The organism is Bacteroides sp. AF25-5LB (assembly GCF_003602965.1).
Classification (GTDB): domain Bacteria; phylum Bacteroidota; class Bacteroidia; order Bacteroidales; family Bacteroidaceae; genus Bacteroides; species Bacteroides uniformis.
Map to the genome: position 1 here is coordinate 1 of NZ_QTMC01000002.1, position 115,343 is coordinate 115,343.

97 protein-coding genes, 2 tRNA genes, 9 pseudogenes and 1 riboswitch (1 of these 109 running past the window's edge) are annotated in these 115,343 nt (G+C 45.4%); of the genes and pseudogenes, 39 read left to right on the forward strand and 69 right to left on the reverse strand.

The window, feature by feature from the left end; translation table 11 throughout:
- Positions 1–51: 51 nt before the first annotated feature.
- From DWY57_RS02155 to DWY57_RS21595, 9 genes and pseudogenes are all read left to right on the forward strand, one after another.
- Positions 52–462, forward strand: a pseudogene (locus DWY57_RS02155) (PDDEXK nuclease domain-containing protein); the annotation flags it as partial.
- A 12-nt stretch (positions 463–474) separates the two neighbouring features.
- The gene (locus DWY57_RS02160; RefSeq protein WP_119961275.1) at positions 475–1,539 is read left to right on the forward strand and encodes a hypothetical protein; all 1,065 of its coding nucleotides are present in this window, start codon (positions 475–477) and stop codon (positions 1,537–1,539) included.
- 221 nt (positions 1,540–1,760) lie between these two features.
- Positions 1,761–2,069, forward strand: coding sequence for a DUF3853 family protein (locus tag DWY57_RS02165; protein WP_005654521.1), 309 nt, complete (start codon positions 1,761–1,763; stop codon positions 2,067–2,069).
- 11 nt (positions 2,070–2,080) lie between these two features.
- On the forward strand, positions 2,081–3,148 hold the full coding sequence (locus tag DWY57_RS02170) for an AAA family ATPase (protein ID WP_119961276.1): 1,068 nt from the start codon (positions 2,081–2,083) through the stop codon (positions 3,146–3,148).
- A gap of 211 nt (positions 3,149–3,359) precedes the next feature.
- A complete protein-coding gene (locus DWY57_RS02175) occupies positions 3,360–4,316 on the forward strand; it encodes a toprim domain-containing protein (protein ID WP_119961277.1) in 957 nt (318 codons plus the stop codon).
- Positions 4,317–4,597: 281 nt separating this feature from the next.
- Entirely contained in the window at positions 4,598–6,001 is a 1,404-nt protein-coding gene (locus tag DWY57_RS02180) for a mobilization protein (protein WP_119961278.1), read from the forward strand.
- 104 nt (positions 6,002–6,105) lie between these two features.
- The gene (locus DWY57_RS02185; RefSeq protein WP_119961279.1) at positions 6,106–6,672 is read left to right on the forward strand and encodes a YdeI/OmpD-associated family protein; all 567 of its coding nucleotides are present in this window, start codon (positions 6,106–6,108) and stop codon (positions 6,670–6,672) included.
- A 17-nt stretch (positions 6,673–6,689) separates the two neighbouring features.
- A pseudogene (locus DWY57_RS21590) lies at positions 6,690–7,175 on the forward strand (GNAT family N-acetyltransferase); the annotation flags it as partial.
- Between the two features lie 108 nt (positions 7,176–7,283).
- A pseudogene (locus tag DWY57_RS21595) lies at positions 7,284–7,655 on the forward strand (GNAT family N-acetyltransferase); the annotation flags it as partial.
- Positions 7,656–7,762: 107 nt separating this feature from the next.
- On the opposite strand, the gene DWY57_RS02195 reads toward DWY57_RS21595, so the two are convergent.
- The 4 genes from DWY57_RS02195 to DWY57_RS02210 form a co-directional block, all read right to left on the reverse strand.
- Positions 7,763–7,850: transfer RNA gene (locus tag DWY57_RS02195), tRNA-Ser, on the reverse strand.
- Between the two features lie 127 nt (positions 7,851–7,977).
- Positions 7,978–8,934 carry an ABC transporter permease gene (locus tag DWY57_RS02200; RefSeq protein WP_008664980.1) on the reverse strand — a complete coding sequence of 319 codons (957 nt, stop codon included), beginning with the start codon at positions 8,932–8,934 and terminating at the stop codon, positions 7,978–7,980.
- A complete protein-coding gene (locus tag DWY57_RS02205) occupies positions 8,927–9,670 on the reverse strand; it encodes an ABC transporter ATP-binding protein (RefSeq protein ID WP_034522675.1) in 744 nt (247 codons plus the stop codon). Before DWY57_RS02205 ends, DWY57_RS02200 begins: the two co-directional genes overlap by 8 nt.
- A gap of 2 nt (positions 9,671–9,672) precedes the next feature.
- Positions 9,673–10,818, reverse strand: a complete 1,146-nt coding sequence (locus DWY57_RS02210) for an NEW3 domain-containing protein (RefSeq protein WP_119961281.1) — start codon at positions 10,816–10,818, stop codon at positions 9,673–9,675.
- A gap of 188 nt (positions 10,819–11,006) precedes the next feature.
- On the opposite strand from DWY57_RS02210, the gene DWY57_RS02220 reads away from it, so the two are divergent.
- Positions 11,007–12,062, forward strand: coding sequence for a winged helix DNA-binding domain-containing protein (locus DWY57_RS02220; RefSeq protein ID WP_119961283.1), 1,056 nt, complete (start codon positions 11,007–11,009; stop codon positions 12,060–12,062).
- Positions 12,063–12,068: 6 nt separating this feature from the next.
- Here the strand turns inward: DWY57_RS02220 and DWY57_RS02225 are convergent, their stop codons facing one another.
- The 3 genes from DWY57_RS02225 to DWY57_RS02235 form a co-directional block, all read right to left on the reverse strand.
- Positions 12,069–13,145, reverse strand: a complete 1,077-nt coding sequence (locus tag DWY57_RS02225) for an alpha/beta hydrolase (RefSeq protein ID WP_171030432.1) — start codon at positions 13,143–13,145, stop codon at positions 12,069–12,071.
- A gap of 29 nt (positions 13,146–13,174) precedes the next feature.
- Positions 13,175–13,711: a flavodoxin gene (locus DWY57_RS02230; RefSeq protein ID WP_119961284.1), complete on the reverse strand. Its 537-nt coding sequence runs from the start codon at positions 13,709–13,711 to the stop codon at positions 13,175–13,177.
- Positions 13,712–13,918: 207 nt separating this feature from the next.
- A tRNA-Ser gene (locus tag DWY57_RS02235) sits at positions 13,919–14,003 on the reverse strand.
- Positions 14,004–14,119: 116 nt separating this feature from the next.
- On the opposite strand from DWY57_RS02235, the gene DWY57_RS02240 reads away from it, so the two are divergent.
- Positions 14,120–16,657, forward strand: coding sequence for a Smr/MutS family protein (locus tag DWY57_RS02240; protein WP_119961285.1), 2,538 nt, complete (start codon positions 14,120–14,122; stop codon positions 16,655–16,657).
- Positions 16,658–16,713: 56 nt separating this feature from the next.
- Complete coding sequence (locus DWY57_RS02245; protein ID WP_117966895.1) at positions 16,714–17,925, forward strand: L-serine ammonia-lyase; 1,212 nt, start codon at positions 16,714–16,716, stop codon at positions 17,923–17,925.
- A 90-nt stretch (positions 17,926–18,015) separates the two neighbouring features.
- On the opposite strand, the gene DWY57_RS02250 is transcribed toward DWY57_RS02245, so the two are convergent.
- The 15 genes from DWY57_RS02250 to DWY57_RS02320 all read right to left on the reverse strand — a co-directional run bounded on the left by DWY57_RS02250 (position 18,016) and on the right by DWY57_RS02320 (position 32,027).
- Complete coding sequence (locus DWY57_RS02250) at positions 18,016–18,519, reverse strand: PepSY-like domain-containing protein (protein WP_005831695.1); 504 nt, start codon at positions 18,517–18,519, stop codon at positions 18,016–18,018.
- Positions 18,520–18,555: 36 nt separating this feature from the next.
- The gene (locus DWY57_RS02255) at positions 18,556–18,996 is read right to left on the reverse strand and encodes a PepSY-like domain-containing protein (RefSeq protein WP_005831697.1); all 441 of its coding nucleotides are present in this window, start codon (positions 18,994–18,996) and stop codon (positions 18,556–18,558) included.
- A gap of 92 nt (positions 18,997–19,088) precedes the next feature.
- On the reverse strand, positions 19,089–20,378 hold the full coding sequence (locus DWY57_RS02260; RefSeq protein WP_025833705.1) for a HAMP domain-containing sensor histidine kinase: 1,290 nt from the start codon (positions 20,376–20,378) through the stop codon (positions 19,089–19,091).
- Positions 20,375–21,052: a response regulator transcription factor gene (locus DWY57_RS02265; protein WP_016272776.1), complete on the reverse strand. Its 678-nt coding sequence runs from the start codon at positions 21,050–21,052 to the stop codon at positions 20,375–20,377. Before DWY57_RS02265 ends, DWY57_RS02260 begins: the two co-directional genes overlap by 4 nt.
- 49 nt (positions 21,053–21,101) lie before the next feature.
- Complete coding sequence (locus DWY57_RS02270) at positions 21,102–21,650, reverse strand: DUF4738 domain-containing protein (RefSeq protein ID WP_005831701.1); 549 nt, start codon at positions 21,648–21,650, stop codon at positions 21,102–21,104.
- A gap of 60 nt (positions 21,651–21,710) precedes the next feature.
- Positions 21,711–22,160 (reverse strand): DUF4890 domain-containing protein, encoded by a 450-nt coding sequence (locus tag DWY57_RS02275; protein WP_016272777.1) that lies wholly within the window; start codon positions 22,158–22,160, stop codon positions 21,711–21,713.
- Between the two features lie 136 nt (positions 22,161–22,296).
- Positions 22,297–22,524: a DUF4248 domain-containing protein gene (locus DWY57_RS02280; RefSeq protein WP_005831704.1), complete on the reverse strand. Its 228-nt coding sequence runs from the start codon at positions 22,522–22,524 to the stop codon at positions 22,297–22,299.
- Positions 22,525–22,650: 126 nt separating this feature from the next.
- A complete protein-coding gene (locus tag DWY57_RS02285; RefSeq protein ID WP_119961286.1) occupies positions 22,651–23,130 on the reverse strand; it encodes an HU family DNA-binding protein in 480 nt (159 codons plus the stop codon).
- A 246-nt stretch (positions 23,131–23,376) separates the two neighbouring features.
- Positions 23,377–25,641 carry a restriction endonuclease-like protein gene (locus tag DWY57_RS02290; RefSeq protein WP_119961287.1) on the reverse strand — a complete coding sequence of 755 codons (2,265 nt, stop codon included), beginning with the start codon at positions 25,639–25,641 and terminating at the stop codon, positions 23,377–23,379.
- Positions 25,642–25,645: 4 nt separating this feature from the next.
- Positions 25,646–27,403 carry an AAA family ATPase gene (locus DWY57_RS02295; RefSeq protein WP_087331937.1) on the reverse strand — a complete coding sequence of 586 codons (1,758 nt, stop codon included), beginning with the start codon at positions 27,401–27,403 and terminating at the stop codon, positions 25,646–25,648.
- A 2-nt stretch (positions 27,404–27,405) separates the two neighbouring features.
- Positions 27,406–28,452, reverse strand: coding sequence for a DUF3883 domain-containing protein (locus DWY57_RS02300; protein ID WP_057089729.1), 1,047 nt, complete (start codon positions 28,450–28,452; stop codon positions 27,406–27,408).
- Between the two features lie 2 nt (positions 28,453–28,454).
- Complete coding sequence (locus DWY57_RS02305) at positions 28,455–29,537, reverse strand: DNA cytosine methyltransferase (protein ID WP_229068171.1); 1,083 nt, start codon at positions 29,535–29,537, stop codon at positions 28,455–28,457.
- Positions 29,534–30,673, reverse strand: a complete 1,140-nt coding sequence (locus DWY57_RS02310; RefSeq protein ID WP_057089728.1) for a DNA cytosine methyltransferase — start codon at positions 30,671–30,673, stop codon at positions 29,534–29,536. Before DWY57_RS02310 ends, DWY57_RS02305 begins: the two co-directional genes overlap by 4 nt.
- Positions 30,674–30,820: 147 nt before the next feature.
- Positions 30,821–31,348: a very short patch repair endonuclease gene (locus tag DWY57_RS02315; RefSeq protein WP_087331935.1), complete on the reverse strand. Its 528-nt coding sequence runs from the start codon at positions 31,346–31,348 to the stop codon at positions 30,821–30,823.
- 58 nt (positions 31,349–31,406) lie between these two features.
- On the reverse strand, positions 31,407–32,027 hold the full coding sequence (locus DWY57_RS02320; protein WP_057089726.1) for a DsbA family protein: 621 nt from the start codon (positions 32,025–32,027) through the stop codon (positions 31,407–31,409).
- Between the two features lie 293 nt (positions 32,028–32,320).
- On the opposite strand from DWY57_RS02320, the gene DWY57_RS02325 reads away from it, so the two are divergent.
- Entirely contained in the window at positions 32,321–33,829 is a 1,509-nt protein-coding gene (locus tag DWY57_RS02325) for a DUF3843 family protein (protein ID WP_243634634.1), read from the forward strand.
- A gap of 50 nt (positions 33,830–33,879) precedes the next feature.
- Here DWY57_RS02325 and DWY57_RS02330 read toward each other — a convergent pair whose 3' ends face one another.
- Together DWY57_RS02330 and DWY57_RS02335 are read right to left on the reverse strand one after the other, a co-directional pair.
- Positions 33,880–34,566 carry a TrkA family potassium uptake protein gene (locus DWY57_RS02330; protein WP_119961289.1) on the reverse strand — a complete coding sequence of 229 codons (687 nt, stop codon included), beginning with the start codon at positions 34,564–34,566 and terminating at the stop codon, positions 33,880–33,882.
- Between the two features lie 5 nt (positions 34,567–34,571).
- The gene (locus tag DWY57_RS02335) at positions 34,572–36,401 is read right to left on the reverse strand and encodes a potassium transporter TrkG (RefSeq protein ID WP_119961290.1); all 1,830 of its coding nucleotides are present in this window, start codon (positions 36,399–36,401) and stop codon (positions 34,572–34,574) included.
- Between the two features lie 133 nt (positions 36,402–36,534).
- Here DWY57_RS02335 and DWY57_RS02340 point away from each other — a divergent pair, with 133 nt between their 5' ends.
- Complete coding sequence (locus DWY57_RS02340) at positions 36,535–37,902, forward strand: TrpB-like pyridoxal phosphate-dependent enzyme (RefSeq protein WP_117600403.1); 1,368 nt, start codon at positions 36,535–36,537, stop codon at positions 37,900–37,902.
- Here DWY57_RS02340 and DWY57_RS02345 read toward each other — a convergent pair.
- The 10 genes from DWY57_RS02345 to DWY57_RS02390 form a co-directional block, all read right to left on the reverse strand.
- Positions 37,899–39,497 carry a ClC family H(+)/Cl(-) exchange transporter gene (locus DWY57_RS02345; RefSeq protein ID WP_119961291.1) on the reverse strand — a complete coding sequence of 533 codons (1,599 nt, stop codon included), beginning with the start codon at positions 39,495–39,497 and terminating at the stop codon, positions 37,899–37,901. The two genes, DWY57_RS02340 and DWY57_RS02345, sit on opposite strands and share 4 nt — an antisense overlap.
- A 72-nt stretch (positions 39,498–39,569) precedes the next feature.
- A complete protein-coding gene (locus tag DWY57_RS02350; protein WP_005832662.1) occupies positions 39,570–39,746 on the reverse strand; it encodes a DUF4250 domain-containing protein in 177 nt (58 codons plus the stop codon).
- A gap of 119 nt (positions 39,747–39,865) precedes the next feature.
- A complete protein-coding gene (locus tag DWY57_RS02355) occupies positions 39,866–41,419 on the reverse strand; it encodes a carboxypeptidase-like regulatory domain-containing protein (RefSeq protein WP_119961292.1) in 1,554 nt (517 codons plus the stop codon).
- Positions 41,416–42,276 carry a FecR domain-containing protein gene (locus DWY57_RS02360; RefSeq protein WP_119961293.1) on the reverse strand — a complete coding sequence of 287 codons (861 nt, stop codon included), beginning with the start codon at positions 42,274–42,276 and terminating at the stop codon, positions 41,416–41,418. Before DWY57_RS02360 ends, DWY57_RS02355 begins: the two co-directional genes overlap by 4 nt.
- Positions 42,273–42,824: an RNA polymerase sigma-70 factor gene (locus DWY57_RS02365; protein ID WP_009038152.1), complete on the reverse strand. Its 552-nt coding sequence runs from the start codon at positions 42,822–42,824 to the stop codon at positions 42,273–42,275. Before DWY57_RS02365 ends, DWY57_RS02360 begins: the two co-directional genes overlap by 4 nt.
- Before the next feature lie 51 nt (positions 42,825–42,875).
- Positions 42,876–44,138: a carboxypeptidase-like regulatory domain-containing protein gene (locus DWY57_RS02370; RefSeq protein ID WP_044468135.1), complete on the reverse strand. Its 1,263-nt coding sequence runs from the start codon at positions 44,136–44,138 to the stop codon at positions 42,876–42,878.
- A gap of 233 nt (positions 44,139–44,371) precedes the next feature.
- Complete coding sequence (locus DWY57_RS02375) at positions 44,372–45,400, reverse strand: iron ABC transporter permease (RefSeq protein WP_016272786.1); 1,029 nt, start codon at positions 45,398–45,400, stop codon at positions 44,372–44,374.
- Between the two features lie 81 nt (positions 45,401–45,481).
- Positions 45,482–46,615, reverse strand: a complete 1,134-nt coding sequence (locus DWY57_RS02380; RefSeq protein WP_044468140.1) for an ABC transporter substrate-binding protein — start codon at positions 46,613–46,615, stop codon at positions 45,482–45,484.
- A 5-nt stretch (positions 46,616–46,620) separates the two neighbouring features.
- Positions 46,621–47,739 (reverse strand): DUF5074 domain-containing protein, encoded by a 1,119-nt coding sequence (locus DWY57_RS02385; protein ID WP_117600407.1) that lies wholly within the window; start codon positions 47,737–47,739, stop codon positions 46,621–46,623.
- 53 nt (positions 47,740–47,792) lie between these two features.
- Complete coding sequence (locus tag DWY57_RS02390) at positions 47,793–49,808, reverse strand: TonB-dependent receptor (RefSeq protein ID WP_119961294.1); 2,016 nt, start codon at positions 49,806–49,808, stop codon at positions 47,793–47,795.
- A 59-nt stretch (positions 49,809–49,867) separates the two neighbouring features.
- Positions 49,868–50,067, reverse strand: a riboswitch (cobalamin riboswitch).
- Between the two features lie 100 nt (positions 50,068–50,167).
- Between DWY57_RS02390 and DWY57_RS02395 the strand changes: the two genes are divergently transcribed.
- From DWY57_RS02395 to DWY57_RS02405, 3 genes and pseudogenes are all read left to right on the forward strand, one after another.
- Complete coding sequence (locus tag DWY57_RS02395; protein WP_057089719.1) at positions 50,168–51,400, forward strand: Cof-type HAD-IIB family hydrolase; 1,233 nt, start codon at positions 50,168–50,170, stop codon at positions 51,398–51,400.
- 66 nt (positions 51,401–51,466) lie between these two features.
- Complete coding sequence (locus DWY57_RS02400) at positions 51,467–56,341, forward strand: RecQ family ATP-dependent DNA helicase (RefSeq protein ID WP_119961295.1); 4,875 nt, start codon at positions 51,467–51,469, stop codon at positions 56,339–56,341.
- Between the two features lie 50 nt (positions 56,342–56,391).
- A pseudogene (locus tag DWY57_RS02405) lies at positions 56,392–57,923 on the forward strand (RNA-binding domain-containing protein).
- Positions 57,924–58,046: 123 nt separating this feature from the next.
- Here the strand turns inward: DWY57_RS02405 and DWY57_RS02410 are convergent.
- Both DWY57_RS02410 and dnaK read right to left on the reverse strand, forming a co-directional pair.
- A pseudogene (locus DWY57_RS02410) lies at positions 58,047–58,592 on the reverse strand (helix-turn-helix domain-containing protein).
- Positions 58,593–58,795: 203 nt separating this feature from the next.
- Complete coding sequence (dnaK, locus tag DWY57_RS02420; protein WP_022401988.1) at positions 58,796–60,715, reverse strand: molecular chaperone DnaK; 1,920 nt, start codon at positions 60,713–60,715, stop codon at positions 58,796–58,798.
- 444 nt (positions 60,716–61,159) lie between these two features.
- Between dnaK and DWY57_RS02425 the strand changes: the two genes are divergently transcribed.
- On the forward strand, positions 61,160–62,560 hold the full coding sequence (locus tag DWY57_RS02425; RefSeq protein WP_117601653.1) for an MATE family efflux transporter: 1,401 nt from the start codon (positions 61,160–61,162) through the stop codon (positions 62,558–62,560).
- A 53-nt stretch (positions 62,561–62,613) separates the two neighbouring features.
- Positions 62,614–63,189 carry a Crp/Fnr family transcriptional regulator gene (locus DWY57_RS02430; protein WP_117601654.1) on the forward strand — a complete coding sequence of 192 codons (576 nt, stop codon included), beginning with the start codon at positions 62,614–62,616 and terminating at the stop codon, positions 63,187–63,189.
- Between the two features lie 81 nt (positions 63,190–63,270).
- On the opposite strand, the gene DWY57_RS02435 is transcribed toward DWY57_RS02430, so the two are convergent.
- Positions 63,271–64,062, reverse strand: a complete 792-nt coding sequence (locus tag DWY57_RS02435) for an META domain-containing protein (protein ID WP_119961296.1) — start codon at positions 64,060–64,062, stop codon at positions 63,271–63,273.
- Between the two features lie 191 nt (positions 64,063–64,253).
- On the opposite strand from DWY57_RS02435, the gene DWY57_RS02440 reads away from it, so the two are divergent.
- From DWY57_RS02440 to recA, 3 genes are all read left to right on the forward strand, one after another.
- Positions 64,254–65,447 carry a saccharopine dehydrogenase family protein gene (locus tag DWY57_RS02440; RefSeq protein ID WP_016272822.1) on the forward strand — a complete coding sequence of 398 codons (1,194 nt, stop codon included), beginning with the start codon at positions 64,254–64,256 and terminating at the stop codon, positions 65,445–65,447.
- A gap of 135 nt (positions 65,448–65,582) precedes the next feature.
- Positions 65,583–66,029: a thioredoxin-dependent thiol peroxidase gene (gene bcp / locus DWY57_RS02445; protein WP_057258658.1), complete on the forward strand. Its 447-nt coding sequence runs from the start codon at positions 65,583–65,585 to the stop codon at positions 66,027–66,029.
- Between the two features lie 18 nt (positions 66,030–66,047).
- Positions 66,048–67,085 carry a recombinase RecA gene (gene recA / locus DWY57_RS02450; RefSeq protein ID WP_117601636.1) on the forward strand — a complete coding sequence of 346 codons (1,038 nt, stop codon included), beginning with the start codon at positions 66,048–66,050 and terminating at the stop codon, positions 67,083–67,085.
- Positions 67,086–67,152: 67 nt separating this feature from the next.
- On the opposite strand, the gene DWY57_RS02455 is transcribed toward recA, so the two are convergent.
- From DWY57_RS02455 to DWY57_RS02470, 4 genes are all read right to left on the reverse strand, one after another.
- Positions 67,153–67,863, reverse strand: a complete 711-nt coding sequence (locus tag DWY57_RS02455) for a DUF4252 domain-containing protein (RefSeq protein ID WP_117964231.1) — start codon at positions 67,861–67,863, stop codon at positions 67,153–67,155.
- 6 nt (positions 67,864–67,869) lie between these two features.
- Positions 67,870–68,394 (reverse strand): hypothetical protein, encoded by a 525-nt coding sequence (locus DWY57_RS02460; protein WP_118930882.1) that lies wholly within the window; start codon positions 68,392–68,394, stop codon positions 67,870–67,872.
- Entirely contained in the window at positions 68,375–68,890 is a 516-nt protein-coding gene (locus DWY57_RS02465) for an RNA polymerase sigma factor (RefSeq protein WP_117964229.1), read from the reverse strand. The genes DWY57_RS02460 and DWY57_RS02465 overlap by 20 nt, the downstream gene beginning before the upstream one ends.
- 128 nt (positions 68,891–69,018) lie before the next feature.
- Positions 69,019–69,363, reverse strand: coding sequence for a helix-turn-helix domain-containing protein (locus tag DWY57_RS02470; RefSeq protein ID WP_005831772.1), 345 nt, complete (start codon positions 69,361–69,363; stop codon positions 69,019–69,021).
- A gap of 160 nt (positions 69,364–69,523) precedes the next feature.
- Between DWY57_RS02470 and DWY57_RS02475 the strand changes: the two genes are divergently transcribed.
- Positions 69,524–70,111: a hypothetical protein gene (locus DWY57_RS02475; RefSeq protein ID WP_119961297.1), complete on the forward strand. Its 588-nt coding sequence runs from the start codon at positions 69,524–69,526 to the stop codon at positions 70,109–70,111.
- A 2-nt stretch (positions 70,112–70,113) separates the two neighbouring features.
- Positions 70,114–70,425 carry a transcription termination/antitermination NusG family protein gene (locus tag DWY57_RS02480; RefSeq protein ID WP_117601637.1) on the forward strand — a complete coding sequence of 104 codons (312 nt, stop codon included), beginning with the start codon at positions 70,114–70,116 and terminating at the stop codon, positions 70,423–70,425.
- Here DWY57_RS02480 and DWY57_RS02485 read toward each other — a convergent pair.
- From DWY57_RS02485 to DWY57_RS02495, 3 genes are all read right to left on the reverse strand, one after another.
- Positions 70,413–71,435 carry a putative sulfate exporter family transporter gene (locus tag DWY57_RS02485; RefSeq protein WP_117964227.1) on the reverse strand — a complete coding sequence of 341 codons (1,023 nt, stop codon included), beginning with the start codon at positions 71,433–71,435 and terminating at the stop codon, positions 70,413–70,415. The genes DWY57_RS02480 and DWY57_RS02485 overlap by 13 nt on opposite strands.
- Positions 71,436–71,548: 113 nt before the next feature.
- Entirely contained in the window at positions 71,549–72,436 is an 888-nt protein-coding gene (locus tag DWY57_RS02490; protein WP_035448955.1) for a LysR family transcriptional regulator, read from the reverse strand.
- A 14-nt stretch (positions 72,437–72,450) separates the two neighbouring features.
- Entirely contained in the window at positions 72,451–73,047 is a 597-nt protein-coding gene (locus tag DWY57_RS02495) for a DUF6621 family protein (protein ID WP_119961298.1), read from the reverse strand.
- 543 nt (positions 73,048–73,590) lie between these two features.
- On the opposite strand from DWY57_RS02495, the gene clpB reads away from it, so the two are divergent.
- Complete coding sequence (clpB, locus tag DWY57_RS02500; protein ID WP_117601639.1) at positions 73,591–76,185, forward strand: ATP-dependent chaperone ClpB; 2,595 nt, start codon at positions 73,591–73,593, stop codon at positions 76,183–76,185.
- 86 nt (positions 76,186–76,271) lie between these two features.
- On the opposite strand, the gene DWY57_RS02505 is transcribed toward clpB, so the two are convergent.
- From DWY57_RS02505 to nusB, 5 genes are all read right to left on the reverse strand, one after another.
- Positions 76,272–76,703 (reverse strand): DUF5606 domain-containing protein, encoded by a 432-nt coding sequence (locus tag DWY57_RS02505; RefSeq protein ID WP_005831788.1) that lies wholly within the window; start codon positions 76,701–76,703, stop codon positions 76,272–76,274.
- Between the two features lie 108 nt (positions 76,704–76,811).
- Positions 76,812–77,420, reverse strand: coding sequence for a dephospho-CoA kinase (gene coaE, locus DWY57_RS02510; protein ID WP_119961299.1), 609 nt, complete (start codon positions 77,418–77,420; stop codon positions 76,812–76,814).
- On the reverse strand, positions 77,410–78,426 hold the full coding sequence (locus DWY57_RS02515) for a YbbR-like domain-containing protein (RefSeq protein ID WP_119961300.1): 1,017 nt from the start codon (positions 78,424–78,426) through the stop codon (positions 77,410–77,412). The genes coaE and DWY57_RS02515 overlap by 11 nt, the downstream gene beginning before the upstream one ends.
- A gap of 15 nt (positions 78,427–78,441) precedes the next feature.
- Positions 78,442–78,777: a preprotein translocase subunit YajC gene (gene yajC / locus DWY57_RS02520; RefSeq protein WP_009038121.1), complete on the reverse strand. Its 336-nt coding sequence runs from the start codon at positions 78,775–78,777 to the stop codon at positions 78,442–78,444.
- Between the two features lie 38 nt (positions 78,778–78,815).
- Positions 78,816–79,742, reverse strand: coding sequence for a transcription antitermination factor NusB (gene nusB / locus DWY57_RS02525; protein WP_117601642.1), 927 nt, complete (start codon positions 79,740–79,742; stop codon positions 78,816–78,818).
- 219 nt (positions 79,743–79,961) lie between these two features.
- On the opposite strand from nusB, the gene DWY57_RS02530 reads away from it, so the two are divergent.
- The 5 genes from DWY57_RS02530 to DWY57_RS02550 all read left to right on the forward strand — a co-directional run bounded on the left by DWY57_RS02530 (position 79,962) and on the right by DWY57_RS02550 (position 83,242).
- The gene (locus DWY57_RS02530) at positions 79,962–80,369 is read left to right on the forward strand and encodes a PUR family DNA/RNA-binding protein (RefSeq protein WP_117601643.1); all 408 of its coding nucleotides are present in this window, start codon (positions 79,962–79,964) and stop codon (positions 80,367–80,369) included.
- A 138-nt stretch (positions 80,370–80,507) separates the two neighbouring features.
- Positions 80,508–81,098 (forward strand): 50S ribosomal protein L25/general stress protein Ctc, encoded by a 591-nt coding sequence (locus DWY57_RS02535; protein WP_117601644.1) that lies wholly within the window; start codon positions 80,508–80,510, stop codon positions 81,096–81,098.
- 162 nt (positions 81,099–81,260) lie between these two features.
- Complete coding sequence (gene pth, locus DWY57_RS02540) at positions 81,261–81,824, forward strand: aminoacyl-tRNA hydrolase (RefSeq protein WP_117601645.1); 564 nt, start codon at positions 81,261–81,263, stop codon at positions 81,822–81,824.
- A complete protein-coding gene (locus DWY57_RS02545) occupies positions 81,821–82,240 on the forward strand; it encodes an RNA-binding S4 domain-containing protein (RefSeq protein WP_117601646.1) in 420 nt (139 codons plus the stop codon). Before pth ends, DWY57_RS02545 begins: the two co-directional genes overlap by 4 nt.
- A 15-nt stretch (positions 82,241–82,255) precedes the next feature.
- Entirely contained in the window at positions 82,256–83,242 is a 987-nt protein-coding gene (locus DWY57_RS02550) for a Gfo/Idh/MocA family oxidoreductase (RefSeq protein ID WP_117601647.1), read from the forward strand.
- A gap of 21 nt (positions 83,243–83,263) precedes the next feature.
- Here DWY57_RS02550 and DWY57_RS02555 read toward each other — a convergent pair whose 3' ends face one another.
- The 6 genes from DWY57_RS02555 to DWY57_RS02580 all read right to left on the reverse strand — a co-directional run bounded on the left by DWY57_RS02555 (position 83,264) and on the right by DWY57_RS02580 (position 90,953).
- Positions 83,264–85,534 carry a cation:proton antiporter gene (locus tag DWY57_RS02555; RefSeq protein ID WP_117601648.1) on the reverse strand — a complete coding sequence of 757 codons (2,271 nt, stop codon included), beginning with the start codon at positions 85,532–85,534 and terminating at the stop codon, positions 83,264–83,266.
- Between the two features lie 85 nt (positions 85,535–85,619).
- A complete protein-coding gene (gene hisB, locus DWY57_RS02560) occupies positions 85,620–86,771 on the reverse strand; it encodes a bifunctional histidinol-phosphatase/imidazoleglycerol-phosphate dehydratase HisB (RefSeq protein ID WP_119961301.1) in 1,152 nt (383 codons plus the stop codon).
- 13 nt (positions 86,772–86,784) lie between these two features.
- Positions 86,785–87,828, reverse strand: coding sequence for a histidinol-phosphate transaminase (gene hisC, locus DWY57_RS02565; protein ID WP_119961302.1), 1,044 nt, complete (start codon positions 87,826–87,828; stop codon positions 86,785–86,787).
- A gap of 66 nt (positions 87,829–87,894) precedes the next feature.
- On the reverse strand, positions 87,895–89,193 hold the full coding sequence (hisD, locus tag DWY57_RS02570) for a histidinol dehydrogenase (protein ID WP_119961303.1): 1,299 nt from the start codon (positions 89,191–89,193) through the stop codon (positions 87,895–87,897).
- 61 nt (positions 89,194–89,254) lie between these two features.
- The gene (gene hisG, locus DWY57_RS02575) at positions 89,255–90,106 is read right to left on the reverse strand and encodes an ATP phosphoribosyltransferase (RefSeq protein WP_044467625.1); all 852 of its coding nucleotides are present in this window, start codon (positions 90,104–90,106) and stop codon (positions 89,255–89,257) included.
- Between the two features lie 355 nt (positions 90,107–90,461).
- Positions 90,462–90,953: a PaaI family thioesterase gene (locus DWY57_RS02580; protein ID WP_016272848.1), complete on the reverse strand. Its 492-nt coding sequence runs from the start codon at positions 90,951–90,953 to the stop codon at positions 90,462–90,464.
- A 180-nt stretch (positions 90,954–91,133) separates the two neighbouring features.
- Between DWY57_RS02580 and DWY57_RS02585 the strand changes: the two genes are divergently transcribed.
- Entirely contained in the window at positions 91,134–92,219 is a 1,086-nt protein-coding gene (locus DWY57_RS02585; RefSeq protein ID WP_119961353.1) for a DUF4421 domain-containing protein, read from the forward strand.
- A 27-nt stretch (positions 92,220–92,246) separates the two neighbouring features.
- Here DWY57_RS02585 and DWY57_RS02590 read toward each other — a convergent pair whose 3' ends face one another.
- From DWY57_RS02590 to DWY57_RS02605, 4 genes are all read right to left on the reverse strand, one after another.
- Positions 92,247–92,909, reverse strand: a complete 663-nt coding sequence (locus DWY57_RS02590) for a DUF2490 domain-containing protein (RefSeq protein WP_119961304.1) — start codon at positions 92,907–92,909, stop codon at positions 92,247–92,249.
- A gap of 224 nt (positions 92,910–93,133) precedes the next feature.
- The gene (locus tag DWY57_RS02595) at positions 93,134–93,793 is read right to left on the reverse strand and encodes a CatA-like O-acetyltransferase (RefSeq protein ID WP_117601618.1); all 660 of its coding nucleotides are present in this window, start codon (positions 93,791–93,793) and stop codon (positions 93,134–93,136) included.
- Between the two features lie 62 nt (positions 93,794–93,855).
- Positions 93,856–95,889 carry a cytochrome c biogenesis protein CcdA gene (locus DWY57_RS02600; RefSeq protein WP_119961305.1) on the reverse strand — a complete coding sequence of 678 codons (2,034 nt, stop codon included), beginning with the start codon at positions 95,887–95,889 and terminating at the stop codon, positions 93,856–93,858.
- Positions 95,890–95,913: 24 nt separating this feature from the next.
- A complete protein-coding gene (locus tag DWY57_RS02605; RefSeq protein WP_117601620.1) occupies positions 95,914–96,222 on the reverse strand; it encodes a Dabb family protein in 309 nt (102 codons plus the stop codon).
- A 102-nt stretch (positions 96,223–96,324) separates the two neighbouring features.
- On the opposite strand from DWY57_RS02605, the gene udk reads away from it, so the two are divergent.
- Positions 96,325–96,936 carry a uridine kinase gene (gene udk / locus DWY57_RS02610; protein WP_022401974.1) on the forward strand — a complete coding sequence of 204 codons (612 nt, stop codon included), beginning with the start codon at positions 96,325–96,327 and terminating at the stop codon, positions 96,934–96,936.
- Positions 96,937–96,990: 54 nt separating this feature from the next.
- Positions 96,991–98,415, forward strand: a complete 1,425-nt coding sequence (locus tag DWY57_RS02615; RefSeq protein ID WP_174647043.1) for a transglycosylase SLT domain-containing protein — start codon at positions 96,991–96,993, stop codon at positions 98,413–98,415.
- Between the two features lie 77 nt (positions 98,416–98,492).
- Here DWY57_RS02615 and metH read toward each other — a convergent pair whose 3' ends face one another.
- The 5 genes from metH to DWY57_RS02640 all read right to left on the reverse strand — a co-directional run bounded on the left by metH (position 98,493) and on the right by DWY57_RS02640 (position 103,806).
- Positions 98,493–101,258, reverse strand: coding sequence for a methionine synthase (metH, locus tag DWY57_RS02620; RefSeq protein WP_119961306.1), 2,766 nt, complete (start codon positions 101,256–101,258; stop codon positions 98,493–98,495).
- Position 101,259: 1 nt separating this feature from the next.
- Positions 101,260–101,712, reverse strand: a complete 453-nt coding sequence (smpB, locus tag DWY57_RS02625) for an SsrA-binding protein (protein ID WP_005831836.1) — start codon at positions 101,710–101,712, stop codon at positions 101,260–101,262.
- Between the two features lie 8 nt (positions 101,713–101,720).
- Positions 101,721–102,293: a Yip1 family protein gene (locus tag DWY57_RS02630; protein ID WP_117601624.1), complete on the reverse strand. Its 573-nt coding sequence runs from the start codon at positions 102,291–102,293 to the stop codon at positions 101,721–101,723.
- 4 nt (positions 102,294–102,297) lie between these two features.
- Entirely contained in the window at positions 102,298–103,227 is a 930-nt protein-coding gene (locus DWY57_RS02635) for a hypothetical protein (protein WP_117601625.1), read from the reverse strand.
- Positions 103,228–103,308: 81 nt separating this feature from the next.
- The gene (locus DWY57_RS02640) at positions 103,309–103,806 is read right to left on the reverse strand and encodes a DMP19 family protein (protein WP_117964215.1); all 498 of its coding nucleotides are present in this window, start codon (positions 103,804–103,806) and stop codon (positions 103,309–103,311) included.
- A gap of 577 nt (positions 103,807–104,383) precedes the next feature.
- Between DWY57_RS02640 and DWY57_RS02645 the strand changes: the two genes are divergently transcribed.
- The 3 genes and pseudogenes from DWY57_RS02645 to DWY57_RS02655 form a co-directional block, all read left to right on the forward strand.
- The gene (locus DWY57_RS02645) at positions 104,384–105,085 is read left to right on the forward strand and encodes a hypothetical protein (RefSeq protein WP_005831848.1); all 702 of its coding nucleotides are present in this window, start codon (positions 104,384–104,386) and stop codon (positions 105,083–105,085) included.
- Between the two features lie 18 nt (positions 105,086–105,103).
- On the forward strand, positions 105,104–106,114 hold the full coding sequence (locus DWY57_RS02650; protein WP_057089564.1) for a GGGtGRT protein: 1,011 nt from the start codon (positions 105,104–105,106) through the stop codon (positions 106,112–106,114).
- A 344-nt stretch (positions 106,115–106,458) separates the two neighbouring features.
- Positions 106,459–107,172: pseudogene (locus tag DWY57_RS02655) on the forward strand (phage integrase SAM-like domain-containing protein); the annotation flags it as partial.
- A gap of 19 nt (positions 107,173–107,191) precedes the next feature.
- On the opposite strand, the pseudogene DWY57_RS02660 reads toward DWY57_RS02655, so the two are convergent.
- Positions 107,192–108,091, reverse strand: a pseudogene (locus tag DWY57_RS02660) (IS982 family transposase).
- A gap of 182 nt (positions 108,092–108,273) precedes the next feature.
- On the opposite strand from DWY57_RS02660, the gene DWY57_RS20810 reads away from it, so the two are divergent.
- Positions 108,274–108,447 (forward strand): hypothetical protein, encoded by a 174-nt coding sequence (locus DWY57_RS20810; RefSeq protein ID WP_165853579.1) that lies wholly within the window; start codon positions 108,274–108,276, stop codon positions 108,445–108,447.
- A 366-nt stretch (positions 108,448–108,813) separates the two neighbouring features.
- Here the strand turns inward: DWY57_RS20810 and DWY57_RS02665 are convergent, their stop codons facing one another.
- From DWY57_RS02665 to DWY57_RS02680, 3 genes and pseudogenes are all read right to left on the reverse strand, one after another.
- A complete protein-coding gene (locus DWY57_RS02665; protein ID WP_119961307.1) occupies positions 108,814–110,592 on the reverse strand; it encodes a S41 family peptidase in 1,779 nt (592 codons plus the stop codon).
- Between the two features lie 17 nt (positions 110,593–110,609).
- Positions 110,610–112,748: a hypothetical protein gene (locus tag DWY57_RS02670; RefSeq protein ID WP_133302452.1), complete on the reverse strand. Its 2,139-nt coding sequence runs from the start codon at positions 112,746–112,748 to the stop codon at positions 110,610–110,612.
- A gap of 1,031 nt (positions 112,749–113,779) precedes the next feature.
- Positions 113,780–114,235, reverse strand: a pseudogene (locus DWY57_RS02680) (transposase); the annotation flags it as partial.
- Between the two features lie 20 nt (positions 114,236–114,255).
- Here DWY57_RS02680 and DWY57_RS02685 point away from each other — a divergent pair.
- A pseudogene (locus DWY57_RS02685) lies at positions 114,256–114,393 on the forward strand (GGGtGRT protein); the annotation flags it as partial.
- Between the two features lie 433 nt (positions 114,394–114,826).
- Here the strand turns inward: DWY57_RS02685 and DWY57_RS21205 are convergent.
- Entirely contained in the window at positions 114,827–115,060 is a 234-nt protein-coding gene (locus tag DWY57_RS21205; RefSeq protein ID WP_226791203.1) for a transposase, read from the reverse strand.
- Positions 115,061–115,200: 140 nt separating this feature from the next.
- On the opposite strand from DWY57_RS21205, the gene DWY57_RS21210 reads away from it, so the two are divergent.
- Positions 115,201–115,343, forward strand: the 5' portion of a protein-coding gene (locus DWY57_RS21210; protein ID WP_227186277.1) for a hypothetical protein. The gene runs 22 nt beyond the window's last position; 143 of the gene's 165 nt are visible here — the first part of the coding sequence; the start codon lies at positions 115,201–115,203; its stop codon lies beyond the right edge, outside the window.

The following is a 115,343-nucleotide window of genomic DNA, read 5'->3' on the forward strand; positions in this document are numbered from 1 at the left end:
GTAGCTGTGATTTAGTTTAAGTCACTTTGCATAATAAATTTGTTGGCATAAGAAATGGGCAACGGTTTTGCCTTCGTTGCCCGGCAGAAGCACTTCCAAGTAGGAAACAGCGATTTCTTTGCCGACCTGATTCTATATTCCATTCCGTTGCACGCATATATTGTCATAGAATTGAAAGCCACTCCTTTCAAGCCGGAATATGCCGGACAACTCAACTTTTACATCAACGTGGTGGATGATAAGTTGAGAGGGGAACACGACAACAAGACCATCGGTCTTTTGTTGTGCAGAGGAAAGGACGAAGTGGTTGCCCAGTATGCCCTTTCCGGCTATGACCAGCCCATCGGCATCAGCGATTACCAATTGAGCAAGGCGATTCCCGAGAAATTGAAATCAGCGTTGCCCAGCGTAGAAGAAGTGGAAGAAGAACTGGCTTCTTTCCTTGACAAGGATCCCCAATAATAAGAGTATGCCATGCAGAAAACGATAACAACCCTCATTCCTCAATACGGGGAGCTGAACAGAATCTGCAAAGATTGGATTGTAAGCCATACTTTCTCTTTTGAAAAGCAGAAATTCATCGTTGATTTCTACTCGAAATGGAGCGATATAAAGGCTTTTGAGCAAGCTATCCTTGAACTGGTGCTGCATACACCGCCAGAACCATGTACCCTGCTGCTGAAAAGTCTGAAAAAGGAAGTCAAAGAATACATACGGCTTTATGAATCTTACCGCCTTCTCCATGACGAAGTGATCATACGTGTATGCTACCAATACGCAGACCGCTACAAGGAAACCATCAAGGAAGAGATGGAAGTGGTAAACAGGCTGCGCAAACCGATGAACGAAGCCAACAACCGCTATGATTCCATTGGCTACCGAGAGCATACACCCGAAGAAGAAAAGCTGGCGGAAAGAGAATATGAGCGTTGCAAGGCTGAATATGAAAAGGAGAAAGCCCAGCTGGACCATCTTTATGAGCAGCAAACCCTTCTCTGGAAAGAAGCCCGGCAATACATGAAAAACCGTTGCGACGACATCTACCTGCTTAGCGTACACTTCATGAGCATCCTGACCAAATATGTACCGGACGAAGAAAGCCAACCGAACGAAGCAGACAGGCAGAGCCGTACAGACAGCCAGCCGGAAGCTGAAACTACAACCGCATCGACTACAGCTACGACTGCCGAATTGCCTGAATATTTCAGCATGAAGCTGCTTTCCATCATTCATGAAGTTTGTGCAGGGGAACAGTTTGAAGACATTACCGCACCGGATTTCTATGCCTGCATGAATCTGCATCCCTGCCAGTGCGTACTGAAAATAAAGCCAAGGGAAAAGATACGGGTATGCTATCTGATTTCCCTGATGAGGGAGCAGTTGCCGGGGCAGGATAAGGACAAATGGAAGGAAGCCATCCTGAAACACCTAAATATTGGTGAAAACTATTACAAGTCCAAGTACAGGGAACCCGTCTCCGATTTACCCAGCATTCCCAACCAAAAGTTCGTCAAGGAAATGGACGGAATATTCCGATAACCCGTGATATTCCGATATATTTTACGACATGACCACTTATACCACTCAAAATAATTTTTGAGTGGTATTTTTATTTCTTGATATTCAGCGATATAACAGAACAATCCGTATCTATCATCCACATACTTACCACTCAAAACCCTACCTAATTTTGCATCGTTCGAGAACAGAAGAAACAGCCTGTGCGCAGGGCTATTGTCAAACAAGTAATCATACGGACGATGAACAACCTCAAAGAACTGTTAGTGAAACCCGTCTGGCAGATGACAGGCGAAGAGTTCCTTTTTTTAAGCAGACACGCTTCGGTACAGGCAGAGGCGCAACCGCAGCCGACTACCGACACGGAAAGAAAGTACGTGTACGGCATACTCGGCATAGCCAAGCTTTTCGGGTGCAGCCTGCCCACAGCCAACCGCATCAAGAAAAGCGGAAAGATAGACAAAGCCATTACCCAGATTGGGCGCAAGATTATCGTGGATGCGGAACTGGCGCTGGAACTGGCTGGCAAGAAAACCGGAGGACGCAGATAAAGGAGGTGATTATGGACTATATAAAAGAAATATCACCCGAACAAGCCGTTATCCTCTGGCAGGAATCCCGGCTAAGTCTGTCAAGATGCTACGAAAAAGCCCCCGAAATTCTGAAAGTACACGGCTCTGTCATCGGGACGCTGGGCAATTTCAGCGCATCCATCGGCAAAGCCAAGAGCAAGAAAACCTTCAATGTATCGGCTATCGTAGCCGCTGCATTGAAGAACGGTACCGTGTTACGATATGCGGCTGAACTGCCCGAGGAAAAGCGGAAAGTGCTTTATATAGATACGGAGCAAAGCCCCTACCACTGCCTGAAAGTGATGAAGCGGATCCTGCGGATGGCAGGATTGCCCGATGATAGGGACAGCGGTTATCTGGAGTTTCTCGCTTTGAGAAAATACACCCCGGAACAGCGCATCAGCATTGTAGAACAGGCTATCTACCACTCACCGGATATTGGGCTGGTCATCATAGACGGCATCCGGGATATGGTGTACGACATCAACAGCCCCGGTGAATCCACCCGCATCATATCCAAGCTGATGCAGTGGACGGACGACAGGCAGATTCATATCCATACGATACTGCATCAGAACAAGGGGGATGAGAACGCAAGAGGGCACATCGGTACGGAACTGAACAACAAGGCGGAAACAGTCCTGCTGGTGGAAAAGGACAAGGGGAACAGCGACATCAGCCATGTTTCCGCCATGCACATCCGGGCGATGGACTTCGAGCCTTTTGCATTCCGCATCAACGACCGAGCCCTGCCCGAACTTGCGGAAGGTTACAAGCCGGAAGCAAGGAAGCCGGGAAGACCCTCAGTGGAAAAGTTTGACCCTTACAAGGATATTTCAGAACCGCAGCACCGTGCCGCTCTGGAAGCCGCTTTTGCACTGAAAGAGGAATACGGCTACAAGGAGCTGGAAGATACCTTAATCAAGACTTATCTGGCAGAGGGGGTTAGGCTGAATCACCAGAATGCAGTGGCACTTATCACCATGCTGCGCAACAAACGGATGATAGTGCAGGAAAACGGCAGGAAGTATTCCTTCAAGCCCGATTACCACTATTAGCCGACTACATCGAAAATCACTTCACTTTATTCCCGTATCCTATATATACGACAATTTAGTGAAGTGATTTCAGAAACAGACTAATCGCTTCACTTTATTCCGGGGGTCTATATATTAGGAGTTTAGTGAAGTGATTGTACAGACCGCATACTTCTAAGAGTTGCGGGCAAAAAGAGAAATAATCAACGTACTCACTAAAAACGATTTCCTTATGAACATCGAGACTGCAAAACAAATCAATCTGGCTGACTACCTGCACAGCCTGGGTTATTCACCCGTCAAACAGCAGGGTATCAACCTTTGGTACAAATCTCCCTTGAGGGAAGAAACAGAGGCTTCCTTCAAAGTGAACACCGAACGCAACCAGTGGTACGACTTCGGTTTAGGGAAAGGGGGCGGTATCATTGAACTGGCTGCACACCTGTATGCTACCGACCATGTACCTTACCTGCTGGAGCGGATTGCGGAACAGACACCGCATGTACACCCAGTATCTTTCTCCTTTGGCAAGCAGGACTCTTTCGGTCCGAGCTTCCAGCAGCTGGAGATAGTACCGCTATCGTCTCCTGCCCTGCTTTCCTACTTACAAGGTAGAGGAATAGATTTGGAGCTGGCAAAAAGAGAATGTAGTGAAGCCCGTTACACCCACAACGGCAAGCGTTACTTTGCCATTGCCTTCCCTAACGGTTCGGGTGGGTTTGAGGTTCGTAACCCCTATTTCAAGGGCTGCATCGCCCCCAAGGAAATCTCCCACATCAAACAATCGGGGAAAGCAAGGACTACCTGCTATGTGTTCGAGGGATTCATGGACTATCTTTCCTTTCTGACATTGAGACAGGAAAGCTGCCCGAATTATCCGGAATTGGACGGGCAGGACTACATTGTATTGAACTCCGTATCGAATATAAAAAAGGCTCTCTATCCGCTGGGCAACTATGAGCGCATCCACTGCTTTTTCGACAACGACCATGCAGGACTGGAAGCACTCCAACAAATCCGCATGGAATACGGCAGAGACCGGTACATCCGGGACGCTTCGCAGATTTATGGCGGGTGCAAGGACTTGAACGAATACTTACAGAAACTGGTTGAGAAAAAAAGGCAGTTCCAGTCCGCCAAAGGGGTGCGCAGCCAATCACCTGAGAAGAAGAACGGCTTCCGGTTATAGCCCACTATAACTACACGCTTCGCTTTCGTAGTTGTGGGCTCTCCCGAGGGGATTAGGGCTTTGCCCTAATGACCCACTCAGGACGTTTCACCCCTGAGAACCCCGAGCAAAGAGTGACCCTCTCTTTGCAATCTCCGCTTATGGGTTACCCCTAAGAAATCTCGTGCAAATGAGAGCAGAGGCAAGCTTGCTTGACCTATGCCGAATGCAGCCGAGATTCATAAAATAACCCCTCTGCGAAAGCGAGCAGAATAATCAATTGCAAACAAAGAAAAGAAGCTATGGCAACAAAATCAAGCATACACATCAAGCCTTGCAACATCGCATCGAGCGAGGCACACAACCGAAGGACTGCCGAGTATATGCGTAATATCGGGGAGTCCAGAATCTATGTCGTTCCCGAACTTTCCACCGATAACGAACAGTGGATAAATCCCGACTTCGGCACTCCCGAACTGCGAACTCATTATGACAATATCAAGCAAATGGTCAAGGAAAAGACCGGACGTGCCATGCAGGAAAAGGAAAGGGAACGCAAGGGAAAGAATGGAAAGATTATCAAGGTGGCGGGATGCTCACCCATCCGTGAAGGAGTATTGCTTATCAGACCGGACACCACACTGGCTGATGTACGCAAATTCGGTGAAGAGTGCCAAAGACGCTGGGGCATCACTCCGCTACAGATTTTCCTGCATAAAGACGAAGGGCATTGGCTGAACGGTCAGCCGGAAGCGGAAGACAAGGAGAGCTTCCAAGTCGGTAACAGATGGTTCAAACCAAATTATCATGCTCATGTCGTATTCGACTGGATGAACCATGAAACTGGAAAAAGCCGAAAGCTCAATGACGAGGATATGGCAACCATGCAGACCCTTGCTTCCGATATTCTCCTGATGGAACGTGGACAGGCAAAAGCTGTCACAGGTAAAGAGCATCTGGAACGAAATGATTTCATCATTGAGAAGCAGAAAGCCGAACTGCAACGTATAGAGGAAACCAAGCGACACAAGGAACAACAAGTAAGCCTTGCCGAACAGGAACTCAAACAGGTAAAAGCAGAGATACGCACGGACAAACTAAAGAAAACAGCCACCAATGCTGCTACCGCCATAGCAAGCGGTGTAGGTTCTCTTTTCGGAAGCGGTAAGCTGAAAGAACTGGAACATCACATCGAGCAGCTACATCAGGAAATTACCAAACGGGACAAAGCTACTGATGAATTAAAAATTCAGATACAACAAATACAGGAACAGCATAGCAGACAAATTCGTAATCTTCAAAGAATACATAATCAAGAACTTGAAGCCAAAGACAAGGAAATATCACGATTGAGCACCTTGCTTGAAAAAGCCCACAAATGGTTTCCCATGTTCAAAGAGATGTTGAGAATGGAAAAACTATGCGCTGTTATCGGATTTACCAAAGATATGATAGAAAGCCTCTTGACAAAGAAAGAAGCCATACAATGTAGTGGCAAAATTTATTCCGAAGAACACAGACGAAAGTTTGAAATCAATAACGATGTTTTCAGGGTGGAGAAACATCCAACCGATAGCGGTAAACTTATGTTAACTATAAATAGGAAGCCGATTGGAGAGTGGTTCAAAGGGCAGTTTGATAAGTTACGGCAAGGTTTGAGAATATCAGCAGAAGAACCAAGAAAAAGCAAAGGGTTCAAATTGTAATTGTTAAATCGCCCAAACTTATCAGAAAGGAGTAGCCCAATAGCATTTGGGTTGCTTCTTTTTCGTACTTTTATGGCATTATTAGAAAACTCATAATTCTACAAATGGAAATACATAATTTATTAAAGGTAAAATCAAGGACAGAACTGCGTGAATGGCTTCTGCAAAATCATGATAAAGCAACTGAGTGTTGGGTAGTGGTAAGGCGAGGAAGACCCAAAGAAGACGGAACTTTTTGGTATATAGATGCCGTAGAAGAAGCCTTATGTTTCGGTTGGATTGACAGTACCACAAAGAAACTGCCTGATAATACAACCGTCCAAAAGCTTTGTCCTCGAAAGCCCAGAAGTAATTGGTCGGAACTGAATAAGGAGCGATGCCGCAGAATGGAAAAACTTGGTATGATGACTGATGCAGGAAGAGCAGTTCTGCCTGATATGTCCGATAATGGTTTTACTATAGATAAGGATATTATAAAAGAATTGAAATCCGACCCTTTAATATGGGAAAACTTCTGCCAACTACCGGATTTGTATAAGCGTGTGAGGATAGATACTATTCAAATAAAGAAACGCCAGCCGGAACTTTTCAAGAGCCGCCTAAGCAAATTCATAGAGAATACTCGCAAAGGCATTCTTTACGGAGAGTGGAATGATAATGGTAGATTATAATCTAATATGAGTAGAATATGAATAAAACTATTAACTATAAAATTCGACCTTTGTGTCAAGATGAATCATCTTTATTAAAGGATTTTCTTTACGAAGCGATATTCATCCCGGAAGGAATGGAAGCCCCTTCAAGGGACGTAGTAAATCTGCCGGAATTGAAACTCTATGTCGAGCATTTTGGAACAAAAGAGGATGACTTTTGTCTGGTTGCTGATTGTGAAGGAAAAGTCGTAGGAGCAGTATGGGTCAGGATTATGAATGACTATGGGCATATAGATGACCAAACTCCTTCCCTTTCCATAGCATTGTATAAAGAATATCGTAATAAGGGCATCGGGAGCCATTTGATGAATGAAATGACAGAGTTGCTTAGAAAAAAGGGATATAAGCGTGTTTCCCTTTCCGTGCAGAAAGCTAACCGTGCTGTCCATTTGTATCTTAAATTGAGATTCAAGGTGGCAAAAGAGACGATGGATGAGTTTATAATGACAAAAGAACTTAGCCAGTTAAATCCCCAATATAAGCTTCTCCCTCTTGAAGATAAGGACATTCCCGAAATGCAGGAATTATTTCGTTCTACCGTGCTGAATGTCAATATAAGGCATTATACAAAAGAAGAGGTAGAAGATTGGGCATCTTGTGGTGACAGTGTGGAGCATTTGAAAGAGCTTCTGTCACACAATCATTTTATAGGCGCTTTTGATGAAGCGAGCCGCATGGTTGGCTTTTCATCCATGAATAAAGACGGCTATCTGCATTCTATGTTCGTACACAAGGACTGGCAAGGTAAAGGAGTGGCCACACAACTTCTTTCTGAAGTTGAACACATTGCCAGGCAATGGGGAGTTGCTGAAATAACATCCGAAGTAAGCCTGACAGCCAGACCATTCTTTGAGAAGAAGGGATATGAAATAGTCAAAATGCAGAAACATAGAGCAAACAAACTGGAACTGACAAATTTCATCATGCGCAAATTATTATAGTCACATAGAACATAATCTCTTAAATGAATATAAAACACCCAGTTTTACATTCTTGGGTGTAAAACTGGGTGTTTGTTTTGCAATTTGCTGATTTTCAGCGTTTATTGCGGAGAGAGGGGGATTCGAACCCCCGATACCCTTTAGGGGTATACACGCTTTCCAGGCGTGCCTCTTCAACCACTCGAGCACCTCTCCTTGTTCGGGGCGCAAAAGTAAGGGAAGTTTTTGGAATTACCAAATGTTCGGGCAAATAATATTAAAAGTCCGTTCAAGCAACCAATGCCGGAACGGACTTTCAACACTCAATAAAACATACTTATCATTACCGTGATCTGACTTCCCGTCTCATGAATATGACATACGAAAGGGCAAAACAGATAACAGTAGCTGCAATCAGTCCGGTGAGCTGCGGCCACACCACCAAAAGACTCTGTCCCAATGGCAGCGGGCTGGGAATGGCCCCCTGAACCTGCTCCATAGTGAGCGGCCCCAAACTTCTGACGGAAGGCATCAGCAGCGTTGTGGTCGCCTCATTGAACAGTTCGCTAGGTGCCAGACGCATCAGACCGAGAATAAATTTCTGGTAACTGACTATCTGATAAGGAGATGCCAGCTGCGAGGGGCTCAACGCCTTGGCAACCAGGTTGACAATCATCGTATAGAACACGCTGAAAAACAACCATACCGCCACCGAAGCCAATGCCGAGGTGGCCGCCTGACGGAAGCAAAGCGAAAACAGAATGGCCAGATTCAGCCAGAATGCCACATAGAATACACTGATTATGAGAAAGAATACAATCCTCCAAAATTCTTCTGCTGTGGGAGGAATGCCTATCGCTATCAACCCGCAGCCCATTACGAGGAATCCCAGTACAAACAGCATTATACCTATCACAATCAATGCAGCCACGAACTTGGCATTGATAATGCAATCACGATGAACGGGCTGTGACAGCATACGGCTCAACGTCCCCTTGTTCTGTTCCGAATTTATAGCATCGAATCCCAGCGCAATCCCCAACAATGGCCCCAGAAAGTTGATAAACTGCACAAAAGAAGGCAATGTGCCGTCCGAGGCTGTGAACAACTTCAAGAAAAGGAACGAACCGTCCGGGTCATTGGGCTTGATGGCGGCACCGATGTTGGTAAGCGAGGTATAGAGTGAGCCCATGCACGTAAGCAAAATGATTCCCATCAAGATAATGAACCGCCAACTTTTCACATGGTCGGATATTTCCTTGTTGACGACTACCCAAAAAGGATAATTGACTTTATTCATGCCTTTCCCCTCCTTCCTCCATATAATGGTTATAAATATCAGACAATTCCTGATGCTTGTCCTTCAAATCAGACATATCAATCAAGGTGACCAGCTTCCCGCTGTTGAACAGTCCCACGCGGTCGCAAACTTTCTGCACCTGGTCCAGGTGGTGGGAAGAGAACAAGACGGTCAGTCCCTCCTTCCGGCTCAACTGCCTAATGAGCTCGATGAACTCCTGAACACCGGCAGGGTCTATTCCCGAAGTAGGTTCATCCAGGATTATAATTTCCGGATTTTTGATAAGCACGTCCGCCAGTCCCAATCGCTGGCGCATACCGCGCGAATATTTCCCGGTCTTCTTTTTCATCTGTCCGGCAAGCCCCACATGCTCCATCAGCTCCAGCGCCCTGACTTTCGCTTCGGCATCCGAAATGCCATTGAGACGCGCAGTATATATAAGGTTTTCCGGACCGGTCATGTCATCATAAAACCCCACATCTTCGGGCAGATAGCCTATCTTCCGCTTTACCTCGATAGGATGCCTGGTAGAGTCGATACCGCAAATCTCCACAGAGCCGGAAGTGGGTTCCGTCAGTCCCAGCATCATCAGGATGGTAGTTGACTTGCCGGCGCCGTTTGGCCCCAATAATCCGAAAATCTCCCCTTTACGGATAGTCAAGCAAATGCGGTCTACGGCAGTGAAGCGCCCATACTGCTTGGTCAAGTCTGTCAATGCAATCACTCGCTCGTCCATGCTCACCTCCTTCCATATTTACGGAACAGATAGCATACGGCACCTATGGCAACGATTATTATCAAAACGCCCACCCATCCCCATATCATCGGGGTTTTCACGGCAATGCGGAATTGGGCGTCTGTATTCACTTCAGGAGTTTTGGCCGTCATGGTAGCCACATAATCTCCGGGCAATGCCTTTTTGGATGCTTTCATGGTAGCTACGACATTGGCCGTTTCCCCCGCCTTCAGCATATCAATCTTCGAAGGCTCAAAAGACACTTCCCAGTCCACGGGCTTATTGGCAGAAAGCTGGATATCTTTCAACAATGAAGAGCCGGTATTCCGGACCACCAACTCGATACGCTTCACATCTCCCGCTGTGATTTCGGTACTCAACAATCCTCTGGGCGTGGACAATTCCATCTCGTAGGAACCCGTGACAACAACTTCCAGCTCCAAGTCGGCAGAAGTCGTACCGGTAGCCGCACGTACCGGAATCTTGTAATTGCCGGCTTCCACATTGGCGGGAGGGACAATCTCTATACTCACATTCTGGCTGCTGTTCGCTTCCACCTGGGCAGAAGTGGCCTGCTTATAGTTGGGCTTGAACACGACACTCCAGCCTCTGGGGGCATTGGCCATCAGCGCATACAGCTGCTGGTCGGCCGTCTGGTTTTTCAAAGTGGCATTGAAGGTAAAGGTGGACTTGGAATTGCCCTGCATATTGGGCTGGTCGGTAGTGAACTCGGTCTGGTAAGTTCCTTTCTGGGCCACGACCACCTCCAGCGGCAGTTTGGTTTCTCCGGCAAATACTGTGAAATGATAACTTCCTTTATTTACTTTTAGAGGAACTTCCACTTTCAAATTGAACGTTTTCTTTTCCTGGGGCAGTACAGAAAGCTGGCTGAGGGTCCAGCCGCCTGACTTGATTTCATGCTTCCAACTGCCCGGCAATCCGCTGACCGAGAGATTTGCATTTGTAACCCCGTCCGTGTTGTTAATCAAATCAATGCTGTAATCAATGGACGCTCCGGGCGTCACGGAAATTTTTGTGTAAGGAGTGTACAGAATAATGCTTCCAGATTCATCGGCATGTACACGATTTAAGGGAAAAGCTCCCAACAAAATAGCTAACAATAAAATACAATTTGTTCTCATAGTCATAAAAAAGTTCTTATGGTTGTTTTATTATGAATATTTTCCCAATTTGTGCGTTACAAAAATAAAAGATAGCTATATTAGCTGGTGTTAAAAGAAACAAAAGAATATAATTGCGGACACGATATACCCTACAATGACCTGCTTTTCTTATCTTTGCGATTCCTATTGATACAAACGAATACCATACCGACATGAGAATCCTTGAAATACGCTTACAGAACCAGCAACTGTCCACTCCACTCTTCCGCCACCCGAAAGAACTGGTCTCCTGGATGGGCGCCATGCAGGCACAAGACTATACAATGGTGAAATGGGCCGTAGGTATGAGGCTGAAGTCACCGGGAATTCAAACTGTGGAAAAAGCCCTGCATCAAGGGGAAATACTGAGAACCCACGTAATGCGCCCCACATGGCACCTGGTAGCAGCAGAAGACATTCGTTGGATGCTGAAACTCTCTGCACAACGCATCAAATCTGCCAATGATTCCTATGCAAAAGGGCATGGTCTGGAAATCACGGAACAGCAATATGAAAGAAGCTACACCATACTTGGGAATATCCTCAGCGGGAAGCGAAGCCTGACGAAACAAGAGATTGCGGAACATTTTGAACATTCGGGACTGCTTGCAGACAACTACCACATGACCCGCTTCATGTCGCGTGCCGAAGTCGAAGGCATTGTGTGCAGCGGAGAATGCCGTGGACGGCAACACACCTATGCCCTTCTGGACGAAAGAGTTCCACCTACCCCCGAACTAGCGAAAGAAGAAGCGCTGGCCCGCCTGGCTACAGCCTATTTCCGCAGCCATGCCCCCGCTACCCTGCAAGACTTCTCCTGGTGGTCCGGTTTGCCTTTAACGGAAGCAAGGCAAGCCATTTCTCTGATAGAACCGGAACTGATGTCCGAACAATGGCACAGCCAGACATGGTACATCCATGACTCCTGCCGGACATTAGGAAAGGCGACCGACAGCCTGCACCTTCTTCCCTCCTACGATGAATACCTGATAGGCTACAAGGACCGGACGAACGTCCTACCCAAAGAAGACTATTCCAAAGCTTTCACCAACAACGGATTGTTCTTTCCGGTACTTCTCTATAAGGGGCATGTAGTAGGAAATTGGAACAAGGCGTCCAAGAAAAAAGAAATCTTCCCGGAGCTTTCGCTTTTCCGGAAAGATATCTGCCTGAAAGAGGAATTGCTGAACCAGGCTAAAGAAAGGTATGTCCGGTTCCTAACACATTAAAGGCGGTCATCGAAGATGTTCATTGAAGAATCTCTCTATTTTGCCGAATGGAATTACCTCTATATTGTCATACAAGTCTACATGGTTTGCACCGGGAATAATCAGCAGCTCCTTATTATCACCCTGCAACTTTTTAAAAGCATCTTCACTGAAATAACGTGAATGGGCCTTCTCACCGTGCAGCATCAACACTGCACTACGGATTTCATCACTATATGAAAGGATAGGCATATTGATGAACGAAAGCGGTGAAGTCTTGTTCCATCCGCGGTTAGAATTGAGTGACCGCTTATGATAGCCGCGCGGTGTTTTATAATAGGCATGGTAGTCCTTCACAAATTGTGGAGCATCGGCAGGCAACGGATCTACTACACCTCCTTCAAGAGCAAATGTACCGTTTCTATAATCCTCCGTACGCTGAGCATTAAGCTGACGCCGCAATTCGTGCCGTGCATCGGCATTCATAGAATCAAAATAACCGTTAGCATTGACCCGGCTCATGTCGTACATGGTTGCCGTAACTGTAGCCTTGATGCGAGTATCGATAGCCGCTGCATTAAGCGCCATGCCTCCCCATCCACAAATACCGAGAATGCCGATGCGCTCTGCATCTACATCGTCACGGGTGGAAAGATAATCGACCGCTGCACTGAAATCTTCCGTATTGATGTCCGGCGAAGCCACATAACGGGGCTGGCCGCTACTTTCCCCCGTATAGGATGGATCGAAAGCAATCGTCAGAAATCCACGTTCTGCCAATGTCTGCGCATACAAGCCCGAAGCTTGTTCCTTCACGGCACCAAACGGGCCACTGATGGCAATGGCAGACAATTTACCCGTCGCATTCTTGGGTACATACAAATCGGCAGTAAGTGTAATGCCGTAACGGTTGTGGAAAGTTATCTTCTTATGGTTTACTTTATCACTCTGTGGAAATGTCTTGTCCCACTCCTGAATCAGATTCAAATTCTCTTCCATAAATTTATTATCATTATTAGGATTATTTTCTGTTGCAGACAAATGTCCCGCAGCACAAAGGCTAATAACCATCGCCGCACATATGTTTTTTACCATGTTCTTCATCTCTACTTCTTTTAGTTTCGGCTGGAAATTCATTTCTTAATCCATTGCTTGACAGTTTCCCGGCTCGCTCCATTCAGCAGCCTGCCTTTTCCCCAGTTTATGCCGGGGTAATTCGTCTGTAATTCCTTTTCTGCATTAAAAATACTACTGCTTCCCGAAGTGGCGAATGGAATAACCGTTTTACCTGCAAAATCACCGCTTTCTATAAATGTATTGATAATTCTTGGAGCCAAATTCCACCAAATAGGAAAACCGATATAAATAGTATCATACTCCGAGAGACTCACCAGTTTAGAATACAATGCAGGACGCGATTTGGAATCCGACATTTCCACACTGCTGCGCGAAGCTTTGTCATGCCAGTCCAAATCAGTAGCCGTGTACTTTTTCGCAGGCTGTATTTCGTAGAGAGTCCCATCGACAGTTTCTGCCACCAACTTGGCAGCCCTTGCCGTTGTTCCCGTTGCCGAGAAATAAGCTACCAGTGTCTTACCACCTTTTTTCTGTGCGTTAACAATAATAGACAACAGCATAACTGCCATCATAAACAATACCAATCTTTTCATACGATATATTATTTAGTTGAAACATATAAATCCAATTGTTATAGCGATACAAAAGTAGCGGGTATTATTATTACATAGGTATCCAGATTACTGATTATATAACCCAAATTACTGATAGATGTCCGAGAAGAGAAATAAAAAAACCCGTAAAACCTTGATTTTACGGGATTTGTCATACTTTGAGTCCTTTTTGTCTTTGGAGTTCTGCGGAGAGACAGGGATTCGAACCCCGGGTGCCTCGCAGCACAACGGTTTTCAAGACCGCCGCAATCGACCACTCTGCCACCTCTCCTAAAAACTTCCTTTTCGAGAAGTGCTTTTTTCTTAAAGCGGTGCAAAGGTACAAATCATTTTTAATTCTGCAAACTTCCTTTCTCTTTTTTCATGAATTAATAGTACTTTTGCACCATGATATATCCGCAGAACTTTGAACAGAAAATAGGTTTCGACCAAATACGCCAATTGCTGAAAGAAAAATGTCTCAGTACACTTGGCGAAGAACGGGTGATAGACATGGCATTCTCCGACCACTTTGGGGAGGTGGAGGAGCGTTTGGACCAAGTCACTGAATTTGTACGCATACTCCAAGAAGAAGACAACTTCCCGGCACAATACTTTTTTGATGTACGTCCGTCACTGAAACGCATACGCGTGGAAGGCATGTATCTGGATGAACAAGAGCTCTTTGACCTGCGCCGTTCACTGGAAACCATACGTGATATTGTACGCTTCCTACAGAAAAGCGACGATGATGAGGAAGAGGGCGCTTCCCCCTACCCTTGTCTGAAAAGACTGGCGGGAGACATCACCGTTTTCCCACAGCTCATAGCAAAAATAAACGGCATCCTCTCCCCTTACGGAAAAATCAAGGACAATGCCTCTACAGAGTTGGCACGCATCCGCCGGGAACTGGCAAGTACTATGGGAAGCATCTCCCGCTCACTGAATAGTATTCTACGAAATGCCCAGTCCGAGGGCATTGTGGACAAAGACGTAACGCCCACCATGCGTGACGGCCGTCTGGTCATTCCCGTTGCACCGGCACTGAAACGGAAAATACGCGGTATTGTACACGACGAGTCGGCCAGTGGTAAAACCGTATTCATCGAGCCTGCCGAAGTAGTGGAAGCCAACAATCGCATACGAGAACTTGAAGGTGACGAACGCAGAGAAATTATCCGCATCCTGACGGACTTCTCCAACCAGTTGCGTCCCTCCATCTCCGACGTACTGCTATCATATGAGTTCCTTGCCGAAATAGACTTCATACGTGCCAAAGCATTGTTTGCCGAGCAAATATCCGGACTGAAACCGGCTCTCGAAAACAAGCAACTGCTGGACTGGACAATGGCGGTACACCCACTCTTGCAGCTTTCTCTCGCCAAACATGGCAAAAAAGTCGTACCGCTTGACATCGAACTGAATGAAAAGCAACGTATCCTCATTATCTCCGGTCCGAACGCAGGCGGCAAGTCCGTCTGCCTAAAGACAGTAGGCTTATTGCAATACATGCTGCAATCCGGACTACTCATCCCGATGCACGAACGCAGTCATGCCGGAATATTCAGCAGCATATTCATTGACATCGGTGACGAGCAGTCCATTGAAGATGATTTGAGTACCTATTCCTCCCACCTTACAAACATGAAAATCATGATGAAAAGTTGCAATGAACGGAGCCTCATCCTGATTGATGAATTCGGTGGTGGAACAGAACCCCAAATAGGAGGCGCCATCGCCGAAGCCGTATTGAAACGCTTCAACCAAAAACAGACGTTCGGTGTCATCACCACACACTATCAGAATCTGAAACATTTTGCCGAAGACCACGAAGGTGTAGTAAACGGCGCCATGCTCTATGACCGCCATCTGATGCAAGCACTGTTCCAGTTGCAGATAGGCAATCCTGGCAGTTCGTTCGCTGTAGAGATTGCCCGCAAGATAGGTCTGCCCGAAGATGTCATCGCCGATGCCTCGGAAATTGTGGGCAGCGAATACATCAATGCCGATAAGTACCTGCAAGACATTGTGCGCGACAAACGCTATTGGGAAGGCAAACGCCAGACAATACGCCAGCGTGAAAAGCACATGGAAGAGACTATCGAGCGTTATCAAACCGAAATCGAAGATTTGCAGAAATCCCGGAAGGAGATTCTGCGCAAAGCGAAAGAAGAAGTGGAGCAATTGATGCAGGAAGCCAATGCGCGCATCGAGAACACCATACGCTCCATCAAAGAAGCCCAAGCAGAAAAAGAAAAGACACGCCAGGCCCGCCAGGAATTGACGAACTTCCGCGAATCAATGGAATCGCTTACCAACAAGGAACTGGAAGAAAAAATTGCCCGCAAAATGGAAAAGCTGAAAGAGAAGCAAAACCGGAAAAAAGAAAAGAAAGCAGGCAAAGGAAAAGAGGACGGGCTATCCGCCCAGGCTTTGGCAGAACAGCAGGCGCGGAAGGAAGCAGAACGCCTTGCAGCCATCACCCCCGGCTGCAACGTCAGAATAAAGGGACAAACCTCTGTGGGAGAAGTAATGGAAGTGAATGGCAAGAATGCGGTCGTCGCGTTCGGCAGCATCAAAACTACCGTAAAACTAGATAGGCTGGAACGTACCAACGCGCAGCCTAAACAAGCTGATGTGTCCACCAAAAACACTTTCATCAGTGTCCAAACCCAGGACAGCATGTACGAGAAGAAACTACATTTCAAACAAGACATTGATGTCCGCGGCATGCGTGGCGACGAAGCCTTGCAAGCCGTTACCTATTTCATTGATGATGCCATCCTTGTCGGCATGTCACGCGTGCGTATCCTTCACGGAACTGGAACGGGTATCCTGCGCACGCTTATCCGCCAATATCTGGAAACCGTTCCCGGAGTGCGCCACTTTGCCGACGAACATATACAGTTCGGCGGAGCAGGCATCACCGTTGTGGACTTGAGTTAATGAATAATTGACAGTTGATAACTGATAGTTAAAGCTAAATCATAAATCTGAAATATATGAAATCAATCAAAGAACTCTACCGCATCGGTACCGGTCCATCCAGCAGCCACACTATGGGGCCGCGCAAGGCAGCTCAGATATTCCTGGAAAGGCATCCCGAAGCAGCCGCATTCCAAGTAACCCTGTACGGAAGCCTCGCCGCTACCGGCAAGGGACACATGACCAATGTTGCCATCACCGAGACACTGCAACCCGCAGCACCGGTAGAAATAATCTGGGAACCCAAAATATTCCTGCCCTTCCATCCCAACGGCATGAAATTCGTCTCTTTGGACAGCGAAGGCAAGGAGACCGACCAATGGACCGTATTCAGTGTCGGAGGCGGTGCCCTGGCAGAAGAGAATGACGGAGCATCATCCGTAAACACTCCGGATGTATACAAAATGAACAGTATGACCGAAATACTACAATGGTGTGAACGTACCGGAAAAAGTTACTGGGAGTACGTCAAGGAATGCGAGGAAAGCGACATTTGGGATTACCTGCAGGAGGTATGGAAAACCATGCAGGCTGCCGTAAAACGGGGATTGGATAGTGAAGGAGTCCTGCCTGGCCCTCTGAATCTGCGCCGAAAGGCTTCTACCTATTATATACGTGCCAGTGGCTACAAGGCTTCCCTCCAGTCGCGCGGACTGGTATTTGCCTATGCCTTGGCAGTAAGTGAAGAAAATGCGTCAGGTGGGGTCATTGTCACTGCACCTACCTGCGGTTCGTGTGGCATTGTACCGGCAGTGCTCTATCATCTGCAAAAAAGCCGGGAATTCAGCGACACACGCATACTCCGTGCCCTTGCCACAGCCGGACTGATAGGAAACATCGTGAAGACCAACGCTTCTATTTCGGGAGCGGAAGCCGGATGCCAGGCAGAGGTAGGTGTAGCATGTTCCATGGCATCAGCCGCAGCCAACCAATTGTTTGGAGGCAGTCCGGCACAAATAGAATATGCCGCTGAAATGGGATTGGAGCATCATTTGGGAATGACCTGCGACCCGGTTTGTGGGTTGGTACAAATCCCGTGCATCGAACGTAATGCCTACGCCGCCGCACGTGCCCTGGATGCCAACCTTTACTCCTCCTTCACCGATGGCATGCACCGCGTATCATTCGACAAGGTGGTGGAAGTCATGAAAGAAACCGGAAACGACCTGCCCTCCCTCTACAAAGAAACCAGCGAAGGAGGACTGGCGAAGGATTATAAGCCGATGTAGTTAAGGATAAGGGATTAAGGATTAAGGGATTAAGTTTTCAATATGATTGCACAACACTAATGTCCTTAATCCCTTATCCTTAACTCTTCTCTAATCAAGTTTTACCGGCCAATGCGTATCATCCCTATTACCGCTCACATCTTTTGTCTGTAGCAAGCCGCCTTCTTCCGAATAGAACAATTGATACTCTGCATTTCCCTTTTCAACTTCAATGACAAACTGCATAGGCACTACCGGATACTCCAAAAGAACAATCTCCTCTATCTTCCAACCGGCATACTCACTGGCGCTGAAAGAGGTCTGTACTGTTCCCGGAAGATTATTCCAAAGCAATTCGGTTTCCGTCAGTTGCCATTCCGCCTGATTATTGAACCATACATCCTTTTCCTGCCCATCCACTTTACAATCTGCAACGAAATAGCCCCCTTTCTGTTCCCATTCCACATGGATTGCGGAAGGGTATTTGGACTTCAATGCTTGTGACATTGCTTCGGGCACTTTGACATCATCCTTGTCGTCATCATCACTGCATGCACCAAGTGCCAAGGCGGCGATGAACATCATCGCCAACATTTGAATCTTCATTCTCATCATTTCTCTATAAAGTTTAGGTTAATAGTTACTGGAGAATCAATCGTCCATGCTGACGAACTTTCCCTTTTTGTTGAACTTCAAAGAGTAGTCATTACCCAATTCAATTTCCACACCGGTACGTCCACGTTCGATTTTAGTAATAATCTCTCTCGGGAAGTTAGCCTTCACATACTCCTTTACCGGAACCGGAATCAATGCTTCGGGAACAGCGGACTTCTTGCAATCCACTTCCAACCAATTTCCTTTCTTGTCGAAGTCTATTTCCGTACGGTCTGTCAACAGCACTTCATATTTTTTAGTCTGCAATATTTCACTTTCAATCTTGATGTGTGAAATGTGCGGTTTCGAGAAATACTGGTTGATAAAATTGCGTGCCGTCAGCGGAAGCTGCTTGGTATCCTGAGTGATGACATCACCGGCAAAGGCAAACTGAACAGCTACAAGAGCCAACACAAGAATAGACAATACTTTCTTCATAATCGTTATTTTTTAATGTTACTAATAAATTTCATATTATTCACACTGCAAATAACGGTAGAGAATTAGGAAAGATTTGGGAATAACCGCAGTTAACAGTAAATTTTACTTTCTTTAACCAGACGGAAGGTATGCATACCGTCCTGCCATTCATACGTGAGCTTCAATGAAGACGACAACGCAATGGAACGCGCTATGGCAAGCCCCAGTCCGGTGGAGTCTTTCTTGCCATCCATGCCATGATAGAAACGCCGGAACAACTTCTCTCCATCCAAAGGAACATCACCCGTATTCTTTATGACCAGCGAAGTTGGAGTGGTAAGTACCTGCAACTCTCCCCCTTCCCTATTGTGCAGCAACGAATTCTTCACCAGATTGGAAACCAGTATTTGCGCCAGCGAATGGTTGCAACGGATAATAAAAGGCTGCTCCTCCCGTTTTCGTATCAGTCTCACCTGCTTATGTTCATAGATATCCATCAAGTCGGGCAAGAGTTCATCCAATATCTCATCCACCGAGACATCCTCCATCTCGGTATACTGCCCGTTCTCTATACGGGAAAGCAACAGCAGGGACTTGTTCAGTTTTACGGCACGCCCCAGCGTGGCATATATCTCGTCCAGCTGCTCCATTTGCTGTTCCGTCATCCCTTCACTCTCAGCCAGCAGTTCCACTTTTCCCCTCACGATGGCAAGCGGTGTCTGCAACTCATGCGAGGCATTCTCGATGAACTGCTTCTGCTCCTCGTATGCCTTGTAGCTGCGGTTGCCCATATCCAATGCAGCATCGCTCAGCTGGCGGAACTCCCGTATCTTCGTCGGGTTGTCCAATGGAGGCACCTCCTTGCCGGGCTGAATGCAGTGCAGCCAGTCAAGCAACCTATGTAACGGACGGAACACTCCCTTCAGCACCAACTGGATGCCGATGGAAGTACAGATGAGAAACAGCAGGAACAGCGCTCCCAGATACCAAAGCATAGCCTCCACCATGTCATCCCGCTCCAAAATGGAAATCATCAGTTTCAACTCATAATATTGCCCGTCGGGCATACGGAAAGCGGTACACATGACACGTACCGGTTCGTCTTCATCCTCCAGTTCGATATAAACCGTAGCATCATAGAACACTTGTCTGTAATGCCGCCCTTCCTCTTCGGATATAGGAGTGAACTTATAGAAAGACATCAACGAGCCTTCCGTTTCGAGTATCGAGGGGTCGTGAAGCGCACTCTCCATCAATATCTCACCGTAATTCTCCAACGTATCGTCCGTCTCATCCACCACCTCGTCAATGATTGCGTAATAGAACAGCACACCCCACACTGCCATCAACAGAAACAGCAGCAATGCAAGTTTGCGGTAGGTGTAGCTCAGCAGCTTCATCGTTCGGAGAGTTTGTAGCCGAATCCATAGACAGCCTTTAATTCTATGGTAGCCTCAGCTTGTTTCAATTTCTTACGCAGATTCTTCACTTGCGAGTAGATAAAATCCAACGAATCCGCCTGGTCTATATTGTCTCCCCACACCGACTCGGCAAGGCTCATTTTATTGATGACCCGGCCGGGGTTGACTACAAAATAATAAAGCAGGTCGAACTCCTTGCGGTTCAGCTGCAAGGGTTTTCCGTTTATCTCTACCTGCCGTTTGTCGGGGTAGAGCAAAAGGTTTCCAAGGGTGACGGTCACATCTCCCTTCGCCTGCCGCCGACGTATCAATGACTTGACACGTGCATTGAGTTCTGCCAGATGGAAAGGCTTTGTAAGGTAATCGTCGGCTCCCAGTTCCAGCCCGTCCACCTTGTCGTCCAGCGAGTCTTTTGCCGAGATTATAAGCACACTGTCACTGCGGTGCAGCCGTTTCAGCTCACGCAGCAAGTCCAGACCGCTCCCGCCAGGCAACATGATATCCAGCAGAATGCAGTCGTAATCGTAGTCATTGATTTTATCCAATGCCGAAAAATAGTCGGCAGCGGTCTCTACAACAAACTTTTCTTTCAAGAGCGAAGTGCGGATGGTTTCCCGCAAATCTTGCTCATCTTCTACAATCAGGATTTTCATACCGGCAAAGATGGTCTATAAAACTGGAAACAATCTGGAAAACTATCCACTAATCAATGCTGTCTGTCTGATAATCCTCCATCAGTTCTTCTTTTGCCATGGAGATTTTCCCGTCAGCCGTAATGGTCAGTCTGATGGGAACATAAAGGTCGGATTGCGGATAGCAGACGCTGGCCGCGTATATGATTCCTTGCGGAGTGGTCTTGTCATAGACCAGCCCCTCAAGAATAGAGTACTTCATGAACTTGGCATCCACCAACGAAGCAAAATTATCTTTGGTGAACACTTTATCCACCACCTGCTTCCCGCCGCACGTGATGCGCAAGGTGATACGGTTATCCACAAATTTCTCCCCCTGCTCGTTTTTCACTATCGGCAGAGATTCATCCGGCCGGCGCACTACAGAAGACTGATACTCTTTTCCCTTATACGTAAAGGATGTTTTTACATCAGACACCTGCATGCGCTGTGGGCCGGCAATTTCTGTACTATCCTGCATCAATACCTGCGTACCGTCTTTCTTATTCTTGTCTTGCGACGAACAAGCAGTGAAGAAGATGACCGATGCACACACTAAAATATAGACTATATTCTTCATCGTTCTGTTTTTTAGTAGTTGACCGGACAAAAATAGTACAAATTGAATGCAATAGAAAATTTATTTTCTTTTAGATTCCATTTTTGCTTTTCTATCCTGCACTTTCTTGCTGTATGCAGCATATTGTTCTTCCGTCATAATCTTCTGGAGTTGTGAGTCATAAGCAATACGGGCAGTCTTCATCTCTTCACGCTTCTTTTCCATCTCCGCTTTTTTCTGCGCGCGTTGCTCATCCGTCAATTGATGGCGCTTACCATCTCTCTTATGATGCTTGTGTGCTTTGGCACGATGCATCGGCATATCTCCCATTTTCTCAACCAATGCCAGATTTGCCTCCAGCAGTTGTTGTTTCTGCGTATCGTTCAAGGAGTACTCTTTCACCATCCGTTCCGTCATGCGCTCGGCACGGACTTTCGGTTCGGGCATTTTATCACTGTGGCGGGCATGTTGTGCCATTGCCATGCCACCCATTAGGAAGGCGGCCATCCATATCAGAACTATTCTTTTCATCATTTTTCTCTTTTTTTAATTAATACCTTATGTTAGTTATACCTATTGTGTTGCAACGTATCTATGACAAAAACAAAAGCGGGAAGTTTAACCTCAACTTCCCGCTTTAACATAATAAATGAGGTTGAAAAGAATATTAAGGTTCGTCCAGATACTGTACGATAAGACTCACCTGCTTCGGCATGAATGTCCGTGTCCTTACATTGTACCCGGTATGCGCCAAGGCTTCATACAGTTCATGATTCCGTTTTATCCACCGCGTCAGGGTGCGGATGGCGCAACGTGCAGTAGCATTGGGGCAATAGAGGCATGCCAAATCTTTCTTTTTATAAGTCGTGATACGAAAGCCATTTTCTGTTTCCATAGCAGTTTGTCTGATTTTTTAATGATTAATGTAAAGATACGATATTCAAAAGGCGAAGTCAAGTATTTCAAGGAGAATATGAACCTTTTTCTGAGAAAGTTCATATTCTCCTTATTTACAGAATGTTTATCCTAACGGATTTTCTCCCTGGTCGCCATCGGAACCGCCGCCATCCGGATTTGGTTTGGAGCTACCCCCACTAGAAACGGTGCCGTTGCCCGACCAATCCATCTTCTCTACACTGGCACGGGTCAGCATATCCTTAAAGTAGAAGCCCGGAGTGAAGATAATCTTGCGGCGATAAATCGTGCTTGCCTTCACATCTTCCAGCTTGTCCTGGCTCTTGGCGTTGATGCCGGGACGGAAACAGCCGAACTCACCCAGCTGTACCGAAAATCCCTTGTTGATATCCATATTCAAGGTGTCGATCAATCCGTCCAGCACCAGCTTCACCACACCGCGAGGCGCCATGCCTATCTTGGAAACCTCGTCGCATAAATCCTTAAAACCTACCACACCCAAAGTTTTCATCTGCGCCACGTACTTTTCCGTTTTTGTCTCGTCAAAACCGAATACTCTCTTTTTTACTTCATAATTCAAAGCCATAGTTTTTTAATTTTAAGTTGATTAATAAAAATCGGTCTTGTTCGCTCGTCAGTCTGCAAAACCAGTTTCTTTGTGACCACGATGCAAAGATACAACGGGCAGAAAACGGGGTGGTGCTTTAACGGAGGTTTAAGGAGGTTAAAGGAGGTTTAACCTATATTATTCACGGCAGTTATCGGGAGTCAAGGCTTCGCCCGGAGTTATCGGAAGTTAGAAGCCGATAGTTTGGCAAATGAACCAAGAAGGTTAAACCGTAAAACTCAAAAGTTCACGTACGGATGTAAACTCTCGAAATCCCCAATGACGAGGAGGAAACAATACAGACTTCAAGGGGACAAACTGTTTGCTTCCTATCAAATAAGAAGGTTTGACCAGTTTCATCACAATTCTTACATCATCATCGGCAATTTGCTTTCCCTCCCGATGAGGAAGATCCTTGCGATACATCACCGAACAGAAGTCTATCTGATAAATGTCACGTATCTGCCCTTTAATCACAGGCACAAAATAATCATATTTCTGGAAATTCAATAGTCCTAATTTATTAGAAGGAGTAATCTTTCCAAAATAATATTCTATTTCGTTTTCCCGGTTCCGGAACTTGTCATAATATTCACGTTCTCCATTTTCAAAGACAGTAACCGCCAAGATATTCCCGACTTTCTCTATCGTTAGGCTTGTCCCCTTATGCGACTTTACATCTTGAAGGATTTGTACCGTAGGTTGTTCCCAAATCAGCGAACGCAGAAACCGTTCCAGCAAATGTGCGCTCCCCTCATTGTTAGGGCAAAGCGGAAAAGCACCGATATTCACTTTTTCAATGGAACGATAAAAGTTGGCATTTTCCACATCCTCATCCTTTCCATTTCCCGGGAAAAGTATATAACCTCCCAACACCTCTTTCTTGATAGGAAGCCCTTCTTGTTTTGGATCATAATAAAGAGCATCTCTATAACGATGCATCTGATTGATAGCATCATCAGGCGGAACATCCACTCCATCTATATCCGTATCCCCAATCCGATACTTTGCATCGAAAAGGTAAGTCAGCTTGAATCCGTTTTCTACATCACGTCTCGTCAACTGAAGCACGATATCCGGTTTCTGTGGCACGGTGAACGAATAAGTATGGTCTATTGATGTTTCCGTCGAACTTTTTCCAAGTACTTCCCTCGGATTATAAATCACTTCGGCAAGCTCGACCAAATCTCCTTCTGATGTTCTACGTGAAAAGACAACCTTCGACTTCTGCCCCTTTGCCAATGAATAAGTGAAATGTTTGTTCAATTCCATACGGCTTTGATTGTCAACCACAACCTTCTCCCCCCCCAAGAGTTGCTGCACAAGATTTTTAACCTCTATAAAACACCATATCTCATACAAGGTTGCGATATCTTTCAGTTCCAGGCTCCGTATTCCTTCTTCCAAATCATAACTACAAGTCAATAACAGCCAATCACGATAAACCTGCGAATATCCTGTTCCTTGTTTCAAGACAAGAGATTCTTGGTTCATGCCCTTAAAAGCACCTACCGTCCTGAAGAAGGGATGATATACCAAACGTTTCAATTCCTCTTCCGTATCTGCCAAGCCTTCTATAAACTTCCCATTGGAGTCCATCGGATAGTTTGCCATTATCCGTTCCTTCAAAGAGACAAACTTCTGCATCACAAAACGAACGGCATATTTCAAAAAGCGATTTTCAAAAGTATCAACACTCATGGTCGACACTTCCGTCCGATATAAATGTCCCGACTCCTGACGATGCTCCACCAACTGCATTTCCAGTTTCGGTGTGAGTCGCTTCAATTTATCGGCACGCAAATATACTTCTTCGCATACTATCCTGTTACGGGGGCTATCCACCACAATTTTCACAGCACGGACAAATTCTTCGTTAACTTCCCGGAATAAATTCCACCAGATTATATCGGGTGTTTCTCCTTGTTGTTTTTCCGAAAAAGAATGGTGAGTACGCCTAAAGAAGTCTAAGGACAGCATGCGATATTCAGCCTCTATATCAGCAATAATATGTTTCAAATCACTGTGATAATCCAATTTTATGGCCAATACATCATAACCGAACGAGAAGATATTTCTTACCCCCTCTCGCAGCCGATATGCAATCTTCAAGTCTGCCCGGCCAATATCATTGCCATAGTTGATGTGTCCATAAAGCACTTGCGCATCCTCATTGAAACAGAAGCCATCGCTTACTTTTCTTAACGGAGTGTCTATGCAAGCCTCCGTCACTTGTTTCTTGAAATGAATCCAATACTGATAATCCGTATTTTCAAAGAAAACGGAAGGGACATACGCTCCTTTTTCTATGGAAATCCCACGAAAAGTCAAAACCGCTTTATCTCCATCCCATATATAATAGGACAACAAAGCTTCTGAATCTTGTTCCACACGCATGCATTCCGCCGCTTTCCTGTAAATCCTATCATAAGAATTACAAGAGACCAACAGTTCAAAATCTTCGTGTACCAACTTCAGAAGTGCCTCCATTTCATCAGCTCCAGAAAGTGCAATAATAAGTATTGTCCAGTTTACGCTTCATTTCTTTTAGCTTACATAGAGATACGGACTCTTTATCCCAGTCGTTGTAGATAGATTTCTCATTATCCGAAGCGTCAAAATCTTGATAAACTTTTTCCAACGATTGTTTTATTTGAGTAGCAAGATCGTCCAAAACACAGCCGGTCTGCTTCAAATTCATCAATTTATTCTTGTCACCTTCAATCCGGCTTAAAACTTTCATCAAAGTCATCTCATCCAAAGCTCTAATCATCCTGTAACACACATCGTTACCCTCATATTGAAGATTGGCCAGCACGTAGAGGATAAACTCATTACGCGTCCGGTATGCCACTTTAAAAGGTGTTCCCTCAAGTGTACCATTGATCTCTGTCAAATAAGAAATCACATGGTCACAGATAATCTGGTTCGCCTCATATACATCCATAGCCTCTACTGCATTAGGTAAAATAATTTCGGAAGCAATAGGAGCCACTCGGCAATCCTTTTTAGTCAGTCCTCCGGAAAAATCCACCTTGTTCATCTCGATAGTCATGGCACGGTCCAAGACTTTACGAGAAAAGCTAAAGGTTGTTTCGTCCATATTTACTGTCCCCATCACAATCAGATTGGGTGGCAATGCAATACCTTCCGTACGAAACTGCTCTCTCAATCGAGCTTCACGTTCCTTGTTTTTTTCCACAGACTTGCCGTTTATTTTCCAATCTTTTCCGAAGAGATCATTCATCATGATATCCCCCACCCATGTATTTCCTTTTTTTCCATAATTATTCAGAGGCGGTAACAATGAATCGGAAATAATTCTTCCATTGTTCAATTTACGGGTTTCAAGCACACTCAGATACTCTGCAAAATATTGCTCTACCGGAGCCAGGTTCATTTCATCCAAACACAAAAAGAAAGGAGTCTCCTCAAAATACCAGGCTTTTGCAAGGAAACGCAAGAAATCGGTAAGCACATATTCTGTTTCCCCAGAGATTCTTGTCTCATAGCCCAGTAACTCTGTTGAATCATGCCAATTGGGACGCACCTGTATCATCTCATAATTATACGGCTTTTTAACCTCATCCGGATTCTCACCTCCGGTAGCATAAGCCAATTGACGAACAATACGAGATTTTCCTGTACCCGAAATGCCGGCAAGAAGAATGAAGGGTTTGGATTTAATGGCTGTGATATAAGGACGGAATTGAGCTATTATTGATGAAAGCGGTAAAACATCAGTCTCCAAAACTACATTTTCTAAATCCCCCATTTCCATACGTAAAGAATACTCCCCTTTTTCATCTTTCAGAAAACTTAAAGTCGTATTATTTTCGACCAGATAGTTACGTAAAGAAAAGGTCCCCTTTTTCAAGCCATTCAGATAAATCCGTCCATCAAGGCGATACAGTAAATTCACATCGTATCTCTGTATCTCAGAAGCACCAAAAAACTCCTCTATTGGATTATATAAAGAAGCAAACATCCCTGTCGAGAATGTTATTTTCATAGACTCCTGCGAAGACGACCTATAAAGTGGCAGATGCATCACGATATAGCTCAAGCATCTCAAGAAGTCCTCTTTATACAGATTAAAACTAACAGAAATTTCATCACCTCTCGAAAGAGGTTTATCTACCAAGAAATTCAAAATTACATTGGAAAGATTCAAACTTGTCTCTCCAGACTTTTTAGGAGACAATTTAAATCCGGCATCTTGTGAATGTATCTGTTTTATAACTTTATCCATCTCTACAACATTATTTCCTGTCCAACATTAAAAATATTTGGCCGCACAGCATATTTTATTAAATTTACCGATGTAGATAACTGAGATATTTCCGCACCAAATATATTTTGCTTTGCCAATATTGCATCTGCATATGATGAAATTTCATGGTATATGCAAAGTTTTTTCTGCTCATTCGACATATCAAATACACGATACACCTGGTAAGTATCACGCCCGTACTCCGATATGAAACGAATCTCACCATCACTAAAAACAATAGGTTGATTACAATCAAATTGAGTTGATTTAACATCTACATGCAAAGCGGCCGATGAATCGGAGCTAACAATAAAATCAAAAGGCAACCCCGATTCCCGACTCGCATTCATCCATAGGTATGACTTTATATGTCCGGCCGCACACTCTTTATCAAAATATTCATTAATCAGCTCTTCGCCGGCCCTTCCTGTTTGACAGAAATACTTATTAGCTTTCTCGATATCTTTCGGTTTATATTCATGTACTCCTCTACCAGTTTGTGCCACAACCTCCAAATCTTTCTGCAAATCAACGCTAACCCTGTTCACTTTGTCTTCAATATACTGCAAGATAGCTGCAAAAGCAGGATGGGATTCATCTAATATTTTATCATTATCAGAAATATAAGAATGTAATCTATGATAATCCTCCGAATTAGCATTTAAAAGAATAAAAACCAATTCTTCACTTTCCAAGCCGAACCAAAGTAAATACCAATCCGCACCTGTATCCGCGGAAGCAAATTCCCTTATTCTTTTTACTACTGACTCTTCAGACCCACCAATTCTAATCTTAGGACTACGGAATGTTCCATCTGGATTTTCTATTCGATCAAAATAACACTTAATGATATCACAATAGCCATCGCATATAAGCATAGCCGTAGAAACGACATCCACATCAGGGAGAAAATTAAGTACTCCCTCATATAAGCCTATATGGGTTTGATGGCTTGTGCCTATACCCAAGTCAGCAGCTGTAAGTTTCTTGAAACCGATATGGCATTCTGCATTTATTTTAAAGAACATAATTATTGGATGATTTTATTAGTAATCAAATAAAATAGTACAGCATATATAGTATTTACACTTACAGCATTGCCGGCCTGTTTATAAAGAGCTCCGTCAGCAACGCCCATAGCTGAAGCTTTTGCTGCAAAATCCTCAGGAAATCCCTGTAACAACATAGCTTCTTTAGGCGTCAATTTACGAATAGGCAAACGAGCCTGCTCGTCTTTGCTCAAATTAATCGCTTGATTCACGGCACCATCTGAGGCTATAAAATCCAGACTATAATAATTGTCTTGACATGCCCGATGCATCTTATGCATTGAAGCTGTTAGCGGGCGCGCTATCAATTGGTTTATCTCTGATTTCGATTTAAACCCGGCAGATCCATCAGCCAATAACGTTGGTTTGATTCTTTCAGAAAGCATGTATTTGTCTGGTACATTTTTTTCTAGGATACCTATTACAGTGTCACTTTGTCGGACACTCATCCTCGACTTATTAAATTCAAAACATTCTTTAACGGCCTTAGATGAAAAAATAAAATTATTAGGCAATGGTTCTAATGTTGCAAAAATCAATACACGATTTCTGGTTTGGGGAAGACAGAAATCCTGAGTATTAAAAATATCATACACTACATTGTACCCTGCCGCTTTAAGCTCTTCAACAATACGAGTAAAGGTACGTCTTTTATCATGTGTATAAAGGTTCTTTACATTTTCCAGCAATATGTATGGTGGATGTTTAACACGGACAATATCCATAATACGAAAAAACATCAATCCCCGTTCGTCATCAAAGCCTCGTTGATGTCCCATCATACTAAAAGTCTGACACGGAAAACCACCTGTCAACAAATCAAAATTCGGCAGTTTTCCGATTCTTTCAACAGATTCTGTAAAATGAACAATATCCCCCATTACCACCTCATTTTCCGTATCGTAATTGGCACAATAGGTCTGAACAGCCTTTCTATCTATCTCAGAATATCCCACATGCTTAAATCGTGCAATCTTATCCCTGCCAAGAATATCCATAGCAGTACGGAATCCGCCAATGCCGGCAAAAAGTTCTATATGTTGCAGTGTACGACGTATAATCATTTCACAAACTTCATTATTCCCCGTCCAATAGCTTCTGCTAATTTGACAGGTACAGCATTTCCTATTTGTGCATACCACGAATTCTGTGCTCCACAGAAAACAAAATCATCCGGAAAAGTCTGAATTCTGGCAGCCTCCCGTGGACTGAGTCCTCTTGCTTCTCTTGGGTGGATATACATATTACAATCATATTTCATATGCGACGTTATTGTTTTGCAAACCTGTGTCTCATCCAATTTAAAATATTTATCTTTAAACATATGGTTTCTATTACTGTAAGGCATAATGTCCCTTATCGACTCGTGCAATGAATTAGCACCTTGTGGAAGCCTGCGATAAATTTCAATATCACGCGGATTATTATATCTATTCTTATGGTTATAGAGTTTTTTTACGACCCTGTCCCCATTAATAAAATGATAAAAGGAAGTGTCAGGGTATTCGAAATTTCGTTCTGTGTATCCAGACTCTTCCGATTCTAATTCTCCTTGGTTTTTCATTTTGCGAGATTGTAGGCATGGCAACCCTTCCAGAGCATCACGAAGCACAAATGGCTCACGCCTAAAACAATCTATCTGATTAAAAATCATGCCTGGCTTAATACCTATACGGTTTCCTATCATAATGAAACGTTCACGATTTTGAGGAACTCCAAAATCTTTTGCATTAAGCAAACGATAATCAAACAAGTATTCATCACCTAAATACTCTATAAAATTATCTTTAATTTCATCTATCTTACTCGCCATTCCTTTCACGTTCTCCATTATGAAAAACTGCGGACGCGTATATGACAAAAATTGCAAATATGCCTTATATAATTGATTTCTTGGATCATCAATAATCCGCTGCCTGTTCGCCATTGAAAATCCTTGACACGGAGGTCCTCCACAAACAAGAGTGATAGGCTTCTCCGGATTAAGTATTATATCTCTATAGGTTTCAATGTTGGCATTCAACCCGTTAATATCCCCAATATAATAATTACCTGCCTCCAATTGATGATTAGCCAGATAAGTAGCAGCAAAAGTAGGTACTATCTCATTGAAAAACACGACTTCAAAACCTGCATTTTCTAAACCTAAACTTAATCCGCCACATCCTGCAAATAAATCTATAAACTTAGAATGTTTCATTTTTATGATCTTTCCACTTTTTATGAGAATATTATAAAAAATATTCTTTCTCCGTTTAATGGGCAAAGATAGTAAAAAGCAAGCAACCTTACTTGCGGTCCACTTCTTATTTAAGGAAATAATACATTATTCTATCCACGCAATTTCTCACTTTCCGTAATCCTCCATCCCATCGGCTGCTATCATCCTACCATTTCCCTCTTCATATTCCCGATAAGGTTTCATTTCACCTTTCTTACGCATTCCGTAATTTTCCAGCAATATCCTATTCAGTGCCCATTCAATCCCTTTCAGTGTCATCTCTCGCTCCTTGGGTTTCAACTGGCATTCCCACACCTGCATCACATGCCACCCCATGCAACGCAACTGAATCCGTTCCTTCAAGTCCCTGCGCCGATTCCGTTCAATCTTGTCCTTCCAAAATTCCACATTACTTTTGGGAAGTACAAAGTATTTGCATCCCTCGTGCCCATGCCAGAAACATCCGTTCACGAATATCACCGTACGATACTTGCGGAGTACAATGTCGGGCGTGCCAGGCAACCGCTTCACATTGACACGGAAACGGAAACCACGGGAAAAGAGATAACGGCGAACCACCATCTCCGGTTTCGTGTTCTTGCTGCGGATGCTGCTCATGCAGTGATGCCGTTGCTCGGGAGTCATCTTGTCCATAACACAATCTATAATAGTGTAAAGATACGTTTCTGAATTGCAAATAGCCAAATCTTGCTCACTTTTTCCTTGCATACACCACACTCGGCCCCATCCCATGCCTCATCAGCACCCCTTCTTCTATAAACCTATTCAAATCGACAACCGCCTGCTTATAACTACGTCCTGCCAGCCGTGCATACTGGGAGCGATTGATGCAGGGATACTGCTGCAAATACTCATCCAGCAACTGCCAGCGCTGCTCCACGCCCAACGCCTCATCGGCAGACGAAGCAGGCGCCGATGCCGATTGCGGACAACGCTCCAACTGCATCTTACCTTTCAAATCCTTATAGAACTCCCTGCCCAGACGGAAATTCAACCCACGCAAAGCGATGGAGGCAGCACGAAGCTCTTTCTTGTCCGTCGCCTGGCGGGTACAACTCAAAGAGGGGGTGAAGTAACCCAGTTCGCCCAGCTCCACCGTCCAGCCATTGGCAAGGCAGTCGCGCAACTCGTCCATAAAGCCTGCCATCGCTCCTTCCAGCAGGCTGCGGCTGAGGCCGGTGAAAAGATGTACACGCTCGATAAATTCCTTGCGGTCGATGGTGCCCTTGGGGACAAAGCGGGCATAAAGGGATTGTTGCTCGCCGGTCTGGCGGACGTCGGGTTTCTCGAAAAGGTCGTAATACGCACTCATATATATTCTGTTTTTAATTGGTCCTGCAATTCCGTCATTTCTTCTTCCACGGCATTAAGGAGAAGAAATGCTATTCTTTAATCATTCCACCATGGAGAAAATATCATTCCACCACGGAAGAAAAATCGTTCCACCATGGTAGAACGATTTTTTCCACACGATGGAACGATTTAATAGTAGCATACAAATATACTAATCGAAAGGAGGAAAAACAAGAAAATTCCCATAAAAAACATATCTTTACGCTGGAAATGAAACATATAAAAAATACACACCAAACTCACTTTAGAGTCATGAAGAAAATATATCCCAAAAAATGGTTGGAACTGCATCCGTACAAGCAGACAAACAGCGTTGACCAGTACTACGTCGGCATTGCAAACGAAATCCACAAAAGACTTTACTCTTCAACGATAGCCGACGCCTTCGAAGAAGAGGAAAACATACGCTATACAAGCCTCTGCCTCGCCGCATGGTTTGAGGACGTCATCTCCCAGACCGGCATCTGGCAGGCATTCACTGCCGAGTGCCGGAAGCGATACGGAACCTATCTGCCCTTCTACCCCATCAAAGGCGATTATTTTCCGGATGAAATCAATCTGGAGGACATACGCTTTCTGCTTTGGCACCATATACAATATCTGTGCCGGGGAATAAGCGCCATCAACCCCGAGAATCCCGGAATAGAGCAGACTGCACAAGAGATATACGGACTGCTTGCAGAGGAATACGAAACCGCTCCCGAAAATGAAAGGATGCAGGAATTTCTATACCACTCTGCCATGGGAGAAGAAGACTTCTTCCGCTACCGGGAGATACTGGATTGGTTTCACTACCAATGCTACTTCAACATCGAAAATGTCGCCCAATGCCGGGACGAAGCTGAACGGTTGCTGGATGATGAAAAGATTACTCCCGAAATGGCAGAGACCCTCATATATGCCACACGCACCTCACTGACGTTCAAAGGCCGCCGCAACCTGCTGTCGCTGACCTCACCGGAATGGCTGGCTCTCATCGGAAAAGCCCATCCCGAACATCAGCTTTGGGGCAAGGTGAAGGCACGGGAAAACAGTTGCTATCTGCTGGAGAAAGAAGACGATGAATTTCTGTACGTCAAAGATTTGTGCAGTGAGGACGAAGGCGAATTCAAGATAACCAAGAAGTCCTTGAACCTTTCGGCCATCCGTAGCCGAGAGGTAGGGAAAAGCACCCTTATCTGCGAACTGATTTATTTTGGCAACACATGGTGGCAGTGCGGCATGCTTCTCGAAAACAAGTACGACCAGAAAATGGCAGAATATGTGGACGACTTGACGAAACAGAAAGAAAAGACGAATGAAAAGGCTACATTCCATGATTTCATAAAAGCATCCGGCGGGAAATCTTTTGTATTCTGCCAATCGCAAGAGGAAATCTCTGATTTTCTGCTGAACAAGATGGGATACGGCTTGAAAGAAGACCTGGACATACCACGCATACATACAGAAACCGGAGCCATGCTGATGGCCAACCCGCACACCGGCCTACATATCCAATTCAAGCTGTGCGAATGCATCAAATCTCCGGACAACCCCAATTATAATAAGGAGGAAGCAGAGAAAAACGCCATTATGTTCATCGTCAACCCAGACATTATCCCCTACCAATTGAGTTGCACCCTGCAAGACGAAGGCATGCTTCCGGACGCTTATCTGAACAGTTTGCAAGGAAAAGAATACGGGCAAGAGTTCATACGCAAGAATGCACACTTCCTGACTGATTATTTCCATTATCGGTGTCGGGAGAAGGACTATGATTAGTTGAAAATGGGGGTGAATACCACTTTTGACACATTTCCAACTACCAATTATCATAGTGCTTTCCAGAACTTCTGAAAATCCTTATACCGTCCGTAGCACACTAACTGGTCGCCGGCTTGTATCTGGTCATTTTCCGGCAGTTCGTTCAGTACATTGTGTTCCACATACGAGATGCCCAGGCAATTCTTCAAAGTCTCGGCACGTTTCAAGGCGAGCATCTTCAGGCCAAACTCCTTATCGAGATTCAATTCGTTGGCATAATAGCCAATGAACTTGTCCGGAACAGTGAACTTGACTACATAATAATCCGGTGCCACGCGGAATGTCTCCATATCGGCACCGAATTCCAGCAACTGTACCAGTCCGCGTGCGGCATCCTCCTCGGGAGTAAGAATGCGTTCCAGCTCAAAAGCCTCGAGTACGGAACGGTGGACAGCGTCAATGGCGCGGGCATAGATATGCTGCACCTTCTTCTGCTTCAGCAAAGCCACTACACGGATGGATGCACCGAAATTCTCGCCGATGGCAACAATCACCACATCCACACTGTTCAGCGGCAACACGGACAAGGCCTGCTCGTCCGTCGCATCGATGACAAAGGCTGTAGCAATCTTTTCCTTCAGACTATCTACCCTGCCGGCGCTCACGTCCGCACCTATCACTTCGTGCCCCAGTGTAGAAAGCTCCTCTGCCAGCACGTGACCATAATTCCCTAAACCGATAATAATATACTTCATCTTATTTAATTGATTATAATCTGACCACTCGGATACTGATACTTCGTATGCTTCTTCTGCTTGATGATGCCAAGCATCAGCGTAATCAGTCCCACACGCCCCACAAACATCAGCAGTGCCACCAGCAGCTTGCTGTCGTCTCCCAACCGCGGGGTAAGGTTCAAACTAGACCCCACCGTGCTCAATGCCGACACACACTCGAAGGTAATGGCCAAAAGCGACGTACCCGGCTCCAGCATACTGATGATGAAAACAAACAGCAACAAGACGCCGAACGACATCACCACCGTGGCATTGGAACGACGGATGGAATCGTGTGACAGCTCACGGCCAAACACCTCTACCCGTTCCGTGCCGCGCAACACAGCCACCAGATTCAGCACCACTACCGCAAAGGCATTTACCTTGATACCGCCTGCCGTAGACTGGGAACCACCTCCCACCCACATCAGAAACAGATAAATGAGCAATGTCTGTACCCCCAAGCCGGCCAAGTCCACACTGGTAAAGCCTGCCGTACGGGGACACGTGGCATTGAAAAACGCCTGCGTCCACTTGTCTGCCACCGACATGCCGGCAAAAGCGGCATTCCACTCAAAGACAGCAATGCCCACCGTGCCCAGCACCAACAGCAGGAAGGTGACTATCAGTACAATCTTTGTATTCAGGTTGTACAGATGGTAAAAACGCCTGCCATCCCAATGCCACGTACGCAGGAAGTGCCACAGACGACGCAGATGGTAAAGAATAATATCCTTGAAATTCACCAGGATGGGGAAACCGATACCCCCCAGAATAATCAGCAGAGATATATAGATGAAGAACGGGTTGTGCCCCGTCATCACCAACGGATTGCCCAGATTTCCGGGCAACGTGGAGAATCCCGCATTGCAGAAAGCGGAAATGGCATGAAAAGCGGAAAAAGCCAGCTCTTCCTGAAGGTCCATCCCCATCGTCCCGTGGATGTCTCCCCAGATGGCAAGCATCCCTATTCCTTCAATCACCAGCGTAAAGGCCAGAATATAGACCAGGGTGGAGAACAGGGAATTCAAGGAATTGGAACTCACCATGTCGCGCACCACTAACTGATTGTACAATGAGGTATTACCCATGAAGAACATGGCAAAAAAGCTCGTCAGTGTCATCACTCCCAGACCGCCTATCTGAATCAGCAGAATGATTACCACAAAACCGGTCGGGGTAAAAGTGGACGCCACATCGACAGACGTCAGCCCCGTGACGCACACCGCACTGGTGGATATGAATAGCGAGTCGACCCACGATATGCCGTTCACCGTGCAGCGCGGCAACATCAACAACCCCGTGCCTATCATTATGATTATCAGAAAGCTGGCAGCCAAAATAAGCGAAGGGTTCGTACGCCGCCCCAGCAACCGTACCAGCCCGTTGGAAAGGCTGAAAAAGGAAAACACCAGCAGCAGGACAAGGTGATAGGCCTTGCCATGCAGAAATTCCCAGAACTGCAAGATGGCGCCCTCCTCTTCCGGACGATGGAAAATGACCGGGATAAGGGTCAGATAGAGCAGAATGGTCAGTATCCAGGTGAGCTTACCGAACGTGCGACGGGTATCCTTGTATTCCAGCAAAATGCGCAGAGTGACGTCTGCCAGAAAAACAATCCACACCCCATGATACAAGCGCTGGAGCTGATGCGCCTCGACCTCTGAAATCGTAAAGCCATGCTCATAGACCACGCCGACAATCAGCAGGATGGAGGCCAAATAAGTGATGGAAGTCATTACTCCCACTGTCATCCGTACGTAAGGGTGAATCCATTTATTTTGATACAAAAGGAATTTATGATAAATCTTCATAAATGCATCGATTAATGAAACGCGGCAAACTTAGACAAATATACCTTGATATACAAAAAACAAAAGGAAAAAGAAATTGGTTCAAAAATAATAGCTACATTTGGGCATTGAATTATTAATAATTTTAACCACTATGAGCAACAAAAAGAAAAGATTCATTCTCCCGGAAGAGGAAATTCCACAATACTGGTATAACATACAAGCCGATATGGTGAACAAGCCCATGCCACCGCTTCACCCCGGCACCAAGCAACCGCTGAAAGCAGAAGACTTGTATCCTATCTTTGCCGAGGAACTCTGCCGCCAGGAATTGAATCAGACCGACGCGTGGATTGAAATCCCCGAAGAGGTCCGCGAAATGTACAAATACTACCGCAGCACTCCGCTGGTGCGCGCTTATGGATTGGAGAAAGCACTCGGCACACCGGCACATATCTACTTCAAGAACGAGAGCGTCAGCCCGATGGGCTCGCACAAGCTGAACTCCGCCATCCCGCAGGCGTACTATTGCAAGCAGGAAGGAGTGACCAACGTGACCACCGAGACCGGTGCCGGACAATGGGGAGCTTCCCTGGCATATGCCGCCCGCCTTTTCGGGCTGGAAGCTGCTGTCTATCAAGTGAAAATCAGTTACGAGCAGAAACCCTACCGCCGCAGCATCATGCAGACATTCGGTGCGCAGGTTACCCCGTCTCCCTCCATGTCTACCCGCGCCGGAAAAGATATACTGACCGCCCATCCCAACTATCAGGGCTCGCTGGGAACAGCCATTTCCGAAGCCATAGAGCTGGCACAGACCACTCCCAACTGCAAATATACCCTCGGCTCCGTATTGAGCCACGTGGCCCTGCACCAGACCGTCATCGGACTGGAAGCCGAAAAGCAGATGGAAATGGCGGGTGAATATCCCGACACCGTCATCGCCTGCTTCGGAGGAGGTTCCAATTTTGGCGGTATCGCCTTCCCCTTCATGCGCCACAACATCCTCGAAGGAAAGAAAACACGCTTTGTCGCCGCCGAACCTGCTTCATGTCCGAAGCTGACACGCGGCAAATTCCAATACGACTTCGGCGACGAGGCCGGATACACTCCGTTGCTGCCCATGTTTACACTGGGACACAACTTTGCCCCTGCCAATATCCATGCCGGCGGCCTACGCTATCACGGTGCAGGTGTCATCGTATCACAACTGCTGAAAGACGGTTATATGGAAGCGGTGGACATCAAGCAGCTCGAATCATTCGACGCCGGTTGTCTGTTTGCGCAAGCAGAGGGCATCATCCCCGCCCCCGAGTCCTGCCATGCCATTGCCGCCACCATCCGCGAAGCAAACAAATGCAAGGAAACGGGTGAAGAGAAGGTGATTCTGTTCAACCTTTCCGGTCACGGACTTATCGACATGGCATCCTACGACAAGTATTTGTCCGGCGATTTAGTGAATTACGAGCTGACGGATGCCGACATCCAGAAGAATCTGGACGAGATAGGCAATCTGGCTTAATAGATATTCGCCATACTGACAAGCGGTTCATAGAGTTTCTCTATGTCCTGCGAGTCCATCTCAATCTGTACCTGGTCCCCCGGAATCAAACGAGTTCCTGCGGGGACCAGATTTTTTCCATCTCGATGTACATTGATAATGACGCAACGCTCCGGCAGGGACAGTTCGTCCACCAGTTTCCCGTCCAGATAAGAATCCGTCATAATCTCCACTGAAAGCGTATAGCGTTTCTCTTCTTTAAAATCGGGAGCATGAATCATATCTTCATAGAGGGAGACGTTGGAAGGCTTCATTTGCAGAAGTTCCGTAAAATAGTAGGTCAACCCACCAACAACCACCGAAGGGTAAAAGACCTCGAAATGCCCCGTAATCTCCGTAATCAGCACAATGGCCGTGAGCGGTGTACGGACTACGGCTACCAAAAATGCCGACATGGAAATAAGCATGACATAACTGACATTCTCTTGCCCGATAATGCCATACCTCACTCCCACCAACCCGACAATCTGTCCCAACAACCCTCCCGTAACCAGCGTCGGAATGAAACTGCCGCCCGGCAATCCGGAAGAGACAGAGAAAACGGAAAAGACGAAATGCAGCAACATGACAGCCGTCACCCACATAATCTGCGTACTGCCGTTCTGCGCCTGGGCCAGCAGAAACTGCTCCCCACCTCCGGTCAGATTGACCTGTAGCAGCGAAATGATGTAGGCCACCAGCACCAAATAGAACATCTTGACATACGCCGGAGAACTGACTTTGGCATACACATGCCTGAAAGCATTCATGGTGGAGGAGTAGAACTTCCCGCATACGGAGACAATCACCGCCAATATCAAGAAATACTTCATCTGGACAAAGAAGGCGAAAACCGGTTCCGTTACTTCTATCAGATGGTAAGGATTCACGGGAAAGACCATGCTTGCCACGGCTCCTGCCACAACACCCGCCAGCAAGGTAGTGATGGCCGTCTTAGGGGCATCGAAGCGTTCAATGGATTCTATTACAATGAGCGAGGAAGCCAGTGGCGCTGCAAAAGCCGCAGCGAGCCCCGCTCCCGCCCCGGCTGCCAGCAACTGTTTCTGTTCGCCTTTCAGGATATGGGTCCAGCGGGATACCTGGCTACCCACATAAGAGCCTATCTGCACGGAAGGCCCTTCGCGCCCCAAAGACAGCCCCGCCGAGAAGGACAGAATGCCCCCTACAAACTTGGATACCATCTCGATGAAAGGATGCCGGTAAGTGATGCGCCCGTTAATCACGCCGCGTGTCTGCGGAATACCTCCCCCGCCGATAAGCGGCATTTTCCCCACGAGCCACATGACGAAGACGAGAATGCCCCAAGAAAACAGAAAGAGTGGAATGTGCCAGTACCAGGCCGGATGCGAAGCGAAGAAACCACTGCGGAGGTGGAACAGATAATAGAGAAGATAGTGATAGGGCACAGCGACCAGTCCCGTCAGCAAACCGACGAACATGCTGACGAAATACAACCGGGCATCCACCAGCTTCAACTTCCAGATGTGCCAGCCGCGTACTGTTTTCCAGTTCTTGACCCTCGTCCAAAGACGTTCTGCCTTATCCCATAGTTTCATAACAAAACAACTCCCGTTAACTTGCGCTTTACAACAACAAGCAACGGGAGTTGTTTTATACAGAAACATTATTTACCAAAATCTGTTCTTTGCAGGATTATACTCAAATCCCACGAGCTTCAATTTTCGTACAATGTCCTCTTTCTCTACGTTCATATCCTCGCAGAGCGCGTCCAGCGAAGGATAGAAATCACGCAGTTTCATGTTGATGAAGCTGTACAGCATCACCGGGTCCTCAGGTAATCTCATAGTTACAATCTTTAAATTTAAACTAATACCAGGGGCAAAATTACAATAAAAAAACAAAATAGAGATAATTTTAGTGTAGAATATACAATCTAACCACCGCAAACGATTGAGGGCCATGTTTACGGAGCTTCCGTCTGCTCTATCTTCAGGGACACCTTTTCGATAATCTTTCCAAGCTCCTCTTCCAACGGAATCACATTGAAGTCGCCCCAAAAATCGGCATCATACTTGAAATCGGTTTCAGAGAAGACGGTATGCACCGGCAGCCGTTCCGCACGCGGGAAGCGCGTCACGTTCTCCCCGTCAATCTGGCAGGTCACCATCTCGAACCAGGTATACAGAGTGGGATTACTGAAGAGCATGCGTTTTCTCTTCATCTTGAAGTAAAGGTCGCCACGGATGTGGTGGACATAATAGGTACCGTTCCAGGGTTTGTATGAGACGGTATAGACAAGTTTCTCCGTTGTCAGCCTGATTTTCGGAGCCTGGCGTATCACGAAAAGCCGTGTGGCGGCCTTCACATACCGGGGATGAATCTCGAAGTGGGCACGCAGCAAGGCGCTGTTCTCCGAGTCTATATAGAGTTCTCCGCAGAACAAAGGCTCCTTTACCCCACGTTTCTGCTCAAAATAGACGACGTTGGCAGTACGGTCGTCCACCGATACGATGTCGCCCGAAGTATAGGTATAAAGTTCCTCGCCGGATTCCAGCAAGAGGAAGTCTGGAAGATTCTTCATGATGTCCAACTGCAGACATGCCTCCACCCCGGAGCTGATTTTGGCAAGCACACTGTCCGTCTGCTCCCGGTTATCTATCTTGCTCATCTTGAGCAGTTTCACCTGGTCTTTCTGTCCGGGTTCCATCGTCGGTGATTTGTAGACCTTGAAAACGGCCTCCGTCAGGCTCTGGAACTTATTCTTCAGTTGTACGCCTTCCCGGTAGAAGGTGGTCAGATAGACCGGAGAAGTGGAGCAGTTCCTATCCCGGTGCTCTATCATCTCGCGAAGCAGCTTTTTAGGCTCCACCAAGCGGATAAGCACTTCTTGCAAGGAAATGACTTTCGGCTCAAGGCTCAGGACATTGCTGCGTCCTTCCAAAGCAGAGGCTTCCACCGTTTGCCCCACATAACCCAGATGGGAGAAGGAGAGCATGCAGCGCCTCAACGAGTCGGGCAGATTGAGCCGGAATTCACCGTTCTGGTTGGTAATGTTACCCAGTGAGGTTCCTTGTGCGATGACCGACGCACTGACGACGGGCTCTCCCGTCTCCTTGTCCAGCAGGATTCCGGCAATGGTGGAATATGCCGGTCGGGGCGGCAGGGGTACCGTTTCTTCCATACTCTTCCTTTCTGCCGCCCGTGTTATCAATATATGGTTGCCTAATACCTTCAATTCGAGGTTCCGGCTGCCGGTTATCCTATGAATGGCCTGCCTCACGGAACACTCCTGCTTCCTGACCCTCACCACTGAGTCGTTATGGATGACCTTGCTGTCATAGATAAACAGATAGCCGGACTGCTCCGAGACTTTCCCCAACAGCGCATAAACCGTTCCCTTCATTCCGGGCAGCCGGACGATGCGGTCCAGCACATCGCCTCCGTCCGCTCTTGCACTGCCTGCCAGGAAGAAAATGAAGAGTGAAAAATGGAGAATGAAGCATTTCATTGAATTCATTGTTCCGACAATATCAGTCTATTGCCCTGACGTGTACACTTCAAGTCGAACGTCCAGCATATCAGCTCGGCCACAGACTCCGGGGAGTTATTCGAAAATTCGACCGTCAGCCGCCGTTTGCCCAGGGTTGGCGACGCGGCTTCTATCTGCCAGCCGGCAGACTCCTTATTGATGGCACGCAGCACATCCTCCAGGCACTCGTCCTTGAAACGGATGTTGCTGGTGTAGCGGTCAAAGAGCTCCGGATTCTCCGTCTCGCTGACGAGCAGACTGCCCGCCTGCAAGGTAACCGTTTCTCCCGCCTCTACAAAGACCGTCTGTTCCTCTTGTTTCAGCAGCACCTTCACCTTCCCGCGCTTCACGGACAAGCTGAAGGGGACCCCTTCATTGCTCCTGACATTGAAAGCCGTGCCCAGTACCTCCACACGCACTCTCGCCGTCTCAATCGTAAAAGCCTGCTCGGGTTTCTTTGCCACATCGAAGAAGGCTTCGCCCTGCAGGTTCACTTCCCGCTTGTCTTCCGCAAAATGTTCAGGATACTTCAGCGTGCTTTCCTGCGCCAGATATACCACCGAACCGTCTTCAAGGGTCTTGACCAGTGTGGGCTTCTCCCGGTTTTCCTCCGTCAGCAAGCTACGGCTGTCCCCACCTTGTTCCGGTACGGCCCACCATGCGGCAAAACATACGATTCCGGCAATCACGGCTGCCGCAACGCTCCCCCACTTGAGGTAAAGCCTGCGGTGCATTGCCGGAGCATGTTCCGCATCTGCCGGCAGCAGGCAGTCCGTTTCGAAGCGGGCATAAAGCCGTACCCATGCCTCGTCGGTCCTTGTCTTCTTTTTATCTACTTCCATCATTGTGTCCGGATATAATTATCAATTTCATTTCGTAAGGTTCGGAGTACCTTGGTCATTTCCGCTTCCACCGTCTTGACGGACAACGAAAGCGACAAGGCAATCTCTGCATATTTCTTCCCCTCCATGCGGTGCATCCTGAAAATCTGCTGCCGGCGCCGGGGCTGCTTGTCGAGCGTATGCCGGATGAGGGTCTGGAGTTCCTCGTATTCCAAATGCGCGTGAGGGTCGGACGAATAGCCCGGCCCGGACTCCGTACGGACAGATGCCCGATAGCGCTCCTTGACCTCCTGATGCTCACAAAACTGCACGGCTTCATTCCTCACAGAACGGTAGAGATAGCTCTTCACGGACTGGAATACTTGTAACCGCTCCCGATTCTTCCACAGCACGTAGAACAGCTCCTCCACAATTTCCTCGGCAGACGCCGTATCACCCGTGATGCCCGCAGCATACCAGCAAAGAGGGGAATAATACCGGCGGAAGATTCCTTCGAACGCCTTTATATCGCCCTCCTTTATTCTGGCCAGTATCATCAGTTCGTCCAGCATACACGGTGTTTTTTCTCGGTTGCTCCAAATATAAGGAAAACTATCAGATAATCAATTGGATTGTTTCCGCAATTTGCTGACTGCATTCTCCAGGGATTCCGTAGGTTCTATGATATTGTAGTTCCTCCAGAAGTCTTCGTTCCAGTACTCATCCACCAGGTCGTAGAATACCTGCTTCCGTTTGAAGGTGTTCTTGTTGGAGATGCCGGAGAGAGGGCTTTCCGTCCTGTCGGTCACCACCATTTCAGAGAAAGCGGTGTAGCTGGAGGAGAACAGCCTTTTTTTCCAGTCGCATTTAAAGCGGATGACATTCCGTATATAGTTCAGGTAAGTCTTGGCCCCCTGCTGCTTGTAGGTCACCAGATAGGTGACTTCCTGCGGGCGGAACCGTAAGCCGACGGGCTTCTTATGCAGAATGGCCTCCACTGCCTTCACCCGATTTGCCATGTCCAGGCCAAACTCGGCACGTGTAAAGGAAAGCCGTTCGTAGTCTATATACAGTTTCCCGATGAACAAGGCATACATCAGGCTGACCCGCGGACGGAAGCTGACCACATACTGCATGCGGTTATCCAAATTGACGGGGTCCTCCATACGGAATTCATAATAGTCCAGATTGTCCGTGCTCAACAGCGCATCGCCATTCTTCACAATGTCCAGATAAAGGGACAAATTGGGACCTCCCACCACTTTCACAGCCAGCGTGTCACTCTGCTTTTGGCTCAGCAGGCGGCGGCCTTTCAGCAGCTGCACCTTGTCGCGGTCTACATCGCGGGAGTTATAATCCGTCTTATAGACATCCATCACTGCCTCGGACACGCTGATATAGCGGCGGCGCTTCTGCACGGTTTCCCGATAGAAGGCGGTCAGCATGTTGTCATTGCCAGAATAGTTTACTGGAATTTTCTTGATGGCCTCTTCCACTATAACGCGGGGATTATTGCCATAGACCACAATCTCGCTCAAAAGATTGGGAGCCGGTATCATCCAGATGGTCAGCCCGCCCGTTTTTTCAAGTTCTTCCAGAGAGAGGTGTGTAGTGAGATAGCCGATATGGGAGACTTCCAGTCCACGGAAAGCTTCCGCTTCCGCTACTTTCAAGGAGAATGTGCCGTCGGCATTGGTCACCGTTCCGATATTGTTGCCGACAACAGAGACGTTCACGTTTTCGAGTTTCTTCCTGCTGTCCTTATTCTTGACCGTACCGGTGATGACGAGCTCGTTCACTGCCGCGTCCTGCGCCATCAACGGGGTGATACCCGAAGATAAGAATGCAAACAAACACCCAAGTGTAAATCCTACAAAGTTTTTCATAAGGCATGTTTTTAAGGGGTTTCTATTAATAAGAGCGGTGAGAAAGATAAAACCCTATGGAATGGAGAGAAAAACACCAAAAAAGTAGTACGTTGATAATCAGAGAGAAATTTTGCCAAGACATTGCCATAGGTTTGGCAAAACTTTGCCATGCCTATGGCAAAAGTTTGCCAACGCGGTGGCAAAGTCTTGCCAATAGTAAGGCAAAACCTTGTCAAACTGTTGGCAATAGCTTAGTTGAATTGTTGGGGCTTCCGCTGGCTCAGAATAACGTAGATGATGACCGGCGCACCGATAATGGGCGTGACGGCATTCAAGGGGATAATACCCGCTTCGCCGGGCAAGACGCAAATCAAGTTGCAAAGCAGTGCCACTGCACCGCCACTCAAGATGGTGACCGGCAATAGGGAATTGTGATTGGCTGTCCCCAATATCATGCGGGCCACATGCGGCACGGCCAGGCCGATAAAGGCGACCGGACCACAGAAAGCGGTGGTGACAGCCGTCAAGAGCCCGGTGATAATCAAAAGCCAGTTGCGCACACGGCGGATATTGACACCTAGATTTTCGGCATAGCGCTCTCCCAGCAACAAGGCGTTCAGGGGCTTTATCAACAATAATGAGCCGAACAGTCCCACAATGGTGACCAGCGCAAAGGCCGGCATCTGCTGTAGGGAAACTCCACCGAAGTTGCCCAGCCCCCATATCATATAGGACTGCACCCCCTCTGCCGTAGCAAAGAAGTTCAGCAGGGCAATGGCCGAAGAAGCGATGTAGCCTATCATGATACCCGTTATCAGCAGCATGACATTGCTCTTTATCAGCGTGGAAAAGAAAAGGATAAGTGCCATAATCAGCATGGCTCCGATAAATGCGCCAAGCAGTACGGAGAAGAAGCCGGACAGACTGAACACCCCTGCCGTGATGCTGCCGCCAAACAGCAGCATGACGAAGGCCACTCCCAGACTTGCCCCGGCGTTGATGCCCAGAATGGATGGTCCTGCCAGCGGATTCTTGAAAGCCGTCTGCAACATCAGTCCGCAGACAGCCAATGCGCCACCGCAAAGCAGCGCCGTCAGCGCTTGGGGCAAACGGGATTCCCAAAGGATGAAGCTCCAGCTTGCCTTCTCCCCCTCTCCACCGAGCAGGATACGGAAAACATCGGCAGGCGGAATCGAAACCGACCCCACCAGCAGATTGCCCGCAAAAAGCAATAAGATTACTACTCCCAGCCCGATACCATATTTCCAGCCTTTACTCATAGTTACATTATTTAGCACACAGAGACACGGAGGCACAGAGTTTTCTATTACTTTCACAAAAGTTCCGTATCTCTGTGTTCATCACTCCTTCAGTCTGCAAAAATAGCGCAAACCTCCCAAATCTCCTATTTCGGGATGCAGAATCTGTATTAGGTCGGATAACAAATAATCGGGACGGAACGGAGTCTCCTCGTAGAAAGGAACTTTCGCCGTATTACAACCATAGACATTCCGGGTCTTGAAAGCCTTAAAACCGGTGTAGCCGATATAATCCGCCTCCAAATCAGCGTAGGTCATATCGCGGTCACGGTTGTACTTCACCAACCAGACGTCGGCATCGCCCGCCTTGTCGAAAACGGTCTCGAAAGCCAGAGGAACAGAACCGCTGTGGGTATCGTCGGCAAAGGCGTAACGCCCGCAAGCATCCTGAAAAAGCCTTCCTATAGTGCTACGCCCTCCCGGAGCGTACCATGCCGAACCACTTTTCATCTCGCTGACAATGGACAGTGAGGTAGAGGAAAGCTTTGCACGCATCTTGAGGCGCCGGTAGCAGCTATCCACCTCGGCAAACAGACTGTCGGCTTGTGGCGCAGCCCCGAAGAGCAGCCCGTAAAAACACATCCATTCGGCACGGCCCAAAGCGGAAGTTTCCATGTAGTCGGCACATTCGATGATGGGAATATCCAGTTTCTCGATACGGCCATAACCACCACTGTTCTCGAACGGAGATAGAAGAATGGCATCGGGATGCAGGTCGATGATACGTTCCATATCGGGATTCATACCATCGCCGCAATCGACAATGATACCCCGACGGCAAGCCTCGTGCACGGCCGGCAGCTTAATGTACTTCAAGTCGCAAACGCCGCCGATACTACTGAAAACTCCCAGATTATCCATCAACCCGCAATGTACGGAAGAGTAAATGACCGATTTGGAGAGCGGTGTACGCACCACGGTACCTTCCGGAAGATGTGCCGGGAGTTCACGGTCTTTAGGAACCAGGATATAGGTATGCAGCGTGTGCAACGTATCCCAGGGATTGCGCAGGGTGGCAAGGGTATAGTCGGGATAGGACACTAAGGTAAGGTTTTCCGCATAACGTAAGGGAATGGTGTCACCGTCGGGCAAAGCAGAGGCAGTCTTGCCCCTTCCCCCGCAGGAGAAAAGAAGCAAGACTGCGAGTATGCAGATAAGAAAGCTGTTCCTTTTCATCGACATTAATTAAAGAAAACAGCGGAATTAGGATTGACACCTCCTGCATCGAACTTCTCTATGAACGTACCGTCTTTCTTGAAACGGTAGATGGTACCGTTCGTAATGAAATCGGAAGTACTGATATAAATATCACCGTTATTGTCGTTTATTGTCAACATATGCAATGTACTCGATACAAGTTCAGCAGGAGCATCTTTTAGGAAAGAAGCATTATTCATCTGTCCAGTCTTGATGTTGTAAGTAAAGAAAGTGTTGACAGTTGTAACCGGTTTAGTACTCCAGTCCGTCATTGAATTCACCAGATACAATATATCATTATTGGCAGCCATATAAGTGGCATTGCCTATCTTGGTAACCTTGTTGCCTTTGGCCGGCTCAATCATCTGCAGCACATAGCCCTCTGCAGAAGAATAATCATCAGAAATGAGGAACACTTTGTCGTCCTCTTCCAGCATTTGTGTATTGGGATTGGAAGCCACTATCAATGTTTCCTTTAGTGTGAATGTTCGCAAGTCTATCACTTTAACATCATTGTGATAAGTATAGTCAGCAGTACAACTATTCGAAACATAAAGCATGTCCTCACAGATTGCCACACCTTCCAGATTGTCACCAAGTCCGGTCAATTTATCCACTACCTCCAACGTTGTCGCATTGATTTTAGCCACTGCTCCTCCCCAAAAGGAAGCATAGATATACCCATCCTCAGCATCTATATAGCGAATACCAGCACTGAGGTCGTTGTCGCCTACGAACGAAACACGTTTCAACTCCACACCTGCAGCATTCAGCTTGGTCAGATAATTAGAGCCATAAACGGCTATATATATTTCATCTTCATACTCAATCATGCTCTGACCAAGGTCACCCAACTTGGCATTGTTTTGGGTCTTGTAGATATCACTGATAAAATCCGCATCCTTATTGGGTGCATAAAAGGCAAGTCCTGCATTGTTGGCCCCTTGAGAGCCTTCGTTCAGAATATAGACACGCGTCTGCGGCAGTGTCACCTTCGACCCGTCATCATCCAGAGAATCATCGTCGTCATCACTACAAGATACCAAAGAGGCACCCAAAGCAAGCATGCAGAGCATACCGAATAATAAACTTCTTACTTTCATAATCACTGTTGTTATTGGTTATAATTAGTTTTTGTTGTTTCTAAATGGATTACTCAAAACTTAAAGGTCCCCGTCAGCCGCCACGAACGGCCCGGCATAGGATAATATTTTATCACGTCATACTGTTCATCGGTCAGGTTTATAATCTCAGCCTGCAACCGGAGTCGGCAACTGCCCAAAGCAAACTCATGAGAGAGGCTCATCGTATGCTCCCAATACCCCTCAATCTCATTCTCCGGAAGGTTCTGCGACAAATAGTAGCGTTTTCCCACTCCCACCACCGAGTAGCCCACATTCACCCACGGCGTTTCCACAATGGCAGACGCATTTCCGCTATGGAGAGGGGTATAAGGCAATTGGTCTTTATAGTTCTTGGCATCGGCATCGGTCAGGTCAATGGCCTTCTGCCACGTATATCCGCCCGACATAACCAGTTTTATTTTTTCTGTCAAGGGTACAGTGGCGGCCAAAGTGGCATCCACACCTGCGGCATGTACCTTGCCGTAGTTTGCCATCTTCCACGCATAGGTGGTGGGAAAAGCCACTATCTTATCCGTCACATCGTTGTAGTAACCGTCGAGCGTAAAGGAAATATAATCGAACACAGCCCATCCGGATTTGCTCCATGTGATACCGACATTATATTCGTCCGCTTTCTCGGGCCGCAGATTGCGGTTGCCCAGCCGGTAGTAATAGAGGTCATTGAAAGTGGGCAGACGGAACGTACTCTTATACATCAGCCGGAGATACAGTGACTCGTCCTGCCACGGCTGCATGCTGACCGACAGAGAAGGGGCAAAACGATGGAAATCGTCGGGAGTCGTACCCTTCTCTGTATGCTCCGACGTGGCGGTATGCACCAACGAAGCGGTGGCCGTGAGCCATCCTTGCCGATAGCGTGCATTGAAAGCACTGATAGAAGTATATCTTGTGGGGAAAGGACATTCCGGCAAGCTGTTGCGTAGCTTGTTCATCACTCCGTCCTGCGCCAACGAAAGGGTCAAAGTTTCCAGAGGACGGTAGAGAACGGTCGCGGAGATATAATACTCGTCTTGCCGGTGATTTTCCCGATAATATCCGTCGGTATATTCCTTGCCTTCATCCTTATACTTGTTCCAGCCATGATTATACTTTGCCTGCGCCTGCAAACTCCATTGGGGCGAAAAATGCTTCCTATAACGTGCCTGTACAAAAGTATTCTCATCCCAAAGTGTCTCATCGGAAAGAGGATTATAGAGTGTAACCGCCCCCGGAAGTCCCCGACGGGAATAGAAGTAGTAGCCTTTCACATCCAGTTCACCGCCATCCTTGAACGTATGATAAAGGGTGGCTTCGCCCTGCCATGAATAGATGCCGGAGTTATTACGTTTCTCTTCCGTCACATATTTGCCATTGACCAGCGTAAAAGGATAATTCCCGTCCGCCCTCATATAACCGGCATCTACCGCCACGCGTGTACGACCGCCCAACTTCTGCCACCAACGCAGCGAGGGGCTGACCATTCCGAACGAACCGCCACGCACCCGTGCCTGGAAAGCGGCATTACGCCCATCGTCAAAATGAGGCTTTTCCGTCTCTATGCCCAGCACACCGGCCGATGCATACAAGCGGGCAGACTGCAACAAGTCCTCCGACTGCCCGATGGCGAGCGAAAGCATGGAAACATTGTCCAATGAAAAACGTCCGATGTCTATCTGCCCTGCCTGACAGTTGCTCACCGCCACCCCATCATAACTGACAGCCGTATGAGCCGCCCCCATATTGCGGATGGAAACCGTTTTCAATCCTCCAATACCTCCATAGTCCTTGACATTGGCACCGGCAAAGCGCCGCACGGCATCTGCCATATTCTGTATTCCCAACCGGCTGATGTCCTGCTGTGACATAGTCTGTACGGGTACGGCAGAAGTTACTTTGTTGGGTGACCGACGTGCTGTCACTGTCACTTTCTCTATCTGATGCACTTTCCCCGTAATCGTATCTCCCCCCACTTCCTGAGCAGAGAGCCGGAACATGCTTACACTCAAGAAAACGGCACAGACCAATTGTACCTTAGTCCTTCCTGACATAGAATAATTGAAGATTATCTTAAAACCATTTGCGCACTGCCCACTTTCCTCGAATGGACAATTTTTCGACTTTGTTTTGCAGGTCTTCTGACTCGTTCCCGGTGCATCGCCTTCCCATCCTTTCTGAAAGACAGTGGCACAAGTATGATACACCGAACATGGAACTCACAGCAGCGGGACTGTTCGGGACTTTCACCCGATTCCCTTTTCATCCGCTTCTCCGGATAGAGAATGCGGAACAAAACGCAGGCAAAGATAGAATAAATAAAAGAAAATTCAGTAAACAATAAAACGAATATTACCGTTTTAACAGTCATTTTTCTAACTTTGTAACATAATAACCCCAAAATTGAGTTGCCATGAAATATAAATTATTGGTTCTTGATGTAGACGGAACGCTACTCAATGATGAAAGAGAAATCAGTAAAAGAACATTAGCAGCTTTGCTGAAGGTACAGCAAATGGGAGTACGCATAGTCTTGGCATCCGGTAGGCCGACTTACGGGCTGATGCCATTGGCCAAGGTCCTTGAACTAGGTAATTATGGAGGATTCGTACTCTCCTACAATGGTTGCCAGATAATAAAGGCGCAGAACGGAGAAATACTGTTTGAACGCCGCATCAATCCGGAAATGCTGCCTTATCTGGAAAAGAAAGCCCGCAAGAACGGTTTTGCCATCTTTACCTACCATGATGACAACATCATAACAGACAGTCCGAACAATGAACACATAAAGCGTGAAGCCCAACTGAATAACTTAAGAATAATCAGAGAAGAAGAATTCTCCACTGCCATAGATTTTGCACCATGCAAATGTATGCTGGTGAGCAATAAGGAGGAAGCTTTGGTCGGGCTGGAACAACATTGGAAAAGGCGTCTGGCCGGAACTTTGGACACATTCCGTTCCGAGCCTTACTTCTTAGAAGTAGTGCCCTGCGGAGTCGATAAAGCAAATACCTTAGGCGTCCTGTTAGAACATTTGGGAGTAAAACGGGAAGAAGTCATCGCCATTGGAGATGGCGTATGCGATGTGACCATGCTCCAATTGGCCGGCATGGGGGTAGCTATGGGACATTCACAAGACTCGGTAAAAGTCTGTGCAGACTATGTGACCACATCGAATGCAGAAGATGGAGTGGCTCTGGCCGTAGAAAAACTAATATTGGCAGAAGTACATGCGGCAGAGATTCCCCTCGACTTGCTGAACGAACGGGCACGCCACGCATTGATGGGAAACTTGGGCATCCAATATACGTACGCTTCGGAAGAACGTGTAGAAGCAACCATGCCGGTAGACCACCGTACTCGCCAACCTTTCGGCATCTTGCACGGCGGTGCCACCCTCGCTTTGGCCGAAACCGTCGCAGGACTCGGCTCCATGATAATCTGCGAACCTGATGAGATTGTCGTGGGAATGCAAGTCAGCGGAAATCATATTTCTTCTGCACACGAAGGAGATACCGTAAGGGCAGTAGGCACTATCCTGCACAAAGGACGCTCATCCCATATATGGAATGTGGACGTATTTACTTCCACCAATAAACTGGTTTCCTCTATACGGGTAGTGAATAGTGTGATAAAGAAAAGATAAAATAATAAAAAAACGATACAGACACATAACAAATCCAAGTTGTAAAACTATTTATTATATTGAGATATGTCAATATGGAGCAAGCTTATAGGAATCAAGAAAACCGAGGATAGAAACAATATCATCGGCTATAAAACCACCTCTGTACCATATAATGCCTACAATTATGCCATAGTAGATGTTGAAATAGGCTTGAAAGACCACAGAATCCATGATATAGGAGCCCTCAAGCATGATGACACGACATTTCATAAAACCTCAAAAGAAGAACTATTCATTTTCTTAAACGACATAGACTACATCTGCGGACACAATATCGTTCACCATGATGCTAAATACCTGTTTACGGACAAAATTTGCCGCTGGATTTTAGTTGATACACTTTATGTTTCGCCTTTACTGTTCCCTGAACACCCTTACCACAGGCTTGTGAAAGATGATAAACTGATGAGCGAACAGATGAACAATCCGGTGAACGATTGCAAGAAAGCAAAAGACTTATTACTGGATGAAATAGCATGCTGGCATTCATTACCAAAAGAAAAGCGTATACTATTCGCATCGTTGCTGAAGGACAAGAAAGAATTTGAAGGATTTCTCAATATGGTAAGTGCGGAGTATATTCATAAAGGAATACCTGAACTTATTAAAGAACTTTATGCCGGAAAAATTTGCCAACATGCCGACCTTGACATGTTCACCAATCAATACCCATGCGGATTGGCATACGCTTTGGCTCCGATTGACACCACCGATTACCGCTCCATCACTCCCGGATGGGTACTTTATAATTATCCGGAAGTGGAATTTATCGTAAAACTCTTGCGACACACTACTTGCAAAGAAGGCTGCGACTACTGCCATACGCAATTGGATGTGCTCCATAACCTAAAAATATTTTTCGGATATGAGCGCTTCCGGACATACGAAGGCGAGCCACTGCAAGAACGTGCTGCCCAAGCTGCGGTAAAAGGGGAATCGCTACTGGCGATATTTCCTACCGGCGGCGGCAAATCACTTACTTTCCAATTGCCCGCACTCATGGCTGGGCACTCCGTGCACGGGCTTACGGTAGTCATCTCCCCCTTGCAGTCCTTGATGAAAGACCAGGTAGACAACCTTGCCGACAGAGGCATCACGGATGCCGTAACCATAAATGGGATGTTAGACCCCATCACAAGATCACTGTCCATACAAAGAGTACAAGACGGAGAAGCCTCGTTGTTGTATATCTCTCCCGAAATGCTCCGTTCAAAAACAATCGAGAAAATATTGATGGCGCGCCACGTTGTAAGGTTTGTGATAGACGAAGCGCACTGCTTTTCTTCATGGGGGCAGGATTTCAGGGTTGACTATCTCTACATTGGCAAATTCATCCCAAAATACCAGCAAAAGAAAAAATGCAAAACCCCGATACCTGTATCCTGTTTCACGGCCACGGCAAAACAGAAAGTAATCCAAGACATCTGTGACTATTTCAAGCAGACTTCGGATTTGAACTTGGAATTATTCGCATCAACGGCCTCAAGAACGAATCTGCACTATTCCGTCATACATGTAGAGAATGACAATGATAAATATTTAAAACTGAGAGAACTTGTAGCAGAAGCCGATTGTCCGACAATTGTTTACGTATCACGCACCAAACGGACAAAGGAAGTGGCTGCAAAACTGACTCGCGACGGTTACAAGGCACTCCCTTTCAATGGGAAAATGGAAGCCGATGAAAAAATTGCCAACCAAGATGCTTTTATGAACGATCAGGTACACATCATTGTGGCCACATCCGCATTTGGCATGGGAGTCGACAAGAAAGATGTCGGTCTTGTGGTACATTATGATATTTCCGATTCGCTGGAGAATTATGTTCAAGAAGCAGGCAGAGCAGGTCGTGATCCCGGTCTTAGCGCACGTTGTTATGTGCTTTATAGTGACAATGATTTGGACAAGCATTTTATATTGCTAAACCAAACGAAACTTAGCATTAGCGAAATACAACAGGTATGGAAAGCCGTCAAAGACCTTACCAAATACCGTATGAAAGTCAACTGTTCTGCGTTGGAAATTGCCCGGCAAGCAGGATGGGATGATTCGGTATCTGACATTGAGACCCGTGTACGGACAGCATTAGCAGCTTTGGAACAAAGCGGATACTTGGTAAGAGGAAACAATGTACCTCATGTATATGCCACAGGAATAACAGTAAAGAATATGGACGAAGCTAGAGAACGCATATCAACATCACTACTTTTTGGCAACGATGAAATAGAAAAGGCAGTCCGTATCATCAAGTCATTGATTTCTCAAAAACATATCGCTAAGGCTCAGGACTCGGAAGCAGAATCACGAATCGACTATCTGGCAGATATTTTGGGACTAAGCAAAAGAGATGTTATATCTGTAGTGGAGCGCATGCGACAGGAAGGCATATTGGCAGACAGCAAAGATATATCTGCCTATTTGCAGGATGCAGGTGATTCGGAACGAAAGTCGCAAATGCTCCTCGAACGCTTTGCAAAACTTGAACAATACATTCTCAACCATATTCCCGATGAGTCTTTACGAATATCATACAAGCAACTGAATGAGAATGCCGTAAACGACGGAATCAACACATCCAAAGAAAAAGACATTCGGACGTTACTCTATTTTCTCACCGTCAAGGGATATACGCGTAAAAAAGAAGATGCGGCCCGTAACATGGAGATAAGTCGTCAGGCAGACATGGAATCCACCATCAGGCGATTTGAAAAACGATTGGAAATAAGTCACTTTGCTGTAGAATGGCTATACAAACTAGCTTTTGATGCAGAAAAAAAGAATGTATCCGACAAAGCCATCCAGTTCTCCATAGTAGAGCTTCTGAACCGAATAAAATCAAGTTCCCAATCTCTTTTTGGTGGACTTGATGACATTCAATTGGAAGACGTGGAGGAAGCACTTCTATATTTATCGAAAATCGGTGCGCTAAAACTTGAAGGCGGCTTTTTGGTACTTTACAACGCCATGAATATCCAAAGAATAAAAGACAATAAGTCGAGATACAAGCAAGACGATTACCGAATGCTGAACGAATTCTACAAACTGAAAATCCAACAAGTGCATATTGTGGGGGAATATGCCAATCTGATGGTGAGAGATTATCATGCAGCCTTGCAATATGTTCAAGACTATTTCCAAATGGACTACAAGAAATTTGTCACAAAATATTTCAAAGGAGACAGAACAAGCGAGATACAACGTAACTTGACGCCACAGAAATACAATCAATTGTTTGGACAATTATCCAAACGGCAAATGGAAATTATTTCCGATAAGGATTCACGTTGTATTGTAGTTGCGGCAGGTCCCGGTAGTGGAAAAACACGAGTGTTAGTCCACAAACTGGCTTCACTCCTACTACTTGAAGACGTAAAACACGAACAGCTACTGATGCTGACATTTTCAAGGGCAGCCGCTACGGAGTTCAAACAACGGCTTATGGAGTTGATAGGCAATGCAGCCCATTTTGTCGAAATAAAAACATTCCACTCCTATTGCTTCGATCTCCTGGGACGGATAGGAAATCTTGAAGATTCAAAGAATGTCGTTTCAAAGGCAGCCGAGATGATATGTCAAGAAGAAGTAGAACCGAACAAAATCGGTAAGACAGTATTGGTTATAGACGAAGCCCAGGACATGGGAACAGAAGAACACGCACTTGTAAAGGCTCTGATGACCAACAATGAAGAAATGCGTGTGATAGCAGTGGGAGACGATGACCAAAACATCTATGAATTCCGAGGTTCCGATTCTGATTATATGTACCGGCTGGCGCAAGAAACCGGAAGTACATTTGTCGAAATGACCGAGAATTACCGCAGTGCTCGCCAGCCGGTTGATTTTGCCAACGGATTCTTAAAAACTATCAATAAAAGAATAAAAAGTACACCTATCATCTCTATGAGAAAAGAGAAAGGTTGGGTGGAAGTGATACGTCATCATTCAACATATATGTATCAGCCGCTTGTCGAAAACTTACTTCAACACAAGGACAAAGGCACTTCGTGTGTACTCACCCAAACAAACGAAGAGGCTGTCATCTTGATAGCCCTCCTGCGAAAACATGGTATAAACAGTAAACTGATACAATCAATGGACGGTTTACGTTTTTGGAACATGGCGGAAATGAGATACTTCCTGAAGTATATAGACAAACGGATAAAAACACCTCTAATCACAGAAGAACTATGGGAAGAAGCCAAACATGCAACCTTTTCTATTTATGACAGAAGTCTAGGTTTGATGTATGTGAAGCGATGTGTGGAACAGTTTGAACAAACCAACAAGACAAAATATTTCAGTGACTTCAAAGAATTTGCATTTGAGTCGTCAGTGGAAGACTTCTGCGACACATCAGGCACCGATGTTGTGGTATCAACCATCCACAAGGCTAAAGGCAGGGAATTTGATGACGTATATATGCTCATATCTGACAGCTATGTAAAGGATATCCATCTGATGCGTCGATACTACGTAGGAATAACTCGTGCAAAAAACAGACTATTCATACATACAAACGGCGATTGCTTCAATCATTTAAGTGTAAACCAATATCTCATTGACCAACGACAATATGATATGCCTGAAGAAATTATACTACAGCTCTCTCACAAAGATGTCAATTTGAGATTCTTCAAAGAACGGAAGCAAGAGGTCTTAGCACTGAGAGGGGGAGATTCATTAATTTACAGTGATTTCTTTTTGTACAGTTCATCGACCGATAAACCTATAGCAAAATTATCATCAAGAATGCAGGGCACGTTATCTGAATGGGAACAAAGAGGTTATAAGGTGAAATCTGCATCTGTACGGTTTGTTGTGGCATGGAAGCCCAAAGATGCACCAAAAGATGAAACGGAAACGGCTGTTCTTTTAGCAGACTTGATACTTTCTTTGTAAGTTAAAGCACTTGAAATTATCATATTATCATTACCTTTGTGATACGAATAATGCAAATACATAACAATACATTGATAACGGAATGCTCAGCTTACGATTTCAAGGAAATGTTGGAACATAAGAAAGTGAAGTCATGGCTTAAATCCGTGTCGGCTTTTGCCAATACGGACGGTGGCAGTTTGTTCTATGGAGTGAATGATGACGGCGTAATTGTAGGGTTGGAGAATCCACAAGCCGATGCTGATTTTATCAGTGAAATGATAAAGGCACGACTTGACCCAGTACCAGAGGTACAACTTATTCCGATTGAACACGAAGGACATACTTTGATTGAAGTGAAAGTAAAGGCAGGAACACTTACACCTTATTATTATTATCAAGACGGAACACGTACAGCTTATACACGAGTTGGCAATGAAAGCGTGGAATGTAATTCTCAACAACTTCTTTCATTGGTATTGAAAGGTACGCACATGACATGGGATTCACTGCCTACCCAAGTGAATGCCAGCAAACATTCTTTCATCATCCTTCCAATACTTTCCGTGAGCAAACCCATCAAGAATGGAATGACAAGTATCTGGAATCATTTGGACTAGTAACTCCTGACGGTAAACTGACTAATGCCGGATTGTTGTTTGTGGATAATTGCACTGTATTTCAATCACGTATTTTCTGTACTCGTTGGACTGGACTCTATAAGGATGATGCCATCAGTTCCGTGGAACATCGGGCTAACCTTGTATTGCTCTTAAAATATGGTATGGACTTCATTAAGAACTATACCATGAGCGGATGGGTAAAGATGCCAAACTATCGCTTGAACCTTCCCGACTATTCCGACCGGGCCATCTTTGAAGGATTGGTAAACCACCTTATCCATTGGGATTACACTGTAATGGGCGGTGAAGTGCATATCGACATTTACGATGACCGAGTAGAACTAGTGTTACCAGGTGCAATACTTGACGGTACACAGATTCAAGACCGAGATATATACAAAGTGCCGTCCATGCGCCGCAACCCCGTCATTGCGGATGTATTTACACAATTGGACTACATGGAGAAACGTGGCTCCGGTTTACGCAAAATGCGGGAACTTACGGAGAAGCTGCCTAATTTCCTGCAAGGCAAAGAACCGCAATATCAAACGGAAGCGATTTCTTTCTACACCACATTCTATAATTTGAACTGGGGCAAAAACGGAAGAATACCTATGGAAGAAGTAGCCAACAGGGTAAACAGTACCCTTGAAAAGTACCTTGAAAACGAAGGAAGTTCGGTGGAAAAGTTCGGTGATACGCAAGAAAGTTCGGAGAAAGGTTCGGAGATAATCCAAAAAGGTTCGGAGAAAAAGTTCGGAGATTCGAAAAACAAATCTAAAAGTATTGGGAAAACCGCACAAAAGATTATTGATTTCGTCATTTCCGACCCGTCAATGTCTACAGAAACAATGGCCTATAAAATAGGAATAAGCTCCCGAGCCGTAGAAAAACATATTTCCAAGTTACGTTCTATGGGTATTTTGTCTCGTGAAGGAGCAGACCATGATGGCTATTGGCGCATTATTGTTAAACCATAAACTGAATAATAAACCGATGGGAACATCTTTCATACCACTCAGTGCAATAATTGCCGTTTTAATTATCGCCTTTTTGTTTGCCTCCCTACCACATGTAAATCATAAAACGCGATACAGAGTGCTTCATAACGACTTATATAATTTATCAATTTCAGATTTGGGAACATAAACATAGTTACCGATTTGGCGTGTAGGAATAGAATGACGGCGTATGTGCTTAAATACACTGCAGTCATTGATATGGAATTTCTTTGCGATCTCTCCGATGGTGTAACAATCTTTGGGTTCAAAGGACAATGCCTCCTTTTTTCTCTTTCTACTCCCTGCCTTTGTTTTGAAGTGTTCATCCATATACTACCGACTAAGGCGTATCAGACGCTGACCCAAATTGTATGACGGTATCAAGCCTTGCCGTATCATACGATAAAGAACGTCTTTACTAATTCCGTAAATCAGCATAGCTTCCTTTACGGTTAGATACCCCTTACTGGATGGCATTCATCTAATCAGTACTTGACGTATCGCCTCTTTCTCTTTTGCGATTTGCCTTTTCTTATACGCCCTCTTGGAACAAGCCGGACAACAATACTTCGACACTAATGTGGGAGGAGTAAATATTTTACCACACTCCTCGCAACTTCTTTGAATGGTGTAATTTCCTCTTGGCATATTCTTCTCGTTTTAAATGGTTTATATCAATTTAAGTTGTACCTTATCGCCAAATAAGACGTGTCGCAAACATGTCGCAAATAAGAGATAAAAAAGCCCATAGAAAACACATAGCAACCATGAACCCCATAAACGCAAAAAGCGTGCAGCTCAATGAGTTGCACGCTTTTGCTTATTGTTTATTATCTGTTTCCTTATCGGAATCATTTGACTTCCTCAAAGTCAGCATCCTGCACATTATCGCCATGCTTTGTATTATCCTGAGCACCGCCTTGTTGCCCTGCATTCATATCAGGACCAGCTTGTGCACCACCCTGAGCACCGCTCTGGGCATACATTTCAGCACTTGCAGCCTGGAATGCCGTATTCAGTTCGGCCATGGCAGAGTCTACGGTAGCCAAATCTTGAGCCTTATGAGCATCTTTCAACTTCTGCAAAGCAGCTTCAATCGGAGCCTTCTTGTCGGCAGGGAGCTTGTCACCAAGTTCCTTCAACTGATTTTCGGTTTGGAAAATCATAGAGTCAGCCTGATTCAATTTGTCTACTTTCTCACGTTCCTTTTTATCTGCTTCGGCATTGGCTTCAGCCTCGGCTTTCATCTTTTCGATTTCTTCCTTGCTCAAGCCGCTGGAAGCTTCGATACGGATGGCTTGTTCCTTGCCGGTAGCCTTATCTTTGGCAGACACCTTCAAAATACCATTGGCATCAATATCAAATGTCACCTCAATCTGAGGAATACCGCGACGTGCCGGAGCAATACCTGTCAGGTTGAACTGACCGATTGACTTGTTCTGTGCAGCCATCGGACGCTCACCCTGCAATACATGGATGGTAACTTCCGTCTGGTTGTCGGCAGCAGTGGAGAATGTCTCGCTCTTCTTGCACGGAATGGTAGTGTTGGCCTCAATCAGCTTAGTCATCACACCACCCATAGTCTCGATACCCATAGACAGCGGGGTAACATCCAGCAACACAACGCCCTTAATTTCATCTGTCAAAACGGCACCCTGCACAGCAGCACCTACGGCTACTACTTCATCCGGATTCACACCCTTGGAAGGAACTTTACCGAAGAAGTCTTCTACCAACTTCTGTACAGCCGGGATACGTGAAGAACCACCAACAAGGATTACTTCATCAATGTCCGCATTATTCAGACCTGCATCGCTCATAGCCTTCTTACACGGTTCCAAACAAGCTTGAATCAAATTGTGAGCCAGAGCCTCGAACTTGGCACGGGTCAACGTCTTCACCAAGTGCTTGGGCACACCGCCTACGGGCATGATGTACGGCAAGTTGATTTCAGTGCTGGTAGAAGAGGACAGCTCAATCTTAGCCTTCTCGGCAGCTTCCTTCAGACGTTGCATAGCCATCGGGTCTTGAGTCAGGTCGGCACCTTCGTCGTTCTTGAACTCCTGAACCAGCCAGTCGATGATTACCTGGTCGAAATCGTCACCACCCAGGTGAGTGTCACCGTTGGTTGACAATACTTCGAACACACCGCCACCGAATTCGAGGATAGAGATATCGAATGTACCACCACCAAGGTCGAATACGGCAACCTTCATGTCCTTGTGAGACTTGTCAATACCGTAAGCAAGAGCTGCGGCAGTCGGCTCGTTCACAATACGCTTCACTTCAAGACCTGCAATCTGTCCAGCTTCCTTTGTAGCCTGGCGTTGGGAGTCGGAGAAGTATGCGGGGACGGTAATTACGGCTTCTGTCACTTCTTGTCCCAGATAATCCTCGGCAGTCTTTTTCATCTTCTGCAGAATCATTGCAGAGATTTCCTGCGGAGTATAGAGACGTCCGTCGATGTCTACACGCGGAGTATTGTTGTCACCCTTTACTACTTTATAAGGCATGCGGCCGATTTCTTTCTGCACCTGGTCCCAGTTTTCGCCCATGAAACGTTTGATGGAGAAAACCGTACGGGTGGGGTTCGTGATAGCCTGACGCTTGGCAGGATCACCGATTTTACGTTCGCCACCATCAACAAATGCTACTACTGAAGGAGTGGTGCGCTTACCTTCACTGTTTGCAATTACTACAGGTTCGTTACCTTCGAATACTGCAACGCAAGAGTTTGTTGTTCCTAAGTCAATACCAATAATTTTTCCCATGATCGTTATTTTTTTATTTGTTATTATTCTGTTTCGACGTCCACCTCAGTGGCAGACGCCAATAAAAAGACAAACGTTGTGCCAAATTGTTCAGAGCAGCCGCAGATTTATACTTGTGGCAGTTTATCTGTCAGTTTGGCAGAATTAAAATCATTTTTTCTGTCGGAAATTACCATTTGTTAATTTCCATTCCATTCAAAAGCTCTACTTTTGTCGCCCGAATCAGAGATAATAAAACATGAACAACATTAATCATTTTCCTTGCATACCTTTAACCGTTCCTCCATGGAGGAAATATTGTTCCACCGTGGAGAAAATATCATTCCACCACGAGGGAAATATCGTTCCACCATGGTGGAACGATTAAGGATTAGTTAACATTGGGCTTAATCGCAGCAACGGAAATGATTGGTTTTCACATATAAAGAAATAAATAAGATGAGTATGGAAAAGATGAGAGACAGTATCGACTTCAAGAACACGGACATCAAGACATTGTTCCGCAAACTATTGCTCCCTACTGTACTGGGGATGATTTTCTCCGCACTATTCGTTATCACCGACGGCATCTTTGTCGGAAAAGGAATTGGCAGTGATGCTTTGGCGGCGGTCAACATTGTGGCACCGCTATGGTTGTTCTCTACGGGTGTGGGACTTATGTTCGGAGTCGGTGCCTCTGTGGTGGCCTCCATTCATCTGTCACACGGGAAAGTCAAGGTGGCACGTATCAACATCACACAGTCTGTAGTCATATCTTCCTTGCTGCTGATGTGTACCTCCACCCTATTCTGTTCATTTGCCCCGCAGGTGGTAAAGCTGCTCGGAGGGTCCGAACGGCTCACGCCATTGGCTGTGGAATACATGCTTTGGTTTGTGCCTTTCTCTCTGTTCACAGCATTACTCAATTCGGGTATGTTTTTTCTGAGGCTGGACGGTTCGCCCAACTTTGCCATGATGTGCAATGTGGTGGCTGCAGTTCTGAACATCCTATTGGATTATCTGTTCATCTTCCCCTTTGACTGGGGGATGTTCGGTGCCGCATTGGCAAGTGCTATAGGCACTACGGTAGGCGCATTGATGGTAGTATTCTATCTACTGCGCCGCCGGTGCACACTGCGCTTCCACCCCATTAAGATGAGCCGGAAAAGCATGCAACTGATGCGCCGCAACATTGGCTATATGTGCCGCTTGGGTTCTTCCGCCTTCTTGTGCGAGGTGGCGATTGCCTGCATGATGTTTGTCGGCAACCAGGTGTTCATCCATTATCTGAAGGAAGACGGAGTGGCAGCATTCAGCATCGCCTGCTATTTCTTTCCTATTATATTTATGGTATATAATGCCATTGCGCAGTCGGCACAGCCGATTATCAGTTATAACTACGGCCTGAACGAAAGCCAACGTGTCCGCCGCGCCTACTTGCTGGCATTGAAAACAGCCATAGGCTGCGGTGTATGTTTTGCCCTGGTCACAATATTCTGCAGTCCTGAAATTGTAGGCATGTTCATAGACCGCAGTTATCCGGCTTATGACATAGCGGTAAAAGGGTTGCCTTTGTATGCCACCGGCTTCGTGTTCTTTGCTGTTAACATCGTATCCATCGGCTATTTCCAGAGTGTGGAGCGTGCCAAATACGCCACAGTTATCACCCTGCTGCGTGGTTTTATTCTGCTGACAGCCTGCTTTTTCGGATTGCCCCTGCTATTGGGAGACCGGGGAATCTGGCTTGCCACCCCTCTTGCAGAAATGCTGACAACCCTCTTTATCCTCGTGATTTACATATCCGGGAAAAGGAAGCATAAAGAAAAATCCGTATCTTTAGACAAGACAGGCTGTACCCCGACATGACTTTTTCATGCAAGCGTAAAAGTTATGTCTTCAGTTTGCACTATCTTTGCGGCATGGAAACTATGACAAAGAAATTCTGCAAGAAGTATAAACTACCGGAAAACACTTTGCACGAACTTCTGTCACACATGGCAGAAGTTCGTTTCAGCAAGGGAGAACTCATTATCAGCGAAGGGGAAAGGAACAGCAATTTCTATCTTTTGAAGAAAGGTATCTGGCGCGCCTACTACCTGACAGAGGGTACGGAAAACTCCCTTTGGTTCGCCGCACCGGGCGACACAGCTTTCTCATCGTGGGGATATGTGGACGGCGAAGTTTCCCCCATCAACATCGAATCAGTGAACGAGAGCATCGCCTATTGTATCAGTAAGCCTGAGCTGGAAGCCCTTTTTTCGTATTCCATAGATATGGCCAACTTCGGCAGAAGAATCTTTGAACGGGAAATTCTGTCGGTAGACAGTTCTACAGTAGCCTACGGTACCCCTCCCACTGCAAAAGAAAGGTACATGACGCTGATGGAAGAGAATCCGGAACTGCTACAGGATGTACCGCTCAAGTATCTGGCTTCTTACCTCTACATCACTCCGCAATCCTTGAGCCGGATACGCGCAGGATTAAAGAAAAAGTAAAAGACTATTTTATATCAAGATACAAAAAAGGCTCCTAGCAGATTATTGCTGTAAGAGCCTTTATTATTTCAACCTATCTTGTCAGTTCTTCACCAACACCATCACCAGGTTATTGTCAGCATCGTACAGCCCGATGCCTCCACCTGCCAGCTTACCAAAAGACTGAACGGAATTCAAGGCTTTCAGCACACGGCCTTCCACCTCCATATCAGGGCATGCCATCATGGTACTGATAACTTGCGGGAAAGAGATTGCCGAAGGATTTTCATCATCAACCTGGAAAGCGCCGTTAATCAAATTGCAACCCGCATTACCGTGCAAGCTCTTTTCTGCAATATTAAATTCAATGAATGGTTGCTTCTCCATTCCATCGGGAATGGCCTCGCCCGCAGCCTCACTAATTATCCACTTTCCTTCCAAATCAGACAACTTGGAAACGGATTCTTTCTTCTGCAACACGACTATGGGACGATTGGAAGCACCGCATAAAGCTATATTTTCCTTTCCCAGCTTCTTATACTTTTTCACTTTGTTCAAAGCCGACAACACATTATTTTCTACAGTCATATCCGGACAAGCCATACGGGTACTTGCTAAAGCGCCAAGGTCAATCGTGCCGGGCTTGGCATTCACGTCAAACGAACCCATCATACGGTTGCAACCACTGTTGCCAAATACTTTTCCAGCCTTTGTGTCGAAACCGATATAGGGAAATTCCTGGCCAGGAGCAGGGACTACGGCGGTGCCATTCACTTCAATAATATTCCACTCACCGTTGATAGAAGAAAGAGTTACGGCATTTTTAGTTGATGCACAAGAAGACAAGCCCATCAATACGCTTGCCATGCATAGGGAAACAAATACTTTTTTCATTTTCGTTGTTTAAGTTAATTTATTCGAGGGGCAAATATATAGAAAATAACCCAAATGCAAGTAATTTATTTAATATTTGAAGCATTTTTCCCAAAGTATTTAGCAGGATTTTAATGTTTATCTAAGAATTAACCCTTATATTTGCTCTCCATATTTTTTATAAACTTAATATAATAATATAGTAGAAAGAAATGGGTAAAGTTCTTATTATCGGTGCAGGCGGTGTAGGTACCGTTGTTGCGCACAAAGTGGCTCAAAATCCTGATGTGTTTACAGAAATCATGATAGCCAGCCGCACCAAGTCTAAATGTGACGCTGTTGTCAAGGCAATCGGTAACCCGAACATCAAAACCGCCCAGGTAGATGCCGACAACGTGGACGAACTGGTAGCACTCTTCAATAGTTTCAAACCCGAAATCGTCATCAACGTAGCCCTCCCCTACCAAGACCTCACCATCATGGAGGCTTGTCTGCAAAGTGGAGTCAACTATCTGGATACTGCCAATTATGAGCCGAAAGATGTTGCCCACTTTGAATACAGTTGGCAATGGGCTTATAAGAAACGCTTCGAAGATGCCGGACTGACCGCCATCCTCGGTTGCGGTTTCGACCCGGGAGTAAGTGGAATATATACGGCATACGCCGCCAAACATCATTTTGACGAAATACAATATCTGGACATTGTAGACTGTAATGCCGGAAATCATCATAAAGCATTCGCCACCAACTTCAATCCGGAAATCAACATCCGTGAGATTACACAGAACGGCCGCTATTATGAAAACGGAGAATGGGTAACAACCAAGCCGCTGGAAATCCACAAAGACCTGACTTATCCGAACATCGGCCCACGCGATTCCTACCTACTTTATCACGAGGAACTGGAGTCTCTGGTAAAGAATTTCCCCACTATCAAGCGTGCACGCTTCTGGATGACGTTTGGCCAGGAATACCTCACACACCTGCGTGTCATCCAAAATATCGGTATGGCCCGCATAGACGAAGTGGAATATAACGGCATGAAGATTGTTCCGCTGCAATTCCTGAAAGCCGTCCTCCCCAACCCGCAAGACCTGGGCGAAAACTACGAAGGCGAAACATCCATCGGCTGCCGCATCCGCGGACTAAAGGATGGCAAAGAGCGTACTTACTATGTATATAACAACTGTAGCCACCAAGAAGCCTATAAGGAAACCGGCATGCAGGGCGTAAGCTATACCACCGGTGTACCTGCCATGATTGGTGCCATGATGTTCCTCAAAGGATTGTGGAAAAAGCCAGGGGTATGGAATGTCGAGGAATTCAATCCGGACCCGTTCATGGAACAGCTCAACAAACAAGGCCTGCCTTGGCATGAGATTATCGACGGAGACTTGGAAGTTTGAAATTAATGATTAATGATTAATGGTTAATGTTTAATGATTAATACCATGCGGACAAAAAGGTGCTCCGCCCATTAATCATTAAACATTAATCACTAATCATTATCCATTAATCACTAATCATTAAACATTAACAAAGTGAATATAGGAGATAAAGCACCCGAAGTATTGGGCATCAACGAAAAAGGTGAAGAAATCCGCTTGAGCGACTATAAGGGAAAGAAGATTGTACTCTACTTCTATCCCAAAGACATGACATCCGGCTGCACGGCACAAGCCTGCAACCTGCGGGATAATTATGCCGACCTGCGCAAAGCCGGTTATGAAGTCATCGGCGTCAGTGTGGACAGCGAAAAGTCACACCAGAAATTTATTGAGAAAAACAATCTGCCTTTTACCCTGATTGCAGACACCGACAAGAAGCTGGTAGAACAATTCGGAGTATGGGGCGAAAAAAGCATGTATGGCCGCAAATATATGGGAACGTTCCGCACAACTTTCATCATTAATGAAGAAGGTATTGTAGAGCGTATCATCACTCCGAAAGAAGTGAAGACCAAAGACCATGCGGCACAAATTTTATAATCATTAAACATTAACAACGTGGCAAAAAAAGACGAACTGAATTTTGAAAATGGCAACAATCTGGCATCAGGTGAAAAGCTGAAAGCCTTGCAGGCTGCCATGGACAAGATAGAAAAGAGCTTTGGCAAAGGCTCTATCATGAAAATGGGTGACGAAAGTGTCGAACAAGTAGAAGTTATTCCCACAGGGTCCATCGGCCTCAATGTAGCTCTTGGCGTGGGAGGATATCCCCGCGGACGTATCATCGAGATTTACGGCCCGGAATCCTCCGGTAAGACAACCCTCGCCATTCATGCCATTGCTGAAGCGCAAAAGGCAGGAGGCATTGCCGCATTCATTGATGCAGAACATGCTTTCGACCGCTTCTATGCGGCAAAACTGGGTGTGGATGTGGACAATCTGCTGATATCACAACCGGACAACGGCGAACAAGCGCTGGAAATCGCAGAGCAACTGATCCGTTCTTCCGCTATTGACATCATTGTAGTGGACTCTGTGGCTGCCTTAACCCCGAAAGCTGAAATTGAAGGCGATATGGGTGACAACAAGGTGGGTCTGCAAGCCCGACTCATGTCACAAGCCTTGCGTAAACTGACGGCAGCTGTCAGCAAAACACGCACCACCTGCATCTTCATCAACCAGTTGCGCGAAAAAATCGGTGTCATGTTCGGCAATCCCGAAACAACTACCGGCGGTAATGCACTGAAGTTCTATGCCTCCGTACGTCTTGACATCCGTGGAAGCCAAGCCATCAAAAACGGCGATGAAGTAATCGGCAAGCAGACCAAAGTGAAAGTTGTAAAGAACAAGGTAGCTCCTCCTTTCCGTAGAGCGGAATTCGACATCATGTTCGGTGAAGGCATCTCCCGTGCAGGCGAAATCATTGACTTGGGTGCAGAGCTTGGCATCATCAAGAAAAGCGGCTCATGGTTCAGCTATAACGAGACGAAAATTGCCCAGGGACGCGACGCCGCCAAGCAGGTCATCCTTGACAATCCGGAACTGGCAGAAGAGCTGGAAGGGCTTATCTTTGCAGAATTGAGAAAAGACAAATAACAAAAAAACTTGCCAATAGAATGTTTTGTTTTTCTATTGGCAAGTTTCCCTAAAAGGGTACCGCTTCCTATTCCATTTTTTCCAAACGTTCTTCCAAAGCCTCCATGCTTTTTTCAAAACGTTTCCAAGTATCGGCATCCATCTGTTCTTTCAGATACTTGTTGTCTTTCAGTTTAGCTACATTTTCCAGCCCTTTCAATGCCAGTTCTTGCGAATGCTTCAATTCTCCAAGCCAATCGCGGTTCTTCAGCTTCTCTATCTCAGCCCAGTTTATATCCGGAAGCTGTATATTCACATTGTTACCATTCCAGCTGGTATTCTGATACATCATGATATTCTGTATATCCTTCAAAGTCATATCACCTTCCAGATAAACAAATTTCAGAGTAGCTGCACCATCTACAATCATAATCAGCTCCTTCACCTTTTCCCCTTTACGGCTCATGTAGAATTCAGAACTGGAGACTGTCCCTTTCTGCTTCATCAGCAATTCATATCTGGAAGACTGCACCAAAGAACGAAGATCCTTACGCATTTCTTTCTTTACATTATTATCCATTGTAGAAAGTACCTGCACAGAGTTCAACTGTCCGGACACTTTCCCAATATAAACATCTTTAGTAAACAAGTTGGGATTCGTTTCTATCATTGCCTTGGATATGTAGACGGACGACACGCCTTTCATATCTCCATACTTGTTGAATAGGTTCTTCTGTGCCTGGCAAAGCAAAGGCAACATCAGCAGTACACCTGCCAAAATAATTTTCATTGTTTTCATATCAGATTATTGTTGAATTTCTTTTCTTACTTCCTGGTTCACCTTCGTTACGTCTATCCGCGTTTCCTCTATCTGCTCAATTCCCTTGTTCAGATTCGCAGACACCTCGATTAAAGTGGCCTGCAATGCCTTATAAGCAGCTTCCGGATCAGAGAAAGTGTCCTGAGGTGTAGGAGGACGCATATCCTCTCCCATGTTCGTAATGCCATAACCTACACCTACAAGAACCAGAATGGTGGCAGCAATACCTCCTATCCAGCGCCAATTACGTTTGGCCTTGTTCCGGTGGAAAAAACGTTGTTCCTCTTCAGCCTTTTCATCAATCATCCGGCTCAGTTTATCCTCCAATCCGGCGGGAACATTATCCACCACTTTCCCGGGAAAAAAGCTGAGAAAGAGTTTCTTGTCCTTCTGCAAGTGCTCGGGCACTTCTTCGGTTCTGAAAGCTTCCTTCAACAACTCTTCTTCCTGCTCGTTGGTATTCCCTTCATAAAATTCGGCGAGCAGCCTTTCAATTTCCTCGACTTTCATAGTTACTCCATTTATTAAATTCCTCACGTATCTTTTTTCTTGCCCGGGACAACAGTACACGGACATTGGTAGCATTCAATCCCGTGACCTGCTCTATCTCTTCATAAGAACATCCCTTGACATCACGCAACGTTACTATTTTCTGCTGTTGCACCGGCAGATGGGCAATGATGTGCCTTACCTGCTGCGCTTCATCCCTCACTTCAAAGTTATCTGCTTGAGACACATTATGCACTTCGGCCAACTCCACACTCTGTCTGCTCAAAGTATACTTTCCCGAACGAAGCAAATCAAAGCACATATTTTTCACCAGAGTAACGCTGAATGCTTCCGGATTACTGATAATGGCCAGTCCTTCCCGCTTGTCCCACAACTTCAGATAAGCTTCCTGCACCAAATCTTCAGCATCGGCAGCATTCTCCAATAGTCTATAAGCTATGCAGTACAACTTGCGATGATATGGCAGAAACTCTTTTTTAAAACTTTCAGCGTCCATGGGCTATTTATCAATAGTAGATTCCTGTTTATACCCTTCAGACGTAGGGGGAAAGGATTTTGTTACACGACCAGGAAAAAAAATGGAAAAAAAATGAAAACACCAATAGCACCAGCCCAAGAGTGCGTTTATTTCAAGACATCAGCAATCCGCTTTTTAAGATTCAATTTTGCAATGTCTTCAGGCTTCAGCTCAAGCTCCACCAACACCTTCGCTGTGGAGAGTCTGTATTCCTGCTCTAACGTATCATAATTTATCTGTTCCTTATGAATGGAATACAACAAAGCAAAATCGTAGTTCAAGGCACGTGAGACATTATACAACGTATCCGTATCAATACTTTTTCTCGTAAGCATATAGTCTACACTTTGAGGCTTAACTTTCAGTCTTCGTGCAAGTTCCGCCTTGGTAACCTGCTGTTCAAGCATCACGTTCTTGATTATCTCTCCGATGTATATATTACTTTTTTCCATTTATATGAAGGTACAAATTAATCATTCATATTATAAGGAACACCAATACCAATTTGTCTGTATGTATCGTTCTTTTTATTCATAATTCGTTTGTTTTATCAAATATTTTATGATACTTTTGCAACATATTCATATAAACAAACAAATAATATCTGCTATCATGAATTTACTGACATGTATTCTCATAGCCATCCCTATCGGCATTATTTTTATTATGCTATGGATATACAATGACTACCGGAAATATAAGAAGAAAAATAAGCTGGCCATTTTGCTGTTTCTCCTATTTCCAACCACTTTATCTGCACAATACGTTGATGCAGGATGCCAAGTATCCTTTAAATGGCTGGAGAACCAAAAAGGGAAATTAGAGTATACAAAAGATGGGGTTACTTATAAGTTTATTCCAAACGACTCCCAATGGGAAATTGTAATTCGCAACAACTCTTCAGAAGATATCCGAATAAACTGGGAAAATATGCAATTCATTGTGGACGGAAGAACCTCAGAAGTCAAATACACCATACTTGCAGAAGCGGAAACTCCCTTTGCAATTATAAAAAGCCAGGCAGAAACAAGCCAAAAGATTGGTGTGACAACTTATACGGCAAATAACTCTCAAATATACAACAAGAAAGATATTCGAAAAGGAAGGAATTCCTCCATTACCATTATCCTTCCCATATCTATCGGTAAGCACCCTCAATTCTTCACCTCTTTCGACTTTATCATCAAAAAAGTGAACTAACTATGACTTCTCAAGATATAAAAAAACAGCTGAAAGAACCACATTTCTGGAACATTGTATTAACTGGTCAGCACGCCGAACCGAGAACAAAAGCAATGCTGGAAGCAAAAGGTATCATAACTTGGCTTCCACTTGCTCCGGTCCGGCGTCAATGGGGAAGAATATTAAAAGAAATACACACCCCGGTTATCCCGAAATGTGTATTCGTCTATATATCCAATGAGGAAAGAAATACGTTGCAAAAATCCTACCGACTTCTTCCACCGGAAGTTATACTTCAAGAACTGCCGGACCTATGCAATCAGAACAAGTAGATATATGCCAACGTGCTCACACTAATCACTATCCACAACAAGGTGCCTTGTATCAAGGGCTTGATACCTACTGCCTTCAGTACATCACGTGACAGAGAGGCACCGATAAAGAACAGAGTGATAGTCAGCGTCTTGCGGGCCAAAGAATTGATTCCCTCCCCAATCATGGCACCCGTTTCGGTAGTACCCAGCACATAAGTATTGAAAATCATAGCCAGCACAAAGAAGAAGATGAACCAGGGAATACTGATTTTCTGTCCCTTGCTCTTAAAGATGAACGAAGTTACCAAAGCCAAAGGAATAATCCATAAGGCACGTGTCAGCTTTATAGTCGTTGCCACCTGTAATGCCTCTTCCCCATAGGCGGCACCTGCCCCCACTACCGAACTCGTATCATGTATGGCAATGGCCGCCCATGTGCCGAACTCATGCTGGCTCATGTTCAAAGCGTGGCCTATCATCGGAAAAACAAACAATGCAATGGCATTCAATATAAAGATGGTGCCCAATGCCACAGACATCTCGCTATCCTTTGCCTTCAACACCGGCCCCACAGCCGCAATGGCACTGCCTCCGCAGATAGCCGTACCGGAACTGATAAGATAGGAAGTGTCACGGTCCACTTTCAGGAACTTACGTCCTATGAGCCAGCCTATGAGCAATGTCCCCACTACAGAAATAATCGTGAACTCCATTCCCTCCTTGCCCGAAGCCAGAGAAGCCTGCAGATTCATTCCAAATCCTAACCCTACAACAGAGTATTGCAACAGGTACTTTGAAGTCTTCTTATTGAACTTCGGATGTGCCTGCCCACACAGCAACGCAAAGGCCAACCCCAAGAACAACGCCAACGGCGGAGTGACCCATGCCGAATAGGCATGCATACCGGGCACATAATCCAGCAGCAGAAAGAAGGAGAGGACAACCAGAAGAGATACATAAATAAATTTATTATTACTTTGAAGAAAAGGCATATTAATGCTTTTAGCCAAAACTCGATTTGAAGCCATACTGTTTATTTTACTATTATTACTAATGTTTATTCCTTAATTTTCCGGATGCAAAGGTAGTTCTATTTTAGTACACCCGCCAATCGTTTCTACTTATAGACTATAACTTATTGTTATCGGGACATAAACATATAGTTCATAAAGGCTTGTGACAACCCTCCTTCCTGCCCTTGCAACTGGACAAAGCAGAAGTCGCGAAGCATGGGCATATCCTTTATCTCGACCACGCGGAAAGTGCCTGCCGCCAGTTCCTTGCAGATGGAACGGATAGACACGATTCCCATGCAATCGGAGTTTTCAAGAAAGAGCTTGATGCTTTCGGTACTACCCAGATACATCAGTACATGGAGTGAGGAAAGCTTGACACCGTGCTTCTGGAGTGAGCGTTCTATCACGTCCAGCGTACCAGAACCACGTTCACGAAGCACTAAAGGAATAGCGGGCAAATCCTGGGGAGTAATCTCTTCGGGCAATTGTAAACGGCTTTTGGAATGGACTACCGCTACCAGTTCATCCTCAAGAAAAGTAGTATACTTCAGATTGGGAAGGCGGAAAACCCCTTCCACCAATCCCAAGTCAATGCGGTGTTCCTGCAAAGCGGCTTCTATTTCCCGGGAATTTCCATTGAGCAAGGACAAGTTGACCTGCGGAAACTTGCCGATAAAACTGCCCAGCAACGGAGGAAGCACATACTGCGCAATGGTAGTGCTGGCTCCCAACTTGAGTTCTCCAATATATTCGTTATGTAACAAGTGCATTTCATATTCCAGCCGTTTATAGTCCTCCAATATCCGTTCGCAATGCTCCAAAAGCAGCCGGCCCGACTCGGTCAGACTGATTTTACTTCCCTGCCGGTCGAAAAGCCTCGTCTGGTAAGTGGCCTCCAGCTCCTGGATATGCTTGGTTATAGCCGGCTGACTAACAAACAACTCTTGCGAAGCCTTTGTAAAACTCAAGTTCTTGGCAACAGACTGAAACACTTTTAAACGGAAATCACTCATATACTTCTTATATCCTATAACTCGTCAGACTTGATGCCGAAAGCATGCGCCAAAGAATAAAACACCGGCTCCAGGCGGCAATACACCGGGCTCAGAGGTTCCTCCGTAATGAAATACACAGCTTTGCCCCGTTCTTCTTCATTCTTGTCTTTGAAGAAACCCGCCAGCTTTTCCTCCACTCCATTACCATATACCTGATGGAAAGGCAACAACATCAAACACTTCACATCTGCAGAATCAAGCGCCAGGTTCATCAGGTCAAGAAACAACTCTTCGGTAGAGACTAAACCAGAAGAGGTGACGGAAGAAAATGTAAATTCGCCCAGTGGCGTACGGCATGCCTGGTGATTCAGTCTATTCACATCGGATGGTTCACAACACTTCAGCACGTCCGCTGCAGGAGTATGCACCAACAACACTTCTACCTCATTTTCTTGTTCTCTCAAGCCGGCATCCAATGCCAGATAGCTCAACCATGCCGGCAGGTCAACATCGGGTAGCTTCCTTCCCAACTTACCTTCCAAAAAGTTCTTTGCACCATATACCACTTCATTCAGAAATGCAACATCTATCAATATCACATTTGCCGGAAACTTTATCTTATCCTCCATTATCTCCTATCTTAATACATAATTATACATAATGCTCCTCTGCAAGCGGAGCTCCGAAAACCTACCACACAGAAAGCACAAAACTTTGAAGCAGTAAAAGTACGACAAATTTATCAATAACTTGTATCATCCCAAGCAATTAATCTATATCTCCGAAGCGGAAAGAGAATATCCTTCCCCCACAACACGGAAACCTTGGAGCTGGAACACGAAGACTTAGCTACTAAAACATATAGCCCCTCACTACATAAGATGTGCATCTCGTACTACATGAGATGTACACCTCGTACTACATGAGATGCACATCTCATGCATGACATCCTTATTTGCCCTTCTCTTTAACCAATAGAGTTTAATACGAAAAGGAACTTTGCTCCAACTTCTTATCTAAAGAAGTAGAAAGAAACAAAACGACTGATTTACAGACAATTTGTCATTTTATATATTTTATATGCAGACAATTTGTCCGAAATGTGCCAATGGCAAATCTTTTGCGCCTTCCCAAGTGTTATGAAACTGATAAAATAGAAAGGAGAACAAAATATGAACTTTAACAACTTTACCATTAAAGCGCAAGAAGCAGTGCAGGAGGCTGTGAACCTGGTACAAAGCCGTGGACAGCAGGCCATCGAGCCCGTGCATGTACTTCAAAGCGTGATGAAAGTAGGTGAAAATGTCACCAACTTCATCTTCCAGAAACTGGGCATGAACGGTCAGCAGATAGCACTTGTACTGGACAAGCAAATTGATTCTCTGCCCAAGGTATCCGGCGGAGAGCCATACCTGAGCCGTGAAACGAACGAAGTGTTCCAGAAGGCCACCCAATATTCCAAGGAAATGGGTGATGAATTCGTCTCCCTGGAACCGGTACTGCTGGCTTTGCTGAATGTGAAAAGCACTGCATCCACCATTCTGAAAGATGCCGGGATGACGGAACGCGAACTGCGGGAAGCCATCAACGAACTGCGAAAAGGAGAAAAAGTAACTTCACAATCCAGCGAAGACACTTACCAGTCATTGGAAAAGTACGCTATCAATCTGAACGAAGCAGCCCGCAGCGGCAAACTGGATCCCGTCATCGGCCGTGACGAAGAGATACGGCGTGTCCTGCAGATTCTGAGCCGGCGTACCAAGAACAACCCGATTCTTATCGGTGAACCGGGTACTGGTAAAACAGCTATCGTAGAGGGACTTGCCCACCGTATCTTGCGTGGAGACGTCCCCGAGAACTTGAAGAACAAACAAGTCTACTCCCTGGATATGGGTGCACTGGTGGCGGGCGCTAAATACAAAGGCGAATTTGAAGAACGCCTGAAGGCCGTTATCAACGAAGTGAAGAAGTCCGAAGGAGACATCATCCTCTTCATTGATGAAATCCACACCCTGGTGGGTGCAGGCAAGGGCGAAGGCGCCATGGATGCCGCCAACATCCTGAAACCCGCCCTGGCACGCGGTGAACTGAGGAGCATCGGGGCCACTACCCTCGATGAATATCAGAAGTATTTCGAAAAGGACAAAGCGTTGGAGCGCCGCTTCCAGATTGTCATGGTGAACGAACCGGACACGCTGAGCACCATCTCCATTCTGCGTGGTCTGAAGGAACGTTATGAGAACCATCACCATGTACGGATTAAAGACGATGCCATCATCGCCGCCGTAGAGTTGAGCAACCGCTACATCACCGACCGTTTCTTACCGGACAAGGCTATCGACTTGATGGACGAAGCCGCTGCCAAGCTACGTATGGAAGTCGATTCCGTTCCGGAAGAACTGGACGAAATCTCGCGTAAGATAAAGCAGCTGGAGATTGAACGCGAGGCCATCAAGCGCGAAAACGACAAGCCCAAGCTGGAACAAATCGGCAAAGAACTTGCCGAGCTGAAGGAGCAGGAAAACTCGTACAAGGCGAAATGGCAAAGTGAAAAGACCCTTGTCAACAAAATCCAGCAGAATAAGGTGGAAATAGAGAACCTGAAGTTCGAGGCCGACAAGGCGGAACGGGAAGGCGACTATGGCCGGGTGGCCGAAATCCGTTACGGCAAACTGCAAGCGCTGAACCAGGAGATTGAAGAAACTCAGCAAAAACTGCACGAAATGCAGGGCGACAAGGCCATGATTAAAGAGGAAGTGGACGCTGAAGACATTGCCGACGTAGTATCCCGCTGGACCGGCATACCGGTAAGCAAGATGCTGCAAAGCGAAAAGGACAAACTGTTGCATCTGGAAGCGGAACTGCACCAGCGGGTTATCGGGCAGGACGAAGCCATCGAGGCCGTATCCGATGCCGTACGCCGCAGCCGTGCCGGACTGCAAGACCCGAAACGTCCTATCGGCTCATTCCTTTTCCTGGGAACCACCGGTGTAGGTAAGACGGAATTGGCAAAGGCACTGGCGGAGTTCCTCTTTGACGACGAGACGATGATGACCCGTATCGACATGAGCGAGTATCAGGAGAAACACAGCGTTTCCCGTCTGGTAGGAGCGCCTCCGGGATATGTGGGCTACGATGAAGGCGGACAACTGACAGAAGCCGTAAGGCGGAAACCGTATTCTGTCGTCCTGTTCGACGAAATCGAGAAAGCGCATCCGGACGTATTCAACATCTTGCTGCAAGTGCTGGATGACGGACGTCTGACAGACAATAAAGGACGTACGGTCAACTTCAAGAATACGATTATCATCATGACCTCCAACATGGGCAGCGGCTATATCCAAAGCCAGATGGAGAAGCTCAACAGTAGCAATAAGGAGCAAATCGTAGAGGAAACCAAGAAGGAAGTGATGAATATGCTGAAAAAGACCATCCGCCCGGAATTCTTGAACCGTATCGACGAAACCATCATGTTCCTGCCACTGACAGAGCCCGAAATCAAACAGATTGTAATGCTCCAAATCAAGAGTGTGCAGAAGATGCTTTCCGGTAACGGTGTGGAACTTGTTCTGACAAATGCCGCCATAGACTTCCTTGCCAATGCAGGTTATGACCCTGAATTCGGCGCCCGTCCGGTGAAACGTGCCATACAGCACTATTTGCTGAACGATTTGTCGAAGAAGTTGCTGTCCCAGGAAGTAGACCGCAGCAAGCCTATTACAGTGGATGCCAATACCACTGACGACGGACTGGTTTTCAGAAATTAAAAGCAATCCGTATCCCCCCAATAAAAGAGGCGATTCCCGACTATTGAGAATCGCCTCTTTTATTTTGTATTTCAATCCTTCTCCGATTACTCGGCCTTGCTTTCCTCCTTCGTTTCTGCCGCAGGAGTTTCTTCAAAATCCGTCATACCGCTTGCCACCAGCAAATTATACCAAACAATCAATTTCTTGATGTCGGACGGATATACGCGGTCGCGATCGAAGGTAGGCAATACCTCTGCCAGGTAAGCACGCAAATCGTCGGCAGTAGCCTTCTTTAAGTCCATCACTACGGCAGCGCCGTTTTCCTTTTTCTTCATGGAAAGAAGCACTTCCTTCAAAGGAACATCTTCCGTATCTGTATACATGGCGATATCGCCCAAAGAAGTAATCTTCTCATTACCATAGGCAGGAAAACGCTTCTTGTCTGCAAGCGACTCTACAATCAACATATTTTTTCCCTGAGAAACAAGCTTATACAATCCCGGTTTACCGGAAATGGACAAAATAGTCTTCAACATAATATATTCTGTTTTGATGATTAGTAGTTATTTTTTCGGGAGGCAAAGATAATGTAAGCCGAAGACAATACAAAATAAGCTTGCTTATTTTTATTGTTAAGAAGATGCCTATTTTCGTAACAGATAGTGCATTTTTTCAGATAGCGAACCGATTAGCTCTAAAACTTGCGGAATCAATGGAGTTTCGCCATCATTTACAATGACAAAATCTGCATATTTACGCTTTTCTTCGTCATCCATCTGGCTACGGATACGCTTTTCTATCAATTCGCGCGAGGAAGCATCCCGCCAGACGGCACGTGAAATACGCACCTCTTCGGGCGCATAGACCATAACAATAGCATCTACTTCACCTGCAAACCCCGCTTCAACCAAAATGGCCGATTCTATACCGACAATGGAAGAAGCGGCGCGACATTGTGTCCACCGCCTGAAATCCTCCTTTACACGAGGATGCACAATACCGTTGATTTTTTGGGCATGCTCCGGACTGCCAAAAAGATAAGACGCCAACAAAGGCTTGTTCAGTGTACCACCGGCATACACTTCCGCACCAAGCAAGGCAGACAATTCCTCGCGGATAAATGAATCGGATACCATCAGCTTTTTCGTTTCCAAGTCCGAGATATAGACGGGAACACCCAGCACTTCCAACAGTCTGGATACCATACTCTTTCCGCTACCGATACCACCGGTTATACCTATCTTAATCGCCATAATCAGGAGAAATTTGCTCTATCAAAAAATCCACCTGTGCCGGATTGAAGCGCACCTGGCTCACCCCTTTCGGCAGATTCTTGATCTTTACCGTATACTTGTCGGAACCCAGACGAAGCAGTTCCTCATAAGACACGTAAATATGAAAATCATCAGCGTTAATCTGCCTGAAATGACTCAGACCAACCTGAAACGTGACCTGCACCTTAGAAGGGAAAGCGCGCAGCACCTTGTCGGCAGGAAAGTTAACGCCACGCAACGGCACCTCCACTGTCTTTTCTGTATAAATATCCACCGGAAGCATCATCTCAATGGAAGAAGGCACAAACTTCACACCTTTCTGAACACGCAGGGGGATTTGCTGTCTCAAGGTATCCGATATATCTTCCAGCTTCACCGGTTGCGTATAGGCAACAGTAATCGTATCCAGCACGCCTTGCGGCGCATACACCAATACGGAATCGGGACTGAATATCGTATCCGAAAGATAATACTCACGTCCGGCACTCAGCGTGCCGCGCAGCTTCACCGGCACCAGTTTGGAGGCTCCCGTCGAATAGATGTACTCCAATGTATCCGGCTTCATGGAAAGCAGGCGGGTAGAAGCATTCAGCTGGTTCAGCACTTTCTTTTCAAACTGCGGGGGATATATCCTTACTTGATTATCCACACCCGTATAATCGGCATAATCGAGAATAACAGGATAGAAGCTCTTTCCCAACATATAGTTGAGCAGTACCGTTCCCTTATCCTTTACCTTGATGCGGAGTTCTGAAACAGGTTCAGAAGTAATCACCACATTATTGGGTACTCCCTTCAGCCGCACCGGTATAGAGAAGTCCGCCTCATAGTCGTTGTTCAAGGTCTGCAAGAGCCAGAAGCCACCGGCCACAAAGAAGAAAAACAAAAAAATGAAGAACTCTCTGCTTTTATCGCTAAGCAGAAAGTCCTTCACTTCTCTTGATATCTTCAGATATGTACGTTGTATGTTCCTACGTTCAAACATAGGCTCACATTTCTATTATTTAGATGCCTGACTGCTATTCGCATCAGCAGCTGCAGCAAAAATAGAATTCTTGTCTATACGAATCTTAACGTTGGAAGCGATTTCAAGCACCACATCATTGTCGTTGATTTCCTTGATAACACCATGGATGCCACCGGCTGTGATTACTTTCTGATTCACTTGAAGCGATTTACGGAAGTTTGCGATTTCCTTTTGCTTCTTGTTTTGAGGACGAATCATAAAGAAATACATAATAACGAACATGGCTATCAGCATAATCCACATCATGCTACCACCACCAGCAGGCCCTGCAACAGGAGCTTGCAGGAAGAATACAGTCATTAAGTTCATAAATACTCAGTTTTGGTTTCTATTATTAAACAAAGGTATTAGTTTTTCGTTAACTTACCTTCTTTTTTTAATTGATTAACTATTCCGTCCAATGTACCGTTCACGAAGCTGCCGCTTTTGACCGTGCTGTAAACTTTGGCAATATCGACATATTCGTTTAACGAAACACTCACCGGAATGTTCGGGAAACTCAATATTTCGGCCAATGCACACTGCATGATTACAACATCCATAAAGGCTACACGGTCCAAGTCCCAATTACGCGTATTCTCACTGATGAGATGACGGTAATAGTCACAGTTCAAGATGGCACGGCGGAACAAACGGCGTGCAAATTCCTGGTCTTCCTCATCCTTAAACTCTGGTAAAAGCTCCTGGTTGGCACCATTCTTCTCTTCGAAGCGCTTGATGGTTTTCAGCACGAAAGTATCCACAATCTCCTTGTCGTCGTTCCAGTAAAGGCTCTGGTCTTCGAGCACACTGTCCAAGGCTTCGTTGTTGAAAACAAAAGTCTTATACAGTTTTCTCCACAATTCACGATCATATTCGTAAGAATCGTCCGAAGAAGCCATATATTCCTTATATATATCTGATTCCACAATTTTCTCATACAATCCCTTGACGAAGTCTTCATCATTGGCCCACGTGCGCTTTTGGTTGGCGATGAATTCCGTCAATTGTTTGTTCACTTCCAACTGGGCTATAAACTTGTTTTCCACAAATTTCATGTTGGGATACAGCTCCTCGGCAGTGGGAGCCAGCTTAGCTTTTGCCGCATCAATACGTTTTTGTGCGTAGTTCGTCAAAGCTATCATCAGCATCAGCAGGTAGTTGTAGAGGTCGTATGCCTTTGAAAGGCTAAAGAATAATTCTTTCTCCGCTGAGTCTAAATTTTTACTGCCATTCTGATAATAAGCATATACAATCTGTATAATCTTAAGACGAATAAGAACTCTGTTGATCATAATTCTAAAGTAAATACTAGTGTTTTAACAAGGCGCAAAAGTAGGCATTTTTAATGAGTTTACATAAATAAATCACATTTTTTAATGCAGATATTGATTATCCGGTCTTTTTCTTTTGACAGTTTAAAAAAAATCGTCAATTTTGAGCCCGATAAAGAGCTAAAAGCTACGAGATACAAGTTTTAAGGTGATAATATCAAAATTGAGACCTATTATAATATGGAAGACTTTAAGAAGAAAAACGCAGCGGACATGAACGACAAGGAGATTGTATTCTCCCAATCCATCAAAGCAGGTAAGCGCATCTACTATTTAGACGTCAAGAAAAACAGAAAAGACGAAATGTTTCTCGCCATTACGGAAAGCAAGAAAATCGTGATGGGCGAGGGTGACGACTCGCAGGTAAGTTTCGAAAAGCACAAAATCTTTCTATACAAAGAAGATTTTGAAAAGTTCATGAACGGACTCCAGCAGGCCATCGGCTTCATCCAGGAGCAACAGGGTTTCCACACAAGACATACCGCTGACGACGAGGCTGAAACTCCCGAAACACACAAAGAAGAAGTACCACAAGAGGAAAAAGCTTGCCCCCTGGACGGAGAAATCAAAATAGACATTGAATTTTAAGTTATAACCTTTTGATAATTCAAAAAGAAGCTGTATTTTTGCACCGCTTTTTTGCAACATCGTGTGGTAAACCACATCGTGTGATGGTGAATTAAGCAAAAAATTTACTTAATTTAGAGTAACACAATTTTTTTAGAAATGAAATCAATTGAAGTAAAAGGAACTGCAAGAACTATTGCAGAACGTTCTTCGGAACAAGCAAGAGCTTTGAAAGCTATTCGTAAAAACAACGGTGTACCTTGCGTACTTTATGGTGCAGGTGAAAATGTTCACTTCACTGTACCTGCAGAAGGTCTGCGCAATTTGGTTTATACTCCGCACATCTACGTAGTTGACTTGGTGATTGATGGCAAGAAAGTAAACGCTATCATGAAAGATATCCAATTCCACCCCGTAAAGGATACCATCCTACACGTTGACTTCTATCAAATTGACGAGGCTAAGCCTATCGTTATGGAAGTTCCGGTACAGATGGAAGGTTTGGCAGAAGGTGTTAAGGCTGGTGGTAAGCTGGTACTCCAGATGCGTAAACTGAAAGTAAGAGCTTTGTATAACGTAATTCCTGAAAGACTGACTATCAACGTTACTCACTTGGGACTTGGTAAGACTGTTAAAGTTGGCGAATTGCAATACGAAGGATTGGAATTGCTGAATGCCAAAGAAGCTGTTGTATGCGCCGTTAAGCTGACTCGTGCTGCAAGAGGTGCCGCTGCTGCTGCAGGCAACTAATCAATTCTTTCCAAGAAAGACTAAATATTGGGGAACGCGGATTAACGCAGCCAACGCAGATTTCATACTGATTTCCGCGGAAAGTTGCGATAATCCGCGTTCTTTTTCTTACTGCTCTTTCTCCTCTGAAAGGAGAAAGAGAATAGACTTGAAGCACTGACAATGAAATATTTAATTGTAGGATTGGGCAATATCGGCCCCGAATATCACGAAACCCGTCACAACATCGGATTCATGGTAGTAGATACTCTGGCAAAAGCAGCAGGTGCCACTTTTACCGACGGACGTTATGGCTTCACCACAACGCTGTCAGTCAAGGGACGCCAACTATTACTACTGAAGCCTTCCACCTTCATGAACCTCAGCGGTAACGCCGTACGCTACTGGATGCAAAAGGAAAACATTCCATTGGAGAATGTGTTGGTAGTGGTAGATGACCTTGCACTGCCTTTCGGTACACTGCGCCTGAAAGGTAAGGGAAGCGATGCGGGACATAACGGCCTTAAGCATATTGCAGTAACGCTGGGCACCCAGAACTATGCACGCCTGCGTTTTGGAATCGGCAATGACTTTCCCCGTGGCGGACAGATTGACTATGTGCTGGGACATTTTACCGATGAAGATTGGAAAACAATGGGCGAGAGATTGGAAACAGCCGGAGAAATCATCAAAAGTTTCTGTCTGGCGGGAATAGATATCACCATGAATCAATATAACAAGAAATGAACGAAGCCAGAATTGACAAATGGATGTGGGCTGTACGCATCTTCAAAACACGTACCATAGCTGCCGAAGCCTGCAAAAAAGGGCGCATCAGCATCAATGGCGCACTGGCAAAGGCTGCCCGTACGGTGAAACCGGGAGACGTCATCCAAGTGCGCAAGCCCCCCGTCACCTATTCCTTCAAAGTACTGCAACCCATTGAAAAGCGTGTCGGCGCAAAGTTAGTAGCTGAAATGATGGAGAATGTAACGGCTCCGGAACAGTATGAACTGCTGGAAATGAGCCGTGTCAGCGGTTTCGTCAACCGTGCCAAAGGTACTGGACGGCCAACGAAAAAAGACCGCCGGAGCCTGGAAGAATTTACAGAACCGGAATTTCTGGATGATTTCGACTTTGAATTCGATTTCGAGGAAGAGTAAAATAAGGGAAAGATTATGAGCGAGAGAATAATTAAATGGGGATTCATCGGTTGCGGAGAAGTGACCAAATACAAAAGCGGACCGGCATTTCAGAAAATAGAGAACTCCGAAGTTGTGGCCGTCATGAGTCGAAATGGTGACAAGGCCAAGACCTACGCCAAGGAAAGAGGGATTCCCAAATGGTACGACGATGCCCAGGAGTTGATTGACGACGAAGAGGTGAACGCCGTGTACATTGCCACTCCTCCTTCTTCACATGCTACGTACGCCATCATGTCCATGAAGGCAGGTAAACCGGTCTACATAGAGAAGCCGATGGCTGTTACCTACGAAGAGTGCTGCCGCATCAACCGCATTTCCAAAGAAACGGGTGTTCCATGTTTTGTTGCGTATTACCGCCGCTATCTGCCCTACTTCCTAAAGGTAAAGTCACTGGTAGAGGAAGGACATATTGGCAACATCATCAACATTCAAATCCGATTCGCCCAGCCTCCCCGCGACCTCGACCATAACAAGGAAAACCTACCGTGGCGCGTGCAACCGGATATTGCCGGTGGAGGATACTTCTATGACCTTGCACCCCACCAGATAGATTTGTTGCAGGAAATCTTCGGATGTATCCTTGAAGCCAGCGGCTACAAGAGCAACCGTGGCGGACTATATCCAGCCGAGGACACCCTAAGCGCATGTTTCCAGTTTGACAGCGGACTGGTGGGCAGCGGCTCCTGGTGTTTCGTCGCCCACGAATCTGCCCGCGAAGATCGTATAGAAATCATTGGAGACAAAGGCATGATTTGTTTCTCCGTGTTCACCTATGACCCCATTGCGCTGCACACAGAAAGAGGGCGTGAGGAAATCATTGTTGAAAATCCCACTTACGTCCAGCAACCGCTTATCCAGGCAGTGGTAGACCACCTGCTAGGCAAGTCAATCTGCAGCTGTGACGGTGAAAGCGCCACTCTTACCAACTGGGTAATGGACAAAATACTGAACAAACTCTGATTAGCGTTCATGGGGTAAATCTTACCCCATGTCGAAACCTTCGCATTTTCGGCCGACCAGTTTGTACACATCGACACTCTCGCCTACAATCCATACCACATCTCCCTCTACAAAAGGTTCATGCGGATCGGGAGCATGCAAGGTCTCCCCTCCCCGCTCCACACCGGCAATCAGACAGTGATATTTCTCGCGTATCCCTGCTTCTTTCAAGGTCTTGTTCAGGAAAGGAGACTGCCCGTCCACACAGAATTGGCGTAGAATCATTTCACTCTTCTCTATCACATCCGCATTCATGGCAGACACCTTATCCATCTCCTGACCGAAAATGCTCAATTCCTCATCCGTAGCAATTACTTGTATCTTGTCCTGCGGAAAAAGACGGACAGACGCTCCAGGAATATTAATCCGTTTCTTGCCCCGAAGGATAGAGACCACATGGATACCGTATTTCTTTCCAAAATTCAGCTCTGCCAATGTCCTGCCTGCCCATTCCGATTCGCCGGGAATCTCAAAATCTGTCAGGTGCAAGTCGCGTGACAGCAGACGCCCCGCATACTCCGGTTTCTTCTCTCCCATATACTCGGCACGCATGTCGCGGTACCGCAGATTCTGGAAGAATGTCCTTTCTATCATTATGGACTGCTTCTTCAACTGACGGGAAAGTATCATTAAAGTCACCAGCAACACCGCCACCCCAAATACCAGTCCCACAGACATCTTGAATAAACCGGCTATAACGAACATGACAAACGAAACACCCAACAGCAGGCGCAATACAATGGTAGCCACTAACGGCGCCCGATTTCCACGGTTATCCTTCCATAAAGTCACAAACTCTTCCGAGTGATTCTTTTTAATCATGATAGCACGCAGAAACGGAGCTATACACAGAATGATGATAAAGGCAGCCAACAAAGAGCCCCATACCCCGGGCAGACTGTCGTGCACGAAAGGCACCAGAAAACGGAACGCCAAAGCTATCACCGCCACGCAAATGATGGAATATACAACCGTAATCCTGACCAGTGCAAATATCAGTTTCTTCCACAGACTTTCATGGTTCATGGTCTGCGAACCTGAAGCATAGCGGGTCAAGAACTTTCTCCATTTTTCCGGCAAATGCGTATCCACAAGATTGGAAGCGGGCTCTGCCAAACGAATCATATAAGGAGTAAGGAAAGTAGTGATGACAGACACCGCCACCACAATAGGATACAAAAAATGGCTGGTGACATGCAGCGACACGCCCAGCGAAGCTATAATAAAAGCAAACTCACCGATTTGCGTCAGACTGAAACCGCACTGCATGGCCGTCTTCAGCGGTTGCCCCGCCAGCAGCACCCCCAGCGTCCCGAAGAGGGATTGTCCGAAAATGACCGCCAAAGTAATCACGACAATAGGTCCCGCATACTCCACAATCATAGCCGGGTCTACCATCATGCCGACCGATACGAAAAAGATGGCGCCAAACAAGTCCTTGACCGGCTTCACCAGGCGCTCTATGCTCTCCGCCTCTACCGTTTCGGCGAGAATGGAGCCCATGATAAATGCACCGAAAGCAGCCGAAAATCCCGTATGCGCAGCCATCACCACCATACCGAAACAGAGTCCAAGAGAGACTATCAGCAAAGTTTCCTCGCTCATCAACTTCCGGCACCGCTTCAGCAATCCGGGGATGAGGTAAATACCCACCACGAACCAAAGTATCAGGAAGAACAGCAGTTTGGCAATACTCTCCAGCATCTCCGTACCCTCAAAGTTATGGCTGACTGCCATCGTGGAGAGCATCACCATCAATACGATGGCAAGAATATCCTCCAGAATAAGCACACTGAGCACCAGACCCGTGAACTGCTTCTTGCGCATCCCCAAATCATCAAACGCCTTATAGATAATGGTGGTGGACGACATGGCAATCATACCGCCCAGAAATATGCAGTCCATCCGTTTCCAGCCGAAACCGGTACCTACCGCCACACCCAACAATATCATACAAAAGATGATGGTACACGCAGCAATAATCGCTGCCCCTCCCACCTTCACAATCTTCTTGAAGCTGAATTCCAATCCCAGTGCAAACAACAGGAAGATAACACCTATATCCGCCCAGGTCTGTATATTAGCCGTATCCATCACCGACGGTGTATAAGCCATGTGAGGGCTGGCAAGGAATCCTGCAACTACATATCCTAATACCAATGGTTGCTTCAACTTCTTAAAAAGCAGGGTCATAATCCCCGCACAAATCAATATCAGAGCTAAATCAGCTATAAGGGGAGCCAAGTGTGACATAATTCTTCGTCTGTATACCTTTTTGTTGACAAAGATAGTGAAAAGTTTAATAAGATGGAGGAACAATTCATCCTCTATTTCCTTTTTACAACACTCCTTTCGAGCTTGGCAGCCCAAAGTGATAAATATCCCTCTTCACCGCCATCTTCAGCGCACGTGCCAGCGCCTTGAAGATGCCCTCTATCTTATGATGTTCGTTCTGTCCTTCGGCTTTTACATTGAGATTCATCCGGGCAGCATCGCTCAAGGATTTAAAGAAGTGCAGGAACATTTCCGTAGGCATGTCTCCTACCTTCTCGCGCTTGAACTCGGTACCCCATACAAGCCACGGACGTCCGCCAAAATCGAGACACACCTGGCAAAGACAATCGTCCATAGGAAGAGCATAGCCGTAGCGTTCAATGCCTCGTTTGCTTCCTAAGGCTTGATAAAGGCAGTCGCCCAGGGCAAGGGCAGTATCTTCGATGGTGTGATGCTCGTCCACTTCAAGGTCACCTTTCACATGGATGGTAAGGTCCATACCACCGTGCTTGCCTATCTGTTCCAACATGTGGTCGAAGAAGCCCAGTCCGGTCACGATGTCACAATACCCGTCGCCATCCAGATTCAAAGATACATATATATCTGTCTCCTTGGTAGTGCGACGTACTTCCGCTGTACGCTCACCGGCAAAGAGGAATTCGGCCACCTTATCCCAATCCTTGGTGGCGAGAGCGCAGTAATCTTTAAGTCCGTCACAAGCGGCACTGCCACCTTCGGAGATGGGTTTCAATAAAGCCATATCATCTTGCAGAAGAATGGCGCGGCATCCCAAATTCTTTGCCAACTCCACATCCGTAGGCCGGTCACCGATGACGAAACTGTGGGACAAATCGTAGTCCGGGTTATCAAGGTATTTGGTAAGCATCCCGGTACGCGGCTTACGGGTTGGTGCATTGTCATCGGGCATGCTGCGGTCTATGCAGATGTCGTCGAAGGTGATGCCTTCGCCTTCCAATGTCTTCATCATCAGGTTGTGTGCCGGCCAAAAGGTCTCTTCTGGAAAGGAAGTTGTGCCGAGCCCGTCTTGATTGGTCACCATCACAAAATCAAAATCCAGCTTGCTGCGGATGAAGCCAAGATTACGCATCACTTTCGGATAGAACTCCAGCTTCTCCAGGGAGTCCAACTGATAATCAATCGGCGGCTCAATGACTAAAGTTCCGTCACGGTCTATAAAAAGTACTTTCTTCTTCATAAATGCTAAATGCTCAAATCGTAAGAACTTTCAACGCTTCAATCAATTTTTCATTCTCCCCTCTCGTTCCTACCGTCACCCGCAGGCAATTTCCGCAGAGTGACACGGAGTTACGGTTGCGGACAATGATACCCTTACCTACCAGATAATTGTAAATCTTCGCAGCATCCGTCACACGGGCCAGGAAGAAATTGGCATGAGAGGGGAACATCTTCACCGTACATGGCAGTGCGGCGAACTCGGCTTCCAGGTTCTCCCGCTCTTCTTTCAGGGTCTTCACCCAACGTTCTATTTCATAATAGCGGTGAAGCATTTCCACTGCCTGCTTCTGTGTCAACTGGTTCACGTTATAGGGATATTTTATTTTATTGAGGATGCCGATAATCTCCGGTGAGGCAAATGCCATACCTAGACGGATAGCAGCACATCCCCATGCTTTGGAAAAGGTTTGCAGCACAATGAGATTCGGATATTGATTCAAATTTTCAAGGAAGGAAGGTGCCTCGGAGAAGTCATTGTATGCCTCGTCCAGTATCACCAACCCATCAAACCGGCGAATCAGCGTTTCAATTTCGCTACGGAGCAGGTCATTGCCGGTAGGATTGTTGGGAGAACAGATAAAAATCAGTTTGGTATGCTCATCCGCAGCAGCCAGAAGCTTGTCGGCAGAGAACTGGAAATCCTCATCGAGCAGCACTTTGCGGTACTCCACATCATTAACGTCGGCACAGACTTGATACATGCCGTAAGTAGGGTCGATGGCCACTACATTGTCCACACGGGGTTCACAAAAAGCACGGAACACCAAATCGATAGCTTCATCACTGCCATTCCCTAAGAAGATGGAATCGGGACTCACCTTTTTAATTTTAGACAATTCAGTCTTTAACTCCCGCTGCATGGGGTCGGGATAACGGTTGTGCGGCATGTTATAAGGATTCTCGTTTGCATCGAGAAAAACGGATGCCGCAGCACCATTATATTCATCTCGTGCTGAAGAATAAGGCTTCAGACGCCAGATATTCGGACGGGTAAGTTCTTGTAATGTTTTCACCATGTTATTTATGATTTGACAATTTACGATTAAAATTACTTTAAGCCATCAACTCTCAATTTTCAACTTTCAATTTTCATTTCCATTTTCCAACTGCCCCAGTCTCACACTCACAGCATTCTTATGCGCATCCAGCTGTTCATTGGCAGCCATCAGCTCAATGGCAGGGCCGATGATATTCAATCCTTCCGGCTTTATCTCCTGAAAAGTTATCTTGCGGATAAAGCTGTCGAGGCTGACACCGCTGTATGCTTTAGCATAGCCGTTTGTCGGCAAGGTATGGTTTGTGCCCGAAGCATAATCTCCCGCACTCTCCGGAGTAAGAGAACCCAAGAATACAGAACCGACATTCACGATACGTTCTGCCACAGAAAGATAATCCTCGGTTTCTATGATAAGATGTTCGGGAGCATACGCGTTGGTCAGTTCGATGGCTTCTTCCATGCTGTCCACTACAATCAGTTTGCTATTGGCAAGAGACTTTTCGGCAATCTCTTTACGTGGCAGTAAGGCCAGTTGGCATTCCACTTCCACCTTTACAGCTTGTTGCAATTCGACAGAGGTCGTAATTAATATAGCTTGACTGTCCACTCCGTGTTCTGCCTGGCTCAATAAGTCGGCGGCGACAAAAACCGGATTAGCTGTTTCGTCAGCCAGAACTTCTACTTCCGAAGGTCCTGCCGGCATATCTATCGCCACATCACGCAAGCTCACAAGCTGTTTGGCAGCCGTGACATACTGATTTCCCGGACCGAATATCTTGTAAACTTTAGGCACACTTTCCGTTCCGTATGCCATAGCGGCAATGGCTTGTATGCCGCCAGCTTTGAAAATCCGGTTGACACCTGCCACTTTTGCGGCAAACAGCACAGCGGGATGTACCTTTCCGTCACGTCCCGGAGGGGTGCAGAGAACAATTTCCTTGCATCCGGCAATCCTGGCGGGAACGGCCAGCATCAGTACCGTAGAAAACAGCGGAGCCGTTCCTCCGGGGATATACAATCCCACCTTTTCTATAGCAACCGCTTTCTGCCAGCAGGTCACCCCCGGCCGAGTCTGCACTTTCTTGCCCTCAAAGCGTTGTGCCGCGTGGAAAGTCTCAATGTTCTGCTTTGCCAGTCGAATAGCTGCTTTCAAGTCTTCACTCACCAGGTTTTCCGCTTCCTGCTGTTCCTCTTCCGACACAGCCAGCGAAGTCAGCACCACTTTATCAAATTTTTTTTCATAATCCAGTACAGCACAGTCTCCCTCCGCTTTCACACGGTCAATAACGCTCCGCACCGTATCAAACAGATTCTCCGTATTCATCACCGGACGTTTCAGAATCTCTTGCCACTGGAATTTATCGGGATTACTAATCAATATCATAATGACATGTTTTTAAAGATTTATGCATAAGCCATGATATTCTTGGAGGTGTGTCGAGGCTTTAAATTATCATTTTCTCAATCGGCAGCACCAGAATGCCTTCCGCCCCCAACGCTTTCAGCTTTCCAATTATCTCCCAGAAACATTTCTCGTCGAGTACGGTATGTACCGAGCACCAGCCTTCTTGCGCCAACGGCATCACCGTGGGGCTCTTCATGCCCGGAAGTACAGAGACAATCTCATCCAGTTTCTCTTTCGGGGCATTCATCAGCACATATTTCTTATCTTCGGCTGTCTTCACGGCATCCATACGAAACAACAGCTCCCTCAATATCTCTTGCTTTTCCTCGCTCATGTTCTTGTTGCCAATCAGTAGCGCTTCCGACTTCATCACAACCTCCACTTCCTTCAAACGGTTGCTCACCAGCGTAGAACCGGAACTTACAATATCGAAAATAGCATCTGCCAGACCGATGCCCGGCGCCACTTCTACTGACCCCGTAATGACGTGTATCTCCGCATTCACCCCATTCTCTTTCAAAAAGCCGGAAAGGATGCCCGGATAAGATGTCGCAATCTTCTTTCCATGAAACCACTTCACCCCCGGATACTCAATATCCTTCGGCATGGCAAGAGACAGACGGCACTTGCTGAATCCCAGACGCTTGATTATCTCCGCATCCTCATTCTTCTCAACAAATTCATTCTCACCCACAATGCCTATATCAGCCACTCCAGTAGCCACAGACTGCGGAATGTCGTCATCCCTCAAAAACAACACTTCAAGAGGAAAGTTTGACGACTGCACCAACAACGAACGCTTCATGGCACTTAACTTAATATCCGATTCTCCCAAAAATGACATGGTCTCGTCATAAAGACGACCTTTAGCTTGTACTGCAATTCTTAACATAAGGCTATTTACTATTTTACGATTTACTATTTTGAATGAGATGGCAGAAAACAAAACGAGGCTTACCAATATTCGGCAAGCCTCGTCATTTATGTCATTTGTTGTACATATACACTCATACGCCCACCGAGTTATTCGTCAGGATGATGATGGTGATGATGTGCAACGATATTCTTCATATTTTTTTGGTTTTAATGCGACAAAAGTAAACTAAAAGTTTGAAACTTCAAAAGATTTATCACAAAAAGTTTATTTTTTCTTTCAAATTCATCTTACTTCACCACAGATTACACAGATTTGCACAGATTATTTTTATTTCAATCTGTGCAAATCTGTGTAATCTGTGGTAAAACAATCAAATCAACGGCAATATTTCCTCCTGCTCCACTTCGCAGCTATGGAAATGCATTTCCGTTTCCGCTTTCTCTTTCGGGAAGGTGAAGTAAGTGCAGGTAGCTTCCGTACAAAGTTCTCCCATGCTATTGTACAGACGTGCTTCTATGATGGCGATATTCCGCTTTTGCTCCCGAAGTGAAGCCCGCAGCACCACATGCGTGTCGTTGGTCGATATGGATTTGCGGAACCGAGTCTCCATTTTCGATGTCACCCCGCCAGTCTGCAGCTTGCGGAACACTACCCAACCGCAGATTTCATCCAGCAATACGGACTGGATGCCTCCATGCAACGTATTCAGCCATCCCTGATACTCCGGACGCGGCTTCCAGATACTCACCACCTCGTCACCGTCCTCATAAAACTCCATTCTCACACCTGCTTCATTGTCGGGAGAGCAACCGAAACAGTTGTACCCCTCCATATCTTTCCACGGATTGATAATCTTCTTCATATCGTATTCTTCTTTTTTATCTGGCTCTGATTCATATATTCTCTCAATAAAACGTTCAATATTAGTCATTCCGATTGAAAACTACAAATTATTAATGCCTTTTTCATCGAAAAATTAGTGGGATGCTGTTCTAAACCGGTTATTTTATTTAGCTTTGTATAAATGAGAGAGAACAACAAGATGCAAAAAGGGGTCTTTTTCTGCTTATGGATACTATTTACATTCTCATTGTTTGCGCAAAACAAGGAGAACGGTTCCGTCACATGCGACAGCATCGTACATAAAAATACCTTCGTAAAAGCATTGAAGAAATTCCTCGACTTCAGTGACTTCGACACTACCTATATCAGTCCCAACCGATACAATTACGCCCTGATGCTCGACCATTTCACCAATTACGAGTATTACTCCGTGGGCAATGACGGTCAGCGGCTCCGTTTTTCGCCCAACCCGCACAACAAGATAGGCGCTTACTTCGGATGGCGTTGGATATTCCTGGGATGGGCTGTCGATACGGACTGGCTCTACGGAAAGAAAAGCAAGAAAAAGCGCGGTACGGAGTTTGATCTCAGTCTTTACAGTTCCAAACTGGGAGTCGACATTTTCTATCGCAGCACCGGAAACGACTATAAGATACACAAGGTATCCGGCTTTTCCGACGAGATTCCCTCCAATTATTCCGAAGACTTCAACGGATTGAAAGTAAAAATGAAGGGGGTGAATCTATATTACATTTTCAACAACCGACGTTTCTCCTATCCGGCTGCCTTCAGCCAGTCCACCAACCAGCGCCGCAATGCAGGTTCTTTTATTGCCGGATTCTCCGTATCCACCCACAATCTGAACTTCGACTATACCAAGCTGCCCAAAATAATTCAGAGAGCCATGAACCCGGGTATGAAGGTGAAACATATCAAATACACGAATATCAGCCTCAACGCCGGCTATGCCTACAATTGGGTGTTTGCCCGCAACTGCCTCGCATGCCTATCGTTCAATCCGGCTGTCGCCTACAAGACATCACGCATAGAGAAGACAGAAGAGCGGGAAGCGGACGACTGGTACAAGAATTTCAATATCGACTTCATTCTGCGTGCAGGTGTGGTATACAACAACAGCAAATACTTCGTGGGTACCTCATTCGTAGGACGGACATACGACTACTACAAAAACAGTTTCTCCCTGAACAACGGGTTCGGCACCCTCCAAATATATGCCGGATTCAACTTTTATCTGAAAAAGGAGTACCGGAAGAACAAAAAGTAAAAAAAGGCTTTCAGCCCTCATCTCCCCTCAAAAGCTATAAACACACTCCACCCCTACTATATCTTTCCGCTTATCCTTCTCCCACTGTCTGCAATAGAAGATGTCCGCCTCCCAGCGCTCGGACAAGGGCAACGTAATGCCTCCGCGATAACGCATCCGCTTTACTCCGAAGTGCTCTGTCCTATTCAAACCATTATACATCTCGGCCGAAGCATACGGCTCCACCTTGCACTTCGGAATGTCATATGCCACCTTCGCACGTGAGCGCAAACGCAACTCGTCCGTATGTCCATCGAACGTATGCTGAAAGCGCTCACGCAAGGACAGTTTCACCCTTTGCACACGGGCAGACAGAGTGCCTTCCAAACGGTAGCGGTGCCGGAACTTCCAGCCATCCGCCCCCCGATTGCGGTAATGCGTCTCATACCCGGCTCCAAGCTTCAAGAAAGGCAACAGCTTATAGCTTCCCCCCACCTTCAGCCCCCACCGGTCTGTCTTTCCCAAATCATCCTTTGTACGCCACTCCAGCCCACCGGAAACAGTAAGTGCCGGCTTCAACTTATATTCGAAACCGGCATTCGCCCAAGTGGCAAAATCCTTCTCCTGCGCCCACAGGGAAAAAGACGAAACAACCCATAGAACTATCGGCAAAACAAGTACTTTCGTGCATGAAGATATATTACTTACCATACGCTTATTCTGTTAAAGTGTCAAAGGTAAGGATAAATTCTGTAACAATTCTGTAATACTACAAATCTTGTCTGCACATTTCCGATTTTTCAATGATACTTAAAAAACAGAAACCAAGATACAAAAAACAACTCAAAGTTGCCATATATGTATGGCATCATATATATTTGTAGCATGAAAAAACACCCTTATAAGCGTTTCATAGATTATTTATTTTGGGGGATTCATTTATGTGAAATCTCTTTCAAATACTCCTCCACCTTTCCGAAGAAGGAGGTCAGATGAGAACCGTCGACAAAAGCATGGTTCACATAGATGGAAAGAGGAAATACCAGACGACCTTCACGGGATACAGCCTTGCCGGCAGTCATCAACGGATAACTGCAACCGTTGCCTGCTTCGGCAAGTGTATAGGTTATCGAGGTGAAATACATTTTGGGAACTGCACTCAGATGGACCACATCGTAATCGCCTTGCCCGGCAAGAATCTTTTCGGCTCCATAAGGGTCACCGTCCTCGGGTATGTTTGTTATCAAGGCGTAAGCTTCGGCATAGAAACGCTCAAAGTCTTCGTGGTAGGGAATGCGCACGGTATAGAATGTCTTTCCGGGAACAGCTATCGGAGAAATGATGTCCACCCGGTCGTGAAAAACAACCCGGCCTTCCTTGTCGGTACGGTAACGGAGTTCATCGACTTCATTAGCCGAACGCACCACAGCATACAGATAATAAAGGAAAAAGGAGCGCTTTGCAGCCCGGGCTGCAGCACTGGCTTCCGTGCAGTCAATCTCTGTAGTGACGGAATACCAGGAATTTACAAAACTGCGGAAAAAGCCGTAGTTATCCCGACGTTCCCAAGCATCAATGTCTATAATGTGTTTCATACAAAAAGGGGATTTAGTGAAAAAAGGATGCCTTTTTACAAGCATCCTTTTTCCGATTCTATTTATTTCTCTTTCTTATAATTCTCCAGTCCGGTCTGCAGAAATTCGATATACTTAGGTATATCTTCGTCGTAGGAGTAAGACTTGTTAAGCGGCTTACCTTCGTTGTCAATCAACACATAGAAGGGCTGCGCATTGGCACCGAACTTGACACGCTGCAGATAACTCCACTTGTCGCCTACGGTACGCAGCGTACGTTCCGTGCCGTTCTCCACAATCTTCACGGGAGAAGGAAGCGGTGTCTTGTTGTCGACGTAAAGCGTGATAAGCACATAGTCGTTGTTGATAATGTCACTCACCTTAGGGTTTGTCCATACGGCAAGCTCCATCTTACGGCAGTTCACGCAACCATAACCGGTGAAGTCGAGCATCACGGGCTTGCCATGCTGACGGGCATACTCCATACCGAGGTCATAATCATCGAACTTGGCATGCACTTCATTATTGTAAAGATTGAAATCTTGCGTCTGCATGGGCGGCGCAAAAGCACTGACAGCTTTCAGCGGAGCTCCCCACAAACCGGGAATCATATATACTGCAAATGCCAGTGAGGCCAACGCCATAAAGAAACGGGGCACACTAACCTTTGAATCGTCATCATCGTGCGGGAACTTGATTTTGCCCAGCAAGTAGAAACCAAGCAGTGCAAAAAGTACAATCCACAAAGCAAGGAACGTTTCACGGTCGAGGATGCGCCAACCGTAAGCTAAATCGGCTACCGAAAGGAACTTCAGGGCAAAAGCCAGCTCCAGGAAGCCAAGCGTCACCTTGATGATATTCATCCATCCACCGGATTTGGGCATGGACTTCAACCAGGACGGGAATAAGGCAAACAGCGTGAAAGGCAATGCCAATGCAATGGCAAAGCCCAGCATGCCAATAGCGGGAGCCACCACACTACCCGTCGTGGAAATCTGAACCAGCAGGAATCCGATAATAGGTCCCGTGCAGGAGAAAGATACCAGCGACAAGGTAAACGCCATCAAGAAGATACTGAGCAAACCACTTGTCGCCTCGGCTTTACTGTCTACAGCCGTACTCCATTTGGAGGGCAACGTTATTTCGAACGCTCCGAAGAAGGAAGCCGCAAACACAACCAGCATCAAGCAGAAAAGAATATTGAATACTGCATTCGTAGAGAGTGCGTTCAGTGCGCTGGCTCCGAAAATCAGCGTAATGGCCAGCCCGAGCGTCACATAAATCACTACGATGGAAGCACCATACGTCCATGCATCACGGATGCCTTTCTTCTTATCCTTGCTACGCTTCAGGAAGAAGCTGACAGTCATCGGGATGATGGGCCATACACAAGGGGTGAAGAGCGCTAACAGTCCGCCGGCAAATCCGGTAATAAAGATATAAATCCAAGACATATCTTCCTGCGAAGTGGTTTCGCCCAAAGATTGCAGTTCATTGATAACCGGTTTCCAAAAGTTCACCTTGTCCGTCACATTGATTTCCGTCGGTCCGTCCGCACCACCGACAACAGCCACAGAAACCATGTCGGTGGCAGCCTCCTGCTTTGCGGGCTGTTCTTCAACTTTCGTTTCAACCGTAGCTGCAGCAGCTTCTTTGGCAGCCCCTTCTGCCTCACCGGAGAATTGGAAAGGCACTTGTGTGGGCGGCAGACAATTTTCATCGTTGCAAGCGCCATACTCCAGATATCCTTCCAGCTGATAGGCACCACCCGTCAATTTTAGCTTCTGCACAAATTGGGCCGTATTTTCAAAATAGCGTACCTTCATTTCGAACAACTTATCGAAAGTAGAGATTTCCTTGCCTACAGGCTTCAGTTTGCCAGCCACTTCCGCTCCGGAGATTTTCTCCACATTGAAAGTCGCCGAGATAGGACCGCCATCGCCCAAGTCGGTGGAATAGACATGCCAGCCCTTGTCAATAGCAGCCGTAAAAACGACCTCCGCTTCATCGGCAGCCAAAGTCTTCAGCTCGGACTTGAACTTGACTGGGTCTTGTATCTGTGCCTGCACTGCCACAGCGAAAAGCAACAGAAATAAAGGGAACAACAATTTCTTCATGTTCTCTGATTTAATTTTTAATTTTTAATTTTCAGTTATCTCGTAGTCCACGCAGGCACGGCTCTCTTTCACAGCAGCGATAAGCTTGCCGGCAGCCACGTGGTCGGGATGGGTGGCATAGTATTTCACGTCATCCAACGTATCGAACTCACTGTAAAGAGCGATACTCCAAGCCTCGCCTGGATTGATATTCAGCCCGACTTCAATCTTGCGGATAACGGATATTTTAGCCGGAAGCGCTTCGATAGCTGCCTTGAAACTGTTCATTGCAGCCAACTTTTCGTCAGCCGGTGCCTCATCTTTTAACTTAAATAATACAATGTGCTTTACCATAACTTTGCCATTTAAATGATTTATCACTATATTTGTCAGCCTAAGCGGCTGTTTTAACAACTGCAAAAATACTGGTTTTGTTTCAAATATACACTTAAACGGATGTTAATAATAGGAATTGCAGGTGGAACCGGCTCAGGAAAGACCACCGTCGTACGTAAAATTATCGAAAGCCTACCGGCTGGTGAAGTGGTATTATTGCCACAAGACTCTTACTACAAGGACAGTAGCCATGTGCCCGTGGAAGAACGGCAGAACATCAACTTCGACCACCCCGACGCTTTTGAGTGGAGCCTTCTTTCCAGACATGTCGCCATGCTGCGCGAAGGAAAAAGCATAGAACAGCCCACCTACTCATACCTGACGTGTACACGCCAGCCCGAAACCATCCATATCGCCCCCCGGGAAGTCATCATCATAGAAGGTATCCTTGCCTTGTGCGACAAGAAACTGCGAAGCATGATGGACCTCAAGATATTTGTAGACGCTGACCCCGACGAACGCCTAATTCGTGTAATCCAGCGTGATGTAGTGGAACGCGGACGCACGGCAGAAGCCGTTATGGAACGCTATACACGTATACTAAAACCCATGCACCAGCAATTCATAGAGCCCTGCAAACGATATGCAGACCTCATTGTACCGGAAGGCGGAAACAACCAGGTAGCCATCGATATATTGACCATGTATATCAAGAAGCACTTGGGAAGTTAATTTGTAATGGAGAATTGATAATGGAGGATTAAGAACACACTAAATCTATGAGATATGAACAGTTTATTTTCTCTCGCCAAACATAAATCATCCATTATCAATTCTCCCGTCTCAATTATCTTACTGTTGTTGTGCTGTATCGCAGGATGCCGTGGAGGACATCCTGCCGAAAAAGAAGAAGCGGATGACCTGCAACAGATAAAGGACAGCGGAGAACTGGTTGTATTGACTCTGTACAGCTCCACTTCCTACTTCATCTACCGTGGCCAGGATATGGGATTCCAATATGAGCTAAGCGAGCAGTTTGCCAAGAGCCTGGGAGTAAAGCTGAGAATAGAGGTAGCCCGGAATGTGCACGAACTCATAGAGAAGTTATTAGCAGGCAAGGGAGACCTCATCGCCTACAACCTGCCTATCACTAAAGAATGGAAAGACAGTCTGCTTTATTGCGGTGAAGAGGTCATCACGCACCAAGTCATCGTGCAACGTAATAACGGACGTACCAAACCACTGAAAGACGTGACGGAACTCATCGGGAAAGATGTATATGTAAAGCCGGGAAAATATTATGAACGGCTGGTCAATCTGGACGAAGAGCTCGGAGGAGGTATCCACATCCATAAAGTGACCAACGACAGTATCAGTGCAGAAGACCTCATCACCCAAGTGGCACAAGGGAAAATCCCCTATACCGTAGCAGACAATGATGTGGCACAGCTTAATACGACCTATTACCCCAACCTGAATATCAGACTCTCCATCAGCTTTGACCAGCGTGCATCGTGGGCAGTCCGGAAAGACTGTCCGCAACTGGCAGCCGCCGCTAACAAATGGCATGAGGAGAATATGACTTCACCTGCCTATACGGCAAGTATGAAACGATATTTTGAAATCGGCAAGGCCATTCCCCACTCTCCTATCCTCTCCCTGCGCGAAGGAAAAATTTCCCATTACGATGATTTGTTCAAGAAATATGCTCCCAAGATAGACTGGGACTGGCGCCTGCTGGCGTCTCTGGCATATACTGAGTCCAACTTCGACTCCACTGCCGTATCCTGGGCCGGTGCCAGGGGGCTGATGCAACTGATGCCTGCCACAGCCAGGGCTATGGGGCTACCCGAAGGAAAGGAACAGAACCCTGAAGAGAGTATAAAGGCTGCCGTGAAATACATAGGCGCCACAGCCAAAAGTTTTTCCAAGATACCCCAGGAAGAACGCATCAACTTTGTGCTGGCATCTTATAATTCCGGAATCGGCCATGTGCTGGATGCCATGGCACTGGCCGAAAAATACGGCAAAAACAAATATGTCTGGCGTGATAATGTAGAAAACTTCATCCTGCTAAAAAGCAATGAGGAATACTTCACCGACCCCGTCTGCAAAAACGGCTATTTCCGTGGCATCGAAACTTATAACTTCGTAAGGGATATTACGTCACGTTTCGAGCAATACAAGAAGAAGATAAAGAATAAGGATTAGGGGTTAACGAATTGCGCATAATATTAGGAATATATGCCGCAGGAATGTTAATCCCTAATCCTTATTTTCCTTCCTTCTTAAAACAGATTCAGTTTGTTCTTTCTCGCTTCTTCCAGGGAAACGGTTGTTACTTGTTTCTCCCGGTTCTTCTCGCACAACTGCCGATACTTCTCATGCAGTTCTTCTTCCAGTTCCTCCTTTGTCTCAGGATTCATCAGTTTGGCTGCTACTGTAGCATTCTGTGAGGCGTCCTTCAGATGGATTACGGGAGCATGATAGACCGGAGCAATCTTTAGAGCAGTGTGAAGCGGTGAAGTCGTGGCACCACCTATCAGCAGAGGAATGTCCAGGCCTGCCTTTTCCAACTCAATGGCTACATGCACCATTTCATCCAGCGAAGGGGTTATCAAGCCACTCAATCCTATCATGTCTACCTTTTCCTCTATGGCATGCTGTACAATGGTTTCGGCAGGCACCATGACGCCAAGGTCCACTATATCGTACCCGTTGCAGGCCATTACTACCGAGACTATATTTTTTCCAATGTCGTGCACATCACCTTTTACCGTAGCCAACAACACCTTTCCGGCAGCAGTTGCACCTTCTTCTTTCTCCGACTCGATTATGGGCTGGAGGATGGCAACCGCTTTCTTCATGGTGCGTGCCGTCTTCACTACTTGCGGCAGGAACATTTTGCCTGCCCCAAACAAATCGCCTACATGATTCATGCCCGCCATCAACGGACCTTCAATGATAGAAACAGCTTTGGGATACAGCTTCAACGCTTCGGCAAGGTCTGCTTCCAGATAATCGCCGATACCCTTTGTCAAGGCGTACTTCAACCGCTCTTCCACAGAAGTCTCCTCTCTCCAGGCAAGTTGGGAATGGGCGGCAGCCTGCCGCTCTCCTCCGGAAGTTTTTGCCGCCTCTGCTTCCGCTTTCAAGCGTTCGGCAGTTTCTATCAAGCGCTCGGCAGCATCGGGACGACGGTTCAAGACCACATCCTCTATGCGCTCCAATATATCAGCGGGAATATCGGTGTAAAGAACGGAGGTAGCCGGATTGACGATACCCATATCCATGCCCTCGCGGATGGCATAGTAAAGGAATACGGCATGCATCGCCTCGCGAATGTAATTATTGCCGCGGAAAGAGAAGGAAAGGTTACTCACTCCTCCACTGACATGCGCACCGGGCAGATTCTTGCGTATCCATCCGGTGGCACGGATAAAGTCTACAGCATAATTGTTGTGCTCGTCCATACCGGTTGCCACGGCAAGTACATTCGGGTCGAAAATTATATCATGGGGATTGAAACCTGTCTTGTCCACCAAAAGACGGTATGCCCGTTCGCAGACCTCAATCTTACGTTCGTACGTGTCTGCCTGCCCTTTTTCATCAAAAGCCATCACCACGGCTGCCGCACCATATTGCTTGATGGTACGCGCATGCTCCAGGAATTTATCTTCCCCCTCCTTCAAGGAGATGGAGTTGACGATGGACTTGCCTTGCAGGCATTTCAATCCGGCCACAATCACTTCCCACTTAGAGGAGTCTATCATGACGGGAACACGGGCAATCTCAGGTTCCGAAGCTATCAGATGGAGGAAAGTCGTCATCTCCGCTTGAGCATCCAGCAGTCCGTCGTCCATATTTATATCAATGACCTGCGCACCGTCTTCCACCTGCTGGCGAGCAATGCTGAGCGCCTCGTCATATTTCTTTTCATTAATCAGACGCAAGAATTTGCGCGAACCCGCCACATTGCAGCGTTCACCCACATTCACGAAGTTATTTTCCGGCTTCACTTCCAGAAGTTCAAGCCCGGAAAGCCAAAGATTTTCCGGTCTGGGAACCGGCTGATGGGGCGTTGCACCGGCAATCAGCGAGGAGTACTCGGCAATGTAGGCATCTGTCGTTCCGCAACAACCACCGATAATATTCACCAATCCCTCATGGATATACTCTTTTACTTCATGTGCCATATCGGCAGGAGTCTGGTCGTATGTGCCCAAGCTGTTGGGCAGTCCGGCGTTGGGATAAGCGCTGATATAATAAGGTGCACGGGCAGCAAGCTGCTCCAGGAAAGGTTTCAGCTGGCGGGCACCAAAGGAGCAGTTCAGCCCAACGGAAAAAATATCGGCATGCTGCACGGAGGCGAGAAAAGCATCCAAAGTTTGTCCCGACAGAGTACGCCCTCCAATATCAGAAACAGTCACAGAGAGCATCAAGGGTACATGAACTCCTACAGTTTCCATCGCCTGCCCGGCGGCAAAAATAGCAGCCTTGGCATTCAGCGTATCAAAAATGGTTTCTATCAGCAAAGCATCCACACCACCTTCGAGCAACGCTTCCATCTGCTCACGGTAGGCATCGGCCAGTTCATCGTAGCTCAAGGCACGAAAGGCCGGATTGTTCACATCGGGACTCATGGAGCAGGTCTTGTTCGTCGGTCCTACGGAGCCTGCCACAAAACGGGGTTTGTCGGGAGTAAGAGAAGTAAACTCATCCGCCACTTCGCGTGCCAGACGCACTGCGGCAAGATTCATCTCACGCACATAGTCCTGCACATGATAATCGGCCATACTGATGCAGGTGGAACTGAATGTATTTGTTTCGATGATATCCGCACCTGCCGCCAGATACTTGCGGTGAATATCTTGTATCACATCAGGGCGTGTCAGACAAAGCAGGTCATTGTTACCTTTCATCTGTCCGGGAATCTGCGAGAAGCGTTCACCCCGAAAATCTTCCTCTGTCAAGTTGTATTGCTGTATCATAGTGCCCATTGCACCATCCAAAATAAGGATGCGCTCACGCACCAAACTACCAAGTTTACTCATATTATCTTTTAAACATACGCGCCATATCGCGTTTGTCATCTTTTTCCTTCAGTGATTCGCGCTTATCATATTGCTTCTTACCTTTGGCAAGTGCCACCACAAGTTTGGCCAGCCCTTTTTCATTGATAAACAAACGCACGGGAACAATGGTGAAACCCGGATCTTTCGTACCGCGCATCAGTTTTTCAAGTTCCTTCTTATTCAACAAAAGCTTGCGCTCCCTGCGTGCATTGTGATTGTTGTACGAACCATAGAAGTATTCGGCCACATGCATGTTCTTCACCCACAATTCGCCGTTGGCAAAGTAACAGAACGTATCGACCAAGCTTGCTTTCCCCAACCGGATGGACTTGATTTCTGTGCCCGTAAGCACAATGCCAGCCGTATAGGTGTCTGTCAGTTCGTAGTCGAACGTAGCACGCTTATTCTTTATATTTACAGGAGCTTGTTTCATAACATTTATCAGTTTAGCACTACCGTCAGCTTATTGAATATCCATTCAATGACCACCGGACAAGCTATTAACAAAATAGAAGACAGAATGGTGAAACGCAAACGGTATTTTTCTTCTATCTGCATCACCTTTTTGCTTCCTTCCCACACTACATATACAATATAGAATTGGAGCAACAGAGCCATAATGCCGAAATTCGGCAATATGCCGATAACAATCTTCAGCATGAATACCACAACCAGTGCATAACCTGCAAACTGTTGCGCCAAAGGGACATCACTGTCCAGCATAAACATGCGGACACGCAGCCCATTGATGAGATAGGCTGCCAAAAAATATCCTCCGAACAAGGATACAGCCACCGCACAGCATTGTGTCATGGCATATTGAAAGCTTTGCGGCCCATCCCATCCCATCTTCATCAAAGAACCGATGAAAACGGACAACCCGCATAAACCAATCATAGGATAGACAAAAGCAGCAAACACTTTTCGCCTATCCTCTAAACTAATTTCCTCCCAGGCACGAGCCGGAGAGGAAATCAGTAGTATTGCTATATGAAATAAATCTTTGTAATTCAATATCTTATTTTTCAGTTTCTCCCTTTGTAACAGTATACACTTCTTCCTTAGTTTGAGAATCGTCCAACTTCAGTGAATATGAATTTACTTTCGTAACAATTTCAATAGTAGTCGGATTTTCAGAAGTGGATGTCTGACGTTTGTAACGTTCAAAAACCTTTCTTAAATCATATACTTTATAGAACAATCCCAACCCATAATAACCGCCAGTATTTGCAGTCAATGTGTAAGATGTGCTATTAGTGGATGTCGAATCACCATTAGAATTATGGCCCAAATATAATCTTAAAGTTGTTCCATTATCCTCATTCGGGTAATACACTAACGTCAAAAAATGCCTTTTATTAGTAATATAATAATTTATCGGAAGTAGAAGCGTATGATCGTCATAGAAAAACTTAGGAGCATATTTTATACCACCAGCATCATATCCTAACGAAATGATAGCAGCATTATTGGATTTACTGATAGAATCATTTGCAGCGACTCCCTTTTGTTCAACTATTTCCACTGTATTATCTAATGATTCAATAGAGTACAATTCAACCCCCTTAACATCTTTCTCATCAGCAGGTATATCTACTTGAGTAGGATCCCAACGATAATATATCTGTGCTACCTTATCGCTCATATCAGACATTTTAAAGCCATTGGCCTCTAAAGCCGAAATTGAGGCAGATGTTGGAGTTATAGTTACACCGTTCTCACCTTTAAAAGAATAAACACCCATATAGTTCTGAACTTTAACCATACCCCCTCCATAATTGTAAGGGTCACTATCCGAATTCAAACACGAAGTAAACGAAATGCCCATCAACAATGTCAAGGCAACCACCAAGAATTTTAATTGTTTCATCTTTTTTTCTATAAATATTAGAGTTTGCAAATTTAGATAAAAGAATTGAGTAATATAGTACTCTCCTCGTTTTTTCATTGTTTTTAAGATTAAATGAAAGATTAATCTAAATACTGCATATCACAGTAACATTTAACATTTACATCAGTTAATCCACACCTACACAATCTTGGCAAACAGCTCCAAATGTTCATCCACATAGCCAGCAACCAAAGCTGTATATTCCTCCTCTTTTTCCAAAAATTCATCTTCCAGCTCATCGAAAGCCTCATATTGCTCGTACATTGCCATAAACTCCTCGTCTGTACGTTCACGTTCCAAGTCATCACGATGGCTATCGTATACTTTCTTGGCAGCATAAACCAACTTACTCAAATCGCCCACTCTCCACAAACGCATCACTTTGGCAAACGGATTGTCGAAAATATAACCGCCATAACCATTTTGAATCAGTTGGCAGAAGCCTCCCTCCATCACTTCATCACGGAATATCTGATAGGCCAACAATGAATGCTGTTCACCGGTAAGCAAAGGCATCGTCTCGGCAGTCATTTCTCCGCCTATTTCTTTTTTATAAGCATCGGTGAATACGCCAATAAACGCATCCATCCCTTCGCCGGCAGCCTGGCGCAATGCCACATCTGTAACTTCTATCATAGTCTGAATCTTATTTGTTTCTCATTGATTGAATCGGGTGGCAAAGGTAAGAAATGAATTGCGAAAAAAGGAATCATAAGGACCAATTCTGTTCTGCTGCAAGCAGATTCAGCATATCTAAGAGGAAAATGTCCAAAAACTAGCCGCATACTCCCTGAAAACTAAGTACGGAATCGGCACCTATTATTCTTACCACAGCTGTTGTAAGAAAACAACACAGCCGTTGTAAGAAAACGACACAGCTGTTGTAAGAAAGGAACACAAGTGTAGTAAGAATAATAAGTAGGGAGTTTGAGGACAGTTGCAGGCACTTTCCCAACAAATTAATCCTAAGTTCCGGCATAACATTTCAGCCGCAGGATGACAGCGGATAACGCAAACTCATTTTTCAAAATCTGCTTTCGGGCGTACAAAGCAAAAGTCTGAAAAACATCCGCCGAACTACAATTTCACATTATTATAGAAAAAAGTCAAATTGAACAGTTGGCAGAAACGGGGAAAACAACTAACTTTGCACCCGACTAATAAAAGTAGACTACGTTTTTTTTAAATTATATCACTTAAAAAAGAGCTAATTATGACTTATTCACACGAAGTGGAACACATGTGTGTTGTGAAGAAAGGTCCTAACCACGGACCGGCTCCTATTCCCGAAGAAGGTAAATGGGTAAAAGCTAAAGAAATTGTTGACATCTCTGGTCTGACACACGGCATCGGCTGGTGTGCTCCTCAGCAAGGTGCATGTAAATTAACCCTCAATGTAAAGGAAGGCGTTATCCAGGAAGCTTTGGTTGAGACTATCGGTTGCTCCGGTATGACTCACTCTGCTGCTATGGCATCAGAAATCCTCCCGGGAAAGACTATCCTCGAAGCATTGAACACTGACCTCGTTTGTGACGCTATCAACACAGCTATGCGCGAACTCTTCCTGCAAATCGTTTATGGTCGTACCCAATCTGCTTTCTCGGAAGGCGGTTTGATGATTGGAGCTGGCTTGGAAGACTTGGGCAAAGGTCTGCGCAGCCAGGTAGGCACATTGTACGGAACGTTGGCTAAGGGTTCTCGTTACCTGGAAATGGCAGAAGGTTACATCAAGACTATCGCTTTGGACAAGAACGACGAAATCTGCGGTTACGAATTTGTTCATCTGGGCAAGTTTATGGATGAAATCAAGAAAGGTACAGACGCCAATGAAGCATTGAAGAAAGTTACCGGTACATACGGCCGCTTCACTGAAGAGCAAGGTGCAGTTAAACACATTGACCCACGTCACGAATAATATAAGGAGGAAAGACATATGATTAGAGAAGTAAAATTTGAAAGCCAAGACCGTCGTATCAAGCAGATTCTTGCCGCATTGAACGCAAACGGTATCAAAGACATCGAAGAAGCCAATGCTATCTGCGAAGCTCATGGTCTCGATCCTTATAAGACTTGTGAAGAAACTCAGCCCATCTGTTTCGAAAATGCAAAATGGGCATACGTTGTAGGTTGCGCCATCGCCATTAAGAAGGGCTGCAAGAACGCTGCTGAAGCTGCTGAAGCTATCGGTATCGGTCTGCAGGCATTTTGTATTCCGGGTTCTGTAGCTGACGACCGCAAGGTTGGTATCGGTCATGGTAACTTGGCAGCCATGTTGCTGCGTGAAGAAACCAAGTGTTTCGCTTTCTTGGCAGGTCACGAGTCATTCGCTGCTGCCGAAGGTGCTATCAAGATTGCCGCTAAAGCCGACAAGGTACGTAAAGAACCTCTGCGTTGCATCCTGAACGGTCTCGGCAAGGACGCTGCACAGATTATCTCTCGTATCAACGGCTTTACATACGTTCAGACTCAATTCGATTACTATACAGGTGAACTGAAAGTAGTTCGTGAAATCGCATACAGCGACGGTCCCCGTGCCAAAGTAAAATGCTATGGTGCAGACGATGTTCGCGAAGGTGTGGCTATCATGTGGAAAGAGGGTGTGGATGTATCCATCACTGGTAACTCTACGAATCCGACCCGCTTCCAACACCCGGTTGCAGGTACTTATAAGAAAGAACGCGTATTGGCTGGTAAGCCGTACTTCTCAGTAGCATCTGGTGGTGGTACTGGTCGTACTCTGCATCCGGACAACATGGCTGCCGGACCGGCTTCTTACGGTATGACAGACACTATGGGTCGTATGCACTCAGACGCTCAATTCGCTGGTTCTTCATCAGTTCCTGCTCACGTGGAAATGATGGGATTCCTGGGTATCGGTAACAACCCGATGGTAGGATGTACAGTGGCTTGTGCCGTTGACGTGGCTACTGCTTTGAGCAAGTAATTTAAGTTACTTAATACAGATAAACTCCTGTAATCCTTGTGGTTGCAGGAGTTTTTTATTTGTGGTAACTTGACTTAGATAACAGATTGAAGCACCTTGCATCACTCATTATTTGGAGTGAATGAATGGTGAATCAGTAAGGAGATAACAAGATAAATCCTGCTTTATTTAAGTCCAAACAACTCATGTAAAGAGTAGCCAATTACCCCTCAAATCAAGCCATAAACAGGTTACTTTTGCAGCCGATTTGCAGCCGAATTTGCCATTCTTAAAAAACGGCTGCAAGAATTGGCATAATCAACTATAATACAATGCGATACACTCCATATAACATTTAATTTAAAATGGAGAAACATTGTACAATGGTTTACTTTTCATTAAGAGAAAGTAAGCAAAACAAGAAAGGTCTATCACCTATTGAGGTTTCAATCACCACTAACGGAAAGAGAATCTACTTTAGTACAGGTAAACACGTACCTGCTGCTGACTGGAACAAAGAGAAGCAAGCTGTAAAAGGCAAGAGTGAAGAAGCGCAGCTAATCAACGGTTATCTGATTCAACTACGGAATAAGATATATCAAAAAGAAATTGAGCTACTCCAAAAGGGTTATCTTATCACTGCTGAACTATTAAAAGAAGCTATCACAGATAAGGTGGAAGCTCTGAACGAGAAGACTTTATTGGATGTTCTGAACGAACATAATACAGAGCGCAAAGCAATGGTAGGTAAAACTGTTGCCCCTGCCACTTATTGGGTGTTTGAATATACAGGCAGATTATTCAAAGAGTTTATTCAGAAGAAATATGAGCGTAAGGACTTATATTTAAGAGAGATAAACTTGGGCTTCATTCAAGGATTCCATGCTTTCCTTTTAGGAGAGAAGAAGATGGGAAAAAACTCCTGCACCAAGCATTTAAAGTTCTTAAAGAAGTTGCTAAATTTAGCTGTCGCCAACTCTTATATATCCTACAATCCTGTAAATGCTTATAAAGTAGAACGCGACCCCGTAGAAGTAGATTTCTTGGATGAAGAAGAATTGAGAAATATTATTAACTTTACGTGGGTTCGAAATAAAATCAAAAAATAGCAAGTTGTCCGTCATTGACAAAATTTACGTCAATGGCGGGTTGCTTTTCAAAAAAGCAGTATGCCGCCGACAAGGAGTTGGCTATAAAGTTATTGAATGAACGATGTCTGGAGTGTTCTATCTACGCAATGTTCTTCAATTCGTCATTGACCGTTTCGATTAAGGCTCTTTTTCTGAGCAAAATCTTGTCGGCAATACTCATCAGTGAATTCTTCATATTGTTTTTAACTTTAATGACAAGCTGTATACCATTAAGAAAAAGGTTCTCAAACAGATCCTAACCAATATACCCTTTGTCTGCGCATAGTTTTCCTTTGATGTTCTCCAGAAACTTACCTTGCTTCAACGGTTCCCGGTCATCCACGTTTCCAGGCGTGAACATGAAATCGAGAATCTCACCCTTGTCATTGATTATCAGATGCAACTTGAATCCGAAGAACCATCCCATTGAACATTTTCCACGCTCGGCAAGTCCCTCAAATGTCTTATAAATAAGGAGTCTTTGGTTACGACAAACACGTAAGGGGGTGGAGTCGACAAAACTGATACCAATACAGGTTCCCAGCAGGACTTTTTTGATGAAGATGGTCATGGGAAGCAATACTTCCTTCTCCAGTTCCACAAAACGGTTATAAGAAACCTGACGAGGGAAAAGGTGTTTCAGATGTTTACAGACATACCCCTTATAGTAATGCTTGAAACAGCGGAAACCACCGGAGTGAAACCGGATTAGAATAACCATAATCTCAGCATCACTCATACGGTTGGGCTTGTTACAATACTTGGTCTTCTTATACTCAATCATATATTTTTCCTGTTGAAATGTAAATTCCTTGCAAAAATCATCGGCCATACAATAAATCTCTGTAACTTTAGACTCTGGAAACATAGTGGTAATCGTTTAAATGTTATAATTGGACACTATAATTTTAATACTTTTATCGCTATATTTCTAATGGTCAGAAAAATATATTTATTCTTATTTCGAATTCACGTGATTTAAGGTATGAACGCACTGCTTTCTGCTATTACAGAAAGTACAAGTGCAAATACATTCAGCTTCATGTAAAGATGAGCGAAGAACCCGTACACATCTTCATCATCAAATACGGACGAAGCACCCATCGGAAAGTGCTACTCACAACAGACACCTCCATGCACTCCGTCAGGGCCTTTGAACTGTATGAAAGACGTTGGGGCATAGAGGTCATATTCAAGGAATGCCGTGGATATTTAGGTATTTGAAAAAATAGAATTTATGGAGAAAATTTCAATGGCTTTTGGTTCTACAATACTGAGGTTATTCAATTACCATCCAAAGAAAATATAAACGAACCCCATGCCAATATCTACCCCTCCTGGTCGTGCGAAATGGTTCAACCCGAACAAAGATCTGAGCAAAAACCAAAACCTTGAGAAAAAGAAGCAATTCCCTTACCACACCACATAACAGCCAAACGGGACACATACCACAAAGGTGCATGTCCCGTTTTTAATTGTAACAATTGTAACGTAACGGCTGATAGCGGCAAAGAAACTGATCAGAAATAAACCCCAAAAGGTGTGTCACAATGACAACATAACACACCTTTTATTGATTAATACATCTGATTATTTTTCTGTATAGCGTCGTATGATAGCTCCGCCCATTGGTTGGATGGGTCTGTTATCCCACAGATCACCGAAGACATTCATTGAGTGAACTGTTCCATCATAAGAAGAACGAGTTTGAAGTTGCGGCTTCTCTCCATTTTTTATCCACGTCAAAGCAATGTAGCCTAACTGGTCTTCCATCGTACCAAATTCACCCGGGTAAATGGCAGAATCATCAATTTCAACATCGGGAACAAATCCTGATGCATAATCTCCAAAACCTTTAGCATTTTTAATGTAGAAGCTGACAGGGTATAGATAAAAGTCATAGTTATAGAAACTACGTACCACACCTTCCATACCTACATTCTTTCCATTCGTTCTTTGACCGATAAGATTAACTTCTAAACCTAATCCACGGAGACCATTGATTACCATTTCACTGGCAGAAGCCGTTGTCTGACTAGTCAAAACATAGACAGTTTTTAGCCCCACAGCATGTTGAAGTGCTGTTTCCAACGGTTCATAAACGCGTTCTACAGTTTCCTTGACACCAATTTTATAATCTCCTCCTTCCCCTGCATTGGTACGGTCTTCGTTAAATTGAGTATGTGCATATACCTGACCTTTATAATCAGCACCGACAATTAGGGTACCCATCATAGCACTAGAAAGCACATCACCACCATTATTATAACGTAAGTCAAGGATTAAATCAGTGACATGCTGCTGGCGGAAATATTCAAAGGCGGCCATCAAATCTTCATCAAAGTTTATATTGAATCCCATATAGAGTAAATAACCTACTTTTTTACCGGTACCTTCCATTTCTACTACCTTATGCTGATAGATAGCCGGATCTATAAAGGTTGCTGAGCCCAACTGCAAAGTGCCTTTCGGCATGAGTATGGGCGTAGACCCATTGTCCTCCCATTTTACACGATTCACAGTAACGCTCACATTACCATTATATATAAGTTCTCCCAACGCTTTATAATTAGCATCAGTAACAGCTGTACCGTCTACTTCAGTAATAAAGTCTCCGCGTACTAAACCTATCTGATCTGCCGGAGTACCTGGAGTAACCGCCATAACGGCATATCCGATAAAGTCTGCACCAAGACGAGTGGCTTGGAGCAAATATACACCTGAACCATATTGCTCTTGGCCTACTACCCGGGTGGTAGGAGCATCGCTTTTTAAGGTAGAATAATAATACATACGTTTTTTACCTTCCCAAAAACCATCATCGTGGTTGATCTCATCTTGGTCAGATACCCCGTCTAATATACTTTGGAAGAATTGATCGTAGTTGATACTGTAGTCTAAGAACAGATTATCAATCGGACGATTCCACAAATAATTCTGCTTCATATAAGCGGCTACCCATTCATTAACAGTACGGTACTTTCCATCACCTTGTTCTATGGAGCCCTCTTTTTGTTTGACGTTAAATGAAACAGAATTAGCAAAACCTGATACTTGAAGGGTTATGGTCGCTACACGGGCTGCCGTTTCTTCGTTTTTTTCTATAGTTAATCGCAGTAAAGATTCTCCCGCTACACCCGACGGAGTCTTCACAACGCACCATTCAGCAGAACTACTGGCTGTCCATTCAGCCTCTGCCATAAATTCAAAATCTATAGTTTCCCCTTCTATAATGGCTTCATTTTCATTTTCCCATAAAGCCTCTGAGACTCCTGTGCCTTGAATCAATTCATCATCGTCACTGCATGATGTCATAGTAAAAGTTAGCATGAGCATAACTATCAGCACCCTGTTAAATATCTTTTTCATGACTAATCTATTTTTAGTTATTTATATCTTTGTTCTACGGCCATTCTACGTTTATCTGCCATAGAAATATTATCTAATGTCAATACAACGTGCTGCGGCACCATAATGTGATCTACAGTTTTTGTGGTAGGCATTACAGCTCCTTGATTAGTATCACGTGTTAAGATGATTTCATCTGAGGCTGCAAAAGTCATATCACCCCACCATTGGCTTGAACCTGCCAGAACACCAGGATAATATTCAAACGAATTATCAACAGCTTTCTTGATAGTTATGGTAAGGTCATCGCTTACTTCTATCGGAAAACTTAGGGGCATATCAGTGAATTGATCACTGTTAGGACGTTTAGCAAATCCATGAAAATATATTTCGTGCCCGTTGAACTTCGCCATAGCATAATCCAGTTCACCATTTACAGGAGCACTTGTTGAAATGGCATTGCCTTTATTAAATTCGATAAACCATTTGGGACCATAATTGGCATCAGCTTCGTCTTGAGATGATGCCCATCCGTTGGCTAACAAAGTTTCCGGAGAGGCATACTCTACACCACTCGGAGCAAATCCTAATACAACCAGACGATTCTTATCATGATATGCTTTTTCGGTAGTTTCGTTTACCCCTGTAGCTATAACAACAGGGAAGGTTACATTCTGGCCCGTAACATCTTTAGTAGTAGCAGTATATTTCCCAGGAAGTTTAGCCCGGACTCCATTACCATCATACTGAGGCAATGTGGCTGTTGTAAAGTCGTGTACTACAGAAACACCTACGCCTTCTTCATTGGCGGCATAGATGCCAAATTCATATTCGGTATTTTGCGACAAATTGTCACTGCTTTCGAGCAGTAAACCTTCTGCTGTCATAGCTGCCGCTACTTGTTCTGGCGTCAACGATGAACCATTATTGGCTATGACATCGCCAGCAGTCAAAGATTCATTACCCGGACGGCTAAGTACTTCATTAATAGATCCTCTCGGGAAGATTCCAGCTACCATGGAAACGGTATGAGTAGTCTTGATGCGGAAAGCAGCCTTGTTCCAGGGTGTTTCTACCGATTCCGGCGTTGCGCTCAGTTCCGGCAGCGGACCTATAGGCTCACTGGTTCTAAAATCATACAGCAGTAATTTTTCACGGTTGTCTTTATCAAATCCTACAATTCCTACCTGATAATCAGTATTCGGCTTTAATCCCTTTGCATTGACCACGATGGATCCTGTGCCTTCGTTGCTTGTTTCACTCCAAGGTCCTATAATCATACGGCGTACAGAAGCTTCGCCTTCAAATGACATATAGTCAAATTCGGCTTTTGTATTTACATGATATCGGAAACGTTCGATACCAGCTTCTGGTATAATATTAATATCTGCTGTCATAGAAGTTATGTTCTTGACCATGACTTCTATGTTGTAAGGAGCCTTCCCCGCTTTTTTTGTTTTAAAGACCAGAGTCTTTACAGCCTTTTCATCAACCGTTCCTTCTTCGTTGAGTTCACCGGCAATCACGATAAACTCCATATCTGAATAAATATCTTGGCGGAATCCCGAAGCATCAAGAAATGTAGTATCAAATAAGTAAGTTTTATCTTCAGTGGCTTCTGTCCCAAAAGCATTAACGTAGGAAGTGGGAGTACCACCTACTAAGTTGATGATATAATCAAAATCTGATTTAGAAAGACAGACATGTTTGTATTTAGCAGCACCTTCTGGCTTCATGATATGATAGGAAAATGAAGTGGTTCCTACGCTTTCCAATGAAATCATGCCACTATATGGTTTATGGGTATCTATGGGCTGAGAAAGAATTTCACTATAAACGAAAGGATTAATGGTTCTGACAGCTGCATAAAGCATATAGTTAGAGTCGCCTGTTAAATCAGTAAGAGTAATTTTGGCCGTTTGGGAATCCTTTTCAAATATACCTGCTGTGCCCTCTTTGAAGAGCGTCTTTGCATCTGCTATTTTTTCTGCATCAGGTAATATTACATAGGCATAATCCGTTGCATCGCTTGACGAAATGGAAAAGGATGCGGTAGTTCTGGTTACATCACTGACCTCGAGATTTATTGAGGGAGGGACTGAAGTAACTACTTTACTTTCGTCATCGTCACTGCATCCCAGTAGACCCATCAAGGACATAAGTACAAATCCGACCATGCCCCCAAAATAATAAGATGTGCGCATAATTAAAAAAAATCTATTAAAAATATAAAAAAAACAATATCATTACAACGGATAATAAATGATAAATCGGCACGGCACCGGCTGTTCTTCTTTCAACCAGCCTGTGACAGATATTCAGTATAATTTCTGTAGCACTCATATTTTAGTAATTCAATAATGCAAAGATATATAATTTTAGACAATAAAAGCAAAAGAAGGTGGGAAAGTTGTCAACTATGTCTGAAAATTAGGATATTCAGACGAGATATGCAAATGATATTCTCAAAAATCATACAAAAAACTCCCATCCTATCATCACTGACCAGACGAGAGATTGGATTTATTATTGGGGATATGTTATCATGGCTAAACAAAGGTAAGGGATATGTCAGGCTTCCGGTTATGCTGGCGTGATAAAAACAGCCTGCCATGGGATACCCTCCACAAAATCCTTCAGCCAATATAACCGGATGATGACTAAATTGTATAAAGGGTTGGGATAATATAAGTTCCCAATTATATACTTTAATGCACTAATAACACAAAATAAAAACCGCACCCAAATTCAAACTTAGATGCGGTTTTTATTTATCTATATTCAACTTATACTATCTTATATCACAATTTCATTATATAAACCAAAGTATAGTTACAGTATCATTACCGCCAGTATCACCAACATTAAATGTACTTCCACCGCATATAAACTTTCCAATTAAATTAGTGACCCATCACATAATGCCCATCCATTTGGTATAGAACTACCTTTAAAGGCTATAATCATACCTGATACAAATCGGGCAAATACGTCTTCTATATCAGCTTTTGTAGGACATTTATTTGACGCCAAATCATTCCATGCCATATTATACCTCCTTTCTCAAAAACAATTCAACACTGTGGGTGGTTTTCGTCACTAAATTAAATGAGGGCAGAAATATTAGGGAACTTTCTTTATACATATAAATCTATATTTTAGTATTGATTTATAATATGTCACTACTGTCCACTAAAAATGGACAAGGTTAAAAATTAAATAAATTCGGTTCACTTGAATCATATTGGTCTTTGGCATTTTTGAAATTCGATTTGTCGAACAAGTCACTAAGATGTGTTTTGTCAGTTAGAGAGATTCCGAGAATTTGGAGAACTTCATAGGCGCTGCGTTCTAATTTCATATCGTGTTGTACTATTGCTACTAAGCAGTAAGTAATTATCTCACAATAGATTTGTATGAGTACTGCGTTTTCTGATGTTCCCCAAAACTTCTTAATCCTCAGGTGTTGTTTTATCCATTTGAAGAACAGTTCAACACTCCATCTGTTTCGATAAAGCGATGATACTAACTCCGCAGATGCGTCAAGATTGTTCGTCAGGAAGATGTATCGTGTACCGTCTTCAAGACTCTCAATGATGAGTTTTCTAAGTTTCTCGGGGTAATCCTTAGAACTTTTATAAACCGTAAAGCATCCGATTACATTTACACAAAATATTTTATAGTGCCGACGCTCAGTTCGCTGGTTCTTCATCAGTTCCTGCTCACCTAGAAATGATAGGATTCCTCGGCATTGGTAATAACCCGATAGTAGGATGTACAGTGGCTTGTGCAGTTGACGTAGCTCAGGCTTTAAGTAGATAATCATCTGATACACAGATTACGACAAAGATCTCTCCTTAGGGAAGGCTCTTCTTGTTTTAACAGACTTCCACGCTATCCTTGCTCTACTCACCTATACCCATCATCCTTTAGCATCATCACCTTATCAATTGTGACGATGCCCTATATTATACTCTATAAATTGCCACATTATCGCTAATTCTGTGACATACTTGTGACGGGGTATCTATACCGTCACAACAAAGTAAAACATTCATAAGTCACTATTGTATCAACTCATATCAAAATCATATTAAACACCTCCTATCTTATATTATTAATGGCATGTAATGAAATTACTTCAATCATACAACTTTATTTACTTTACACCTCTACCTTCAAATTCAAGAACATTTAGTTTACATTAGTTTCCCTTCTGCAATATGGTTAACTTCGTATCAGATTAATTCAATTATCAATTATCAAACTGCTTGTTGTTCTTGAGGTTTCCAAATACGGCTTCCACATCCTGCAGTCGCTGATTGCGATATTTAAGGCCTTCCGGCGATATGAACTTTTCACGTTCTATTTCCTTGATTTTTCTCAGACGGTGATTCACCTGTACTATCCTTTCCGAGCGGCTTCTGTGACACCGGCATCTTAACGGGCAGCCCTTACAGTTAGATACCCTGTATCTTGGTCTACACAAAACCGTTGCCTGTTATCCACCTTGCATCGGAGAGTCTTTCCATTCTCTGTCCCATCGGACAATACATGCCGTCGGTTTCTTCATTATAATAAAAGTAACTTCAGAAACGGATTGTTTCTGAAGTTACTTTTCTGTTCTTTATGAAAATAATTGTACTTTACGAAGCATGCAATGCCATGTCTGAAAGCATACAGATAGTTCTCTTCACTTCCGTATCCGGCATCACAGACAGATACGTCAAGATATCTGCCATAAAGGGAGAGGATAGGTGGAAGTATCACCC

Bases quoted from the DNA above. Each gene is read 5' to 3' on its own strand.
- DWY57_RS02160 (WP_119961275.1), top strand. From the start codon at position 475: ATGCAGAAAACGATAACAACCCTCATTCCTCAATACGGGGAGCTGAAC.
- DWY57_RS02165 (WP_005654521.1), top strand. From the start codon at position 1,761: ATGAACAACCTCAAAGAACTGTTAGTGAAACCCGTCTGGCAGATGACA.
- DWY57_RS02170 (WP_119961276.1), top strand. From the start codon at position 2,081: ATGGACTATATAAAAGAAATATCACCCGAACAAGCCGTTATCCTCTGG.
- DWY57_RS02175 (WP_119961277.1), top strand. From the start codon at position 3,360: ATGAACATCGAGACTGCAAAACAAATCAATCTGGCTGACTACCTGCAC.
- DWY57_RS02180 (WP_119961278.1), top strand. From the start codon at position 4,598: ATGGCAACAAAATCAAGCATACACATCAAGCCTTGCAACATCGCATCG.
- DWY57_RS02185 (WP_119961279.1), top strand. From the start codon at position 6,106: ATGGAAATACATAATTTATTAAAGGTAAAATCAAGGACAGAACTGCGT.
- DWY57_RS02200 (WP_008664980.1), bottom strand. From the start codon at position 8,934: ATGAATAAAGTCAATTATCCTTTTTGGGTAGTCGTCAACAAGGAAATA.
- DWY57_RS02205 (WP_034522675.1), bottom strand. From the start codon at position 9,670: ATGGACGAGCGAGTGATTGCATTGACAGACTTGACCAAGCAGTATGGG.
- DWY57_RS02210 (WP_119961281.1), bottom strand. From the start codon at position 10,818: ATGACTATGAGAACAAATTGTATTTTATTGTTAGCTATTTTGTTGGGA.
- DWY57_RS02220 (WP_119961283.1), top strand. From the start codon at position 11,007: ATGAGAATCCTTGAAATACGCTTACAGAACCAGCAACTGTCCACTCCA.
- DWY57_RS02225 (WP_171030432.1), bottom strand. From the start codon at position 13,145: ATGAAGAACATGGTAAAAAACATATGTGCGGCGATGGTTATTAGCCTT.
- DWY57_RS02230 (WP_119961284.1), bottom strand. From the start codon at position 13,711: ATGAAAAGATTGGTATTGTTTATGATGGCAGTTATGCTGTTGTCTATT.
- DWY57_RS02240 (WP_119961285.1), top strand. From the start codon at position 14,120: ATGATATATCCGCAGAACTTTGAACAGAAAATAGGTTTCGACCAAATA.
- DWY57_RS02245 (WP_117966895.1), top strand. From the start codon at position 16,714: ATGAAATCAATCAAAGAACTCTACCGCATCGGTACCGGTCCATCCAGC.
- DWY57_RS02250 (WP_005831695.1), bottom strand. From the start codon at position 18,519: ATGATGAGAATGAAGATTCAAATGTTGGCGATGATGTTCATCGCCGCC.
- DWY57_RS02255 (WP_005831697.1), bottom strand. From the start codon at position 18,996: ATGAAGAAAGTATTGTCTATTCTTGTGTTGGCTCTTGTAGCTGTTCAG.
- DWY57_RS02260 (WP_025833705.1), bottom strand. From the start codon at position 20,378: ATGAAGCTGCTGAGCTACACCTACCGCAAACTTGCATTGCTGCTGTTT.
- DWY57_RS02265 (WP_016272776.1), bottom strand. From the start codon at position 21,052: ATGAAAATCCTGATTGTAGAAGATGAGCAAGATTTGCGGGAAACCATC.
- DWY57_RS02270 (WP_005831701.1), bottom strand. From the start codon at position 21,650: ATGAAGAATATAGTCTATATTTTAGTGTGTGCATCGGTCATCTTCTTC.
- DWY57_RS02275 (WP_016272777.1), bottom strand. From the start codon at position 22,160: ATGAAAAGAATAGTTCTGATATGGATGGCCGCCTTCCTAATGGGTGGC.
- DWY57_RS02280 (WP_005831704.1), bottom strand. From the start codon at position 22,524: ATGGAAACAGAAAATGGCTTTCGTATCACGACTTATAAAAAGAAAGAT.
- DWY57_RS02285 (WP_119961286.1), bottom strand. From the start codon at position 23,130: ATGGCTTTGAATTATGAAGTAAAAAAGAGAGTATTCGGTTTTGACGAG.
- DWY57_RS02290 (WP_119961287.1), bottom strand. From the start codon at position 25,641: ATGGAGGCACTTCTGAAGTTGGTACACGAAGATTTTGAACTGTTGGTC.
- DWY57_RS02295 (WP_087331937.1), bottom strand. From the start codon at position 27,403: ATGGATAAAGTTATAAAACAGATACATTCACAAGATGCCGGATTTAAA.
- DWY57_RS02300 (WP_057089729.1), bottom strand. From the start codon at position 28,452: ATGTTCTTTAAAATAAATGCAGAATGCCATATCGGTTTCAAGAAACTT.
- DWY57_RS02305 (WP_229068171.1), bottom strand. From the start codon at position 29,537: ATGATTATACGTCGTACACTGCAACATATAGAACTTTTTGCCGGCATT.
- DWY57_RS02310 (WP_057089728.1), bottom strand. From the start codon at position 30,673: ATGAAACATTCTAAGTTTATAGATTTATTTGCAGGATGTGGCGGATTA.
- DWY57_RS02315 (WP_087331935.1), bottom strand. From the start codon at position 31,348: ATGGACAAGATGACTCCCGAGCAACGGCATCACTGCATGAGCAGCATC.
- DWY57_RS02320 (WP_057089726.1), bottom strand. From the start codon at position 32,027: ATGAGTGCGTATTACGACCTTTTCGAGAAACCCGACGTCCGCCAGACC.
- DWY57_RS02325 (WP_243634634.1), top strand. From the start codon at position 32,321: ATGAAGAAAATATATCCCAAAAAATGGTTGGAACTGCATCCGTACAAG.
- DWY57_RS02330 (WP_119961289.1), bottom strand. From the start codon at position 34,566: ATGAAGTATATTATTATCGGTTTAGGGAATTATGGTCACGTGCTGGCA.
- DWY57_RS02335 (WP_119961290.1), bottom strand. From the start codon at position 36,401: ATGAAGATTTATCATAAATTCCTTTTGTATCAAAATAAATGGATTCAC.
- DWY57_RS02340 (WP_117600403.1), top strand. From the start codon at position 36,535: ATGAGCAACAAAAAGAAAAGATTCATTCTCCCGGAAGAGGAAATTCCA.
- DWY57_RS02345 (WP_119961291.1), bottom strand. From the start codon at position 39,497: ATGAAACTATGGGATAAGGCAGAACGTCTTTGGACGAGGGTCAAGAAC.
- DWY57_RS02350 (WP_005832662.1), bottom strand. From the start codon at position 39,746: ATGAGATTACCTGAGGACCCGGTGATGCTGTACAGCTTCATCAACATG.
- DWY57_RS02355 (WP_119961292.1), bottom strand. From the start codon at position 41,419: ATGAATTCAATGAAATGCTTCATTCTCCATTTTTCACTCTTCATTTTC.
- DWY57_RS02360 (WP_119961293.1), bottom strand. From the start codon at position 42,276: ATGATGGAAGTAGATAAAAAGAAGACAAGGACCGACGAGGCATGGGTA.
- DWY57_RS02365 (WP_009038152.1), bottom strand. From the start codon at position 42,824: ATGCTGGACGAACTGATGATACTGGCCAGAATAAAGGAGGGCGATATA.
- DWY57_RS02370 (WP_044468135.1), bottom strand. From the start codon at position 44,138: ATGAAAAACTTTGTAGGATTTACACTTGGGTGTTTGTTTGCATTCTTA.
- DWY57_RS02375 (WP_016272786.1), bottom strand. From the start codon at position 45,400: ATGAGTAAAGGCTGGAAATATGGTATCGGGCTGGGAGTAGTAATCTTA.
- DWY57_RS02380 (WP_044468140.1), bottom strand. From the start codon at position 46,615: ATGAAAAGGAACAGCTTTCTTATCTGCATACTCGCAGTCTTGCTTCTT.
- DWY57_RS02385 (WP_117600407.1), bottom strand. From the start codon at position 47,739: ATGAAAGTAAGAAGTTTATTATTCGGTATGCTCTGCATGCTTGCTTTG.
- DWY57_RS02390 (WP_119961294.1), bottom strand. From the start codon at position 49,808: ATGTCAGGAAGGACTAAGGTACAATTGGTCTGTGCCGTTTTCTTGAGT.
- DWY57_RS02395 (WP_057089719.1), top strand. From the start codon at position 50,168: ATGAAATATAAATTATTGGTTCTTGATGTAGACGGAACGCTACTCAAT.
- DWY57_RS02400 (WP_119961295.1), top strand. From the start codon at position 51,467: ATGTCAATATGGAGCAAGCTTATAGGAATCAAGAAAACCGAGGATAGA.
- dnaK (WP_022401988.1), bottom strand. From the start codon at position 60,715: ATGGGAAAAATTATTGGTATTGACTTAGGAACAACAAACTCTTGCGTT.
- DWY57_RS02425 (WP_117601653.1), top strand. From the start codon at position 61,160: ATGGAAAAGATGAGAGACAGTATCGACTTCAAGAACACGGACATCAAG.
- DWY57_RS02430 (WP_117601654.1), top strand. From the start codon at position 62,614: ATGGAAACTATGACAAAGAAATTCTGCAAGAAGTATAAACTACCGGAA.
- DWY57_RS02435 (WP_119961296.1), bottom strand. From the start codon at position 64,062: ATGAAAAAAGTATTTGTTTCCCTATGCATGGCAAGCGTATTGATGGGC.
- DWY57_RS02440 (WP_016272822.1), top strand. From the start codon at position 64,254: ATGGGTAAAGTTCTTATTATCGGTGCAGGCGGTGTAGGTACCGTTGTT.
- DWY57_RS02455 (WP_117964231.1), bottom strand. From the start codon at position 67,863: ATGAAAACAATGAAAATTATTTTGGCAGGTGTACTGCTGATGTTGCCT.
- DWY57_RS02460 (WP_118930882.1), bottom strand. From the start codon at position 68,394: ATGAAAGTCGAGGAAATTGAAAGGCTGCTCGCCGAATTTTATGAAGGG.
- DWY57_RS02465 (WP_117964229.1), bottom strand. From the start codon at position 68,890: ATGGACGCTGAAAGTTTTAAAAAAGAGTTTCTGCCATATCATCGCAAG.
- DWY57_RS02470 (WP_005831772.1), bottom strand. From the start codon at position 69,363: ATGGAAAAAAGTAATATATACATCGGAGAGATAATCAAGAACGTGATG.
- DWY57_RS02475 (WP_119961297.1), top strand. From the start codon at position 69,524: ATGAATTTACTGACATGTATTCTCATAGCCATCCCTATCGGCATTATT.
- DWY57_RS02480 (WP_117601637.1), top strand. From the start codon at position 70,114: ATGACTTCTCAAGATATAAAAAAACAGCTGAAAGAACCACATTTCTGG.
- DWY57_RS02485 (WP_117964227.1), bottom strand. From the start codon at position 71,435: ATGGCTTCAAATCGAGTTTTGGCTAAAAGCATTAATATGCCTTTTCTT.
- DWY57_RS02490 (WP_035448955.1), bottom strand. From the start codon at position 72,436: ATGAGTGATTTCCGTTTAAAAGTGTTTCAGTCTGTTGCCAAGAACTTG.
- DWY57_RS02495 (WP_119961298.1), bottom strand. From the start codon at position 73,047: ATGGAGGATAAGATAAAGTTTCCGGCAAATGTGATATTGATAGATGTT.
- clpB (WP_117601639.1), top strand. From the start codon at position 73,591: ATGAACTTTAACAACTTTACCATTAAAGCGCAAGAAGCAGTGCAGGAG.
- DWY57_RS02505 (WP_005831788.1), bottom strand. From the start codon at position 76,703: ATGTTGAAGACTATTTTGTCCATTTCCGGTAAACCGGGATTGTATAAG.
- coaE (WP_119961299.1), bottom strand. From the start codon at position 77,420: ATGGCGATTAAGATAGGTATAACCGGTGGTATCGGTAGCGGAAAGAGT.
- DWY57_RS02515 (WP_119961300.1), bottom strand. From the start codon at position 78,426: ATGTTTGAACGTAGGAACATACAACGTACATATCTGAAGATATCAAGA.
- yajC (WP_009038121.1), bottom strand. From the start codon at position 78,777: ATGAACTTAATGACTGTATTCTTCCTGCAAGCTCCTGTTGCAGGGCCT.
- nusB (WP_117601642.1), bottom strand. From the start codon at position 79,742: ATGATCAACAGAGTTCTTATTCGTCTTAAGATTATACAGATTGTATAT.
- DWY57_RS02530 (WP_117601643.1), top strand. From the start codon at position 79,962: ATGGAAGACTTTAAGAAGAAAAACGCAGCGGACATGAACGACAAGGAG.
- DWY57_RS02535 (WP_117601644.1), top strand. From the start codon at position 80,508: ATGAAATCAATTGAAGTAAAAGGAACTGCAAGAACTATTGCAGAACGT.
- pth (WP_117601645.1), top strand. From the start codon at position 81,261: ATGAAATATTTAATTGTAGGATTGGGCAATATCGGCCCCGAATATCAC.
- DWY57_RS02545 (WP_117601646.1), top strand. From the start codon at position 81,821: ATGAACGAAGCCAGAATTGACAAATGGATGTGGGCTGTACGCATCTTC.
- DWY57_RS02550 (WP_117601647.1), top strand. From the start codon at position 82,256: ATGAGCGAGAGAATAATTAAATGGGGATTCATCGGTTGCGGAGAAGTG.
- DWY57_RS02555 (WP_117601648.1), bottom strand. From the start codon at position 85,534: ATGTCACACTTGGCTCCCCTTATAGCTGATTTAGCTCTGATATTGATT.
- hisB (WP_119961301.1), bottom strand. From the start codon at position 86,771: ATGAAGAAGAAAGTACTTTTTATAGACCGTGACGGAACTTTAGTCATT.
- hisC (WP_119961302.1), bottom strand. From the start codon at position 87,828: ATGGTGAAAACATTACAAGAACTTACCCGTCCGAATATCTGGCGTCTG.
- hisD (WP_119961303.1), bottom strand. From the start codon at position 89,193: ATGATATTGATTAGTAATCCCGATAAATTCCAGTGGCAAGAGATTCTG.
- hisG (WP_044467625.1), bottom strand. From the start codon at position 90,106: ATGTTAAGAATTGCAGTACAAGCTAAAGGTCGTCTTTATGACGAGACC.
- DWY57_RS02580 (WP_016272848.1), bottom strand. From the start codon at position 90,953: ATGAAGAAGATTATCAATCCGTGGAAAGATATGGAGGGGTACAACTGT.
- DWY57_RS02585 (WP_119961353.1), top strand. From the start codon at position 91,134: ATGCAAAAAGGGGTCTTTTTCTGCTTATGGATACTATTTACATTCTCA.
- DWY57_RS02590 (WP_119961304.1), bottom strand. From the start codon at position 92,909: ATGGTAAGTAATATATCTTCATGCACGAAAGTACTTGTTTTGCCGATA.
- DWY57_RS02595 (WP_117601618.1), bottom strand. From the start codon at position 93,793: ATGAAACACATTATAGACATTGATGCTTGGGAACGTCGGGATAACTAC.
- DWY57_RS02600 (WP_119961305.1), bottom strand. From the start codon at position 95,889: ATGAAGAAATTGTTGTTCCCTTTATTTCTGTTGCTTTTCGCTGTGGCA.
- DWY57_RS02605 (WP_117601620.1), bottom strand. From the start codon at position 96,222: ATGGTAAAGCACATTGTATTATTTAAGTTAAAAGATGAGGCACCGGCT.
- udk (WP_022401974.1), top strand. From the start codon at position 96,325: ATGTTAATAATAGGAATTGCAGGTGGAACCGGCTCAGGAAAGACCACC.
- DWY57_RS02615 (WP_174647043.1), top strand. From the start codon at position 96,991: ATGAACAGTTTATTTTCTCTCGCCAAACATAAATCATCCATTATCAAT.
- metH (WP_119961306.1), bottom strand. From the start codon at position 101,258: ATGAGTAAACTTGGTAGTTTGGTGCGTGAGCGCATCCTTATTTTGGAT.
- smpB (WP_005831836.1), bottom strand. From the start codon at position 101,712: ATGAAACAAGCTCCTGTAAATATAAAGAATAAGCGTGCTACGTTCGAC.
- DWY57_RS02635 (WP_117601625.1), bottom strand. From the start codon at position 103,227: ATGAAAAAACGAGGAGAGTACTATATTACTCAATTCTTTTATCTAAAT.
- DWY57_RS02640 (WP_117964215.1), bottom strand. From the start codon at position 103,806: ATGATAGAAGTTACAGATGTGGCATTGCGCCAGGCTGCCGGCGAAGGG.
- DWY57_RS02645 (WP_005831848.1), top strand. From the start codon at position 104,384: ATGACTTATTCACACGAAGTGGAACACATGTGTGTTGTGAAGAAAGGT.
- DWY57_RS02650 (WP_057089564.1), top strand. From the start codon at position 105,104: ATGATTAGAGAAGTAAAATTTGAAAGCCAAGACCGTCGTATCAAGCAG.
- DWY57_RS20810 (WP_165853579.1), top strand. From the start codon at position 108,274: ATGAGCGAAGAACCCGTACACATCTTCATCATCAAATACGGACGAAGC.
- DWY57_RS02665 (WP_119961307.1), bottom strand. From the start codon at position 110,592: ATGAAAAAGATATTTAACAGGGTGCTGATAGTTATGCTCATGCTAACT.
- DWY57_RS02670 (WP_133302452.1), bottom strand. From the start codon at position 112,748: ATGGTCGGATTTGTACTTATGTCCTTGATGGGTCTACTGGGATGCAGT.